Origin of the sequence: Bacillus sp. 17RED48, from assembly GCF_019837545.1 — a bacterium.
GTDB classification, from domain to species: Bacteria; Bacillota; Bacilli; order Bacillales; family Bacillaceae_G; genus Bacillus_A; species Bacillus_A wiedmannii.
In genome coordinates, this window is the sequence record NZ_JADAXG010000002.1 from 1,033,947 (window position 1) to 1,149,289 (window position 115,343).

Sequence of the window (115,343 nt, forward strand, 5' to 3'; positions counted from 1 at the left end):
TCACGCTTAAATTTTTTCAGCGTATCTGCTAGCTTCTTCATATAATCTTCTTTCGCGTCCCAATACCTCACACTAACTGCAATTACTTTCCCTTGAATTGAATGTTTTCGCAGCCAATCCGACTTCATTCCTTCTGGTTGACATGCCAATACTGGATCTGGAACTAGTTCGATATCTTTCTTAATACCCATTTCTTTTAAATACAAAAATGAATCTTCATCACGAACTGATATATATGCCGCTTTTGATACTTGCCATTTCACTAATAAACGATTTTGTCTTTTCGTAATTGGACCAATTCCTTGCGCATAAATATAATACGGCTTCTTCAAAAAGCGAGCAATCCGCATAATACCTGTATAGTACAAAATGCTTTTAATACTCGTTTTATCTTGAAGGAGACTTCCCCCTCCGCTAATTAAACCGTTACTTTTCTTTATTTCCTTATAAATTGCTCTTATATCCCAGCGATTTACTGCCTCTACACCGTACATTTTTCTTGTATAGTCGGGGTCATTCGAAAGTACAACAAGCTCAAGAGTAGGATCCTCTTCATGTAGCGCTTTAATAATTGATTGCAAAATTGCTTCGTCCCCAACATTATAAAAACCATAATATCCTGATAAAACTAACCGCACTCTTAATCTCCTCCAACATTTCGCAATCAACTTTTTGTCATTCAACAAATTGCTATCAACTCTTTAATAAGAAAAGTTGGATAACTTCAAATTGATTTCTTTCACAAACATATACATAGACATACTCATTTATAGACAAATTTACTTACGTAAAAATGGAATTTGCTTTTTGGATATCCAGTTCAACTTTAATGCGCATATGCCATATATGAACAAGGCCACACAAAATGCTAAACCACTATATATTACTGCAATAAGTCTAGAATCTAACACATTTATTACAGTAGATGCGAAATATAATCCTATACCTACTATACTAGATACTCCAATTACAGCAAAAAATCTCCCCATTCGAATCGAATAAGGCAATTCTTTTCGAATGTATATATAATTTACGATACAAATCATGATATATATGATAAGTGTACTATAAGCCGCACCAGTTATGCCAAATTGACTTACGAGTACTATATTTAATATGACTTTTACAAAACTCGCTCCAACAACTATCCACGCCGCTTGCTTAGAACGGTTAATTCCTTGCAAAATTCCTATTGATAATACCATAAGTGATGTGAAATACGAACTACCAATTAAAATAGCTAACATGCCGCTCCCTTTAGCATCTGTAAACAACCCAACATTTAACGGGACTGTAAGTGCCATGAGCCAGATTGTTATCGGCGTTGTTAAAATATGAGCAAGCTCATTTGTTCGTTCAATTGTGTGTTTTGCTAACGCTATATCTTTCTTTGTTAATGCAGCAGTTAACAACGGGATTAACGGAAATACCATCGCGCTTGCAAACACGACAATTAATTGTGTAAACGCAAAACCACGACTATATATACCAAATTGTTCTTGAATCGTTGTAGTGGATTCATGTAGCATATGTGGAATCGTTACAGAATCAACTAAATTTAACAACGGCATCGATAATGCTCCAATCGCAATTGGAATCGAGACCCGAAGTATTTTTTTTGCATTTTCTTTAAAGTCTTGCAGTGAATATGTATTACTTTTATAACGATATATACTTTTTACATACTTCAATTTCAAATAGATAAGTGACGTAATTACCCCAAGGCAAGAACCAATCATTGCACCGCCTGTTATAACATCACTATCTTTATTCCAAGATACGAATAAGAATGCAATTGCTAACATAAAGAAAACACGAATGAACTGCTCAATTACTTGTGACACCCCGGTAGGAATCATATCTCCAAAACCTTGGAAATACCCTCGATATACCGCCATATATGGTGCGATTAATAAAGCAAACGAAGTGACAATTAATGGGAGTCTCGTATCTTGTCCACCAAGCATATTTGCAAACATACTTGATCCAATCATAATAACCGAAAATCCAAGCACCCCAAATATTACTCCAATAATAGATGCTGACGTAAATAGTTTGGCAATCCCATCTTTATCATTCTTCTCATGAAGTTCAGCGATTAACTGTGATATAGCTAGCGGTACTCCCGCTACTGATAAAGTTAAAGCTATCATATATACAGGAAAAACAAGGCGAAAAATCCCCAGCACTTCATCTCCTGCTATATTTTGTAATGGGATTTGAAAAAAACTTCCCAACACTTTCGATAGAAACGTTGTAATCGTTAAAATCGCAGCGCCTTTCACAAACTTATTATTCATCTTCTAGCTCTTTTCTTTCAATATATAATTTCCATACATATTACATCATAAAACGAGATAACTATATTCTTCTCTTTTTAGAAAAATTTCACTTTATCTCATTTAGCTATCATACCAAATTTATTATACATTGAATACTCTCTTTCTTTATGGCTTTTAAATATATAATATGTAATAACACCTTATTTTTATCCAGTTTTTTCTTCAATTTACTACTTCTACTTATTCAGGATAAACATGTGCTATAATGTAGCTATTGTCAGTAAGGGGAGTGTTTACAACATGCTGAATTCGGTAAAAAAACTGTTAGGAGATTCTCAAAAGAGAAAACTAAAAAAATATGAACAACTTGTTCAAGCAATTAATAACCTAGAAGAAAAACTATCTGATTTATCTGATGAAGACTTACGTCATAAAACTATCACATTTAAAAACATGCTACACGATGGAAAAACAGTGGATGATATAAAAGTAGAGGCGTTCGCTGTTGTACGTGAAGCTGCAAAGCGTGTACTTGGATTACGTCACTACGATGTGCAGTTAATTGGTGGCCTTGTACTATTAGAAGGTAATATTGCAGAGATGCCAACTGGCGAAGGAAAAACATTAGTTTCTTCTCTTCCAACATACGTACGTGCTCTTGAAGGAAAAGGCGTTCACGTTATTACTGTAAACGACTATTTAGCAAAGCGAGATAAAGAATTAATCGGCCAAGTGCATGAATTTCTAGGTTTAAAGGTTGGATTGAATATTCCTCAAATTGATCCTACCGAAAAGAAACTTGCTTACGAAGCTGATATTACATATGGTATTGGAACAGAATTTGGCTTTGACTATCTACGTGATAATATGGCCGCTTCAAAAAATGAGCAGGTACAACGTCCCTACCATTTTGCTATTATCGATGAGATTGATAGCGTTTTAATTGATGAAGCGAAGACGCCTCTTATTATCGCTGGTAAGCAATCAAGCAGCTCTGATTTACACTATTTATGTGCAAAAGTTATTAAATCATTCCAGGATACTCTTCATTACACGTACGATGCAGAAACGAAATCTGCTAGTTTTACAGAAGACGGTATTACAAAAATAGAAGATTTATTTGATATCGATAACCTATATGATTTAGAACATCAAACTTTATATCATTATATGATTCAAGCATTACGAGCTCATGTCGCTTTCCAATGTGATGTTGATTATATTGTACATGATGAAAAAATTCTACTTGTAGATATTTTCACGGGCCGCGTTATGGATGGCCGCTCTTTAAGTGACGGTTTACACCAAGCTCTTGAAGCGAAAGAAGGTTTAGAAATCACAGAAGAAAACCAAACACAAGCGTCCATTACAATTCAAAACTTCTTCCGTATGTATCCAGCATTATCTGGTATGACAGGTACAGCAAAAACAGAAGAAAAAGAATTTAACCGTGTATATAACATGGAAGTTATGCCGATTCCGACAAACCGTCCTATCATTCGTGAAGACAAAAATGACGTCGTGTACGTAACAGCCGATGCTAAATATAAAGCTGTACGTGAAGATGTTCTAAAACACAATAAACAAGGACGCCCGATTTTAATTGGGACAATGTCTATTTTACAATCAGAAACCGTTGCTCGTTACTTAGATGAAGCGCATATTACATATCAATTATTAAATGCAAAAAGTGCAGAACAAGAAGCCGATTTAATCGCAACAGCTGGACAAAAAGGACAAATTACAATTGCAACGAATATGGCCGGACGAGGTACTGATATTTTACTAGGTGAGGGTGTCCATGAAATTGGTGGATTACATGTAATTGGAACAGAACGCCATGAATCAAGACGCGTTGACAATCAGCTAAAAGGTCGTGCTGGTCGTCAAGGAGATCCAGGTAGCTCTCAGTTCTTCCTTTCTTTAGAAGATGAAATGCTAAAACGTTTCGCACAAGAAGAAGTCGAGAAATTAAATAAATCACTGAAAACAAATGAAACAGGACTTATTCTAACTTCTAAAGTTCATGACTTCGTGAACCGTACACAATTAATTTGTGAAGGTAGCCATTTCTCAATGCGTGAGTACAATTTAAAGTTAGATGATGTAATAAATGACCAACGTAACGTTATTTATAAATTACGTAATAACTTGTTACAGGAAGATATAAATATGATTGAAATTACTATTCCAATGATTGATCATGCTGTAGAAGCCATTTCTAAGCAATATCTTTTAGAAGGTATGCTTCCGGAAGAATGGGATTTCGCTCGTTTAACAGAAAATATAAACGAAATTTTACCAGTAACAAATATGCCATCACTATCAGCGAATAATGTACATTCACCGGAAGATTTACAATCCGTTTTGAAAGAAACATTATCTCTTTATAAAGAGCGCGTAAATGAACTAAATAGCCATACTGATTTACAGCAGTCGCTACGATATGTTGCCCTTCATTTCCTAGATCAGAACTGGGTAAATCACTTAGATGCGATGACCCACCTAAAAGAAGGCATCGGGCTAAGACAATATCAACAAGAAGACCCTACTCGTCTGTATCAAAAAGAAGGTTTAGATATCTTTTTATACACATATGGTAATTTCGAAAAAGAAATGTGCCGCTATGTTGCAAGACATTTAGGTGTTCCTGAAAACGTACAATAACGAGGTGAAAGATAATGTTATCATTCCTAAAAAGAGCTAAGAAAAGCGGAAAAGATACGACTGTCTCTAGTAATCAATTATTCGGACAAGAAGAAACAAATACTGAAAATAAAACTGTTAAACCAACGCTTTACTTCCACCAAAGCTGGGGTGCAGTAGCACAAGAACAAAAATACATTTATCAATTTTTACATAAAGAACTAACACGTTTACAAGAATATCAAATTTCTTTATCTGGAATTGAGATTGAAAAACGTGATAATGGTTATGACGTAGCTGTATTTATTCGTAGCACTGTTCCGAAACCAATTTCTTTCGAAGAGGTTACATTAATTCTTCTAAATAAAGAGAAGAAACTATGTGCCCGCAAAACATTTAACCTTTCTGCATTAGGAGATATTCCTGCAAATGTAAATATGCCATTCATCTTTACATTTGAGCAAGAAACAATTACAGATGCCGAATTATCGCAAACAGATTGGGAATTAGCGTTTGAACTTGAAAGTAAGCATGCATTAGATTTAGACCCATCTTGGGAAGCTCAGTTACCTGAAGCAAGCAAAGAAGCTTTACGTAATTTCGTAGACAATTTAACACCTCCAAATGATGGTGAAATTAACTTCCTAGGTCTGCAAGCTGCAAGAAAAGAAAACGGTGATTTACATACAACGCTTCTTATTCGTAACGGTTGCAAAGACAACATTCAACTAGAGCAGCTTCCTCTTCATATTGAAGATGCTTCTGGTGTAGTTGTTGTGAAAGGTGCTTTCACATTACCGAATCTTGAAATTAAAGCGAACACTACAAAACCGTGGTCATTTGTCTTCCCTGTTTCATCTATATTAAAAGAAGATATGGATCTATCTTCTTGGAAAGCGTTTGTACCACAAGACTAATAAGAGAGGCTGCTTCCAAAGCAGCCTCTCTTATTCTTTTTCATACAAAAAGCCTGTTCAAAAAGATGGTCATCACACCTCCTTGGACAGGCTTATTCTTTATGTAAAATTTACTTCGTTACTAATAAACGTTCAATATGATATTCAGCTTCTAATTTGCACATTTCATCTGCTTGTTGCATTTCATGCCTCTTTAAATGTTCTACTTGCTCTTCGCTCGGTTTTTCATTAATAAACTCGTTAATTTTTTCATTCACTTTCATCGCTAATGCTTGATGGAAATCTGGATGTCCTTTCAACTCTTCGTCTACTTTATTAATCCAAGTTGATTTTGTGTATAAATATTGTTTCCACTGTTCAACAAATTGCTGCATATCAAATTTTTCTTCATTCCATTCAATTTCTTTCATATACTTCTCAAAAGAAACAACAATTGATCGCGTAATCCCGATCTTCACTCCATGTGGTAACTGTTTGTACATCAAATATTCCCTCCAGCTTAAAGCTCTTCCTTCTGAATATAAAGGAATCTCAAAATTCATATACCTTCTTATAATAGCATATTGCTAATCTAAGATGTTACTATACTGCTAAGATTAATAAATGTCAATAATCGTAAAACATTTCTATATAGAGATATTAAATACAATGAAAAAATACCCTCATACGAGGGCATCTCCTTATATAACCTCAGCTTTTACAAACTGTAATTTATCTTTTTGCTCATCATTCGCCAGCGTCACTATCGTCTTTTCAACATGCGGATGTACATGTTCCAGCGTCACACTCGCGCCCGCTTTATCCGACTGCTCAACAAAGGTTAACAACGCCATAGCTCCTGATACATCCATATAGCGTACATCTTTCATACGTAAAACAACTGGAGACTTTACGTCTTGTAAAGCATAAAAAATACGATCCACTGTTAAAAAAGAAAGTGGGCCTTTAATTTTATACGTCGCTTCCTTTTCTTTTACAATAGAAGCTTTACGTTCTTTACATTTTACCATGTATATAAGGAACGAAAGAATAATTCCGAATGCAACAGCGATCATTAAATCAAACTTCACTGTGACAACCATCGTTACGAGCATAACAATGACATCACCTTTTGGTGCTACATGCATTTTCTTCATGCTTTCCCAATCAAACATGCCAATACCAGTTAAAATTAAAATACCTGATAATACAGCAAGCGGAATGTATTGTACGACCGAGCCTAGTCCCATAATGAAAATAAATAATATAACACTATGCATAGATGCTGAAAGCGCCGTTTTACCACCGCTTCTTATATTAACGATAGACCGTACAGTCGCCCCTGCCCCTGCTAATCCGCCAAACAACCCGCTCATCATATTACCGATACCTTGTCCGACCAGTTCTTTATTACTTTTATGACGTGTACCTGTCACATTATCCATTACGACCGATGTCAACAACGAGTCAATCGATCCTAATAAAGCAATACTAAGCGCTGGTAACATAAGTTCTGCGATCCCTGTTCCACTTAAAGTTGGAATATGAAGCGTCGGCATCGCTTCTGGAATCATTCCAATCTTTTCAATCACCTTATTTAATGACAGATTTCCAATAATCGGTAACTTCACTGAAAGCCCTTCTAACGCAGAAGAAAATAAAGGAAGCAAAGCAGTTACACCGACTAATGCAACTAAACTAGACGGAATGGCCTTAATCCATTTTCCAGAAACAATCATTACAATAATCGTTAATACTACGAGTAGAAAACTATTTTGCACATGCTTCATTTCACCTAAAATAATAATCAATGCAATACCGTTCATAAATCCTGAAACGACAGGATACGGAATGTATCGAACGTAAGAGCCAAGCTTACATACACCGAATAAAACTTGAAACAGTCCCGCCATCATAAAGGCTATAAAACTCGCCTCTAACCCGTGCGTCGCAATAACCCCTGTTGCAATAACCGTAATCGGTCCAGTTGGCCCAGTTACCTGCCCAGGTGTACCACCAAATAACGCCGCAAATAAACCTGCAAAAATCGCACCATACAATCCGACTAGTGCTCCCTCAGACGTTCCCGTTGCAGCAATACCAAATGCAATGGCAAGTGGCAACGCAACAATCGCAACAGTAAAACCAGCTAAACATTCCTTTGCTATTTTTTGAAACATATAAATAACCACCTTCACATTAAGTCCATTTTCCATTGTACACCTAAAAAGATACATTCGTTAGTCCACTTTTTACAGTATCGTGACGTAAACGCATTCAATTGTAAGCTCCCATCACATCTTTGGAAACTATTATAACTATGCTATAATAGATAAATTAAATCTTTTATTATATATTTGGAGGCACTATGCTAACTTTTGAAGAAAAATTATCGATTATTGAATCTTTCCCTGAATTAGAAAGAAAAAACGTATCATTAAAACGCGTGAACTTTCACTTCGAAGAAAGTCGTTTAGATAAAAAGAACGTTGTTTATCACTTACATCCAAATGGAAACGGCTTTGTATATGCAAGTGGTATTAAAGGTTACAAAACGGATGATAAAGGTATGATTAACATCCGCGAATTTTCAGCAGATGAATTACGCTCAGTAATCGAGCAATCAATTGAATTACTTTCACAAGAAGAAGTAGTAATTCCTGCAGAACCTGCAAAAGAAGAAGAATGGCATAACGAAGACGGTCATATCCTTACTCTTATCTCAGAGGATGATATGTGGAACGTGTACGCTGGTGTAAACTTAGACGGTACATTCAACTCTTATCCAGAAGCTGCGGAATACCTTGATGAAGAAGGTTTTTCACGTAAATAAAAATAGAAAGTGGGTATCCCCCACTTTCTATTTTTTTGCTCCTTTTAAAGACTCTCTAAGCACAAACTTCTGTAATTTTCCACTCGCATTACGGGGCAGTTCATCCACAAATAAATAATGACGCGGACGTTTATAATCTGCTAATTCATCACTTTCTTTACAATATATTTCCAAATCATCGTCGGTAATCGCTTCATCTTTCTTTACAATAACAGCCACAACACGTTCTCCCCATAATTCATCTGGCTCTCCAAGCACTGCAACATCTAATACACCAGGATGACTATGAAGGAAATCTTCAATTTCACGTGGATAAATATTAACGCCGCCGCTAATTACCATATCATCCACACGATCTGCGACGAATAAATAGCCATCTTTATCGAAATAACCTAAATCACCCGAGTGATACCATCCTTTATACATCGATTTTGCATTTGCTTCTTCTCGGTTATGATAACCAGCCATCATAGTCGGGCCGCGCAAAATAATCTCCCCAACTTCATAAGGAGGCAATACATCATCCGGTTCTGCTGGTGCATCTTCGCTTGGTTTTACAATGCGAATTTCATGACTAAAGCATGGCGTGCCTGCTGAACCCGCTTTCGTAATTTGATCTTCTTCTACGAGAAACGCAACAACTGGCCCCATTTCTGTCATTCCGTAAATTTGTACAAGATCAATATAAAGACGTTCTTTACATTCCTTCACTAATGCTGGTGCCATCGCCGCTCCGCCATATATACCAATCTTCATCGACGTTAAATCGTACTGTGTTAAATCTTTTTGCAGTAACATATTCCACATCGTCGGTGCTGCAAAAAACGTCGTAATCTTCTCTTCTTGAATCGTATGTAATACTCTATCCGTATCAAAATGATGCAAAATAACATTCTTTCCGCCAACTTGAATGCGCGGAATGATTCCAGCATTTAACTCGCCGCAATGATATAAAGGTGCTACAACAAGTCCGGCACTATCTCTATTATATTTTAAGAAATACGTACAAATCATACTATGCTCAGTCATTTCACGATGACGATGCAATACGCCTTTCGGATGACCTGTCGTACCGCTCGTATATAACATAGAACAATAATCCATTTCATCAATTTCGATATCTATTTTCTCAGAAGATGCCGCATTAACTTTTTCATGGTAAGAACTAGCATAGGAAGGTGTATCTTCTTCTACATACCAAAAAGCCGAATTTGGAAAATCGCGTTCAATGATAGCAACAGTTGATTCAACCGCTTTTTCAAAGACTACTACTTTCGAAGCTGCATCTTGAAGGATATACGATAATTCTTTTGCTTTTAAACGGAAGTTAATCGGGTTAAAGATTGCCCCAATTTTCGCACAGGCTAAGTAAACGTTTACAAATTCACGGCAATTATATAAGTAGACAGATACAGTATCTCCCTTTCTTACCCCTTCTTTCAACAGAGCTTGCGCCGTTTTATTTATTTGCTCATCCCACTGTTTATATGTCCAGCGAATATTTTTTTCCGGCTCTACTAACGCCTCTTTATTTGGATACTTACCAACCGCTAAATCAAATATTCTCCCTATCGTCATGTACATGCCAACAATTTCCCCCTTTTCTCTTTCATAAATCTATCATTTCGTCCATAAGTAGACATTGTCCTCTAATGATTTGACTAATTTTTCTGATTATTATCGACATAGTTTTACAAACAGTGTGGTCTCTTGGTAAATGAAATTATAGCAACTTACTCACAACAATATAAAAAAGAGGCTGTTCCAAATTGGAACAACCTCTTTCTTCTTATACAAATAGCTCTTCTAAAATTTTCAGTTTGTCTTCTGTATATTTTACGAAGCCATCGTTATATGATTTTGGATCTTTCGGATTTGCGAAGTGCGTAATTGCACCTGTCTTCGGATGAACAAATTTACTTGATGCACCACAACCAAGTCCGATAATCGATTGAACTTCTTCCATAATAACAATGTTATAAATACTTTCTTGCGTCGGCATTGCATAACCAACGTTCTCTAAGTTACCTAAAATATTCTTTTGACGATATAGGTAATATGGTACGTAATTATGCTTTTGCGTCCACTCTTCTGCTTCATGCATCATCGCTGTAATTTCTTCGCGACCTGCTACTTTATATTTACGTTTGTTTTGCGTCATTTCAGAAGCACGTTTAAATGATAACGTATGAACTGTTAACGATTCAGGCATTAACTTTTCTGTCTCATCTAACGTGTGCTTGAAAATATCTAGCCCTTCACCTGGAAGACCAATAATTAAGTCCATATTAATATTGTTCATTCCCATTTCACGAGCTAAGTGATACTTCTCAATTGTTTCTTCTACAGTATGATGACGTCCAATTGCTTTTAATGTCTCTTGATGGTATGACTGCGGATTAATACTAATGCGGTCAATATTCCATTTATTTAACACTTCTAGTTTTGCTGGCGTAATTGTATCTGGGCGACCTGCCTCAACTGTTACCTCACGCACATTTTTCACATCTGGGAACGCTTCATACATTTCTTCATACAGCATATCCATCTCTTCCGCTGTAATACTTGTCGGTGTACCGCCGCCGTAATAAATCGTCGTAACTGTTACACCTTTTTCTTTTAAAAACTTACCAATTTCACGAACTTCATAATGTAAACCACCTAAGAATGAATCAACAGAGCCTTGGCGTCCGTTAATTGCATACGCCGGGAATGTACAATATGCACATTTTGTTGGGCAGAATGGAATACCGATATAAATACTTACTTCCTCTTTCAAACGGTATAAATCCGGAACTACCGCTAATTGGCAATCCACAATACGCTGAAGAAGTTCAATTTTCTCTTCATGAATTAAATAGCTTTCACGAAGTTCTTGGTGTGCTTCTTCTTTTGACATACCACTTTGAAGCATTTTATGAAGAAGTTTTGTCGGACGAACTCCTGTTAAAATGCCCCAGCTTTGTTCAAGACCAGTTAACTGCTGAAGAACAGAAAGATATACATAAGAAACAACGTGCTTCACTTGCTTCATACGCTCTTTTTCATCTGTGAAAGCAGATAAATCTTTTGCGAATGTTTCTTCATACACATTTCCAGTAGCAACATCTGTTAAACGAGCAGATGCTTTCACATTCTCTTCAATGTGTATATCAACGATAAGATTTGCTTCCTCTTGTTCAAACCCAATCGTACTATCTTCAAAAAATAAGCCGCCAATATTTTGCAGCGGACGTAAAAAACGATCATCTTGTAACGTTTTAATTGAAATTAACAACATTATCACCTTTTCATTTGCAAACTCTCTTTAGTTTACTTGAAGGGCGTTTGTAGGTCAATACAGAAGGTTTTACCTTATTTCTATATCCTATTTAAAACAAACTGAATATTGGTTTTTCACGAACTTTTCTTAGTTGTATAGACATTGTAATATACTCTTGTTACAATCTAGAACGTATTAGTACTTGCTACTAATTTAAAATACATCTAAAGGAGGACTGTTAACACGACATAGATACTATAACGTGTTAAAAAACAACTATGAAAAAAAGGTTTTACAACATTTTGGCACTAACTTTGGCATTACAAACATTTGTAGCACCTACCCTTTCATTCGCAGAAAATATAGAGAAAACTGCGGAATTGTCTATTGATGAACAAGCTTTAAAAAGCATTGAAGAACATGCAAAGCAGCATAGACATGACGAGGAAAACGACCTTGAAATCTCAGGTGAATATCTTCTCCACTTATCAACAAAACTTCCACTATACGATGCAAACGACTTAAAAACCAAAACAAATATTGAAATTACTGAACGAGTAGTAAAGGCAACGAAGAAAAAAGGTAATACATATTACGTACAAACTACATCCGGTTCTGGTTGGGTTAATAAGGAAAATAATAGTTTAGAAATACAAGAGATTCATAAACTTTCAAATCAAAAACTAATTGTAACTGAAGAAACATCAGTATACTCATTCCCTTTCCAATCGTTTAAAGAAGAAACGATATTACAGCCACAAACAGTAGCTCCTACTGAACAAGCTGGAAATTGGTTTAAAATTCAACTGAACGGAACTGAGAAATGGATTTATGCTCCTTCAGCTACATTCGAAGGTACGAAAGCATCATTATTTGAAAAAACAGGTTCTATCGAAAAAAGAAGCGCAACTTTCTTCAAAACACCATCTAATTTGCCTACAAATAACGTTTATGGTGTTACATTTAAAGAAATGATCGTTCCAAAAGGGAATGAAAACATTCGTCCTGGATACGCAATGGAACCGAAATACATTACAATTCATGAAACTGCTAATACGAGTAAAGGTGCTAACGCGTTAAATCATGCGAAGTACTTAGATAGTCAAGCCCGCGGAAATACTGATCGTTCAGCATCTTGGCATTTTACTGTCGATGATAAAGAAATTTATCAACACCTTCCATTAAATGAAGTTGGTTGGCATGCTGGAAATAAGACCGGAAACTATGAATCTATCGGAATTGAAATTGCTGTGAATAGTGATGGAAATTATACGAAAGCGGTAGAAAATGCCCGGAAATTAGCTGCTTATTTAATGAACGAATTAAACATATCTCTAGATCACGTGCAAAAGCATCAATTTTGGAGCAGAAAAAACTGCCCTGCATTTATGATTCAACGCGGGCAATGGGATGCTTTCTTAAAGGGCACAAACGCTTACTATAATGAACACCGTAAAGATGTTATTCCGCCGCCAGAAGTCCCTCATGAAAAAGACGACATTACAGGTGGATGGTATGAACAAGATATTCGTCAGTTAGCAGCTAGGAAAATTATGTTCGGTGATGGAAATGGTTCTTACTGGCCAAACCGCCTCGTAACACGAGCTGAATTTGCGAATTTAATGTCGCGAGCTTTAAAATTACCTGCCGGAAACGCTAAATTTACAGATTTAAACGAAGCGCATCCATCTTTAGTAGATGGAATTAACCGTGCTGCTAGCGCAGGTATCATTAGTGGTCGCGGAAATAATAAATTTGATCCAACCGCTACAATAACACGTGATGAAGCTGTTATTATGATTGACCGTGCATTAGCATATAACTGGATTTATAGAAAAGAAATGAAATTACCATTCACTGATCAAAATTTAGCATACGATAAGAAGGCATTACAAAATGTTTACGCATACGGAATCGTAAAAGGGAACGAGCGTAATGAATTCGTACCAAAAGGCACAGCAACACGTGCTGAATCAGCCGCTTTTTTAAATCGAATGCTTAAAGTTATTGAAGCTTAAACAAAAAACTAAAAGGCATAAGAGATAACATTTCTCTTATGCCTTTTATAAAACTATTAACTATTTTTAATCATAAATCTAAGTCGTATTCCTAATAAAACAAGGGCAAAACCAACGAATGGAAGATAATTCATATCATGTCCTGTGGCTGGAAGGCGTTGTGCATGAGATGCATCTTGTCCTTTTTCTGGTAAGGTTGGTTGTTCTTTATCTACGTTTACCATTCCTTCACCCGGTTTCTCTGTCTCTTCGCCTGGCTTTTCTGTTTCTCCACCCGGTGTTTCTGTTTCTTCACCTGGCTTTTCTGTTTCTCCACCTGGTTTTTCTGTTTCTTCACCTGGTTTCTCTGTTTCTTCACCTGGTTTTTCTATCTCTTCACCTGGTTTCTCTGTTTCTTCACCCGGTGTTCCTGTTTCTTCACCTGGTTTTTCTATCTCTCCACCTGGTTTTTCTGTTTCTTCACCCGGTGTTCCTGTTTCTTCACCTGGATTCTCTGGACCTTTGCTTGTTTCTTTTTCATTTGTAATTTGAAGTTTTACTACTTCAATTTTTTGATTAGAAATCGTAAATTCAATTTCCTTATCAGATAAACTATATCCTTCTGGTGCCTGAACTTCTTTTAAAATATAATCTCCTGGCTCTAGTTCTTTCGAAGTTGCTTTACCATTTTCATCTGATGTTAATGTGTCTATTTTTGTTCCATCTTTCAAAATTTCAAACACTGCGCCCGCTAATTTTTTATCTTTATCATTAGCATCTACTTTTATAATTTCTATTTGACCTGTAATTTTTTCTTTCACTTTTTCATTTAATACTTCTTGCTTTATTACTGTATTTGCAACAACATTTACTTCTACCGTTACTTCTAACGCTTTATAGCCTTCCGGCGCTTTCGTTTCTTCTAACGTATACTTACCTGGCACTAAGTTTTTGAATTGTACTACACCGTCTTTATTCGTTGTTTTCGCTTCTCCAACTACTTGACCATTTTCGTTCTTTAGTCTAAATTCTGCGCCTTCTAGAACTTTTCCACTCTCTGCATCCTTTTTGATTACTTGTAAGCTTCCTAGTTCTTTTGCGTTTTCTACTTGTACTTGTACTACTTTGTTTGCTTCCACAACGACTTCAATTTCTTCTTTTAATAATGTATATCCTTGTGGCGCTTTCGTTTCTTTTAATGTGTATGTTCCTGGCTCTAATTTCTGAGAGATTACTTTACCTGTTTTATCTGTTCGTAACGTCTCTACTTTTTTACCATCTTTGTACACTTCAAATTCTGCATCTGATAATACTTTCGCTTTATTTTCTGCATCCACTTTTACGATTTCAAATTGACCAAGGCTCTTACTGTTCATTACTTTTACATCAATAACTTTTTCCCCATCAACTGTTACATGAATTACTTGTTTTGTTAACTCATAACCTTCTGGCGCTTTTGTTTCTTCTAACGTATATTCACCAGGCACTAGTCCGTCTACTTTAACAATTCCAGACTTATCTGTTGTAATTCCTTCTTTTACAACATTCCCTTGCGCATCTTTCAATGTAAATTCTGCGCCTGCTAAACGTTTCGCTTGATCTTTATCATCCGTCTTAATAATTTGTAGAGAACCTAAGATTCTTTCGTTTTCCGCCTCTACTTTCACTACTTCTTTCTCGTTTTGTATTGTTACTTTCCATTCTTTATTTGAAAGCTTGTAACCTTCTGGTGCTTTCGTTTCTTTCACTGTATATTCACCTAATGGTAACTTTGGTGACATCACTTTTCCACTCTCATCTGTTTTCAGTTCCGCTACCTTTTTACCATCTTTATATACTGTAAATTCTGCACCTGATAATACTTTCGCTTTATCATTCGCATCTACTTTTACAATTTCAAATTGACCTGTTACTTTTTCATTCATAACTTCTTGTTTTACTACTTCATTTGCTACTACGTTTACTTCGACTGTTACTTCTACTGCTTTATAGCCTTCCGGCGCTTTCGTTTCTTCTAAAGTATACTTACCTGGTACTAAGTTTTTGAATTGTACTACACCGTCTTTATTCGTTGTTTTCGCTTCTCCAACTACTTGACCATTTTCGTTCTTTAGTCTAAATTCTGCGCCTTCTAGAACTTTTCCACTCTCTGCATCCTTTTTGATTACTTGTAAGCTTCCTAGTTCTTTTGCGTTTTCTACTTGTACTTGTACTACTTTGTTTGCTTCCACAACGACTTCAATTTCTTCTTTTAATAATGTATATCCTTGTGGCGCTTTCGTTTCTTTTAATGTGTATGTTCCTGGCTCTAATTTCTGAGAGATTACTTTACCTGTTTTATCTGTTCGTAACGTCTCTACTTTTTTACCATCTTTGTACACTTCAAATTCTGCGTCTGATAATACTTTCGCTTTATCTTCTGCATCCACTTTTACGATTTCAAATTGACCTGTAGCTTTTTCAACAATTTTTTTATTCAACACATCTACAGTCACTGTTTTATTAGCAGCTACATCAACATGAACTAAACTAGATGATAGTTCGTAACCTTTTGGTGCTTCAACTTCTTTTAATGTATATGTTCCAACTGGAAGTTGTTTTGATAAAGCTTCACCTTTACCATCTGTAATAATTGTTTCGACAATGTTCCCATCTTTATCTATAACATCAAATTTTGCACCTGGTAAAAGTTGACCAGATTCACTATCTTTTTTCAATAATTTAAATTGACCATTTTCTACTTTTTTCGTATTCTTCATAACAAATTCAATTATGTTTGTATTATCAATTGTTACTTTTACTGGTGTATCAACTTTTATATATCCTTCTGGTGCACTAATTTCTTTTACAAAATAATCACCAAATGGTAAATCTTTAACTTCCGCAATACCCTTTTCGTTTGTTGTAACAGTAGCCACAACATTATTATCTTTGTCTATAACATCAAATTTTGCGTCTTTTAAAACAATGTTTTCATCGTTTTCATCAACTTTTTTAATTTGTAAATTTCCCTTTTCAGCTGCCGGCTTTTTCCACTTTGGCCAATTAAATTTAAAATTATGAACCTCAAATCCATCTCTTTGATGTAAGCCACCAACATAGACTTGTCCGTTAATTGAACCACCCTTTGTCTCTACAACTGCATTAGGCGCAAATATACTTCCTACTACACCATATCCTTTAGTTGTTATCTTTGTAGCATTAGGGAACACCCAAATGACTTTACTAGCTAACTCAGTAAAAAAGGAATTAGGGTCATATGCTTGAGATGTATTAACTAATGTGAACCCGCCCTTATCTGTTGTATCATACAGGATTGCACCGCCACCAAAATTAACTTCTTCCGCATCTGAATGAATAACCATAAAGTCTTTATTACTTACATTCGGAAGAAAAACGTCTTTTACATCAAATGTTTTCTTTCCATTTTGTCCGGAAGAAACATAAATATTAGGATTATTTACATCTTCACCGATCCCAAAGGTCATACCCGATTTTGGTTTATCCGTATGTAATTGGCCCGCATCCTCAATTACGCTATCAACGTCTTTTCTAAATTCTTTAAATTTAGCATCAATCTCCGCTTGCTCTTTATAAGAGATACGGTCATATGATGATTTCATTGCACCTTCTGGGTCACCGTCTTTTGTCATTGCCACTGTTCCATCTTGAATAATTACTTGTCCTGTTCCCGCTTTCGTAAATTGACCACCTAGTAATAATGATGGATATCCTTCATCTACCCATGTTGCTCCAGCTAAGTTATGCGCTCCCGTTGCAGCCGCTAAGACTGTATAACTTGATGCGTTCATATTTTTTTGAACAGCCATCGCACCCTCAATATCCGCACTCGTTGCACTATGATCTCCAAAAATGATTGCATTGTAATAAGATACATCACCTAAACCTTTTAATTCTGTTGTAGCTGCCTCTGCTTTATATGGTAAATGGATTAAAAAATTCATACATACTAGTAACATAACTATAAAACTACTACTTAATTTTTTTATTTTTTGATTAAATGATTTCCTCAAGAAATTCATTCCCCCTTTTAAACTTCCTAAAACCAAACAAAAAAGCACCTTTCATATGTACCAAGGCTTACTCACAATAACTTAAAATCATCCATTTAAATAAAAACAAGAAACTCTACAACTGATCAATAAAATTACTACAATTCATTTTTGAGATAATACGTGAACGAAACTATCATGCGGAAGTATTTTTGCATATGGAGCTCAATAAAATTAATCTGGAGAATATTTCATGTGGTGTAACTATTTTGTCAACATCAACCACTTTACAACAATTTTCTAAATGATTCAAGTGAATTGTATGAACTTCAGACACAATTTATTCGGTAAAACGTTTTCATTTTTCGAATAAAACTAATAAAAAAACGTAGCCAAAAGCTACGTTTTTCTTTCATCGTTTCGGTGTATTTTTATGATTCTTCAAAAACGGAAGCGGGAATTGCTTACGGAAATGTTCTTTAATCATATACTCTACGCCGTTCTCACTATTCGAACGTGTAATCCAGTCAGCTGCTTGTTTTAACTCTACAGGTGCATTCCCCATTGCTACACCAAGCCCCACATTTTCAATTACTTCTAGATCTTCTAAACTATCTCCAATCGCAACCATTTCGTTTAGCGAAATATTTAAATGCTCTCCAAGCAATTGTAATCCGCGTAATTTTGATACATTTTGCGGCAAAATTTCTATTCGCTTTGAATCACAATCAACATACTCTATATCTTGGAATGCTTTTCTTAATGTATTTATCCCTCGTTCTTTTTCACCTTTACTTTGGAAAATAACATCAATTTTTGGTGCCGCTACTGGATGATCACGAAGTGCATCACCTAACGAGTCTACAAATTGAACCGGATAAAATAACGGATCTGCGCTTGATAATACAGTACGCGCAATTAAGTTTGGTGTATTTCTCTCACGATTTCCAATTGAAAACCGTTCATGAGAAATGCGGACGTTACAATCGAAGTGCTCTAACACTTGCACAATGTTAAACGTCTTCTCTTCCGATAATCTTCTTTGAACGTACGGCTTATCTAAAGTTGCTGAAACGAAAGCACCGCCATGTGTCACTAATATAGAATCTAATTTTAACGCCTTTGCTACTTTATGAGCGGATTGAAAATTACGGCTCGTAAATAATGTAACGTATACATCTTTTCTTTTCACAAATTCAATTGTTTCTCTTAATCCTTTTGCAATTTTTCCGTTGTTGTATAGTAGTGTCCCATCTATATTAAGAGCTAGTAAGCGATAAATCATGTCGCACTCCCCCTCTTCGCTGTTGTACTCTATCCATAATTTATGAAATAAATGTAGCAAATAGAACGAGTTAGAATTACTACTGAAAATTTGGTTTACTATATACATATACACTCAGTAAAGGAGATAGTACAATGCAAGCACCACCTTCCTTTTATGAAGGCGATACGTTAGAAGTAGCAAAGAAATTACTTGGACAAAAACTTGTACATATTGTAGATGGAATAAAACGAAGCGGAATCATTGTAGAAGTAGAGGCATATAAAGGTCCCGATGATAAAGCCGCGCATAGTTACGGCGGCAGACGAACGGAACGTACAGAAGTCATGTTTGGCGCACCGGGGCATGCTTACGTATATTTGATTTACGGTATGTATCATTGTTTTAACGTCATTACAGCGCCAGTTGGCACCCCACAAGGCATTCTCATTCGAGCCCTTGAACCAGTAGACGGGATTGAAGAAATAAAACTAGCACGTTACAACAAAACAGACGTTACGAAGGCACAATATAAAAATTTAACAAACGGTCCTGGCAAACTATGCCGTGCACTCGGAATTACTTTAGAAGAACGCGGCGTATCGTTACAAAGTGACACATTACATATTGAACTCGTCCGAGAAGAAGAACACATGTCATCACAATATCAAATAACAGCAGGTCCTCGTATTAACATCGACTATGCAGAAGAAGCTGTACATTATCCGTGGCGTTTTTATTATGAAGGGCATCCGTTTGTTTCAAAGAAATAAACGATTCAACAAAAAATATTCATAAAAGAAGACTGTTCCAAAATGGAACAGTCTCTCCCTTTTTACTCCGCGCCTTCCGCAGTCGCAATATTATCCTCTAAATTTTCTCTTGATAATTCAGCCGCCATAAAGTCAGCTGTTTCTGGAAGTGCTAAATGCATATGAGCCTTTTGACAAATTTGGATCGTACAGTTTTCTACCACATAATCGAAAACATGTCCGCCTCCGCTTCTTTCATCATCAATATAATGTAAGTGGAAACCAGCTACACCAATACCTTGCGCATAATCTGGTGTCCAAAATCCAGCTAGCGTACCTTCTGTATGTTTAAATGAAAAGATTGGTTGTGATTTCGTCACTTCAACGAGCGGTGTATACGGTTTTTCTTGTCTTGGAACAGTTCTCGTTCTTACTTCACGGAATGTACCGTCCATTCGAATAGCGTAAAATAAGTTTTTACTTGGCATTAATTCATGTAATAATGCCTCAACTTCTTCACGATTCATCGGGCGCTCTACTGTATAACTCATTTCTTTTTCAAAAAACGTTACAGTCGCAAACGGTGTTGTTTCTTCTGGTTCTACTTTTTCTGCTGAACCGTCTGAACGTAAATGATAAAATTCGTTATCAAACGCAATCATTTCACCATCTAATTGATCAAATGTGCCGATGCCGAAATCACCACGTTCTTTCAATTCCTCAAAGCTAATCACACCATCATATATACCATCTAATAGCGCAAGCATTGTAGATGTTTGATATACTTCATTACTCGTTTTCGTTCTTTTTGCATCAATATCAATGAATTGTGCAACAGTCATCTCAATCATGCCTCCATTAGTTTAATTGGTTTGGTAATAATTTTTCGCTTAATTTAATGTTGTCACGGTAGTCAATTGGAACATCAATAATGACAGGGCCGTCTGCTGCTAGTGCTTCTTTTAATACACCTTCTAATTCATCAGGCGTGTTAACGCGAAGACCTTTTGCACCGAAGCTTTCTGCATATTTCACAAGATCGACATCGCCAAACTCTGTAGCTGATGTTCTACCGTATTTCATCATTTGTTGGAACGCAACCATATCATACGTACCGTCTCTCCATACAAGATGTACGATCGGTGCGTTTAAACGTACCGCTGTTTCTAATTCCATCGAAGAGAATAAGAAACCACCATCACCTGACACGGAAACAACTTTCTTGCCCGGTTCAACTAAAGTAGCGGCAATCGCCCAAGGAAGTGCAACACCTAACGTTTGCATACCGTTACTAAATAATAATCTACGTGGTTCATAAGAACGGAAACATCTTGCCATCCAAATAGAATGTGAACCGATGTCACATGTCACAGTTGTATCGTCACTAATTAAAGAACGAAGTGTACGAATAACTTGAAGCGGATGCGTAACACCTTCTGAAGCACGGTCTGGAACTTCTGCTTGTTCTGATAATTTCGCGCGTAATCGTTCTAACACTGCTTCTGATTTCGAACTTAATACAAGTTTCGGTAATTTTTCTGCAATGCTATTTACAGTTAAAGCGATATCGCCAATTAATTCACGCTCTGGTTGGTAATCATGGTCGATATCCGCTTGATGGTCATCAAGATGAATAATCGTTCTGTCTCCAAGTTTATTCCAGAATTTCGGATCATACTCAATTGGGTCATAACCGATCGAAATAACAAGGTCTGCTTCTTCTAGTAAAATATCACCTGGTTGGTTACGGAATAATCCAACGCGGCCGAAGAAATGATCTTCTAACTCACGTGAAATCGCGCCAGCTGCTTGATATGTTTCAACGACAGGAAGTTCTGTATCAGCAATTAATTCACGAACCGCTTTCGTTACTGCATTCGTGCTCGCTCTCATACCGAGTAAAATAACTGGTAATTTCGCTGATTTTATTTTTTCTACTACATATGTAATTTCATGTGTGGGAGCGATTCCAAGCTGTGGCTTAGAAAGCGCACCGATAGACTCTACAGTCGTTTCCGCAGTCATAACGTCTTGCGGAAGACTTACTAAAGTAGCTCCTGGATTTGTGGAAGTCGCACTTCTAAATGCATTACTAAGTGCTTCTGGCACATTATCAGGATGCTCTACTTCTACGCTATATTTTGTGATTGGTTCGAATAGTGCAGCATTATCCATAGATTGATGCGTACGCTTTAATCTATCCGTACGTGGAACTGCACCAGCTAAAGCAACAACGGGATCACTCTCCGCATTCGCAGTAACAAGACCTGTCGCTAAATTCGATGTCCCTGGTCCTGAAGTTACAAGACATACACCCGGTTTCCCTGTTAATCTACCAATAGCAGCTGCCATAAATGCTGCGTTTTGTTCATGACGACAAACAATTAACTCTGGTCCTCTTTCTTGCAGTACATCAAATACAGAGTCAATCTTCGCTCCTGGAATACCGAAAACATGTGTCACACCTTGTTTAATTAAACAATCAACAACAAGATCTGCTCCTTTTGTTTTTGTTTTCACGTCGTTTGCTTTTACACCTGTACTCAAACTAATCATCCCTTTATTTCATAATGTGTGTAATAAAGATTTTTAATTTCACCTAGTTAATTAATGTGGTGAAGTATTATTTATCATTATATTACAAATGCATTATTTTTCCAACAATATGAATTTGGCAGTTTTTTGACAACCATTAAGGAATACGCTTACAACCCTTTGTTTATCCTAGAATAATAATTTTATATCTCATCTAAAAATGCACGAAAAACTTTCATCTAGTCACAGTATTAAAAACATTACAGTACCTTGCAAAGAACACTACTAAATGATATATTTGTAAATATTGGAATACCCAGCAATTGGAATGTGTTTTGTAATTCATCATTTTATAAAGGAAAGTGATTGTTATGAACAAAAGTGAATTTTTGGAACAACTTAGTTCTTCCCTGCGGAATATGCCTAATGTAGAAAAGAAAGATATTATTTCGGAGTATGAAACTCATTTTATCAGTGGTAAACAAGATGGGAAATGTGAAGAAGAAATTGCTAGAAAACTAGGAAACCCTAAAACGATCGCGAAAGAACTTACTGTTTCCTATGCAATAAGCAATGCTGACAATAAACGAAGCTTTAAAAATATGATAACTGCACTATTTTCTGTTATGAGCTTAAGTGTTTTAAACTTTACCTTTATCATTATCGCCTTTTTCGTATTACTCTTTTTATTACCGATCCTTCTAGCACTTATCATTGCTACTCCATTATTAATCATCTCACCTATTTTATTAATAGGGTTAGGATTTTTTAAAGGGTTTCATCAAATTAGTTATTCCGATGTTTATAATGTGTTCATCGCTTTTTGCAGCGGTTTGCTCATATCTGTCATATCTTACCAAAGGGTAAAACATCTATACGCAACTTTAGTAAAGTATTTGAAATGGAATATAGCTATTTTACAAAGATAATAATGAATATAAAAGGAGATTAAAATGAAAAAGTATACTTTATATCTACTCATGTTACTTACAATTTTATTTCTATCAGCTTGTTCAAACAGTGCACAACCTACGGAAGAAAACGATATAGAATCTATTAAAGATGTAACGATTAAAATTCCAGAAACTATATTCACTTCCTCACAAAAGAATGTAACGATTAACGAAGACGAAATGAAACAAAATATAAAAACGTATTTAGATTATAGCGGGGAGTTAGACGAAAATATCGTTCCACTTTCATCAGCCATGTCTGACGAGGAAGTCACGGAATCCGACCGAAAGAAATTAAAACAACTAGTAGATTTAGCAAAACAAAATGATGCGAATTTCCATGATTTTATTAGTAACAATACGATCCCTGATGATTACAAACAGTCTTCGAAGGAAATTCATGATTTTATTTCAGCGTCTACGGCACTTTCAGTAGAACTAGAGCAAGAATTAGACAAAATCGCGCAAGATGGTAACTTATTCAAAACTGATTTTTCTTTTACAAAACGCTTTGAGCAAGTTAATGGTAGGAAGCAAAAAGAAATTGAAAAGTTTTTGAAGGAAAAGAAGATTGAGACTGAGTATTTCCACAAATAACAAACAAAAAAGACGCCCCTATACAGGAGCGTCTTCCACTATTACGCTTGTTGTTGCGCGTTATATAATTCTTCAAGTGGCTGCATGATAATTTTGTTAACGTCAGTGATAACGATGTTTAGGCGTTGTTCAGTTTCCATTAACTTTGTGATTTTAGCATCTTGTTGAATGCGAGCTACAACTTCTTGTGCTTTTTGGTTATCTTCTTCAGTGATTTCTTGACCTTGCATCATTTTTTGTTGTAAGCCAAGTTGCATTGTACGGAACTCATCGAATAAGTTCTTTGAAGCCGCATCACCTTGAACTGCTGCGTAGCTTGCTTTTAATGTTTGGAAATCTTCGTTTTCAGCGATTGCTTTTTGTAATTCATATGCAACATCATGAATGTTTTTTGTCATTTTATTTTTCCTCCTTTAGAAGGCTAGCGCTTTTCGCTCACACTGCCTTTTAAGTGCATTTACATACGCACCTCTTCTTACCATATCAAACTATGCAAGAGATGTGAAGAAATTTCACTTTTATTTCTATGTACTCACCTTATTATCTAAGAAACAACAGTAACAGTCCTTGCAAGAGCCCAATCATCCCGCCTAATAGTGCTCCTAAATACGTAATCATTTTCAGTTCATTTTTCGTAATGGACAGCACTAAATCTTCTAGTCTCTCTGTTGAAAACGTAGACACTTCTTGTTGGACAATTTCCGCAAGGTGGAGATTGTTTAATATACTTTCTACGTTTTCTGTCCCCCACTTTAAGCCTTTCGTTACAGCACTTGGGACTAGCTTTTCCTTGATTGTTTCTCGAACTGGCTCACATACTTGCTGCACAGATTGATTTAAAAACTTACTCACTGTTTCTTCAACTTTAACTGCTGACAATATGGAGCTTACAATCATTTCTTTTTCTACAAACGTTTCTAATTCTTTTACATCTCTACCTTTTAACTTTTCCCACTCTTTTTGCAGTACATCAGTTAAAAGCTGCTTTGTGCCATCTTGCCCTAAAAACTTAATAACTTCTGGCTGTACACGATCCATTAAGCTTACATTCCCTAAAAACATTCCGACTAAGTTAAGCAGCGTTCCCCTAGAAGCAAAGAAATCATCAATCATTTTTGAAAGACGAGCTTTTCCTTCCTCACTTTCAAAAAAACGAATTCCTCGCTCTAAAATAAAAGCCGAGACATTTTGGATCGTATTTTCTATTTTTTCATGTACAGAATGAGGTAAAGCCTGTTCCCATGTATATGTATAGTACTCCGCTAAAAATGCCTCTATTTTTTCTGTAATCACATGTTCAATTTTCCCGGTCGCCTCTTTTTCTACATGTACTAAATTCCATTTTTCTAACATTTGTCGTAACGACTGTTCATTCGTAATTACTTTATCCACTTCTACTTGTGTCCATTGAATTAAACCTTTTTGAAACTCTTTATTTGTTAATTTCTTTCCGATTCCTTCTGGCGTTAACAAATGTTCGACAACCATTTTTCCTAATTGAACAGCAAGTTCATCGCGGCGCTTCGGAATTAATCCTGGTGTAAATGGAACTTGAAACTTTCCAATATAAATAGGGCGATGAGGACGAAATAACATTTTTATCGCTAAATGATTTGTGAATCCTCCAATAATCGCTCCGAGCCCTGTCGTCGTTAACATACTTAACCACATATTCATTACAATCAACCTTTCGCTTCTCCAAAACTATAGCATATCATCATACGGACAAAAGTATAATGGTATAAAAACGTATTTGCAATATATAGCTATGCCTCTTATGCCAACATTTTGTTAATAAAGGAGTGATTTCGTTGGTTCTCGGTATTTTAACTTCTCACCCTCATTATGAGCAAATGTATTACACCGAAATCGCTAAACGCGCTCGGTTTTATCATAATGTCGTTGCCCAGTTTACGCCATTTGGTATTGATCCTAAAACAGATCTTGTCTCTGGTCTGATTTATGATACAGATACAGGAAAATGGAAAGAGCAAATATTCCCTATTCCTTCTTATATTTACGATCGTTCTTCTTTTAACGAGGAAACAGACTTCGACAAAGCAAAATCAATTATTCATTCATTACACAACCGTGCTTCCACTACCTTTTTAAATAACACACTCATTGACTTGAGCGAACTACATGATTTATTTCTCACGAATAAAAAATTATCTCCTTATATACCAAAATTCGAAATAGCAACGATACAAAACATTTTCAAACTGTTATTAAAAACAAAAGATATTATTATACGGCCTACTAACACACATTCCAATGAAAGTCTGTACCGAATCGCTTATAAAAATAAAACGTTTCATATCGATACGATAAATGATGACTATCATACTTCTACTCCAATCAAACGGACAGATGAATTTATATCTTGGTACAAATCTAACATACGATCAGCACGTTACATCACCCATACAATGCTGCAACCACCAAATCAATTAACATACCCGCTTCATATTCGAACCATTTTGCAAAAAAATAAAGAACAGAAGTGGACTGCTATCGGCCAATTTATACAAAAAAGCTCATTTCCGAATCAACTTTTACTTTCGGCAACGGATGATTCCTCGCTGCATTCGTTTTCAAAAATTAAATACGTATTATCTAGTACCGGTGTACAATTATTACAGGACGCTTTACATGACATTATAAATGAAGTGTTTCAAACATTAGATGAATCTTATTCTTCGTTATTCGAGCTAGAGCTTTCCACCATTATGGATCAAAAAGGGGCAATTTGGCTTATGTATGTCAACACGATTCCCCCGTACGAACATTACATTCGTCATAGTGATGCACTAGCCGAAAAAATATATCACGGACCACTAAAGTTTAGTCGCTTCACACCATAATGAAAGGAGGTAACACCATTTTGAAAGAGCACATATATACATTAAATATTTCAGATGAGCATCCAAATAGTATTACTTTACCTTATATTTTTTCCATTACACCACCAATCGCATCTCTTTCCTTCGGCGTACGCCATGTTGCAAGTGAAGAGGTGAAAATTCATTATTCCTTTACTCGCGAAATCATTATCGGAAAACAAATTGCAGAGAAACTTTTACTTCCTCATTCCACTACTATCCATGCATTCACGCAAAATGAAACCATTATTTTCGGACCGTTAATCGGGATTTTCACAACTGGTTTTAACGATGACTCTTCTAATCCTTTAGGAAACCGTTCAACTTCTCTCAGCGAGTTACTAACGCCGCCATTCACCTTGCGACCATTTGTATTTGTTTTTGGTGTGCAACATATAAACTGGGCAGACGAAACAATTGAAGGGTATTTCTTTCAAGAGGAACAGTGGATTAAGAAAAAAGTCCCTTTACCGAATGTCATTTATGATCGATTACCAAATCGGAAAGCCGAAAATTATAAACCGATCGTAAGAGCAAAAAGAAAATTAGAGCATGACTATGCTATTCCATGGTTTAATCCAGGCTTTTTCAATAAATGGGAAGTGCATCAACTTCTTATGAAAGATGAATCCATTATTCCCTTATTACCAAACACGGAAGCTTTTCAACATTTCGAACAAGTAGAACGCTTTCTTGGCACGTATAAATCTGTTTACATGAAACCGATACACGGTAGCTTCGGGAGAAACATTCATCAAATATTTTACTCTCAAACAGAGAATTGCTACTACTGTCGTTATCGCGAAAATGAAGAAAATAAACTAAGAAAGTACCAATCATTAGAAACGCTTCTGAACCATGTATTAAAAGGACATGATTTAAAAAAATTTATCGTACAACAAGGTATTTCCTTACTTCGCTTCGATGGGCAACCTGTTGATTTTCGCATTCACACAAATAAAAATCATTTTGGCCAATGGATGGTCAGTGCAATCGTTGCAAAAATTGCTGGCAAAGGTAGCTTAACAACGCATGTAAATAGCGGTGGCGATACAAAATTACTGCAAGAACTTTTTCCGGATTCGACGAAACAAGTTCAAATTGAAAATAAATTAAAACATACAGCCTTACAAATCAGTTACGCGCTCGATGAACAAGTAACCGGAAATATTGGAGAGATTGGTTTTGATATCGGTTTAGACACGCAAGAAAACCCGTGGCTCTTTGAAGCAAACTCTAAACCTGGGCGAACTGTATTCCAAGATGAAAAGTTAAAAGAACAAAGTGAACTGACGCGCCAATTATTTTACGAATATGCCATCTACTTAACTGAACATTCTTTGCGCGATGCAAAAGAAAAAATGGCTCAAATAAAATCCGGAACTCCATCAAACACCGAACATATCCCATCCCCTATGATTCACTCACAAATACGAAAACAAAAACTTCCACCTCATTCATAAGGTGGAAGTTTTCTATTTACACAAGTTTCACTACAACCTCTGTTTCCACATTACACATCCCGCAATAAAAAACATGATTGCAGTACTCTTGTGAATTACTATGTGTTAAACCATCTACTGCACTTAATAATTCTTGGTCCATATACGCACTATAATCGTCTATGTAATCTACAGTTTTCCCATAATCTTGGAGTATACCTTGGCAATTTTGACAAGAATATGTTTGTGATTCTAATGCGTTGCAAAGCGGGCAAATTCCCATCACGATTCCTCCATACGTTATCATTTACAAGCAGATTGAAGAGAGCATCTAGCCGTGCATAGGAGCGTCCTGTCCCCCTACTTAAAATAGAACTATAAAATTGCTATCGATTTAATTTTAGTAAGTCATAAATAAGAAGTTAATGATTTGCCCCACAATAGCGGGATACAAAAAGAAAACCATATTTCATATCGCTCTTAGTTTAGCCTTCTTTCTAAAAAATACAACGATTACTCTTATTTCATAATTTACGAAATCACTAAGATTTTTTTACAAAATTTACAAATTATTATTTCGTATATCTTTCTAGGTAACATCCATACTATGAGTACAAACTTAATTACCGATGGATTAGCGCCAAACGGGGCGATAATCTGGTTCAAATCCAGCTAGTCCAACCAAAAAAAATTTTTCTAACTCTAAGGAGGATATATTCCTATGGCAAACCAAAGTTCTTACAATCAATTAGTAGTACCAGGAGCAACAGCTGCAATCGATCAAATGAAGTACGAAATCGCTCAAGAATTTGGTGTACAATTAGGGGCAGATTCTACGGCTCGCGCTAACGGTTCTGTTGGTGGAGAAATTACAAAACGTCTAGTTGCAATGGCTGAGCAAAGCCTTGGCGGATTCCAAAAATAAATATATATGGCAAAAAGGTCTCAAGGCATATGCCTTGAGACCTTCCTTCATTTACTGCAACATTTGTAAAAACTTCTTCGTGCGTTCTTCTTTTGGATTTGTAAATACATCTTCTGGTGTACCTTGTTCGACAACGACACCGCCATCCATGAAAATAACGCGGTTCGCAATTTGATGCGCAAAACGCATTTCGTGCGTTACAATCACCATCGTCATGCCTTCTTTAGCAAGTTCTTTCATTACTTTCAGAACTTCTTGAACAAGTTCAGGATCAAGTGCTGACGTCGGTTCATCAAATAGTAATACTTCCGGCTCCATCGCAAGCGCGCGAGCAATTCCAACGCGCTGTTGTTGTCCGCCTGATAATTGGAACGGATATAAGTCTACTTTATCCGCAAGACCAACTTTTTCAAGGAAATAGTTTGCTTTTTTCTTCGCTTCTTCTTTCCCCATCTTTTTCACTGTAATGAGCCCTTCCATTACATTTTGAAGTGCTGTTAAATGAGGGAATAGATTATGGTGCTGGAATACCATACCTGTTTGCGTACGAAGATTGACAATATCTTTCTTCGATACTTTTTGAGAGAAGTCGAGCTCTTTATTACCGATGCGAATATTACCAGCGTTCGGCGTTTCTAACACGTTGAGACAACGCAGGAATGTCGTTTTACCAGATCCCGATGGCCCGATAATAACAACAACTTCCCCCTTCTCAACTGATAAATCTATATGTTTTAGTACGGTATTATCTCCGAAACTTTTTTGTAAATGTTGAATTGAAATCATAAAAACAAAAACTCCTTTTATGAAAGGGTTATTTTAGAGTGTAACGTTCTGAACGTTTTTCTAATATTTGTTGCACAATAGATAATAAGAAGCAAATTGCCCAATAAATTAGACCTGCTTCGAAATAAACAATTAAAAACTCGTAGTTCATTGCCGCAATTTCCTGCGCTTTTCGGAACATTTCTGTTACTAAAATTAACGATGCTAATGAAGTATCCTTCACTAAACTAATAAATGTATTCGAAAGCGGCGGAATAGATACTCGCGTTGCCTGCGGTAAAATAACACGTTTTAATGCTTGCGGGTATGTCATCCCAATTGTGTAAGCTGCTTCCCACTGTCCTTTCGGGATTGAAAGGATAGAAGCACGAATAATTTCAGATGCATACGCACCAACATTTAACGAGAATCCAATAACTGCTGCTGTATATGGCTCAACTTCAATATTAAGAGTTGGAAGACCATAGAAAATAATAAATAACTGTACAAGAAGTGGCGTCCCGCGAATGATAGATACATAGATACGAGCAATCCATTGTAAAATACGACTACCTGAAATACGTGCAAGCGCCGTTAACGTCGCAAGTATAATCCCGATAATAAATGTAATAAGCGTTAATGGAATTGTCGTAAATACAGCTTCCTTCAGCATAGGCATGAAGGAAGACTGCATAATATCTATCCAAGTAGACAATCGATCTGAAACCAGCGCACTACTTAGATACATTTTCACCGAACCATTTTTTCGCTATTTTATCGTACGTACCATCTTTTTTCATATCTTCTAACGCTTTATTTACTTCTTGTACTAGCTTGTCGCTACCTTTACGGAATAAGAATCCACTTTGTGACGCTTCTTTTTCTGTATCTACAATTTTAATTTTTGCATCTTTTTTCGTTTCTAAGTAGTTTAATACTGATAACTTATCATTAATTGTGAAATCAACGCGTCCAGTATTTAATAATTCTGCCGCTTGGCTAAATCCTTCTACATTCGTGATTTCCGCACCATTTTTCTTAGCAATATCTGCATAGTTACTTGTTAAAGATTGTGCTGCTTTTAATCCTTTTACATCAGCAAATGTAGCAGGTTTATCTTTATCCTTCGCAATAACTAATACCGCTGAAGATGAAACATATGGGCTAGAGAAGTCATATTTCTTTTGGCGATCTTCACGAATACCAACTTCGTTTGCAACCATGTCGAAACGTTTTGCATCTAGACCAGCAAGTAAGCTATCCCATTGTGTTTCTTTAAATACAGGTTTTACTCCTAAACGTTTTGAAACTTCTTCTGCTAATTCAACGTCAAATCCAGTTAATTTATTGCTTGAATCGTGGAATGTGAACGGTGGATATGTACCTTCTGTTCCAATTACAAGTTCACCACTTTGTTTTATCTTTTGTAACGCATCTTGACTAGCTGTATCTTTTTTCTCTTCTTTGCCGCAGCCTGCTACAATCCCGATCGCTAAAGTAGTTACTGCAAGAACTGAAAATAATTTTTTCATGATGGTAATCCTCCAAGTATTCTGATAGGAATTTAAAAACTATATTGATTGTATGCAATCTTGAACAATTTTTCAATGAAAATGTTCTTATTTAGTTTATCCTTTTTCTTCATAATCAAACAAAAGGGGAAAATAACGCTACATACAAAAAATAAGTAACATTTTTTAATATAGCATTTATAGATAAAAAGGTAAAACAATACTTCTTATTTAACTGTCATGATTCACTAAAAAAAGAACTTGCAAAAATCGCAAGTTCTCCTCCATACATATTAGGCGCTCTGGTTTCCTTCCATTTGCGTTTTGTACATATCGTAATAACGCCCACGCTTTTTCATTAGTTCATCATGAGAGCCTTTTTCTAAAATTGTTCCTCTATCAAGTACAATAATTTGATCTGCGCTTTTAATTGTGGAAAGACGGTGAGCGATAATAAATGTCGTTCTTCCTTTTTTCACAACTTCTAACGCTTGTTGGATCATCGCCTCTGTTTCTGTATCAATACTAGACGTTGCTTCATCTAAAATTAAAATGGCTGGGTCAAAAGCGAGTGCCCTAGCAAACGAAATAAGCTGACGTTCTCCAGTGGAAAGCGTGCTTCCCTTTTCTGTAATTTCTTCATTTATATTGTTCGCAAACCGTTCCGCACCAACATCACGCAATGCTTTTACGATGCGCTCTTTTGAAATTTTTTCGTTCTCTAAGCTTACATTAGAAGCGACCGTCCCGCTAAATAAAAACGGATCTTGCAGTACGATTCCCATATGTTCACGCGTTGCTTGTTTCGGCATCGCTTTTACATCGTGACCATCAATCGTAAGCTTCCCTTTTTCAAACTCATAAAACTGGAAGAGTACATTCATAATGGAACTTTTTCCTGATCCAGTATGACCGACAAGTGCCACTGTCTCGCCTTGTTTCGCTTCAAAAGAAATATTTTTTAGTACTTCATCTTTTCCATTATAAGAAAACGACACATTATCAAACTTTACATTTCCTTGTAAGCGAGGCATACGTTCCTCTTCTACTGCTTCCCCTTTTTCCTCTAACAATTCAAAAACACGTTCTGATGCAACACGCGATTGTTCCAAGTTAGCAAGCTGATTTACCATATTTGTAATTGGTGAGAACAATCGTGTTAAATAATCAACGAACGCATATAGTATCCCTAGAGAAATGACGCCTGAAGCACTTAATGAAGCGCCACCGAAGTACCAAATCACACCTGTGAAAGCTATATTTCTTAATACAGACACTAAATTATGAGAAGTTGCTGCATTTAAATTCAAAATTTTATTTTGATATTTAAAATAATCGCCATTTAATTCTTCAAACTCTTTTTTCGTTTCACGCTCTTGACGGAACGCTTGAATAATTGGCATACCTTGAATGGATTCATTAACTGTTCCATTAATATCAGATAAACGTGAACGCATTTTATGGTTGTATACAGATGCATACTTTCTATAAAGAATCGCCCACACAATTAAAATCGGGATGATAAGTAAACATAACGTCGCCAATTTTACATCGAGTAAAAATAGCGCAGCGAATATCCCGATAATATAAATGATACTAGAAACGAATGTCGCCAGTACCGTTACGTATAAATCACGAATGGCTTCCGTATCATTCGTAACACGTGATACAATTTTCCCTGCTGGTAAATGATCGAAATAACGAATCGGCAACGTTTGAATATGAGAAAAGACATCTTCCCTCATAATTTGAATAATTTTGTTCGCTGCCTTCTGTAGGAAAAATTGCTTTCCGTATGCAAATAATGAAACGACTACTAATAAAGCGAAGTAGCCACCACCAAGTAATAATAGGGGGGTTATTTCTGGTTTATAAAAAGCAAACACTTCTTCTTTCGTTAATGCTTTCGCTTTATACACTTGCACCGCCTTACCATTTTGAACGGTAATCATATCACCTTTTACAGTACGTGACCCTTCAGCATTCACTTTATTTGGCACAAAGTAATATTGAAAACCGACCTGCATTACGCGTACTTCTTTTCCTTTTTTCTCACCTTCCTGGAAGCGATCACTTCGCTTATAAAAGGCGCCATTATACGAAACAGCCTCTTCACTCTTTTCTGTTTCATACCAAGGTTTCTCTATCCCGACGATATGATCGTCAATCATCGTTTTCGCGACGAAAGGACCAGCAAGTTCTGCGATGACGAAAATAAATAACATTAGCATCGCTGCAAAAATCGTCCCTTTTACTTTCATCGCATATTGAAACAATCGTTTTGATACGCTCATATTTTCACCCCACTATCCGCACTTTCACTTTCCCCTTGTTGTCTTTCAAACTGCTCCGCATACCAGCCTCCGCTTTGAATAAGCTGTTCATGCGTACCTTCTTCCATTACTTCACCTTCATCCATAACGAGAATCCAATCCGCGTGTTGTACGGCAGATAAACGGTGCGTCGTAATAATCGTCGTCTTTCCGCTTCTTTCTGTTCTTATATTCTCGATGATCGCTGCTTCCGTACGAGCATCAACAGCTGATAAAGAATCGTCCAAAATTAAAATTTCCGGATTTTGAATAACAGCTCGCGCAATTGAAATCCTTTGTTTTTGCCCTCCTGATAAAGAAACACCCTTCTCTCCGACGAGCGTTTCTAACCCTTCTGGTAAAAACTCTAAATCCTTTGTAAACGCCGCAATTTCAATCGCTTTCTCGAGTTCTTCTTCCGTCGCTTCTCGGTTTCCAAATAAAATATTTTCCCTCGCTGTTTTGGAGAACAAAATATGTTCCTGAGGTACATACCCAATCCACCCGAGTACATTTTCATTCGTTATTTTATCTAACGTCACATCAGAGACTGCAATATCCCCATCTCCAAGCGGATATTGACGAAGAAGCTGACGTACGAGCGTCGTTTTTCCGCTTCCTGTTTTTCCAACAACCCCAAGCGTTTCCCCTTGTTTTAATGTAAACGAAACCTTTTTCAAATTTTCTCCAGTCGATGAAGGATATGAAAAGGAAACATCCTCAAACTGAATATAGTCCGGCTCTTGTACAAGCTTTGGATTTTTCGGATTCTTGACATCTGGTTCATACGCTAACGTTTCATTCACACGGTCTAATGATGCATTTCCTCTTTGCATAACATTAATTAATTCGCCAATTGCAAACATCGGCCAAATCATCATCCCTAAATACACGTTAAATGAAACGAGTTCGCCAAGTGTTACCTTTGATTGAAATACAAGATACGCGCCGTACACTAAACCAATTAAATAACTAAGACCGACAAGCATTTTCACAGTCGGCTGGAATAATGCATCGATTCTTGCTACCTTCATATTTTTTTCGTAGACGTCATCTCCTAACTGATGAAACCTTCCCTCATCTGCATTCTCTTGTACGTATGCACGAATAACGCGCACGCCAGCGATCGATTCAAGTACTTTATCATTCATATCTCCGAATGCATCTTGCGCAACGGTAAATCTCTCATGCAATTTCTTTCCATATATGTTCATCGCATACGCCATAATCGGAAGCGGTATAAGCGCCGCAAATGTAAGCTCCCAACTGATTGTAAATCCCATCATAAAGACAATCGTAAGCATATATAAACTCGAATCCACGAGCGTTAATATACCGAAACCAGCTGTCATAGCAATTGCTTTTAAATCATTTGTCGCTCTCGCCATTAAATCACCCGTACGATTTTTATGATAAAACGTCGGTGTCATTTTAAGTAAGTGCCCCATAAATTTGGAGCGCATCGTCTTCTCCAGTACGAATGCTCCCCCAAACAGCTGATGTTGCCAAACGAAAGTAAGACCATATCCAATTACCGTAACCCCTATTAAAATAAGAATAAATTGCATAATCGCCGCATTCGTTAACGTTCCTGTTTTTATATTATCAATCGTAACCCCTAACACTTTCGGGGGAATGACTTCAACTATATTTACAATTAAAAGAGCTCCAATGGCGATACTATATCTCTTCCAATGCTCTTTAAAAAACCATTTTAACTTTAGTAATACTGATAACAATGTAACCTCTCCCCTCTCGTTCTCGTTTCACTCCCATTTCTTTATCCACTATCCAGACCCATCACATTTACATTTCGTAACCCATACAATCTCATCACATTTTTCCACCTTCCAAAGTTTTTTATCGGAACCAAACAAGGGAAAATAAACAAAAAAAAGCATACCGCCGCTTGACGATATGCACAAAAATGCATAAAAGCGTACGTTACGATATACGCAACGTACGCTTTTTATAAGACAAAGATGCCCTATATATCCGTACGGGTTGCGTAATGATATGAATGTTTTCTGCCATTTAACAGAGCTAAGCCCATTACATTTACGATTACAATCATTACGCACACCCCCTTCATTTATTTTCCATTTATAATCTTACAACTTTATTGAGTATTCTGTCAATTATTTTTTTTGCAAACCGAATAAAAATATACGCTACATCATTTTGAAATAAGGGAATCTTCTGTAAGAAAGGGCATACAAAACAAAAAAAGAATAAGAAATCGTTTTCACAAACATTTCATTTGAAAAATGTTATCAAACACCCTACAATCACCTTATACTCACTCTTACAAGTTGCTATTTTAGGAGGACTAATCATGACAACTAGCAATACGTACAAATTTTATTTAAACGGAGAATGGAGAGAAAGCTCTTCAGGAGAAACAATCGAAATTCCATCTCCATACTTACACGAAGTAATTGGACAAGTACAAGCAATTACTCGCGGAGAAGTAGATGAAGCAATTGCATCTGCAAAAGAAGCTCAAAAATCATGGGCGGAAGCTTCTCTACAAGATCGCGCAAAATATTTATATAAATGGGCTGATGAGCTCGTAAATATGCAAGATGAAATTGCCGATATCATTATGAAAGAAGTCGGTAAAGGATATAAAGATGCGAAGAAAGAAGTTGTTCGTACAGCTGATTTCATTCGTTACACAATTGAAGAAGCTCTTCATATGCACGGAGAAAGCATGATGGGCGATAGCTTCCCTGGCGGAACGAAATCGAAACTTGCGATCATCCAACGCGCACCACTTGGTGTTGTATTAGCAATCGCACCATTTAACTACCCAGTAAACTTATCTGCTGCAAAACTTGCACCAGCATTAATTATGGGTAACGCTGTTATTTTCAAACCAGCAACTCAAGGTGCAATTAGCGGTATTAAAATGGTTGAAGCACTTCATAAAGCTGGCCTTCCAAAAGGTCTTGTAAACGTAGCTACAGGACGCGGTTCTGTAATTGGTGACTACTTAGTAGAGCACGAAGGTATCAATATGGTATCGTTCACAGGTGGTACAAACACAGGTAAACATTTAGCGAAAAAAGCTGCAATGATTCCACTTGTATTAGAACTTGGTGGTAAAGACCCTGGTATCGTTCGTGAAGATGCTGACTTACAAGATGCTGCAAACCATATCGTAAGCGGTGCATTCTCTTACTCTGGTCAACGTTGTACAGCTATTAAACGTGTACTTGTACACGAAAACGTAGCAGACGAGCTTGTTGGCTTATTAAAAGCGCAAGTAGCTGAGCTATCAGTTGGATCTCCAGAACAAGACAGCACAATCGTTCCATTAATCGACGACAAGTCTGCTGACTTCGTTCAAGGTTTAGTTGATGACGCTGTTGAAAAAGGTGCAACAATTGTTATCGGTAACAAACGTGAGCGTAACTTAATTTATCCAACATTAATCGACCACGTAACAGAAGAAATGAAAGTTGCTTGGGAAGAGCCATTCGGCCCAATCCTTCCAATCATCCGTGTTTCTTCAGATGAGCAAGCAATTGAGATTGCTAACAAATCAGAGTTCGGTCTGCAAGCAAGTGTCTTCACAAAAGACATTAACAAAGCATTTGCAATTGCTAACAAAATCGAAACTGGTTCTGTTCAAATTAACGGACGCACAGAGCGCGGCCCTGACCACTTCCCATTCATCGGTGTAAAAGGTTCAGGTATGGGCGCACAAGGTATTCGTAAGAGCCTTGAGTCTATGACACGTGAAAAAGTAACTGTATTAAACTTAGTTTAATCCTATATGTAGAAGCTGATCTAGTTTTAGATCAGCTTCTTTTTATATCAAATAATTATCCATTCCTAATCACAAACTCTTCTCTATAATCTGATTATTACTATATCCATTGACGTATAAAAATTCATTTGTTACTCTTAAAGACGTTAATTTAATATTTAAATCCTCATTCGTATCTCGGTGAGGTAGAGGTTGCAATCATTAAGAGTATCGTTTCAGGAGATGTAGTGGCATTGATGAAGGAATGAGAAAGGAATGATTGCCGAAGTAAGTCGTGTCCACCATGCACGCTTGCTGGGTCTGCATTTAATAAGTGCAGAACTGTCACAAACGTTTCGTTTGTGGAGAGCTATCGAGAGGTATGTCGTGGGTTTCTTATAAGATAGAAAGCATGTAGCGGCAAATTACGTGCTTTTTTTGTTTTGTTTGGGACTTCTCTTCTCTACTAAGAAGACATACATATCTCCTCGCTTGACTTGGTTATACTAACTTTGGAGGTATTTTCTATGCAACAAAAAAAATGGGGCTTTTGGGTACTAACAGCTTTCGTTGTCGGTAACATGGTTGGCGCTGGTATTTTCATGGTGCCAAGTACGTTAGCACAAACAGCAAGCCCTCTCGGTGTCACTTTAGCTTGGTTAACAACAGGGTTTGGTGTTTTAATGCTAGCTCTTGTTTTCGGTAATTTAGCAATTCGTCGTCCTGATTTAACGACAGGACCACAAAGTCATGCATATGCTTTATTCTCAACACCAAAAAAGAAAAAAATGGCTGGTTTCAGTATGGTATGGGGATATTGGGTTGCAAACTGGGCAAGTAACGTTGCCATCATTACATCTTTCGCGGGATATTTATCACTCTTCTTCCCAATTATGAAAGATACACGACTACTATTTTCAATCGGTTCTTTTAACATAGAAGTTGGAAAACTAATTACATTTACTATTTGTTCCATCTTACTTTGGGGAACTCATATTATATTAACAAACGGTGTAAGCGGAGCTGGAAAGTTAAACTTCTTAGCAACAACAACGAAAGTAACGGGATTCCTTTTATTCATCGTCGTTACGTTATTTGCATTCGAAGCTTCTAAATTTGGACAATGGTACACACCGATGATCGATAAATCAGGTGTATCACACGGCCTTCTTTCACAAGTAAACTTAGCCGCTCTTACAACGCTTTGGGCATTTATCGGAATTGAATCAGCAGTACTTTTATCAAACCGTGCTACCTCTCCTAAAACAGTAAAACGCGCAACAGTTGCGGGGTTACTTATTACAGTTGCGATTTACTTAGGAATTACAATTTTAACAATGGGTGTACTTCACGTTGATAAATTACAAGCTTCTGAACGTCCATTAGCAGACGCATTGAATGCTGCGATGGGTCATGGCGGCGGGAAACTGATGGCATTACTTGCTCTTACTTCCCTATTCGGTTCTATATTAGGCTGGATTTTATTAAGCTCAGAAGTACCGTATCAAGCAGCAAAAGAAGGTTTCTTCCCTTCCTTCTTCACGAAAACAAATAAAAAAGGAAGTCCAATTTACTCATTACGATTAACAAACATTATGTCGCAAGTGTTCTTATTCTCAACATTATCAGGAACCATTGCGGAAGCTTATACATTCGTTATTACCGTATCAACACTGGCCTACCTCATTCCATATCTCGTTTCACCAATCTTCCAGTTAAAACTAGTCGCTACTGGTGAAACATATAAAAATGAAATGCGGGCAAGAATTACAGATGGCATAGTCGCAGTAATCGCACTTTGCTACGCACTATGGGTTATTAAAACCGGCGCATCCGATATAAAAACGTTCCTTCTCGGAATTGGTTTATTCGTAATCGGATTTGCTTTCTATCCATTAATGAATCGTGATGAGAAAAAAAATAACGAAAAGAAAAACGAGCAAGTTGCGTAACGCAATTTGCTCGTTTTTTCTTTTATAAAACATATATAATAGAAAAAAGAGGTGAAAAACATGTCAATCGAATCACTATGGAGCAGCCGCTTCCAACAACATATGCAAAATATCATTACATACTTTGCACGTATGATTAACGGTTTACTATATAGCTTTATCTTCGTTGTCTGTATAGGTGCTTACTATTACGCAAAGTTTCTTAAGACAGCTCCTTCTAAAGGACTATCTTTATTACTTATTACAATCGTCCTAACAGCGATTATAACGAGATGTCCTATCCGTACATTTATTCAAAAACCTGATGCTGTCTATTTGCTTGCATTAGAAGAGAAACTAACATCTTATTTTAAAAAATCTCTTCTATATAATTACATCATTCAGCTTTTCCCATTATTATTTACGTTCCTTATTCTCGTTCCACTTGCACTGCAATCATTACAATTAACGGTACCTTTCTTATGTACAATCTTTATCGTTTTAATGATTACGAAAGCTTGGAATATATATACACATTGGATGTGGCGTGATAGTTATGAAAAAAGTATATGGCTGATCATCCGTGTTGCTTGTAACGCCCTAATCATTTACATGCTGTTTTACTCGGCACATGTTCTCATATTAGGCGGATTGCTCTTACTACTTGCTTTCCTACTTCTATACACGAAAAAACAGCCTACAAAACGAATACCGTGGGATTACATAATCGAACAAGAAGAAAAAATGAACGTCCGTTTTTATCAATTTGCTAGCATTTTTACCGATGTTCCGCAACTGAATAAGCAAGTAAATAAAAGAAAATGGCTTACAAATTGGATTGAACCTTTATTACATAAAAAACGAGCAACTTTCTTCTATTTACATACACTAGCATTTTTACGCGGGAATGATTATTTCGGTATATATATTCGTTTAGGGTTGATCGGTGCCTTCGCCTTATATTTTATACCAAACATATACGTAAAAGGCGCTATCGCTTACATCGTTCTATATATGATTTCTATGCAGCTCCGTTCCCTGTGGAAATATTTTTCGGGAAATATTATCGTAGCATTATATCCGATTGATACTGAAAAACGAATGAACCAATTTCTTCGCTTAATCTTTATATTACTAAGCATTCAACTCATTGTATTTTCAATTGTTATACTCATTGCTACAGGGCAATTTTTACATAGCCTTATCATTATGATTATTGGATTACTCTGGATCAAATTTATTATTGTACCAAAAACGAAGCAACGCGTTTCTGCGTTTTAACGAAAGGAATTATCTTAAAGCCAAGGAGAAGATAAATTATCTCCTTGGCTTTTTTATTTTTCTTCCTCAAACAAGAATTACTGAAACAACCGATATTTTATGATTTTCACATACAAAAATGATCATACATGTTTACGCCCTAACAAAAAGGGTATGTATTAAAGTAACAGGGCAAAGGAACTGGAGGGAATGAAAAAATATGAATTAAAGTTTCACTTTATAAAAGACATTACCCAAAGATGATTCTGGAACCGATAATATAAGGAGCTGATTGCAATGAGTAAAAAAATTGCTATTTTAATAACGGATTATTTCGAGGATACAGAATACACAGAGCCAGTAGCAGCTTTTAATCAAAAGGGATATGAATTAACAACTATTGAAATGGAAAAAGGTAAAACGGTACACGGTAAACAAGGAAAAAGTGAAGTCGTAATTGATAAAAGTATTGATGATGTTACTCCAGAGAACTTTGATGCCCTCTTCATACCAGGCGGATTTTCCCCAGATATACTTCGTGCAGATGAACGTTTTGTTCGCTTTAGCAAAGCATTTATGGATACGAAAAAACCTGTTTTTGCTATTTGTCACGGCCCCCAATTACTCATCACTGCACAAACACTTGAAGGACGCGATGTGACTGGATATAAATCCATTGCGGTCGATTTGAAAAATGCCGGTGGAAATTTTCATGACAAAGAGGTTGTCGTATGCCAAAATCAGCTAGTAACAAGTAGACAACCAAAGGACATCCCAGCGTTTATTGAAGAATCGTTGCGTATATTAGGATAGTTATTATAGGTTAACCAAAATAGCTATTTAGCTACTTTGGTTAACCTTTTTATTTGTATGAAAAATAAAAAAGAATATCATTTTTAATGACATTTGGATTCACCCCTTTTTCGTCCCAAAATTTCTAATCACTTTTCATAGGCAATTCTCATATAGTGAAAATGACTATACAATTCCTATCCATAAGTTAAATCATAATTTTACACATATATAAATACAAAAGATGGGAGCCTTATTTATGAATAACAATCCACCTTCAACGCCCCCAAATCCAACGGAAACGAATAATAATGAAGTGAGTTTACAAACGTTACGCGTCATTGGGCTTATTGTACTGATTAGTGGCTACATATTAGTAGCTCTTTCTGAAGTAGGAACGTTAAAAAATCTTTTACTACAGCCTAGTACCACTCCAAACTTAGCTGAAGTTGATCCGTTTTAAAAAGAAAAAACATACCCTTCTTCTTTAAAAAATGTAACAATTGATTCATTCGGCTCGGCAAATTTTGCGAAGTTATGGATACAGCCATCCCCGCATTAAATACGGGAATGGCTGTAATTATTGAATGAATTCTTCTAAATGGTTCTTCAAATTCTCTAAATACTGCTCAATATTCGGATTCTTCACCACATCATAACAAGCAAAACTCTTTAACGAACTCATCCCAAGAAACTTTTGCACGCGATGTAAATGACTAAGCACTGACTCTAAACTTTCTCCCTCAAAGAACTTCGTCTTATCTCCAAATGCTTTCTCAGGCGCATTCCAAGTTGTAGAAAACATATACTGCTTCTCTTTTAATAAACCACCTGTTCCATATTCATCTGCACCTTTAAAGAACAAACCGTATTCATACACTTCATCCATATATGTTTTAAATAATCCCGGTACACTAAACCAGTAAATAGGTGTTTGATAAATTACAACATCAGCCCATAGAAATTTATCTTGTTCTTCTTTCATACTATATCCATCTTGAATCGTCGTTGTTTTCACATAATGATTCTCACTTAATACAGTTATCATATAATCAACTAACGTTCTATTTAATCGACCTTCTTTCGTACCGTATTTTTCATGTCCATTTATAATAAATATATTTTTCATCACTTTTCTCTCCCTTATTTTATTCCTCAGCTATTAACCCAAGTTGTTGTTTCAGCGTAAGATTATCTTCTAAATGCCAATCTTCCGTTATCTTGCCATCCTTCACATGCAAAATATCAATTGCAAAAAAATTGATTTTCTTATCATTATGAGTTCCTGTAAAAGAAAGACGAGCTGTTACTTTATCACCAACGACTAATAAATCTTCAATCTCGCAATGTATATCAGGAACTACTTTACGAAAGTTTTGCGCCGCAAGCTTTAATCCTTCAGTGCCTTGTGGTCGACCTTTCGGCAGTGTGTTATCGAAAAAATTTTCAGTAACCGTCTGCGGAATAAGCTCCTCTTTACCTGTATCCCAAAATGCATAAAAACGCTGCGCTGCATGCACGATTTCTGTCGCTTCCTTTTTACTTAATGAAGAATCAATTGTCATTGCTTTTGGCTTCGGCATTTCTTTTAATAACTGAATTTCAGTTTTTTGCTCACCACTACATGCTACAAGCACAATACAAATGACAAAAAAACTAAGAAACATAAACAACTTTTTCATACCCATGGAAATCACCTCCTCTTCATACAAACCCTTTGTATTTCGTATTGCTATTGTATATGCACTAACTTCCTTTATGGAAGTAGTAATATTTTTTTCATATAGTTACCAAAAAGATAGTTTTGTGATACGATAAGGCAAATTCATTCAAAAAATTTTTATGGAGGCTATTTCCATGAGCAATATAGATCCAGTTGTATTAACGAAAGGTTTACCTGGTATACCTTGTCCTATCGCTAAAACGCTTGACGTAATTCGTACAAAATGGACGTTTTTAATCATTCGTGACCTTCTTATCGAAGGAACTTTACGCTTTAGTAATTTACAAAAATCAATGGATGGCATTAGTCCGAAAACATTATCGCTTCGACTAAAAGAACTAGAATCTCAAGGCATTATAACGAGAAAAGTGTATCCAGAAGTTCCGCCTCGTGTAGAGTACACATTAACAGATAAAGGAAAGCAATTAGAAGGGATTTTCATTGAATTAAAACGGTTTGGATTAAGTTTATAAAGTGAAAATTTATCGCCCCTAGCTCCAATAGCTTGATAAACAAAAAGCCCCTTACCATAACAATGGTAAGGGGCTTACGTAATTCACTACATTACTTCGCAAAACTCTCAGCTAGCTGTTTCTCTCTCCACATAAATGTAATACCGAGACCCACTATTAAAACAACTCCTGAAAATGCATATGGATAATGAATATTCATATCAAATAATATTCCGCCCATCGCTGGTCCTGCGATATTTCCTAAACTCGTATAAGTCGAGTTCATACCAGCAACGAATCCTTGCTCTTTTCCAGCTGCTTTTGATAAAAACGTCGTTAAAGCTGGACGAAGTAAATCAAATGCTAAGAAAATGAAGCAAGTAACGAGAAGTACAATCCAATAATTAAAGACTACAGTTGAAACGAACGCTAATACTGCACCTACAATTAAACATATTTGAATTAACACTTTTTCACCAAACATGTCGACCAATTTGCCAAACATAAAGACTTGCACAACTACCCCAAAGATTGAACTAATTGTAATGATTGCCGCGATATCTTTCGGTGTGAATCCAAACTTATGATCAGAAAACAGACTAAACACAGTTTCATACGCTGATAATCCGAATGCGAGTACAAATACGATAATAAATGCGATTGCATACATTGGATGTAATGATTTCTTTAAATCCCCAATAAAACTTGATTCTTTCGTATTAGAAGAAATCTCTGCAAGCTCTTCTTTCGTTAATGGTTCTTTTAAAATAAAGATCGAAATCACACATGCTACAAAGGCAATTACTGCTGCAACGAAAAACGGCACACGTATACCGTATTCTGCAATAAACCCGCCAATTCCAGGCCCTATAATAAATCCGGTACTAATCGCCGCAGACAAGTATCCCATCGCCTTTGGACGTTCCTGCATAGATGTAATATCAGCAACATATGCCGTAACACCTGGCATAATAAACGCAGCACTAATTCCGCCTAACACCCTCGCTGCATAGAGCATCCATACATCTGTTCCTAATCCAAAAAGAAGCTCTGAAACACCAAAAATAAATAATCCAATGATTATCATTTTCTTCCTACCATAAAGGTCGACCCAGCGACCCGTAATAGGTGAAGCAATAAGCTGAGCCATTGCAAACACTGCAACGAGATAACCCATCGTCTTCCCTGTTAAACCCATATCATTCATAAAGGACGGCATAACCGGAATGATTAATCCAATCCCTAAAAAAGCAATAAATATATTACTCAAAAGAATGACCAATACCATCTTTTGTTCTTTTATCGGTTTCTTCACTTTTTAACACCTCTTCCCGTAAATTCCTCTCAAAAAATAATGCCCAAGAAGCTTTTTCTTTATCCTGCTCTTTGTGGGCTAATAATGAGTGAAGATGCCCCACTCATTAGAATTTCACTCTATCCTTTCACACATACATACGTATTAGGTGAATGACTATCATTCAGTTTTCCTCAAAAATGAACCTACCTTCTCAGACAGGTTCATCTTACTATTTCTTTATATGTAGTGCATGTGTTAAAAAATCTAGTACTTCTGCCTTTTGTAGCTCGACTTGCTCATCATCTTTATGATCATATAAATAGACTTGTTCCGCTGCTGATTCAACAAGAGCAATAAATAACTTCGCTGTTCGCTCCGCGTGAACCGAATTACGAATTTCACCAGCTTCTTTCGCCTCACTTAAAAATTCGCTTAACCACATATAAAGAGGCTCATACACAGCTTCCCATTCTTTTATATGTTCTGTAGATGCAAGACCCGCATACATTAAAGCTTGTATTTCACGATATTCCGCTATAAAGTGAAACACCGCATCTATTACTTGCGTCACTTTACTTGAGAAAGGCGCATCATTTTGCACTTTTTCCTTTACTGCCAATATCATCTTTTCAACCATCACTTCTGCTATTGCAGGCATAACAGATAACTTAGAAGGAAAATATAAATAGAAAGTTCCTTGTGCAATGCCCGCCAATTTCACGATATCAGAAATCTTCGTTTTTTCAACGCCCTTTTCCTGAAACACTTCAATAGCTGCATAGACAATTTTTTCTTTTTTATTCATCATCTAAACCCTTTCAAACGCGTATTGAATGACTGTCACTCATTTTATAAGATAATCGATTGTACTGTCAATGATAGTGAACTCTAAGAGGAAATCATTTTTTAATAATAAAAATCTCCTAATAAATAATTAGGAGATTAAATGTAGTATATCTTTACGAAAGAGCCTTTAATCCTGTCACTCCGCATACAATAAGAGCTACACTAATGATACGTGCTTTACTTTTCGACTCACCAAACAGGAACATATTTAATAACACGGCACCAGCTGTTCCAATACCAATCCAAACCGCATACGCGACACTCACTTGTAAAAATAAGAAAGATGTATACAAGAATGCAAAGGATGTAGCAAATCCACCTATATAAATCGCTCCATTTGCTAACGTCTTATCTTTACTGTACATTTTAAGACCAATCACACCGACTATTTCACTAATTGCAGCACAAAATACGAAAAACCAACCCATCTTTAAGCAGCTCCTTCCACAGTTTCTTCTTTATTATCAGCTAGCTTTAAACCGATAACGCCAGCTACAACCATCACGATAAAGAATAGTTTTCCTACGCTGAAACTTCCGCCGAAAAGGAATACATCCATTAAGAAAGTACCTACAGTACCAGCTCCAGCAAAGATGGCATATACAGTCCCTGTCGCAAGATGTTCGCACGCTTTAGAAAGAAAATAAAAATCAACAGCGATAACTCCTAAAATAATAATCCAATGCCACCAAGTATCGGCTGTATTAAAACCAAACACCCAAAAAATTTCAAAGATACATGTTAATATGACATATAACCAAGCTCTATTTTTCATACCTCTCACCTCTTATGACTGACTATCAGTCATTTTGTTTTAAAAAAATATTCTCTTTCATCACTACTATATATAAAACAACTATCATCCTCATTTACCATTATATTTGTTCCATTTCCGAGCTAACTATATCCTTCCGCTGAAAAATGACTGAATGTCATTCATAAATATTGTACATGAATATTTTAAAAACTGTCAATACCGAAAGATTATTTAAAATTTCTTTCATCCGATTTGTATATTTCCTAATAATCTGTTAATACTGCTAGTAACATAATATTTTCTCCACTCCCCCTTGGAGAGATCCCTTTAATAGAGCAGTTAGCTTTTGCTAGCTGCTCTTTTTTATTTGCCAGCACACTATGAGATCCAATCCATTTTTATCATATAACTAAGGAACGGATTATGTTTTCTATTTATTTTCCAAAGATGCCTTGTATGCAATAATTTTATTCTCAAGCATCTTTTCTGTAATGACTAAGTTTTCTCTTTGAATCTGAATAGATTTCTTATGATCTTCTAGGAGTTGTAAACGATCTTCGGTTGTATGCTCCCCTTCTAAATATAACCTAGCGTATTCTCTTATTTTCGTTATTGGCATTTGCGTTTGTTTTAATTTCATAACAAACTGCAACCACTTTATATGCGACTCTGCATACATTCGATTCCCATTTGTATCGCGATTTGCAATTAATATATTTTCCTTTTCATAATAACGTAGTGTATGTGTACTCACTCCTATTAATTTAGCCACCTCGCTAATTGTGTACATACTCTAACTCCCTCCACGTGCTTACCCTCATATATTTTATAGCCTTATCAAATTCATAAAAAACATTTGACTTAGAGTATACTCTAACAAATAAAATCTAACCATAATATATTTATTTGAACTTAGGGGGATTTTATATGAAATACACTGTTATTACTGGTGCTAGTTCTGGAATTGGCTATGAATCGGCTTTAGCCTTTGCAGCTCGCGGAAAGAACTTAATACTTGTAGCTCGAAGACAAGAAGAATTAGACGGATTAAAATTAAAAATTAACGAAATGAATCCGGAATTGGATGTTGTTATTCGAAGAACGGATTTATCTATCACGAAAAATGTTTATAAGCTGTATGAAAACCTACAAGCCTTTCAAATTGAAACGTGGATTAACAACGCAGGGTTTGGTAATTTCGCCTCAATTGCTGAACAAAATTTAAATAAAATAGAAACGATGTTACATGTAAATATAGAAGCACTAACAATACTCTCCTCTCTTTTCGTTCGAGATTATTCAATGGTTGATGGCACACAGCTTATTAACGTTTCATCAGGCGGTGGATACACAATCGTTGCTGATGCTGTTACGTATTGCGCTACGAAATTCTATGTAAGTGCATTTACAGAAGGTTTATCTCACGAATTGAAACAACAAGGTGCAAAACTGCAAGCAAAGGTTTTAGCACCTGGTGCAACTGAAACAGAATTTGCAAAACGTTCATTTGATATTGATGAGTTCCAATACGATAATGTTGTACCGAAATTCCACACCGCAAAACAAATGGCACAATTTATGCTCGATCTTTACGATAGCGATAAAGTTGTAGGGCTTGTCGATGGTTCTACTTATAACTATGAGCTTAAAAATCCCATTTTTAATTTTGCGGTAAGAAAAACGAATTCAAGTTCTTAATTTCCCTATAATATAGAATCCCACTATTACGTAAATAATAGTGGGACTTTTTTCTCTCTGAAAATTTCACCCAACATACCGAATCATCGCCACCTCATCACAATAATCAACTTTTGGACAATGCCTACAATCAATCCATACTTTCTCTGGTAACGCACCTCTATTCACAAAATCAAACCCGCACTTTTGAAAAAATTCCGTTTCATATGTTAAAGAAATGACTCTATTCACTTTTATTTTCGCTGCCTCATTTATTACATGGTTCACTAACATGCGACCGATTCCTTTCCCTGCATATGTATGCGAAACGACTAATGACCGGACTTCTGCAAGGTCCTCCCCTAACACATGTAAACCAGCAACTCCAACGATTTCTTCTCCTTCTTTCATAACATATAAGCATTGTAAGTATTGATAGAGAGATAAAAGAGAACGCGGTAAAACAACTCCCTCTTTTGCATAAACTTCAATGAGACTATAAATTTCTTTCACATCACTCGTAACCGCATTAAAGATTTTCATATTATATCCCCTTGCCCCTAATATTAATATTTATAACCCAAAATGAATTTTAATACATAATTTTATATAATAATACATCTCTCTTTTCTCCCCGTCAATCACTTTATACAAACAAAAAACCAAGCATTCTAATCGATGCTCGGTTCCTCATTTCGGATCGGTAATACTGTCGAATATTTAATTTCACGAAGTGCTAAACTCGTCTGTATCCTTGTAATACCAAGCTTATTCAGCTTTCTAATAAAATGCTCCAGCTCTTTACGATCACGATTTGCAACTTTTAATAAATAATCATACTCTCCTGTTAAACAGTGACATTCTAACACTTCCGGCATCGATTCTAATTCTTTTTCCAACACGTCAAGTTTATCCGATTGATGAATATTCGTACTCATAAAAATGAAGCATAACAAATCAAAACCAAGCTTTTCTTGATTTAAAATGGCTACTTGCTTATCAATGAACCCTTCTCCATCTAATCTTTTTATTCTCGCATGCATCGCAGCTGGTGATAAATTAACGCGTCGCGCAAGCTCTGCATTACTTACTTGAGACTCCTTCTGCAATATATCTAAAATTTGTACGTCTAAATCATCTAACACTTTAATAACAGATGACTCCATTACAATTCCCCCTTTTTTCTTACCGATGATTATTCGAAAAAACATACCTTAACTTATTCAGAACTGAACCTTTTATTGCAAACTACATCTAAAACAAAATATTTTATTGACTTTTAACCATTATACAAAAGAATATATTACACAATAAAGAAAAATGCTAAAATTATTTACAATTCATATTGATTACAACAAAGGGGATTTTAGTATGCCTTATTTTTATGTCTTTTTACTATTACTAACGAGCTTATTATGGGGAGGAAATTTCGTCGTTGGAAAATCGCTCGTTAATCACGCGTCTCCGATGACACTTACAAGTTTAAGATGGATGATTGCGATCGTTTGTTTATTACCGATGGTTTGGTTTAAAGAAAAGAAAATCATTCCACCACGTGCTGCAATACTTCCGTTACTACTAATGGGGATTTCAGGGGTCGCTCTTTTTAACATCTTTCAATTTCTAGCACTAGAAAAAACATCCGCAACGAATGTAGGGCTTATTTCTACATTAAATGCGATTTCAATTGCATTATTTTCAGTATTATTTCTAAAAGAAAAAGTAAATACACTTCAAATTCTATCCATGATTCTTTCATTCTTTGGGGTGGTTCTCGTCCTTTTAAAAGGAAATTTTACACTTCTATTTTCACTACATTTTAATAGCGGAGATTTATGGATGATGGCGGCTGTTTGTATTTGGGGAATGTATTCTGTTTGTAGTAAATGGGCAACAAAAACAACTACACCGCTCATGGCAACATTATACTCTGGTATTTTCGGCGTTATTTTATTACTGCCATTTAACATAGGGAGCTTCACTGTTACAAACATAAATACTTCTTTCCTAACATCACTTTTATATACTGGGCTTATTTCCACAGTTCTTTGTATGGTGTTTTGGAATATTGGCGTGCAAAAATTAGGAGCGACTACATCCGGTATTTTTCTAAACTTCAATCCGATTTTTACAGCTATTTTAGCATTCCTTTTCCTCGGCGAAGAACTAACATGGATACAAATTTTAGGGACAATGATTGTTGTGACTGGATGTTATTTATTTTCTCATTTCAAAACAGTTGCTGTTCAGCCAACTAGAGCTTTAATGCGAAAACATTCTTAATCAAAAACATCGCCATCAAAGTGGCGATGTTTTTATTTACCTTTCATTTCTTTCACATACTGCTTTTCTTCTTCTGGCGATAAACGTTCTGTTGCCTTTCCAGTATCACCACCTTGAATTTCCCACAAAAAGTTATGCTCCTCAACCGTTTGTGAAAAATCCCCTTTCTCCCAACGCTCTAAAGTGGCAAGTAGCTTTGACTTATGTTTAAAATTTGTACTGCTTTCTACTGCCTTCTTGGCACTAACAATTTCCTTATTTGTCATTTCAATAAATCCCCATTTTTCAGAGGATTGCACTTTTTGATGTACCATCCTATGCATGGTAGAAATAATTTCATCCTCACTAAATTGTGGCTTCTCTTCCTTTGCTTTCTTCCCTTGTTGCCCCGTTACATTTTGTGCTTTCAGACTCTTCTCCTCTTCTTCTATATAATTAAGAAGTTTCGTAACACCGAATACAGCTCCTATCGCAATTACAATGATTGTAATTGTCCCTATAATCCATTTTTTCATATTATGTATTCCCCATTCCCCTAATAATCACATAAACAAATGGAATCGCCTGCGCACAGCCGATTCCATTTGTTTCCTTATTCCATTTTAAACCTTCATCGCTTCTCGCACAATGTAACTATCCACATATTGCTTGAATTTTATTATTTTTCCATTTTCAATCTGCCATATATGAACAAATTCTGCTTCAAACAATTTTCCCGTTTCTTTATAAACTCCTGAATAAACACCTTCAGCAATGATTACATCTTTTCCGTTTACTTCATGGTACGTATTTACACTCGCTTTATAATCATCCCATTCTGATCCTAATCGGCTAAATACATTTTCCATTATTGCTTCTACACCTATATACGTTCCGCCGTACGGGAAACCTTCTGCTTCTGTCCATTCTACTTTTTCAGAGAGGGCTTCTACTAAATGTTTTGCATTTGAAGAAGCTGACCCTTCATACGTGCTTCGAATAATTTCTAAATTTGATTTAGGCATGTTACTTCCTCCCGTTTTATTTATTTTTTTACACAAGTTGTAACCAGGTATGTTACAACTTGTGTAAAAAAATATTTAAATAATTTTATCCTTAATCCACTAGTTGTAATCATTATAGTTACATTAATGATTCAAGTCAACAATTTATAAATAAGTTTACTTCGCTTTCATTACTTTCTCCTTTAAGAAACGATCTACATACCCTTCTGCTTTTACAACGAATAAATACGCACCCATTGCTAATAATGCAAGATCTAATTCATACCCTGGATTCTTTCCATCTCCTAATAAACCTGCTGCTCCATTTACCTTTACGATAGCTCCAGCTAAAATAAGAGCAAATAACAATCCTACATATCTTACGCCTAAACCGATAATTAATAATATACCACCAACTAATTCAACTGTCGCTATGCCATATGCAAGACCACCTGGTAAACCGATACTTGTAAACCATCCTGCTACGTTATCTATACCTGATTGAAACTTTGCTAAACCGTGTGCAAAGAACGTAACTCCTAACACGATACGAATAATTAAATTCCCAATATATTGATTCATTTTGAACTCTCCTTTTTGTTTTGTTATCGTGAACATTTATTCACAAGACAAAACAATACGGTATTTCTTTTCATTCGTCAAATGCTTTTTTTAAAGAAAACAAAAAACATTATCCGTTTTACGAATAATGTCTTTTATAAAATAGCATAAATTCAAGCTTTTACTCTATCACACAGAAAAAGTTGAAAGTTTTTTCCAGCACCAATATAAGGCAATAACGGCACGTCCTCTTCCACAACCATTCCGACAACATTCACTTTCTCATCTACAGGTAAATCATTTACAACAACTTGCATCTCTCCAGCATATCTACCGTACAATTCATTATCAATTGTAATGCTGCCTTTCTTTCTTGCGATGGCATCCATCGGCTGTAAAATCACTTTATGCTCCTCTCGCGATTCTACAGAACGAATGACATCACGAGCTGGATCTAGTCTATTTGTATGCACTTGTTCTACCATTTTAAATATTTCACTTTTCTTTATCAATTGCTCATACCGCAGCGGAATAATTCCTCTACTCGCACTCGCTATCTCTTGTACACTTTCTAGACTTCCGTTTATATCCCCAATTAGCACCTTATCGACACCACAATCTTGTACAAGTTCTAAGTACGCTTCCAGCGGGCGCATATTGCGGTGCTTTTCTAATGTTGGTAAGCCTTCATATAACGGACCACGTTTTTCACCATCTCCCGGAATAAATGCCATCGTTTTTATTCCGCACTCATGTAAGTATTCGTTTTGTTTTTGTAAGAATGATTTTGCTAGTCCTGTTTCTGGGCGCGGATAAAAATTATGCCACGCTTCTACATTCTCTACTTTTATATTTTCTATGGTTAACTCTTTCCAAAATGAATCTGTAATCGTACTCGCATTTAAAGCTACTTTCATTTTATGAGATACGCGTGTGATTTCTTTCGGCGTGATGCCGTAGTCCATTCGTAAACCAGTAATGCCCCAATCTACTAACTCTTCGACATTTTCGTACGTCATTCCTAAATGGTGTAACGATTTTGGAGAGACATCGACCATTAATTCCATTTCATTTTCGAGAGCCTGTTTCCCTAATATTTGAATTAACTCTTTATACGTATCCGGATCATCTTCCAGAATATGAAGTGATGTAAAAATAGACGAAAACCCGTTTTCCTTCGCCACTTTTAGCCACTCTTCTTGCTTCTTTACTCGCTCTTTTGAAAGATAAATTGAAACTCCTATCATATAAATCTCCCTTTCTATGAATAGAAAAAGAGAAAGGAATCCCTTTCTCTATATGTTTTCTGCCATTTCTTCTTTAAATCCGAAGAAGTACGTAAAGATAAATCCAAAAGTATATGCCACTACTAACCCAAGGAAATATAATAAATATTTATTATCAGCGATTAACGGGATTAAAGATAATCCTGATACGCCAATTCCGAGTGAAGCCGTTTTCATAACTGCCTGGAATGCACCACCGACGGCCGCTCCTAAACAAGCGGTAATAAACGGTTTCCCAAGTGGTAATGTAACCCCGTATAATAATGGTTCGCCAATTCCTAAAAATCCAACTGGTAATCCACCTTTAATTACGTTACGAAGTCGTTTATTTTTTGTTTTTACATAAATCGCAATTGCTGCGCCCACTTGCCCAGCACCAGCCATCGCGAGTACTGGTAATAAAGGTGTTACGTGCGTTTGATTAATAAATTCCATATGAATCGGTGTTAAACCGTGGTGTAATCCGACCATAACGAGTGGTAAAAACGTTCCTGCTAGCACTGCTCCAGCAAATGCCCCACCAACATTTAAAATTGCGTTAATACCGCTCGTAATACCATCAGATAAAAATCCCGCTGCTGGCTGAATCGCTAACATCGTTACTATACTTACAGCTAATACAGTAATAAGCGGTGTTACAATAATATCAACTGCATTCGGCACTGCTTTTCGTACTCTTCTCTCAACTACTACCATAAGCCATGCTGCAAAAATAACTGCAAACAATCCGCCCCGCCCGGGTACCATTGCTTCACCAAATAATTTCACATTTGCCATCGCTGGATTGAAAATTAAAATACCCGCAATCGCTCCAAGAACGGGTGTCCCGCCAAATTCTTTCGCTGTATTCCAACCGACTAAAATCCCTAAAAATGTAAAGATACCGCCGCCAATAAGTAGTAACATTTGTAGCCATGTTGCATTCGGATCAGCACCTGCGTTTTTCGCGAAGTTAGCAACCCCGTTTATAATTCCTGACGCAACAAGACCAGGTATTAACGGAATAAAAATGTTACCTATTTTTCGTAAAAAGTTCTTCACTGGTGTATTATTTTTCTTCTTCATCTCTGATTTAATCTCTTGACCAATATCTTCAAGATGATGATCTGCAACCTCACCAATTCTTACTCCTGTTAAAACTTCCATTTCGGCTGCTACTTTATTTACCGTTCCTGGACCAACAACCACTTGAAGTGTTTCATCTTCAATGACGCCCATAACGCCTTCAACTTTTTTCAAAAGATCCATATTCACTTTACTTTCATCATGAAGCGTTAACCTCAGTCTCGTCATACAATGAGCAATGCCACGAATATTTTTTATTCCCCCAAGTTGCTCCGAAATTTCTTTGGCCATTCTCTCTTCTTTCTTCATAATAGAATCCCCCTCCCTATTCTTATCGTTTCACTTTATAATGCCTTCTTCACAAAGCCTTTCGCTTCTTTTAGTTTTTCTTTTGCTTCCCCATACTCACACTGTAGTAATGCCATAACGATAGCAACTTTCACGTTACGCTTTGCTTTTTCGTAATAATCTGCCGCTACTTCATAACTAGCTCCTGTTGCTTCCACAATAATTCGTTTTGATCGTTCTACTAACTTTTCATTCGTAGATTGAACATCTACCATTAAGTTTTTATATACTTTTCCTACACCAATCATTGACGCTGTTGAAATCATATTAAGCACTAATTTTTGCGCTGTACCAGCCTTCAAACGTGTTGAGCCTGTTAATATTTCTGCGCCTGTCTCCACTTCTACATTGAGTTTTGCATACTTACTTATTTCAGCATTTTTATTACAAGAAATACTCGCTGTACTAGCTCCCACACTATGTGCGTATTTCAATCCGCCAATTACGTAAGGGGTTCTACCACTTGCGGCAATACCAATCACTGTATCTTTCTCGTTTAATCCAATACTTTTCAAATCTTCTTCTGCTAACTCTTCGCGATCTTCGGCACCTTCTACCGCCTTAGTAAACGCTTTCAATCCACCTGCTATAAATCCTTGCACCATTTTATCGTCTGTGCCAAATGTCGGCGGGCATTCCACTGCGTCTAAAATACCTAAACGACCACTCGTACCAGCCCCAATATAAATTAATCGGCCCTCTGCTTCAAAAGATTTAATAACAGTCTGTACGACCTTTTCAATTTGTTCTATCTCTTTTTCAACTGCTAACGCAACAGTTCGATCTTCTTCATTCATACTCTGTAACACTTCTTTTATACTCATCTCATCTAGATTCGTCGTTTTCTCATTACGGTGTTCTGTCGATAAATTTTCTAACATATTGCCACCCTCTTTGAAATTATATTTCACACTTTTATTATAACTTTAAGAAATTAAAAATCAATATTACTTTCTTATTTTATGAAATAAAATTTCATAAAATGACATATTTGTGTCAAAGATAATAAAAAAGATGAGTCCCCTCATCTTTTCTTCTACTTTAACTTCCGTAACCGCACTGCTTCTTCTCGCGTCTCCATAAATTGATCCAACACTTTATTACCAATACGATTAAAAGTAATCACATATAAAGCATCAATCATATTCAGTTGTGTCATTCTAGAAGCAATACTTGCAATACGATGATCTTGCTCTACATCTGGCATACAAAGACGAATATCCGCCTCTTTATATAACGGTGATGATTGGTCAAGCTTTGTAATCGCAATAACTGTTGCACCTTGTCTCTTCGCATATTGCGCCATTTCAAGTACATCTTTCGTACGACCAGATGTTGAAATCGCAACAAATATATCGCCCTCTTTTAAATTCGTTACAAGCGGCAACATCATATGAAAATCAGATAGCATCATCGCTGTAAATCCGAGCCTTGTAAATTTATAAGCCCCGTCCATCGCCGGAGTAGCTGATCCGCCTACTCCATAAAATATAATTTTATCCGCATTTACAATACGATCTGCAGCTTTCTCAAGTTCTTTTTTATCTATCGCCGTAACGCTCGCCTCAATTGCAGCTTTATTCACATACGTAACTTTATTAAACAAGTCATACGGTCCATCTTCCGTATTCATAACTGAAAAATCATTAATATTATAATCAGCAATCGTCAATTCACGAACGAGCGCGATTTTAAATGCTTTAAAGCTCCCAATCCCAATCGACTTACAAAAGCGAACAACACTCGCCTCACTTGCGCCTGCATTCGTTGACACTTCTTTCGTCGTTAAGTTCGGAACAATCTCTGCATTCCCCATTATGTACATGGCAACCTTCTTTTCAGCTGGTGAAAATTGATCCATATTACTTTCAATTTTAAATAGTAATGTTGAAGCTTTCACTATTTAACCTCCACTTCTTGCGGTTGCTTTCACTTATTTTCTCTTGCTTCAAAAAGATAAAAACCATCATCGCCAGGAGGATGGTGAACAATTACAGTTCGATCCCCTTTTTTATATGAAGTTATTTCACCTTCAGATTGCTGTTCTTCCCATCCATGTATCCAAATTGCAAAATCAGGTACAAAAGCAGTGTACTTATAGTCTTTCGGGTTTTCGTCTTCTACATAGGAAGAAAAAATAGAAACTGGAAAGTCTTTCACTTTTGACTCTTTCCATGCAGTAAATGGTATACATAGCGCAATAAGTATGATTACACCGATAACCTTCCCCTTCGTAATCCTCACACATTTCTCTCCTCGACTTATCATATACGTAGATTTTACCATAATTACAACCTATTCACGCTATATGACTATTGCTTTTTCCAATAAAAAAAGAGCTTACCTACATCAGATAAGCTCTTCCTCTCTATACAAAATATTTTTTCAAAAGCGGCGGCGTAATAATCGTCGTTAATATAACAACAATAACAATCGCTGTGAAATTTTCTTTCGCTAATAAATTTGCCGCAAGTCCATTCGCTGCGATAATAAGCGCCACTTCTCCGCGCGAGACCATCCCCGCACCAATACTAATAGAAGATTGAAGGTTGAATCCTGTCAGTCTTGCTCCTAAACCTGATCCGATTAACTTTGTAAAAATTGCAATAAGCGTCATGATGATAATAAACCAAAGCTGGCTTCCGATACCTTGAAATGTAATTTCCATTCCAATACTTACGAAGAACACCGGTACAAATATCGCATAAGCAATCGGTTCAATTTTATGTTCTACTTCGTGCTTATACTCTGTTTGCGAAATGGCAATTCCGGCTGCAAATGCTCCAATAATACCGGCGATTCCCATCATTTCACTGTAATACGAAAAAGAGAAACAAATAATAAGTGCTGCACTAATTAATGCTTCTGTTACACGAAGTGGCACAAGCATTTTCATAATCCATGGAACAACTTTCCAAGAGATAAAAACGATGCTTACAAAAAAGATAATTTTCTTTGCAATGACAAGCGTTACATTTACATCTTGTGTACCTAAAAAACTCATCACAAATGCTAATAAAATAACGACAATTACATCATCAAATACAGCTGCTCCTAAAATCGTCGTACTTTCTCTCGTATTCATTTTCCCTAAATCTCTTAATGTTTGAACAGAAATACTAACCGAAGTAGCACAAAGTAATAACCCTAAAAAAATCGCATGCGACTGTAACATTCCAAACGCAAGTCCCGCTAAATATCCACCAAGGAATGGGAAAATGATTCCCCCCATCGCTACTGCGAATGCAGATTTCAAATTCCGATTTAACTCTTCTAAATCTGTTTCAAGCCCTGCCATAAACATAAGTAGTAAAACGCCAATTTCACTCAGTTCATCAATGAGTTCAGAACTATTAATAATACCAAGCACAGCCGGACCGATAATAATACCAACGATTAATTTACCAAGTACAGAAGGCTGGCCAAGCCTAACGCTAATATCACCAGCTAATTTCGTACAAAGTAAAATGACGACAAGTTCAAAATAAAATAACATAACATCTTCTCCTACTTTATAAAGTGAAACTTTTATGAGTGGTTTTGCCACTCTGTTAACCCTCGTCCATTCCTGCCAGTAGTTTCCCCTATTCATTCGCATTTTATTTGTCACATTTTTATTTGACAAAATATTCTGAATTATAATAAAATTAATCCAGCAATTTTAAAAAACAACCTACCATAACTGTACCTCCATTTACTTACATACTCTTTTCTAGTGGGCTCATACTATATTCGCAGTTATGGAAATGAAAAAACGGGGGGAGAGTCCAAAGTGAAGTCATTATTACGAAAAAAACCGCTTAGTACTGAATCACCACGGCAGCTAGATAGAACATTAACGGCACTCGATTTAACATTTTTAGGGATTGGCGCCGTAATTGGGACAGGGATCTTTGTATTAACAGGTATTGTCGCAGCGAAACATTCTGGTCCTGGTATTATGTTATCATTCCTTATTGCTGCATTTACTTGTGCTTGTGTAGCCTTTTGTTATGCCGAATTTGCTTCTTCTATTCCTGTCTCAGGAAGTGTGTATACTTACGCATACATGACAGTCGGAGAAGTCGTCGCCTTCATCGTCGGCTGGTGTTTAATGCTCGAATATTTACTTGCAGTCGCGGCTGTAGCTGTCGGTTGGTCTGGTTATTTACAATCTTTACTCCAAGGATTTAACATCCATCTGCCCGCCATAATCGCCTCGGCCCCTGGCGTAGGAAAAGGCGGCATTATCGATTTACCGGCTGTTTGTATTTTACTACTCATTACGGGACTTTTAAGTTTCGGTATACGCGAAAGCGCACGCATTAATAATGTTATGGTTCTTATCAAGTTAGCTGTTATTATCGCCTTTATCGTAGCAGGCGCAAAATATGTAAAACCTGAAAATTGGACGCCGTTCATTCCATTCGGATACGACGGTATCATTACTGGAGCTGCCACTGTATTCTTCGCCTTCTTAGGCTTTGATGCAATCGCAACCGCTGCAGAAGAAACGAAAAAACCACAGCGCGATTTACCAATTGGCATTATCGGTTCCCTTCTTATTTGTACTGTTTTATACATGATTGTATCTTTCGTTTTAACAGGTATGGTTCCGTATACACAATTAGATGTTTCTGATCCAGTTGCGTTTGCCTTACATTTCGTTGGCGAAGATACAATTGCAGGACTTCTCGCTGTTGGAGCGATGACTGGAATGACAACCGTTCTCTTAGTCGTGATGTACGGACAAGTTCGCGTTTCTTATGCGATGAGCCGCGACGGACTACTTCCAAAAGCGCTAGCACGTGTAAATAAAAGAGTAAAAGTCCCTTTATTAAACACATGGATCACTGGTGTTGTTGCCGCTTTATTAGCAGGGCTTCTAGACCTACATCTACTTGCTAATTTAGTGAACATCGGTACGCTAACAGCCTTTACATTCGTTTGCTGCGCGGTACTTATTTTACGAAAAACACACCCTAACTTAAAACGCGGATTCCGTACACCTTTCGTACCTGTATTACCAGTTGTCGCAATTCTTTGCTGTTTATATTTGATGATTAATTTGTCTAAAACGACATGGATTAGCTTTATAGCTTGGCTGATAGTTGGCTTATGTTTCTATTTCTTCTACTCTAGAAAACATAGTCATTTAGCTACTGAAAAAACAAATGATGAAGAGAAAAAAGCATAACAAAATAGCTCGCCGATAAAACGGTGAGCTATCTTTCTGTATTATTATATTTTTTCGTTAACGATTGTAAAATGAAAAATATGCCGATGCAAGCTGTAAACGATGCCCAATTTCCTATCGGTGTAGAATATTTTAAAACGCCAATACCTACAAGCACTATGAAAAGAAGCACCTGATATATGAGCTTCCACTTTTGCATATATTCCCTCCTTTACTTCGTTCCCTTCTTTTTCTTCTTCCATGCATTTAGACTATCAAAGAAGAAATTAATAAATAACGTGCCTAAGCCCGCTAATAAAAACGTCATTAAAAATAGAACCCATATACTTTTCTCTTTTAAGAAATAATACCCTACAAGGAGCACAACCGCGATCCATACATATTCAAGAATTCTTTTTAGCTTTTTCTCTTCCAAATTATTCGCTCCCTCATTCTATACTATTTTTAGTATAACAAAAAAGAAGCCTATCATGATAAGCTTCTTTTTCTTCTCTCTTATTTGTTTATGCTTTTTTCAACGAGTGAAATCGCATATTCCACCGTACGATTCATCGTTTCTACTTGTGCATCTTTTACTTTCGCATCTTTTAATACAGCTTCTGCCACTGTAACTTTTTGACTCAATGATTTCACTGAACCATCCGTTACATTTGCAGCTTGTGCTTTTTTCACCACTGCTTTTGCAGTTTCAATATTGATTTGTAATTTTTCTTTCGGTGTTTTCGGTTGTTCTTCTGCTACTTTAGATTGTACAAATGTTACATTAGCTGTTTTTAATTCGTTATATGTTTGAACGATTTTCTCTCCAGTACTTCCTACATTTTCAAATGCTTGCTTTGCAGTGTTATAGCTTTTCTCTAGTGCTTGAAATGCTTCCTTTGAATATTGACCTGGTTTGTCACCAAACTCATACGTACCAGCTAACACTTCTTTCACTTTCCCAAGCTCTTCATATAACGCGTTTACTTGCTCTAATTTTGTACGACTAGAAAACTCATTATACGCTGCTAATACTTCTGAAGAACTTAATGCTTTACTATATAATTTCGCAAGCGCAATTTGTCCATTTAACGGAATACCACCATTCCCGTTGCTATCTGGATCTGCACCAAGTGCAAATGGTACGTTCGGGTGATATACTTTCCCTGTAGCTGGTTGGCTGTTTACTTTTTTACCATCTACGTAAATTGCTACTTCACTTCCGTTATACGTTCCTGTTAAATGATACGTTTTATTAGCCTCTAACTGAACGCCAACACGTTTATAACTTCCACCAATATGAGCCCATAATTCTACATAACCACTTCCTGTAGATTCAAAACCAATTCCGCCGCTCTCTGTATTTTGCAAAATACCTTGTCCGCGAATTTCATTCATTGAAAATACAGTTTCTAACGTAAATGTATTTGCTACTTTCTCTTTTTGCGCTGCTGAAAACGGAAGATATCCAAATGTATTTGCTTTTCCGTTTAGCTTCATAACATTCTTTTTCAACGCTTTATCATATTCAATAGTCACATTACCCTTAACATCACCTTTTGTACCAAATGATGAATTGTCTTTAAATGTACCATCTGCAAAGTTCACATCAAAAACATCCGCCTTTGGTACTTTCACATTCGGGTCAATATTATCTTTTTTCGTAGTAATTTCTGCCGTTAATGGTTGTACACTTTCATTGCCGAATGAATCAATCGCAACGACTTCCAGTGTATATGTTTTCCCGCCATCTAGTCCTGCAAGCGTAAATGTCAGTTCTTTCGGCACTGGATCACGATAAAACTCTGAGAATGCTAACAATTTATTCTTTATTTCTCCCGTTTGCTTATCTCTAGCTTGTACACGGTAAGAATGAACAAGAAGGTTGTCCAACGCTTGCATGAATGTTACTGTTGCTGCATTTTCTGTTACATTTGATACCGCAAGCTTTGCATCCTTAGCAAAGTGTGGCCTTTCTTTATCGCGATCTTCTACATGTGTAAATGTGTCTTTCTTTGATGGTAATTTAATTTTCCAAGGCTCGCCTGTCCAAGAATTTGTATGGAAATCACGGCGATTAATCGTTACTTCTTTATCATCTACTTCTACTAATAAACCTTGGCTTAATGCACGCGATTCTGAAGGAATATTCCCTTGCACTTTGCCACCCTCTACCTCCATATAACTTACTGAAGATGTGCCAACTGATGTAAAGTCTTTTTGATGAATTGATCTTGGATCATCTAATGGATAATGTGAATGACCTGAAAACGTAATGACTTGTGGGTATTGTTTTAATACCTCATTAATTTTTGCACTATCTTTCGTTCCCCATTCTTGACTACCGTATACTGTATCTTTAATATGTTGATGTAAAAATACGAAAATTGGTTTTTCTGGATCATCTTTTTGCGCCTTTGCCATCTCTTCTTTTAGCCAATTAATTTGCTTGTCTGAATAATATCCATGAGTTGTCTCGTTCTCTGGAGACATAACAAGGAAGTGATACCCTTTCACCACTTTATGATAATAAATCGATTCCATACCTGTTTTTTCTAAGAAACGCTTCTGCGCTCCCTCTACAGATAAACCGTTCCAATAATCATGGTTCCCTAGAGAATTCATTCGTACTGCATCTTTATTTGCATTCTCATTATATACTTGCATGAAACGATCATATTGTTGTACCGATCCTGAATCAGTAAAATCTCCCACAATTACGAACGCATCTTGCTTTGGTGCAAGCGTATTGAACTGTTCAATCGCTCTTTTCCAGCGAAACGTATCATCCGTTCCACTATTTTTAATATGTACATCACTTACGACTGGAAAAACTATCTTCTTTTCACTTGGTGCCTTTTCTTGCTTCTTCTCTTCCGCTTTGACTGATGTACTCCACGGAAATGATACAAATGCTAATACAAAAACCATTAATAATCCAATAAGACCTTTTACTTTTCGTAAAGCTGTTCTTTCCACGTGAATCCTCCTCCTAATAATTGATTCATTACAAAGGCTATTTTATCTAAAACATGTTAATGTCGTTTAAATAACAAATGAATTTTATTAGATTTTTGTAAATATACAGTTAATTACAAGTTAAGTCCAACATTCCTCGTACTATTGTATACAACCACCTTTTATCTAAAAGAGTCTGATCATTCTTTTCCTATGACTATTCACATATAATCTTTTCTATAACACTAATGATAAGTTAAACTTTAAGCCTATTAGACAATCTTAATTTTTAAAATTTTCTTCTTTTCTTAACACATCGGCCATGCTTCTACATTTAATAGTAGTAAAAGACAACTTAAAAAGGAGGGGTTTTATTGAGGAACAAAAAAAATATTGGCTGTTTCGCTCCTTTATCTATCATTTGTCCAGATCCTTGTCCACCGCCCCCTCCTCCAAATCCAAGTTGTGAGCGAGTAACAAATGAATTTGCAGGGAATTTCCTCATAACTAACAACACCATTCCCTCTACCAAAGATGCACTACAATCAATGATACTGTGGCAAAGTGATGGGATACTACTTATATCAGGTACTGTATCGATTTACAATAGTACTAGCAGCACCGAAGCAATTACAATTCAAATCGTTGGAGCAGTAACCAATATTTTCACTGTGTTTCCAGGCAATACGATATCTTACACCGGAAAAGACTTACAATCAGTCAGTATTATTAATATACAAAGTAATCCTTCACTATATTTAGAAGGCAAGTACTGTTGCCAATTTACATGTTGCTTATAGAATACCAATTTCATTACTTTCTCAATTTAAAAAAGCATACCATTTACGGTATGCCTTTTTTATGAAATTGGATAACGTACTGTAATACAAAACTCGCCTTGATTAACAGTTGTTCCTGTCGTAGTAATTCGGACAGTAGTAAAGTATCGTACAGTGAAAGTACCGCTACTTTGTGGTTGCACAGTAATTGTATCAACTACTGTAGCACCTACTAAAAAATCAACTGTAATGGGATTCGCGCCTACATCATATTTCACATAACCTGAACCATATACTTCTTGTGTAATATTATTCGTATATACAATTTGAGTACCAGCACCTGTAATAGACCAGTCTGTACATACTTGATCTTGCACAAGTGTTTTATTAGAACAACAAGACAAACCGGAACTTCTCATTCCCATTTCGATCCTCTCCTATTCTACTATGAAAGTGGATAACGTGTTGTAATACAAAATTCTCCCTGATACGTTCCACCAGGTGTTGCAGGTAACACAACTTGTATACTATCAAAGCGGCGATACGTAAAAGCGATACTCGTTCCTGGGTTTAATGTTTGTGTATCAATTGTAGCCCCAGCAGAATCAAGCGCTTCTACAGTAATTGGACCTGGACCAACATCATACTTAACAAAACCAGTACCAACTACATTTTGGTTAATATTATTTGTATAAAGAACATTATCAATTGCTGTTGCAACTACAGTAGCAGACCACGGACTACACACTTTATCTTGTACATAATTTTTATCTGGACAACAAGTTAATGCTGACCCTGAGCACTCACAAGACATAGTTGTTTCCCCTCTCTCTTTTATATTCCCTATATGTGTATGTCCTTCAGAGTCTTTTGCCTGTACTATTCATCTATTTTCGAAAAATAAGACAACTCCTGTACTAATGACTAGATAGATTCCGTTCTGTTTCTTTTTTTCATAAATTTATAGATTAATATACCGCCTACAATAATAACTATGACTAGTAATATCGGTAACATATATTGTCCAACAACATCCGCTGCCTTTTCCCAATGCGGACCTAATTTCATTCCAAAATAGACATATAAAGTCGTTAACGGGAACATTGCTACGAATGTATATATACTAAATTTCCATATGTTCATTTTCGCCATACCACACGGAACAGAAATAAGCGTTCGAACTCCCGGTACAAAGCGTCCAACAAATGCTACAACTGGCCCATATTTCTCAAAGAAATCATCTGCTTTTTGAATTTGTTCTTCTTTAATAAAGAAGTATTTTCCGTATTTTATTAATAGAGGACGACCACCGTAATAACCGAGTGCGTATAATGTTAACGGTCCTGTCGTTCCGCCAAGTGTTCCAGCTAATACAGCTAGCCAAAAATTCATATCTCCCTCGTACACCCAATACCCAACCATGGGTAAAACTACTTCTGCTGGAATAAATTCAAACGTTAATGCTAACACAACTCCAAAATAAGAAAACTGCTTTAAAAACTCGATTATATCTAAAATAATTTGCTCCATATTTTCAACTCCTATCCTACGTTTACGTTATGCTTTTCTTGCAATTGTACTGACGCCATTTTTACAATTCGATTCAAAATGAATAACACAATTCCGATATCATCTAAAATACCGATAAACGGCAGGAAGTCTGGAATTAAATCAAGCGGCATCGCAACATACCCAACTAAAAAAGCAACAGATAAAATTTTCTTCTTTATTGAAACCTCTTTTGAAGTAAAAAAGTCAAATAGAAATGGAACGAAACGACGAACATGAAATACAACTCTTAATCTACTAATAAGTTTTTTCATTTTTATTTCTCCTCTCTTTGTATACAAAAAGGACCCTACCAAATATGGTAAGGGTCCTAAAAAAGACAATAAGGGGCCTTTACCATTGCTGGTAAAGGTCTCACTAACAACGAAACGTTGCCAATAAAGCCGAGGGTTTCTCCCTGTAATGACGACTTTACTGTAATAAGTTACTCCCCTTTATATACACAGTTTTATACAATCACATTAAAATATTTGCCTAAGCTTGTCAATATTTTTTTCATTCGACATCCAGATTATTACATTGTAAAAGGCTCTCTTCCCTGTTCTCTATGAAAAGGAATTGGAGTGTATAACCATCTGGATCATGAAATATTATTCTAACTTCTTCGCCATGGTGCTCTTCTACAAATGATATTTGATAAAACACTAACTTTTTCTTTAACCGCTCGATATTTGTAGTTTTTAACAATAGTTCTTTCACTGATGATATAACGGTCTCTCTATGTTCTCCCAGTCCCCTATTTACAACAAAACAAATTCTCGTTGAACCGATATCATACCACACACCTGTTACACGTATTTGTGGCCTCTCCTTGCTCGGTTTAAACCCTAGAATTCCTTCATAAAAATATAATGTTTCCTTTAAGTTTTTAGATTCTAATACAATACATGTTGTAACACTTTCCATCCGCACTCCCCCTGCCTCTTTTAGTTTTCTATATGAGTCATAATTTGCAATTATGTACGAATACAATACTTAGTGATGAATATTTCATTTATAAAGGAGGCGTGTAACATGGATGAATTTATGAAATCCTACATACCTTTCCATAGCCCAAACGACCCTTGCCCTCCAATTGGAAAAAAATATTACTCAACTCCCCCACACCTATTTATGGGCTTTCAACCACCTAACCTACCCCAATTCCCACCAAAAGAAGCTTTACGAAAAGGAACTCTGTGGCCTGCTTTTTATGATTTTTATGAAAATCCTTACAAAAAAGGACGGTGAATAAAAACATGACACAGACATTGCCTGATGAATATTACAAATGGATTGAAGAACTACAAGAACTAGACTTTGTATTAGTTGAACTTACCCTCTATTTAGATACGCACCCAAACGATACTGCAGCTATAAATCAATTCAACGATTTCTCCTATAAACGAAGAGTATTACAACAAAAAATTGAAGAAAAATACGGGCCACTTCAGCAGTTTGGAAATAGTTATTCTAACGCTCCATGGGAATGGAGCAAAGGACCGTGGCCATGGCAAATATAAAGGAGAGAAACTATGTGGATTTATGAAAAGAAATTACAATATCCAGTTAAAGTGAGTACTTGTAATCCAGCACTCGCCAAATTATTAGTTGAACAGTATGGCGGTGCGGACGGCGAACTGGCTGCTGCTCTTCGCTACTTAAATCAGCGTTATACAATTCCTGACAAAGTTGTCGGCTTACTAACCGACATTGGCACAGAAGAATTCGCACATTTAGAGATGATTGCGACAATGATTTATAAATTAACAAAAGATGCAACACCAGAGCAAATGAAAGCTGCTGGATTAGACGCACAGTACGCTAATCATGATAGTGCTTTGTTTTATCATAATGCTGGTGGCGTTCCTTTTACTGCTACTTATATTCAAGCAAAAGGAGACCCTATTGCAGATTTATATGAAGATATTGCTGCTGAAGAAAAGGCAAGAGCAACTTATCAATGGCTCATTGATTTATCTGACGATCCTGACATAAATGACAGCTTACGCTTCTTACGTGAACGAGAAATTGTCCATTCACAACGTTTCCGAGAAGCAGTTGAAATTTTAAAAGAAGAACGTGATAAAAAAATATTTTTTTAAAACACGTATCCTAGCGATATGTGTTTTTTTATGTTAAAAGTTAAATCCTTCCTATTAAAGATATAAATAGTATATTTATTCGATTTAATGCATTATTTTTTAATATTTTCAAAATTCCCTATTGCTTTCTAGTCATCAGACCTTTAAAATAGTAACAGTTACTCGACAAATTATTTGAATTTTCGACAAAAACACTCATTAGGAGGATTTTCTTTATATGCGTACAACTTTAAAACCAGCGCAAATACTTTCGATTAGTTTATTACTATTCGCAGTTTTCTTCGGTGCTGGTAATATGATTTTCCCGCCCCTTCTCGGTCTTTCTTCTGGAGAAAATATGTGGATTTCCATTACAGGATTTATTATTACAGACGTCGGTTTATCTTTACTAGCTATCGTCGCTGTTGCCCTTGCCGGTGGTAGTTTCAACACTTTAGCAAGCCGTGTTCATCCAAAATTCGCAGCAATATTCGCTATCATTATTTATCTTTCAATCGGCCCACTATTTGTTATTCCACGAACTGGATCTGTATCTTACGAAATTGGGATTGCACCACTTTTCCCGGACCAATGGTACTCTATGTTAATCTTTAGTGCGATTTTCTTTATAGTCGTTTACTTCTTATCATTAAATCCATCAAAATTAGTAGATCATATTGGAAAAATATTAACGCCAATTTTACTTGGAATTATTGCAATTATGGCAACAAAAGCGATTCTTTCACCAGGAACGTTTGCAGAACCTGTTGGTGACTATAAAGAAATTCCATTTTTTAAAGGATTTCTTGAAGGATTTTTAACGTTAGATGCAATTGGAGCACTTGTATTATCAACAATTGTTGTAAATGCAATTCGCCAAAACGGTATACAAGAGAAGAAATCAATTGCGAAATATACAATTATTTGCGGAAGCATTGCAGCTCTATTCTTAACAATTGTTTATTTCTTACTCGGTTATATCGGCGCTTCAAACGGCAACTTAGGACAATTCGAAAACGGTGGTCAACTATTAGCTACTGTTATGTATCAATTCTTTGGGACAAGCGGTAATGTTTTATTAAGTATCGCCATTATCTTCGCTTGTTTAACGACAGCAATTGGCGTTGTAAGTGCATTCGCCAACTATTTCGCAACAGTATTAACAAATGTTTCATATAAGAAACTCGTACTATACGTTTGTATCTTTAGCTTCGTGATTTCAAACTTAGGATTAAGCTTATTAATAAAAATTACATTACCTGTATTAATCATTTTATATCCAATTACAATCATTTTAATTTTCGTATCATTTATTGATAAATATACGAAACGTAAACCTTCTGTCTACATCGGATCAATGCTCGCAGCATTCATTATTAGCTGTATTCATGCACTTGATAATGTGGAATTGATACCAAGTTTTATCGCTAATATCGTACACACCATTCCTTTTTATAACTTAGGAATCGGCTGGATTATTCCTGCAATTATCGGTGGTATAATTGGTTACTATATTCCGCAAACAGAAGCTGAAGGTGAAGTTTCTACAAAATAAAAAGAGGCGAGCATGAACTCCATGCTTGCTTCTTTTCACATCGTATGTTTAAAAGTAAATAACTCTTCTTTTGACTGCACAGCAGATTGTTCTTCTTCTATAGCGTCCTTCTTTATCTCTCCTCCTAACCTTACTTTCATCATCGCCTCTTCTATACTTTTTACAATCATATTTCCTGAAAAAATAGTAAGTCCAAAAAATGTAATGGGAACGAGCGGAATCCACGGATTCACTGTTAATGATCTAAAATAGACTCCAATTAAACCTGACCATTCATGCGTGTAAGATTCTATTTCTTCTATCGGTCCTAAAAACTGAACTGTTCCACCAAAGAATATTTCCAGTAATCCTAAGTGCAGTAAAATAGTAAGAGTCTGCGTAAACTGCTGGAAAAATACAAGTATAAACGTCATATAAAGATGCGGAAAAATATGCTTTATAACAATGTGCCTTCTCGATCCACCTAATATGCACGCAGCTTCAATAAATTCTTCGGTTCTCAGCTTACGGACTTCCTTCGCAACATACAGTGCAATAACTGGCATCACAAGCATTACAAGTAATAAAACTTGAAACGAAGCTCTTTCAAAAAAGGTTGTTGTTTCCTCTCCACTCCCAAATGCATTTGCAGATTGAAGAAAAAAATATGCAATCATAACTGTCGGAATAACTGTAAAACTATCAAAAAAAGCCTCGATTTTTGAAAAACCTCTTTTTACATATGTTCCGAGTACGACACCGAAAAACACACCTATTACCATTCTAAGTGCCGCAATTAAAATAGATATACCAATTGTCCACTTCGCACCTTCAATGACTACATGTAACAGGTCGTATCCTTTCCGATCTGTCCCAAGTAAAAATTGGAATGAAGGTGAAAACGGTGGAACTTCTGGATTTTCATCCGCATCATATTGCAACGTAACTTGTCTAATATGTCCATCATTCCATATCGTATTTCCGATGCTCAAAAGAACTAATATGAGAAGAAACCCAATGCTTATCCAAAATCTTTTATCGCGTTTTATATACGTCCACATATTATAGTCTCTCCTTCATCGCAGCTGGAATGAGATAATGAAACAATTTAAACAAAATAAAAATCGGAATATAAATAAGCAGCACACTAACGATGAAAACCTCAATCCTAATACCCTCATACGATTTCAAAAACATAAAAATACCACCCGTATTAAAAATCCATTCTATAATATATAAATTAGATAACATAAAAAAGATATTCGTTTTTGCAAAGAAAATTGTACTAAGCAACACATTTCGTAAAATATGACGATTTAAAATATGAAAACGATCCAGCCCTTTCGCCTTAGCAAAAAGTACATAATCTTTTTCTAGCTCATTTTCAAAACGAAGCACTAACATTTTTACAAACAGAATCGTAGTCGGTATACTCAAACAAAATATTGGTAATCCTCTAATTGATTCGCCTCCAATTGATGCAATTTGAAAGGGCAAAAAACCTGTTTGTTTAAAAAACCATACAACTAAAATTTGTGATACTAAAATAAGTAGAATGTCTGGAATAGATTCTAAGAAGATGAGAAATGATTTAATGCGATGTTGTATACGCGGTGAACTACTCATAATCACATAAACAATACAAAATGCTACAAATAATGAAATAAAAAAAGCAGCTAAAAAAATAACAATCGTTTCTTTATAATGGACGAACAACTGCGGAAATAAAAATTTACCTCTCACATATTGAAAATTAGAGATATCCATTAAGTTCACAAACACTTCTTTTAAACTCTGTATGTACCTTGATACATGCAGCTCAAATCCATAAAATAATTTTGGCAGTGCCCCTAAACAAATAATACCCAAAATCGAAATAATAAATTGAACCGTCACTTCCATCCCATTCAGAAAAACTTTTTTGACCACGTTTTCCCTTCTCTCTCTATATAATTTACCACTTAATTTTATTCTTAATTTTCCGAATTGTAAATATTCACACAAAAAAATCACTAGGTTATGATCCTAGTGATTCTTTATGCGCATGCCCTTCTCTTTTCGCAAACGGCATATACAAAATAAAACATCCAATAAGCGCAGCTATTTCTAATGAAATAATATAGTAAGGGTGCGGCCCTAACATATCAAGTAATGAAGCAGTTTCTGGCTTACGAGCTAAAAACATATAATTGCCACCTGTTTTGTAGTTCACAAAAGAAACGATTGGAATTACTATGTTTAAAAATATCATCGTACGCTTAATTGATTGCAAGGTCGGTCTATATCCTTCTACCCACGTCATAAAGAGTGGCGCCCAAATGAGCAATACATGTGCAACGAAGAATTCTATAAAGCGAAAATGCGGAAAAGCATATTGCACGTTCGGCGTTAAAATAGCTTGTGATGCACCGATAATTCCTGTAAAAAATACAATCTCATATATGCGGTAACTTTTCGTTACAATCATAATCGACGCTAACAATAAACTAATCGTACATAGCTCAAATGGTAATGAAGTGGCTAGTTCAAAAATCCCTGCTTTCCATTCCCACATATGAAGTCCAATTTCACTTCCAATAAATAAAAATGCAATCGCATATCGAACCGTTATATTCCACTCACTTTGCCGTAATACATCTTGGTATTGATACAGAAAAAATATCCCCACTAACATAATAAATAATATAAGGACGTGTTGCCTTGAGTATGGAATAAATGGTTTTAATGGATGCGCACTAAAATAAGCTTCCATCTTGCCTCCTCCTCTCCTTCATACAATATTATTGTAAGAAAAAAACGACGAGTCAATTCATTTGCTCACACTTGGACAAGCTCTACCTTACATTTACATATTCATACCTTACAAAACTGTAAGGTTATTGTAAGCTAAAACGATTTGTCAGATTCTTCACCTCTTCTATACTTAATGTAGATACTAAAACGAACGAAAAGGTGATAAATAGATGAAGAAGAAAAATAAAGTGTTAATTACTAGTGTAGTAGCAATCGGAATTGCAGCTGGATCATATTTTGCATTTGCTGGTGGCGGTGGTTCAGAAGTAGCAATGGCATATAGCGGATATAAAGTAACAGAAAAACAAATTGAAAACGCGCAAAAATTTGGCGGTGAAGTCATTCCAAACGGCATCGAAACAATTTCATTCGATCCAACAAAAGGTACGTATGAATTAGCTGTAAAAAAAGGTGATGAAGTAAAAAAAGGTCAACTCCTTTTTAAATATAATGACCCTACTGCGAAACAAGGTGTAACAGAAGCAGAAATGCAAAAGAAAATCGCACAAAAAGAAGTAACATTGTTCCAAAAACAAATTGATGCAGCGAAACAAAAATTACAAAAAGATAAAAATGCAGGCCTTCCTGCTGAAGCATTAAAAGCATCAGAAATCGAAGTACAACAATTAGAATCACAAATTGAAATGAAAAAGTTTGAAGTTGAAAAATCTGATGAAATGATTAAAGCAGCAAAAGAGAAAGTAAACACACTTTCTGTAACGAGCCCTACTGATGGCGTAATTGATGACATCGTAAAAATTGCTGATGAAAAAACAGGTATGAGCGGCATTACACTTCGTCACGCTGGTCCATTTAAAGTAAAAGGTCAACTTTCTGAATATGAGCTTGCTAGTATGAAAGTTGGGCAAGAAGTAACTGTTTCATCAAAAACGGTTGCTGGTAAGACTTGGACAGGAAAAGTAACAGAAATCGGTTCTACACCATTAAAGAGCATGGACGAAAATAAAACAGTTTCTAACTATCAATTCACTGTCACATTAGACAATAGTGAAGAATTACAAAACGGCTTCCACGTTTACGTAACAAGTAAATCTGGCGAAGCAACTGGTACAATTGTTCCGAAAGGCAGCATCGTGAAAAAAGGTGACAAAAATGTTGTCTTCGTTGTAAAAGACGGTAAAGCGAAAGAACAAGCAGTTACTGTTGAATTCGAGACTGATAGCGAAGCAAAAGTTTCTGGAGTGAAAAAAGGAGAGCAAATTATCTCTAAACCTGAAAAAGACTTAAAAGATGGTATGGAGGTTGTCGTTGAATGATTAACTTAAAAGGCATCACGAAATCTTTCCAAAATGGCGCAGAATCCGTTCAAATATTACACGGCATTGACGTAACACTGAACCAGGGAGAATTCACTTCTATTATGGGACCATCTGGTTCTGGTAAATCAACATTAATGAACATTATCGGTTGCTTAGATAAACCAACGACAGGTGCGTATGAACTAGCTGGTCAAAATATTTCAAACATGTCTGAGACAGAACTTGCACGCGTTCGTAATAAAGAGATTGGGTTCATATTCCAAAACTTCATGTTATTACCGAGACTTACAGCACTTCAAAATGTAGAATTACCTCTTATTTACGCTGGAGTTGATAAAAAAGAAAGACGTGAGCGCTCATTAGCCGCTTTAACAAAAGTAGGCTTAGCTGATCGTGCTACTCACCTACCGAACGAATTATCAGGTGGACAAAAACAGCGTGTCGCAGTCGCACGTGCAATCGTAAATAATCCAAAGTTCATTTTAGCCGATGAACCGACAGGTGCACTTGATACGAAAACGAGTACACAAATTATGGACCTCTTTTACGAATTAAACAAACAAGGCTCAACAATCATTATGATTACCCATGATCGTGAAATCGGGGAAGCTGCAGCACGTCAAATTGTAATTCGTGACGGAAATATCGTCCAAGATTGGAGAGGTTAATTTTGAACACGAGTGAAAATATACGCATGGCCCTTTCCTCTATCTTTGCCCATAAAATGCGTTCCATATTAACGATGTTAGGTATTATTATCGGTATTAGTGCCATTATTACTATCATCTCAATGGGTGATGGTACAAACGCAAAGTTTAAAAAAGAGTTAGGCCAAGGAAAAGATACTGAAGTAACGATTTACTACAACAACCCTGATTACGGAACTGATAGTGCCAAAATTACAGCTGATATGTTAAAACGTCTTCAAACTGTTCCTGGTGTTAAAGATGTGTATCCAGATGTAAGTATGAAAGTAAAAGCATCTTCTGGTTCAAAAGATGTCTCTCTTGATTTAAAAGGTGGAACAGGCGCCTTCATGACAGATGCGAAAATAAAATTAGTTCACGGTCGTGAATTAAATGATAGTGAATTAAAGCAAGCAATTCCTGCTGTTATTTTAAATGAAGAAGCTTTCAACAAATTGTTTAATGGTTGGGAATCAAATTTATATACTGATATAAAAGGAAAGCCATATAAAGTAGTCGGTGTGTATGAAGCAAAAAATGATTTCGGAATGGCTATGTCAGAAGGTTATACATCACTTGAAAACGCTCCTGTAATCTCAGGAGTAACTGAGTATGACTCTGTAAGATTAATATTAACTTCGCCAGCAGAACGTAAAAGTGTAGAAAAACAAGCTGCTTCTGTTTTAAACGAAATGAAAGCTCCTAAATTTGAGCATAAATTCGAAGCACAAGATTTAGGTGAATTTACGAAGCAATTAGACGAGTCCATCGGTATGATGAAAATGGTATTCGGTGGTATCGCTGCTATTTCTTTACTTGTTGGTGGTATCGGTGTAATGAACATTATGCTTGTATCTGTAACAGAACGTACACGTGAGATCGGTATTCGTAAAGCACTTGGTGCAACGCGCGGTAAAGTATTAACACAATTCTTAATTGAATCTTGTATTTTAACAGGACTCGGTGGTTTCATCGGATTCATGCTCGGTATCTTCTTCGCTTGGATCGTCTCAATCTTTGCCGGATGGCCACTCGTTATCTCAAAAGAACTTGGACTTCTTTCAGTAGGTATCTCAATGCTAATCGGTATTGCATTCGGTTTACTACCAGCGAACAAAGCTGCAAAACTTGATCCAATTGAATGTTTACGATATGAGTAAATAAAAAACGTAGGAGTGTCAACTCCTACGTTTTTTATTTATCTATTAAATCGTGTTTCTTCTATTATATATGTTTCACGTTATCAACACCTTTAATTATTTTAGCGTACTAAAGCTATTACAGAATCCTATTATTGCAAAAATAATATGTGAAAGACTAAAATCAAGGCGTAATTTTTTCCATACCTCGACTTATTTTGTAACAATTATAGCGATATTTCATTGATTTTCACCTCATTTATATTTCTCCACAACTAAAATAGTTATCTTTACATAACTAATCTCCTGTTCCAACAGCAAAAAACGTCGTTTTTGTAACAATTAAGAAATAATTACGTAATACTACAGAAACATTATTAACCTATTAGAAATTGAAATACTCTCATTTTTATGTATCACATGCTCTAACCTCCCCTAACAACTATAAGAAAGCGCTTTTAGGATATTACTGGAATTATTACAGAATATTAATGACCCGTTACGAATGCTTTGTAGTTTTGTGTTTTCCGCAAATAAGAAAATAATGGTTGCTATAATGAGGTCAACGAAAACAAATGCAATGGAGGCTATTATGAAAAAATTTATGGGTATAGCAACAGCAGCGGTTTTTGGTCTTGGGATTTTCACAACATCTGCTAAAGCAGAAACGATTGTAACAACTGACGTACTAAACGTACGAGAAAACCCAACTACTGAATCACAAGTTGTCGGAAAGTTATTAGATGGATATAAAGTTAACGTTTTACATACAGAAAACGGATGGTCAAAAGTGAAATTGAATAGCGGTAAAGAAGCTTTCATTAGCGCTGACTATACAAAAGACACTTACTACGTAACAGCAAACGTATTAAACGTACGTGCTGGTGCAAACACAGACTCAGAAATTATTGGTAAGTTGAAACAGGATGAAGTAATCGAAACAACACACCAAGTGCAAAATGACTGGATTCAATTTGAATATAACGGAAAAACAGCTTATGTTCATGTTCCTTACTTAACAGGTAAAGCTCCAGTTAAAGTTCAACCAGCAGTTAAAGTGGAAAAAACAACTAAAGTTCAAGATACAGCTAAAGCTGTGGAAGCAACTAAAGCTCGTGAAGTAGCTGAAACGCAAGCAAAAGCTAAGGCTCAAGAGGCAACTAAAGCTCGTGAAGCAGCTGAAGCTCAAGCAGAAGCTAAGGCTCAAGAGGCAACTAAAGCTCGTGAAGCAGCTAAAGCTCAAGCAGAAGCTAAAGCTCAGGCAGCAGCTGAAGCTCAAGCAGAAGCTAAGGCCGGGGAAGCAGCTAAAGCTCGTGAAGCGGCTAAAGCCGAGGCAGCAGCTGAAGCTCAAGCAGCGGCTAAAGCTCAAGAGGCAGCTAAAGCTCGTGAAGCAGCTAAAGCTCAAGAAGCAGCTGAAGCTCGTGAAGCGGCTAAAGCTCAAGAAGCAGCTGAAGCTCGTGAAGCGGCTAAAGCTCAAGAGGCAGCTAAAGCTCGTGAAACGGCTAAAGCTCAAAAACCAACTACACAACAACCTGTTGCAAAAGAAACTGAAACAAGTGCACCATCATCTTCTCGTGAACTACGTGTTGTAGCAACAGCTTACACAGCAGACCCACTTGAAAATGGTTATAAAGCAGGCGACCAAGTAAAATCAGCTTTAGGTCATAACTTAACAGCTAATCCAAACATGAAACTTATTGCAGTTGACCCAAGTGTAATTCCATTAGGTTCAAAAGTATGGGTTGAAGGTTACGGAGTAGCAATCGCTGGTGATACTGGTGGAGCTATTAAAGGAAATAAAATCGACGTTTTAATGCCTGATAAAGGTACATCAAGTAACTGGGGACGTAAAACAGTTACAGTTAAAGTATTAAACTAGTTCGTATAAAAAGAGTCAGTCTCATTGAGGCTGACTCTTTTTTTGATTCTCACATTCTAACTTTCTCTTGAAAGTAACTAATATGATCCCGAATCCACTTTCGCTCTGACATAAATAAGTTCCCTCGTTTGTTATATACTTTATCAAACGCCTTTAAAACTTCTTCATGATTAACAAACTTATGTAAAAAACGAAGAGCGATGACAATCTCCTTCTCTCCCGTCCAAATTAAATCTATCTCTTTGCATTCTATATACGATAGATTACTATTTCAACAGAACAAAGAGGATGCCATAGCATCCTCTCCTCCCCTATTCCACACAAGTAAACTGCGTCCAAGCTCCTACATAATCTAGTAAGAATAACTCTTCTTCCGCAATTGTACCGACAATATTTTTCCGTTCATCTATCGGCATTTCTTTTAGAATGATTTGCAGTTCACCTTTATACTTACCAAATGAGTTGTTCCCAATTACAACTTGCCCTCTTTCCTGTCGTACACTTTCGCGCACTGGGAAGTCATAGTCTTTGTACTTTTTACGTACTTCTGTAGAACGTACCATATATTCTGTTATGTCGCCGCGTCTTACGTGTAATTCTTGCAGTGTCGCTTTCTTCTCTACTTCAGTCGCTTCTTCTACAAAGTGTACCTTTAGCTGTAACATGTAACGATTTAAGTTTCCTAGTTTCTCTAACTCTTCTTCACTCGCATAAGCATTTCCGATAATAACATCATCAATAAGCCCTGTTGCCCATAAATGTTTCGCTTGTACTTCAATCGGTAAATTTCGATGTTGTTCTAACGTACATAATCCGTCATTAATATCCCATGGACCGATGTCGGCTGCATGTGACGTAATAAAGGCTGCCGTACGAATACTGTGTTTTTTAAAGCGTTCACTACAGCGAATGAAATAATCATACGGAAGACCAGTAAATTTTTGCGGATAGAAATTATGACAACCAATTAAAGCTGGTTTATTCGCCTGATGCGAAAGAATATTTTCTAAGTATGCAATATCGTTACTTACGTTTAGCTCAATTTTTAAGCCGTACGGATTATTCGTCATTTTTGCTTCTGTTAATCCGTCAAAACCTAAATCTAAACGAATACCATCTGCACCTAACTCTGCAAAGAATGACAGATCGCTATAGCTAATACCAAGTTGATCAAATACTGCCGGAGCTACATCTAAAATAACTTCCATATTGTTATCTTTTGCATGATTAATAATTTCTTTAAATTCAGCTACAATTTCTTCTTTCGGACGATTCACAGATAATAGACATGTGAATATTCTTGAAAAACCGTAGCGTGCTGCTGCCGAAATGTATGCCATATCTTGTTCTTTCGTTGAATGCTCTGGATAAAGTGAAATTCCTAATTTACGCTCCATGCTTTTGCATCTCCTTCACATGTTGTATTAATGCCATGCTCGTAAATCTATATTTTGCAGATAAACATGTTGCACATAAAATCGTTGGTACAATAATTACGTACGGTGATTGTAAGCTTAGCATTACATAGGCACCCATTGAACTACCGATAAATACAATTGATACAAGTAGTAAAACTAATAACGATTTACTTTGTACCCATTTTGAATAATGAGCAATACACTGCCCCGCTACGAATGTAATTAAGATGATAATTGCTCCGAGCATTCTGTTTTCTCCTCTCCTGCTACTTGTTGTTTCTCATACATTTTGAAGAATGGATAGTAAATAACGAATGAGATAACAAAGTTAATAAGTACAAGTACACCAGCCATAATTGTCCAGTCCGTACTAATAATCGCTGCAATTGGTGCTAACATCGTAAATGGCAGTTTCGCCATCATGAGCGGAATCATGCCTGAAACAACTGCGAAATATGATACTGTCGTTGTCACTAACGGTGTTATAACGAATGGAATAATTAAAATTGGATTCATTACAATTGGTGCCCCGAAAATAATCGGTTCGTTAATATTGAATAAACCTGGCACGAATGATAATCTACCTAACTCTTTTAGGAACTTAGATTTAGAGAACATAAACATAATTACTAAAGCTAATGTTGAACCTGAGCCACCGATCCATACGAACCATTGAATAAATTGCTCTGTAAATAAGTTTGGTAATTGATGTGCATTTCCTGTAGCTGTGAATACTTCCATATTTTCAAGAATTGCTGAATCCCACATTGGACGAATGATTGGTCCTAAAATCGCTGGGCCATGTATACCGAATGACCAGAAGAACACGATTAAGAATACTGTTAATAAACCGCCGAATAAATTATTTCCTACTAATACTGATTTTAGTGGTGCGATTAAATATGTGATTGTTGTATTCACATCGAATTTCAAACCGTAACGAATACCCCAGAATAAAAGAATAACAACTAAAGTTGGAATTAATGCTGCAAACGAGTTTGCAACTGCTGGTGGTACACTGTCTGGTAACTTAATCGAGATATTATGCTTAATCATAAAGTGATAAATTTCTACTGCAATTAAAGCTGTAACAATTGCTCCGAATAAAGACGTTGCACTTAATGTTCCTACTGAAATGTATCTTCCTGCATCAATAACACCTGGTACAGCTTTCGTAATTTGAATTGGTTCAACTGATGCTAGTAAAAAGGCGAGTACAGATAACAACCCTGCACTTAACTGATTGAGCTGATAGAAGTTTGCGAGTGAAGCTCCTACCCCAAATGCTGCGTATAACGCCATTAAACCTACTGTAAATCGGAATGGAATATCTAAAATATGGCGAAATGGTGCAATCCACTCCATATACGCATCAATTGGTAAATTTAAAAAGATAACGAAAAATGATCCGACAATCGTTAACGGCAATGTAGAAATAACTCCGTTTCGAATTGCTAATAAATGTCGTTGTCCTGCAATCTTTTGCGTTGTTGGCATAATCTTTTGTTCCATAAAACTCATAAAACTATTCATCAATACCCCTCCTCTTTCTTTTTACTGTGCAAGAACAAAAAGTTATAACATTATAATGTTTATATTTAAAAAAATATAATTATGCTAAAACTAATTGTTCTGCTTGTTTCAGTACTTTTAAACCGTCACACATGCCATAATCTCTTTGTTCTATTATTGCAACCGGTATATCGTATGACTTCGCAAGAAACTGTACCGCTGGAAACAAATACTTCACTTGTGGTCCGATTAAAACAACATCAGCACTTTTTATTTCCAGTTTCACAAGTTCTGAATCAACTGCTTTAATTTTATAATCCTTCCCTTGTTTCTTTGCCTCTTCTTGCATTTTTCTTACAACCATACTCGTTGACATGCCTGCTGCACAACATAATAAAATGTACATCTTATACTGTCACTTTCTCTTCTACTCGTTTATGAAGAGTGATAAATTCTTCAGCAAGTTCTTTCACTGTAATTGCATTCATTAAATGATCTTGTGCATGCACCAACAGTAAACTGATTTCTGCATGATTTCCTCTTGCTTCCTCTTGAATTAAGTCTGTTTGAATACGATGAGCTGCTGAAATTTCTTCACTAGCAAGTGTCATCTTTTCACTCGCATTCTCAAAATCTCCTTGTCTTGCAAAAGCAATTGCTTCAAGCGCCGCGCTTCTCGCATTGCCACCATGTAAAATTAACGCAAATGGAGTTTGCATATCAGTCATTTTAAATTCCCCCAAGCTATCTTTTTTCTATATTGTTATCTTATTATGAAAACGCATACAATTAAACATAAAAAACTTCCGTTGTGTAACGGAAGTTTTTACATACTTTTCTTATATAGATAGTAATACCTCTTGGAAATCTTCAATTCCTTCAACATGCGTTAATTTCTCTATCGCACTTTGACTAGACATAATATCATATAAAAAATCATACAGCCGTTGTAAATCTTCATTATTATTACGTTTTACACTAAATAAAATAATAACTTGTACTTTTTTATCGCCCCAGTCAACGGACTTATCAAGTGTACAAAACATCAAAAATGTTTTCTCACTTAATAACTGCATCGGATGAGGAATCGCAACTAAATTCCCAACCGCTGTCGGAGATGTATTTTCTCTTTCCATAACAGAATCATAAAAGTTTTCTGGTACATAGTTTTTCTCAGCAGCTTTCTCACATAAAAACTGAATAACCTCTTCCTTCGTAGAAGCGCTATGATTTAAAAAGATTAAATCTTCCTTTATATACTGCTGCACGCTAATATTCACATGCATAAACAACTGCTGGCCGATTGACTTAAGCTCTTTATCATCAAATATTGAGTTCACTTTTATAACAGGCACAGGCAAACCACTCGGTATATGAATCGTACTAATAATACAATCTATTTTATCTTTATAAAGGTCTTCCACTTTCAATTGATAATAACCTGTAATCCCTACAATCTCTAATTTATCTCGGAACTGTGATAAAATTTTATATTTCAATAGCTGAGCGCTTCCTTGACCAGTCGCACAAACTAGTAAACATCTTTTCTTTTGATTCTGTTCCTGTAAACGACTCATCGCTCCGCCGAAGTGAATCGCAATATAACCAATTTCACTTTCCGGAATCGATTCTCCCGTATATTCACCAATTATATCTCCTACGAGAACCGCAATTTCAAAAGCATACGGATAATTCTTTTTCACTTCTGCCAATAGAGGATTTCTCGTATTTAACTTATACTTCAAACGGTTTAATAACGTTTTTAAATGAACACCAAAACCAAATAATAATTCTTCATCATAATAAAAAATAAGATTCCGTTCTTCCGCTACTTTAAAAAGAATATGTTGCATAAATGCATATAGATCTTTCCCTAATAGCTCTTCCACATTTTCATAACGATCTCTCGCTGTAACAGCAGTACTTAATAAATGCATCGTCACATATAAAACTTCTTCTTCTGGAAATAAAAGATGCAACTCTTTCTCTAAATCCCCTACAATCTGTTTCGCAATTGTATATTCTTTCTTTATTATAAGTTCTGATTGCTCCGCATTTAGTCCTTTCATATAATGTTGATCTTCACAACGCCTTAATGCAATTGCAATATGAATGACTAAATTATCAATTTCAATATCTGATAAATATATCGTTCCTCCCTCGATATACTTTAATATAACCGAACGGATAAGTGGGATATGAGGTAACGATAAATATGTATCCCTCTGTTCAAATTGCTCATGAAACGGAGTATGATCATAACGCGGTAAACCATATTGTGATAAACAAGAACGAATATGAAACTCCTCTCCCACAATACGTATACCATAATACGGTCTCTTTTCAATTTGTAATTGATAGCGACCACATATATCTGTCACATCTTTCATAATTAAATTCACAGTCGATTTACTCACATAAATCTCTTCTGCTAACTGTGAAAGCTTCACATACCCCTCTGTCGTTACAATACGTTGCAGAATGTACGCTATCCTTTCTTCATAAGAAGTTGGGATCTTTTCCGTCTGTTTTTGAAATAGGCCCACGCAAAACTCTTCAAACTTCTTCGTTTGTATAATTTCTAGTTCGTATCCAGTCCCTCTTTGCGATTCAATTTTCGCCCCGTTTTCTTCCAATATATCATTTAATAATTTTATATCTTTTTGAATCGTCTTCGTTGATACATGTAAACGGCTCGCTAAAAACGCTCGATTTAACATCGACTTCTCTTCTAAAAACTCCTCTAAAATAGAAATTAATCGCTGATGCACTTTTGTCATAGCTCTTCCTCTCACAATTTATATATAAAAAGGAAAAAGCTGCTGAGGTCAGTAGTTTTTTCCTTTTTCATTTTATCTATTTCTTTAATGTAAATCCGAATTTATCCCATGCTTGTAAATAATCTAATAAGAAAATTTCTTCTTCTACAATTCGGCCAACTACATTTGTTTTTCCTGTGTTCACCATATCTTTTAACGCAATTTGTAATTCACCTTTATATTGACCATACTGTTCATTATCAATTAAAAGATCACCGCGTTTAATTTCGCGTGTATTATGCGGTTTGAACTCTTCTTTCTTATATTTCACACGACTTTGTGTCGAACGAATCATATATTCAGATACATCTCCACGATAAAAATGCGGTTCCTCTAATACAATAATTTTTTCTAATTCTGTTGTTGTATCATCTAGTCCTATATCAAATGTTTGTTTCTCTTTATTTAATGCACCTAGTGCTTGTAATTCTTCTTCTGATGCATATGCATTCGCAATAATAACATCATCAATTAATTCTGTCGCAAATAAATGCTTCGCTTGTGTTGTCATCGGTAATTCACGATGCTGCTCTAACGTACATAAGCCTTCTGTTACTGGCCAAGGTCCGTACGTTGCATCAAATGATGAAATAAAAGCAGCCGTTCTCATACCGTAATCTTTAAATTGTTTCGAGCATTTAATGAAATGATCGTATGATAATCCTGAATAACGATGCGGATAAAAATTATGGCAACCAATTAAATTTTCACGATTTGGTCTATGGCTCATAATGTTATCTACATATTTCGTACCGTTACTCATATTAATTTCAATTTTTAAGCCGTATGGATTGTAAGTCATAATTGATTCTTCTAAACCAGAGAATCCGACATCTAAACGAATACCGTACGCTCCTAACTCATGGAAGAACGATAAATCATTATATGAAATACCTAATTGTGTAAAGACAGACGGACTAATATCAACTAATACTTGGAACCCTAATGCGTTTGCATGCGAGATCGTTTCTTTAAACTCTTCTATAATTTTCTCTTTCTCTCCATCTACAGACAATAAGCATGTGAATACACGTGTAAATCCGTATTTACTTGCTAATGTTAAATATTCCTTATCTTTCTCTACCGTTGAATGTTCTGGATAAATAGAAATACCTAATCGTCTCATATGTACACGCCTCTTTCTTCATTGTTTTGTAAACCTTTTCAAATATATGTAGTGAAAAAGTATATATCCCCTTCTCATTCACTACTTTTTGAATCCGCTTTCTTTAAAGAAAAAACAATTTCTATCATTCATAACAACTACAAGTCTATACATCTATACTTTACAACTTTTTTTCATAGTTGTGTAGCTTTTACACAAATTTGTCAGTTTTTCCACCTCGAAAATTGTTATACGTTTTCAAGGCACCTTCCTTGACTGTTACATTGACCAATACATATACTCGAAAGAAAAGAGAAAATTTTATATAGGGGATGAATATATGGGAGAAGCAATACTCGTAAAACGAGAATCATTATGGACGAAAGAGTTTGTCGCTTTAATTTTTGCAAACTTATGTATGTTTTTAGGGTTTCAAATGTTAATTCCTACTTTACCTGTTTATGTGAAAGAAATTGGTGGCACAAGTTCCAATATCGGATTTGTTGTAGGCATGTTTACCGTTGCAGCACTTTTTGTTCGACCGCTAACTGGAAACGCCTTGCAAAAATTCAATAAAAAAATCATTTTAATGATCGGTACTGCTATTTGTTTACTCGCTATGGGCAGTTATCTTTTCGCTTCAACCATCTTCCTATTGCTTGCCGTTCGAATTTTACATGGAGCTGGTTTTGGTATTACAACGACTACATATGGAACTGTCGTTTCAGATTTAATTCCACAAGCTCGCCGCGGAGAAGGCATGGGATATTTCGGTCTTTCTGGCACGATTGCAATGGCGCTCGGTCCACTTATCGGACTTTGGCTCATGCAAACATATAACTTCACGATTCTTTTTTTATGTGCACTTTCATGTACAATTGTTTCATTAATATTAACGAAACTACTTCAAATCAAAAAATCGCCGCAACCACCACAGCAAACATCTGGTACTTTTCTCGATGGATTTATTGAGCGCAAAGCTTTACTTCCTTCATTATTAATATTATGTATTACATTAATGTACGGAGGAATCGGGAGCTTTATTACATTATTTGCTACGGAAGTCGGAATTGCTGATATAAGCCTCTTCTTCTTATTTAATGCACTTGCAATCGCTGTCACTCGTCCGTTTTCTGGAAAGTTATACGATGCGAAAGGTCATGCATTCGTTATTATTCCAGGGGTTATCATTACGTTTACAGGTATTATTTTATTGTCGTATACAACTACCATTCCGAGTTTAATTATTGCAGCAGCATGCTACGGAAGTGGTTTTGGAGCGATTCAACCTGCACTACAAGCATGGATGATCGACCGAGTAGCACCGCACCGACGAGGAGTCGCAACAGCTACATTCTTCTCAGCATTTGATCTCGGCATTGGCGCTGGCGCAATTATATTTGGATTCATTGCACATTTTACAAACTACGCAACTGTATATCGCTATTCCTCTCTATTACTTATTGCATTCCTGTTCATTTACATCACAAGTATAAGAAAGCAAAAGCATGGAGATAAAAACAGAGAAAAAGCTGCTGGATAATTTCAGTAGCTTTTTTTATCGTATTTTTGCTGTTATAAAACTACATGCATTTTCCTACATATTTTTTTACCTTTCATCAAAAAATATACGATGAACTCGCAGACGCTTTCCTTGATATTTAACTGAAAAATACTATTCTAAAAAGTGTGATTTCTTTACAAAATTAAGATTTATATAAGATGAAAACCAATAAAATACAGCTGTTTCTTTAAGTAATTGTAAACTTTTTATCTCTTTGTAAAGTTAGTGTAAATTTTACTAACAAACCGTTTACAGTGCCTCAAGGTTCAGTTAATAATTACATCGTACATGAAATTTAAGGAGTGGAATGCGTGGAATATAATGTTCAAGATATGATCTTCCAGTTCATTGGTGGATTAGGTATTTTCTTATTTGGGATTAAATACATGGGCGATGGACTGCAACAAGCAGCTGGTGATCGTCTTCGCGATATTTTAGATCGCTTTACAACAAACCCACTTATGGGTGTACTAGCAGGTATGTTAGTTACTGTATTAATCCAATCAAGTTCAGGAACAACCGCTTTAACAGTCGGACTTGTAAGTGCCGGATTTATGACATTAAGACAAGCAATCGGTGTTATTATGGGTGCGAACATCGGAACGACAGTTACTGCATTTATTATCGGAATTAAAATCGGAGAATATGCGCTCCCAGTTATGGCAGTTGGAGCGATTTTACTATTCTTCTTTAAAAATAAAAAAGTACATTCTGTAGGTCAAGTTGTATTCGGTTTTGGTATGTTATTCTTCGGTTTAGAATTAATGAGCGCAGGTATGAAACCTCTTCGCTCTTTAGAGTCATTCCAAGAGTTAATGGTTAGCATGAGTGACAATCCAATTTTAGGAATTATTGTCGGTACAGTGTTCACTTTAATTGTACAAAGCTCAAGCGCAACAATCGGTATTTTACAAGAACTATTCGGTCAAGGTGCTATTGATTTACAAGCTTCTCTTCCTGTATTGTTCGGTGATAATATCGGTACAACAATTACAGCAGTATTAGCAGCAATCGGTACTTCAATTGCCGCAAGACGTGCAGCATTAGTTCACGTTATCTTTAATATTATCGGTACCATTATCTTTACAATTTTATTAGTACCATTTACAAGTTTAATCCAATATTTCCAAACGTCATTAAACTTAAATCCAGAAATGACAATTGCATTTGCACACGGAACATTTAACGTAACGAATACAATCATTCAGTTCCCATTCATTGCAGTATTAGCATGGATCGTAACAAAAATCATTCGTGGTGAAGATTCATCTATTAACTTCAAACCGCAACATTTAAATCCAATCTTTATTGAGCAATCTCCAGCTATTGCTTTAACTGAAGCTCAAAAAGAGGTTGTGCGTATGGCTGAATTTTCATTACACGGCTTAAAAGAAGCGAATCAATATTTAAATACACAAGACAAAAAGCACGAAAACATGGCTACTCAATTAGAAGGAGCTATTAACAATTTAGATAAAAAAATTACCGAGTATTTAGTTTTACTATCAGAAAAGCCGCTTTCACCTTCAGACTCTGAAAAACACTCCGTTTTAGCTGGTGTTGTTGGAGATATTGAACGTGTTGGTGATCATGTAGAAAACCTTGTAGAACTTGTAGATTTCCAAATTTCAAACCGTGTTTCACTATCAGACGAAGCACTAGCTGAATTAAATGAAATGCTTGAGTTAACAATTTCAACATTACAAGATGCAATCAATGCTTTAACAAACTTCGATACTGAATTAGCTCAAACAGTTATTGCAAAAGAACGCAAAATCGACCAAATGGAACGTGTTCTTCGTAAACGTCACGTATTACGCCTAAACGAACGTAGCTGTTCAGGTGATGCAAGTATCATCTTCGTTGATATGGTAAGTAACTTAGAGCGTATCGGTGATCACGCTGTAAATATTGCTGATGGTGTTTTAGGTGAACAAGGTAAAATCAATTTAAAACAATCATTATAATGAAAAGAGAGACGCTTAAGTTAGCGTCTCTCTTTTCATTTCATATTTACAACCGTTCTTCCTTTTAACTTTCCTTGCAATATAAGTGTAAACTTTTCATCTAACTCTTCCAATGTACATTCTTCTGTATAAGATAGTAACTCATTATTTTCCCATTCACTTGCTAAGAGCGTCCACACATCTCTTCTCACATCCACTGGGCATTGCACAGAATCTATTCCTAAAAGACTTATGCCTCGCAAAATAAATGGATATACCGTTGTTTGTAATTCCTGCCCTGCCACATTACCGCACGTCGTTACACAACCACCATACTTTACCGTTTTTAAAGCGGTTTCTAGCATATGTCCACCTACAGTATCGATAACCCCGGCGTATATCCCTTTTAACATTGGTCTTCCTGATTCATCATTCAACTCCGTACGATGAATCACTTGTTTCGCTCCTAGACGTAGTAGCATCTCTTCCTCTTCCATTTTCCCTGTTGCTCCTACTACGTTAAATCCTAGCTTACTTAAAATACTAACAGCTACACTCCCTACGCCGCCTGTTGCACCCGTTACTAAAACATCTCCCATACTAGGCGTTATGCCTGCTCCAATAAGCTTATATACTGATAAAGCAGCTGTAAAACCTGCTGTCCCATACATCATACTTTCCTTTAATGACATTCCCTCTGGTAAAGGGATGATCCAAGATGCTGGCACGCGAATATATTCTCCGAAACCACCAGAAGTATTCATACCTAAATCATAACCCGTTACGATGACTTGATCGCCTACCTTAATGGTTGCATCTTCACTACTCACAACTTCTCCCGCAGCATCAATTCCTGGCGTATGAGGATATCTCCTCGTAACCCCTTTATTACCCGTGGCTGAAAGCGCATCTTTATAATTTAATGAAGAATAATGAACCTGTATTAATACGTCTCCCTCAGGTAAACTACTTACTTCTCTCTCTACAACGTTTCTTACAAACTGCTTACTTTCTGTTTCGTTCACAACGATTGCTCGGAATGATGTATGATTCATTATGCTCTCTCCTTTATCCGTAAATTTCTTCTTTATTATATAGAAGAAATAAGTAAACCTACTCATTTCTTCTTGGCTATATTTCAACAAATCTTACTTCTCTATTACTTTCTCACAATACATATTTTCATTTCTACTAAAACAACTTATACTTATTCTACATCTCAAAAATAAAATATAAAAAATCTGACTTTTTATAAATATATTGAATTTTTACGAAATGTAAATGATTTGTAATGTTTTTTTTCGTCAAATTTCATTATAATAAGTGGATATGAGTGTCGTATTTCAATTCAAATGAAGGAGTACAAGAAATGGAGCAAAACCCATCTTTGCAAGAAAATACACGCAGTAAACCGAAAAAAGGTAAGAAAAAAACAAAAATTATTATAAGCGTTATTCTATTCTTTTTAATAATAGGTGGCGGTTATACTTGGTTTTTAGTAAATAAAGCATCTTCTGCTGTTCGAAATGCCGCACACGATTTAGCACGCGGTGATAAATCTGATTTACGTGATAAAGCTGTAAAACCTATCGCAAATAACGTCTCTGTCTTAGTCATGGGTGTTGATGAAAGCGATGTCCGCGGGAAAGAATATGGTGAAGCTATAAGAACGGATGCACTATTACTTGCAACGTTTAATAAAGATAGCAAAACTGTAAAACTATTAAGCATTCCACGAGATACATATACTTATATTCCAGTGGAAAAGAAAAAAGATAAAATTACACACGCTCATGCATACGGTTCTACTAAAAACGGAAAAGATGGTGGACCACAAGCAAGTATTGATGCAGTTGAAAAATTAATGAATGTTCCTGTCGATTACTTTGTAAAGTTTAACTTCAAATCATTTATGAAAATTGTCGATGATTTAGGCGGGATTGAAGTCGATGTACCAGTTGAATTTACTGAACAAGATAGCAATGATAATGCTGATGCAATTCATCTGAAAAAAGGTGTTCAAAAGCTAAATAGTGAAGAAGCTCTTGCTCTTGCTAGAACGCGCCACATCGATAGTGATGCAATGCGTGGACAACGTCAACAACTCGTTATTGAAGCAATTTTAAAGAAACTAACAAGCGTTGGATCTGTAACAAAAGTTGGTAACATCATTGATGATATTAACGGACAATTCGTTACTAACTTAACATTCGATGATATGCTTTCATTCTACAAGTACGGATCGGACTCGGAAATTGAGAAATTACAAATTCAAGGTGAAGACTGCTATATGGAAAAAGGTGACGATACATGTAGCAAATCTGCTGGTGGCGGCCGAACGTATTACTACAATCCAGATAAAAAAGAATTAGCAACTGTTACAAACGAACTTCGTACTCACCTTGGATTACCTGCATATACAAAAACAGACTCTGATTCGAAGAAAACAAGCACAGAGAAAACAAAAGAATCTAAGTCTGAAAATTCAAGTGAACGCCAATCAAGTAACAATGAAGTGAAAAATAAAAATAGCAGTGAAGATACAGAAACATCGTCTAACGGCAATGAATAAAAAAGAAGCAGTTCTCTATGGAGGTAGAGTGCTGCTTCTTTTTATTTCTTTGGAATCAAAAATCAGAACTTTCTAACTATCTTTTTTAATATTTTTAAATTATAATAAATAGTAGCAATCTATTCCAATTATCAGGGGGCTCATACATATGAAAGCTGCAGTAAAACATAACATCTCAGATTTTAAAGACTACTTAAAATCAAACGATATATTCATGGAAGAAAATATAGATGAAAATGATGGTTCTGTTCATTTTTCAGTAGGATTAGAGACAGAAGCTGGCGCAAAAATTCAACTTATCGCTGCTTTCCAAAACGAACATCCTACTGTAGATATATACTGCTTCAATGTTGCTCACGTACCGGATGCAACATCAACAAATGATATTTTGCATGTTATCAATGAATTAAACACATCTTATCGATTTGCAAAATTCACATTAAACAAGCAAAATGCAATTGATATTTCAGCATCGCTTGCATTCTCAGAACCAAACTTTAATCCAGCGCTTGTCTTTGAACATACGAGAATGCTATATAAATTAGCAAATGACGAATATAAAAACTTAATGAAAGTTATTTGGGCATAAATAAAAGGATGGGGCTACAAGCAGCCCATCCTTTTATTTCGATATCATATCAATCCACATCTTAACAGCAGTGCCTACAATCAAAATCGATAACATATATTGCAATGCTTTTTGATTGATCCTCTTCCCGACTCGCACTCCAAGCGGCGCAGCAAAGATACTTGCAACCGCGATAATAAGAGCTGGAATTACAACTACTTGACCAGTTATCACTTTTCCAGTCGTAATCCCTACTGAGGAAATAAACGTAATAGCGATAGATGTTGCTATCGTTGTACGTATCGGCAATTTTAAAATAACTAACATAATCGGTACTAATAAGAAAGAACCGCCAGCACCTATAATGCCTGATGCTCCTCCTACAAGAAACGCTAACAAGCTTGCTAACCATTTATTATATGTCACTTCACCACTATTATTTCGTTTCGGTACGAACATCATAATAGCAGCAATTGTTGCTAACGCTGCATAAACAACATTGACCGTATGTTCCTCTAATACGTTAGCACCAAAGCTCCCTATGAAACTTCCTATTAAAATACTAGCTCCCATATACACAACTAACGTTTTATCCATATCATTACTTTTCCGATAAGCCCATGCACCTGCAAAAGTTGCAAAGAATACTTGCACCGCTGTAATACCACTCACTTCATGTGACGTATAACTAGTAAACCCTAGCAATACCGGAATGTATAGGATCATTGGATAATTAATAATCGCACCGCCAATTCCAACCATTCCTGATATAAACGATCCTATAAACCCAATTATAAAAAGTAATACGACTAAACTCACCTTATATCCCCCGCCTTCTAAAAAGAAGGTGATTTAAATGAATAAATTCACATTCCCATCCGAAGCATCTGCTAAATAAGCTCCTACTCCTGCAAACTCTACCCCTTCCATAATCTCTTCCTCTTTTAACCCTAATAAATCTACCGTCATTTGACAAGCTACAAGTTTAATTCCCTGTTCTTTCGCTAAATCCATTAAATCTGGTAAAGGCATCGCATTATGTTTTTTCATAATACCTTTAATCATCTTTGGCCCCATACCGGCAAAATTCATTTTTGATAATCCCATCTTATCTGCACCACGTGGCATCATTTTTCCAAATACTTTTTCTATGAAAGTTTTCTTTACCTTCACATGTTCATCTTTCCTTAAAGCATTTAATCCCCAAAAAGTATGAAAAATAGTCACCTCTTGATCATACGCCGCTGCACCATTTGCAATAATATAAGCAGCCATCGCTTTATCATAATCTCCGCTAAATAAAACAATTGTTGTTTTCTTCTGTTGTTCCATGTTGTGCTCCCTCCAATTACCTATAAGGGTATTTGTTTGTTTATAAAAAGGCTGAAATCATTTACCTCATTCTCATATGACTTTACCTTTCCACGCTAACATACCACCTACCATATTGATTGCTCGAAAACCGTAGCTCTCTAAAAACTGAACTGCTCTTGCACTTCTTCCGCCAGAGCGACAAACGATAATATATTCTTTATGCTTATCTAACTCATGCATTCGAAACTCTAGTAGTCCTAACCTAATAGGAAGCACTCCTGGAATTTTCCCTTCCGCCACTTCTTCTACTTCACGAACATCGATTACATATAACTCTTCATTTCGTAACAATCTTTCCTCTACTTCTTTCGCTGTTATTTCTTTCATTTTAATATTCCTTCCTTATAAAGCGTTCATACCACCTGAAACATTGATAACGTGCTGGAATCCTAATTTCTTTAGTACTTTTGCCGCTTGCTTACTTCTCATCCCGCTCTGACAAATAACGATTACTTCCTTATTTTTATCTAATTGATTTGCTTTACTAGCTAACTCATTTAATGGGATATTCTGAAACCCTTTCATATGATTTCCTCTATATTCACCTACTGTACGAACATCGATAAATTGTTTTCCCTTTTTTCCTGCTATACTCTTTAATTCTTTCCCACTTATATTTTGAACACCTTTTACCGGTAAAAAACGTGAAATAACAAACACTGCAGCGAGTACAATGAAAAGCGTACTTAATATTGTATTCATATAACCAACCTCTCTACATTTATAAAACTACTACGCCTTCTTAATCCAAAACTTCAGCACATCAGCTTCTTCTACATGCTTTACGATGTCATGACCACCTTTATTTGCCCACGCTGGAATATCCTTAACTGACCCTTTATCTGTTACATGTACTTCTAACACTTCTCCAGTTTGCAAAGTATCCATCGCTTTCTTCGTTCTTACCATCGGCATTGGGCATGCTAAACCTTTCGCATCTAATACTTGTTTTACATTCATCATCTATTCCTCCATTTTTTATTTATTCATGAACTGCGCAACGATTTGGACCAGTCTCCATTTCACGTTCTTCATCCACACTCGGATGAATCTTACCCATATTCGTTTGACGAATTTCTTCGTAAGCATTCGGCTGAGGTGGTAAATTCTCCGTTACCACTTTACGAAACTCTCCCTCACTCTCAATATTTAGTCCTGCATTATACACAAATAAATCTTTTAACTTTGCGCTCACAACACCATTCTCATCCATTTCACTTATTTTTGAATAATGAGCTGGTAACACGATTAATTGTTGAGATAGTACTTTATATCGGTTATATAAAGTTTCTCTTAAATCACTCACCCAATCCTCAGCCTTTCCAGCAAGATCTGGACGCCCGATTGAATCTACAAATAAAATATCGCCTGATAATAAATAGGAATCATCTACAATAAATGATGTACTTCCAATCGTATGCCCAGGTGAGTATAATGCATCAATTTCAATTTTAGTACCCCCCACCGTAATAACAGAACCTTCAACGAGCGGTTTATATGAGAAAACAACTTCCTCCGCATCTTTCGGCGGTAACCAATACGTGCCACCTACTCTTTCAGCTAACTTACGTCCTCCAGAAATGTGGTCTGCATGTAAATGTGTATCCATTACATTCGTAATCGTAACGCCATACTCTTTCGCAAACTCTTCGTATGCTTCAATTGTTCTTACTGCATCAATAACTGCTGCTTCACCGTTTGAAACGACCATATAAGATAAACAGCCTTTTCCAAGGCGGTTAAATTGATATATACTTCCTCCCCCCTGTACATCTCCTACCTTTAACGGCTTCACATATTCACTCCAAGCTTTCATACCGCCAGCTAAATAAAAAACATTATGGAAGCCAGCATCCAACAATTGCTCAGCGACAAACTGTGAAGAACCTTCTTTCGCACATACGACTAAAATTTCTTTCTCCCTCGGCAATTCACTTGCAATATGATCTACACCATCTAACAAATCAAAATACGGTTTATTTATAGAAGAAATTTGTTTCCCTTCAATTTTCCAATCTTCATAATCCGTCTCATTTCGAACATCTAAAATAAACAGCTCTCCGAATAAAACTTTCTCTGCAACATCTTTTGCTTGTAACGGTTTAACAATCATCTAATTACCCCCATAGGTATATTTTTATTTAAAAAATTTTACTTTTCCACATCCCCTTGCCACTCTAACATACCTGGAATGATATTTTTCACATTTAAATACCCTTTCTCTTTCAACATTTGGCAAGCTACATCACTACGGTTACCAGTTCGGCAAATAACATAAATTTGCTTCGTCTGATCTAATTCTGCACTACCCAGTTCGCCTAATGGGAATGAAATAGCCGTTGGAATATGACCAAAAGCGAATTCCGCTGCTTCACGAACATCTAATATAATACACTCTTCACCACTTAATAATATCTCTTGCAATTCCGCATTTGTAATTGTTTGAGGATATTTCACTACTTCATTCACTTCATGCTCATGTGCTTTTCTAACGTAATGCATCAATAGATCTCCTTCGTGTTTCGTCCCGATATATTGATGACCTACTTTACTCGCCCAACTTTGTATATCTACAGTAGACCCTTTATCTGTTGCCTGAACTTCAATCACTTGCCCTGATGCGAGACTTTCCATCGCCTTCTTCGTCTTCACAATCGGCATCGGACAAGCCAATCCCTTACAATCTAAACTCCTATTCACTTTTATACTCATAGTCGATTCCTCCATAACTTATATACATATACCTGTAGGGGTATATTAAAATGTTTTTGAAAATCTGTCAACACTTACGTTTGACAGATTATCGGCTTTTTACAAGTAATTGAACAGCTTCTTTAATTAACTCTTCATTTGAACCATTACCACTTTCAAACTGTTCACGCAAACATTGCTCTAAATTCGTTCCAACAACAAGTCCAATTGTACGATCAAGTGCAGAACGAGATGCCGTTAACTGTGTAATAACCTCTCGGCAATCTTTTCCTTCTTCCATCATACGAAGTACACCACGAACTTGACCTTCAATACGTTTCAATCTATTTTTCATATCTTGATTATATTCCACTGTAGACCACCTCCGTATTTATAACTATATTATACATTACTTTGTAACTTTGTATAATAACATATACCCTGAAGGGTATATTGTAAAGCGTTTTATTTTTTTGAAACTTTCTAACGTATAGTGAAAATGCAAAAGTCACTGATTTTATTGACTTTTGCATTTCTCAACTACACTGCATTATTATCTTACTTCTTATAAACTCCTTGTAAAACTATAATCCATTTCTCCACCTAGTGCTGCAGCTGTATCACCAGTTTCTCTAAAATCATGTGTATATATTTTTTCAAATGAACCGAAATCTACTTGCTTATAAAATTCAAAACAAGGGAATCCATCATGCTCCCCTTGAATCTCAATACTACCATCCTTGTTCACACATACATGTAATACATAATCTACAGGAGGTGCATATATATTTAATGGATTACTTGCACTCGCACTCATTTTAAATTGCACACCATCAGGATTCCATACGATATTCGTGCACACAATATTTTCAGTACTCGCTTTTCCTGTTCTTTTATTCACAGAACCATCTGGATTCGTAACCTTCTCTGTCGTAATACCCGTGTTCGCATATGAAAACACTTCTTCTTTATAAAAATCCACTACTACCTCTTGCTCCACTCTAGAGCGCATAGTATTTACCGCATGTGGTGTAAATTCGCGTGAATCACCTTCGAATTGAATTATTTTCCCTGTTTCCATATCCTTCCTCGGTTCTGTCCAAGACATTGGAATAAATACGCTGGCTCTAACTTTTACGATATTAGTCATAAGAAACACCTCTATAATTCTAATTTTATATACTGCATTATTTAATAAAAAAACTCCATTTCAGCCACATAATTAAAATCTTTCTCTTTTACATTGGCTACTTCTTTCTTAAAAATGACGCTATATTTATAGCTAGATTTTCGTTTTAAAGCTATATTCCATTTCTCCAGCTAGCGCTGCTGGGGTATCATTCGTTTCTCTGAAATCATGTGTATATATTTTTTCAAATGAACGAAAGTCTATTTGTTTATAAAATTCATAGCAAGGGAAACCATCATGTAAACCTTCAATATGCACAATGCCACTTGTATTAACTCTTATAACCAAAAAATAATCTGCTGCGGGTGCCGCTGCGTTTAACGGATTACTTGCACTTGCTCTCATTTCAAATGAAACTTCATCCTCGCCCCATACGATATTAGTACATACAATATTTTCTGTACTTGTTTCTCCTTTTTGATACTCAATTGAACCATCTGAATTTGTAATTTTCACAGTAACGATGCAAGCATCTACATATGTGAAAATTTCTCTTTTATAAAAATCAACAATCACTTCTTGTTCTAATCTTGAACGCTTTGTATTTACAGCGAATGGTGTAAATTCACGTGCATCTCCAGCGTATTCAAAAACTCTTCCTGTTGCAGCATCCTTAATAGGCTTCAGCAACGCATACGGTGCAAATACACTCCCTCTAATTTTTACGATATTAACCATGTGAAACCTCCGTTGATTCTATTTATATAGATCATTATTTGTACTATACAAGATATAGTCAATTTGATTGACCATATCCTGTATAGTACAATAGGTTTTATATATAGTCAACTTAATTGACTACAATTGTGGAGGTTATACATGAATCATCAAACATTTAACGAACTAGACCTTACTTCACTTTTATCATTATCTTTCAGTACATTAATTACTGAACTGCATGACAGATTAAGTGAATTGGGATTTGAAGATATTAGGCCAGCACACGGCTTTATGTTCAAACGTATCCTTCCTAATGGAGCAACCGGTATAGAATTGGCTGAGTATTTAGGAGTTTCTAAACAAGCTGTAAGTAAAATGATCGATTCTCTTGAAAATAGTGGTTATGTCACGCGCAAAAAGCATCCTACTGATAAAAGAGGTAAAATCATTATTTTAACCGAACGAGGTTTAGCTGTAATGAAAACGAAAGAAGAAATAGTAGCTGAAATAGAGCAACGATGGATTGAAAACATAGGTACTGAACGAATGCAAATGCTCAAGGAAGATTTAACAACATTCGTTACTAAAGAAAATACAGAGAAATTATCATCAAATATACGACCTGTTTGGTAAGCAAAAACTCCATATAAAAACGAATCCATTTTGATCAGTCCCTTTCAAAATGGATTCGTTTTCTACAGTTTTATTAATAATTATTGCTTCTTTTAAATTTCATATCAAATATGCAAGAGTCTATATTTTACGCATTATATAATTCCATAGCTCTCTGCACGACTAATTCTGCCGTATTCTCCTCCGGTGGCATCAATAAATTCGTAACAGGCCCATATACAACAGGGTTTAGCTCTACTTCGTACCCACCATATGCAAACTCTTCTTTTGTCGGTAAATAACCAATATATCCATTCGTATATCCACCTAAAAAAGCTATTTCATTTTGAAGACGCTCTTTCACTTCTAAAGCTATTTCTGAAAAAGGTTCCATCGGTATACCAAAGAACATACCATCATTAATTTGAAACAGTTGAACTTCTAAATCAATACGTAACTGCCGAATACCTTGCTTATATTTCTCTAAAATTATAGTAAGCCATTCATCCGTATTCACATCCCACTGCTTCTCAGCTAATTGAGCCATGCTTCGTATTTCATTAATTTCAGGAATATCTTTCAACTTCATTTGCATCGTACTTGAAACTGTTCTTAAACTTACAATTGGGCTATATGTAACTATTGGCAACATCGTTAATACATGTCCACTAACTGTGTAAGCCATTTGCTTTACTGCTTCCCTTGAACCGCGATACTTTGCATTTACATTGCCAGCAGCACCTTGCACAATAATAACAGGACAGTTTACGATTTTCTCAAGAATCTCTCTCGTCATTCCCGGATAATCCGCCGATAGTACATCGCTATCACCTTTTAACACATTCGGATGTGCCGTACAAAATACTATAATCCCAGATAGCTCCTTCGTTTCAGCATTTCTTATGGCTAACATGCCAATTCGTTTATCTACAACACCCTCTATATTTGTTCCCATCTTCGCTCTTCCATCAGATGTTCTCTCTCTTCGGTTTACCCCAATATAACCTGTCGTAACACTCCAGCCAATTTCACATGGCCTCAAGTTGTTATTCGCAGTAACAGCACCGTGCACTACATTATTTACTAAAATCGTTTTATACGACTTTATTAAAGGATGATCACCGACTGTTTCCGGACCAGAGTGTGTATGTGTATAAACAACAGTTATTCGCTCAAATGATATATGAAGCTCTCTCGCTATTTGTTCACGAATCATATTTGTATCTTCTACTAACATTCCAATATTATCAATACTTATAAACACAGTTTTCGTCTCATCTTTTTCAAATACAAAAACTGTCCCATAAATACACTCTTCAATATTATTTATTCCTGTCTCTCTATGGTATCCGACAAAATCAATACCTACAGGCGGCATAATATCCACCTTGCATACCCCTATTTTGCTCATTTGAATCGCTCCATTTCTCTATGTAACTCCCTTTTTCAAGAATAGCATATTTGACCTTGTTCCAAATAAAAAAGAACGGACATAGCATTCTATGTCCGTTCTTTTTTATCACACATACTTCCGATGAACCATCTTCCCATCATAAGAAAACACAACGCCCTTACTTTCCACAATCGACTCCATATGCACCGTTCTTCCCCATAATTGATGAATATATGGCAGTACTTTTTCTAAGTATTTTAAATCGAGCTCGATTCCTTCGTAACTATGTTTAATGTACAATTCTCCGTTCTTTAAGTAATCTCCATCTTCTACTACTAAGTACGGGAAGCCACCGTTTGTACGCATATTTACGAGCTGATCACGTACCTGTTCCCACTCTTTATCTATTACTTTATATTCTTTTCCTTGGCGCTGGAATAAGTACATATCTTCTCTCATTACGAGATCTTTGTTTAAGTAGTTTCTTAAGAATGATACATCCCATTCGATTTCGCGTACTTCAAAGATTTTGTCCCGACCAGATCCTGGCTTTACGCCGCGTCGTTTCATTTCTTCTGTCGGGTTATTGTAGCGTTCTTCAATATCTTCGAACATTTTAATACCGAGGTAGTATGGGTTAATGCTTGTTTTTGATGGTTGAACTACACCTGCATTAAGCTTTGCGAATTCAATCGCTTCAGAAGATGTTAAGTCCATTTCACGGAGTATGCGTTGATGCCAGTAAGAAGCCCAACCTTCGTTCATGATCTTCGTTTCAAGCTGCGGCCAGAAATATAACATTTCCTCGCGCATCATCGTTAATATATCGCGCTGCCAATCTTCTAGCTCACGGCTATATTCTTCAATAAAGAGGAGTAAATCTTTCTCTGGTTGCGGCGGAATTTTCTTCTTTTTATGCATATTAGGTCGTTCTCTCTTTTTGTTTCGATCATCTAAATTCCATAAATCATCGTACTGTGATATCTTTTTCTTTTCTACATCCTCTTCTAAATCTTCAATACTCCACGCCAGTTTTGGACGCATAAGTGACGGATCAATGTGCTCTTGAATGGCAAGTACGGCATCCAAAAATGTTTCGACTTCTGCCTTTCCATACTTATGCTCATATGCTTTCACGCGATCAGCCGTTGCCGCCATACTCTCCACCATATCTCGTTTCGTATTAGAGAAGCGAATATTATTTTTAAAGAAGTCACAGTGCGCTAAAACGTGCGCTACAATTAATTTGTTTTGAATTAACGAGTTCGTATCTAATAAAAAGGCATAACATGGATCAGAGTTAATAACGAGTTCGTATATTTTACTAAGACCTAAATCGTATTGTAATTTCATTCTAAAAAACTGTTTTCCAAAACTCCAATGTGAAAACCGCGTCGGCATCCCATATGCACCAAATGTATAAATAATTTCCGCTGGACATATTTCATAACGCATCGGATAAAAATCAAGCCCAAATCCAGTCGCAATTTCCGTAATTTCCGCAATCGCATATTGCAGTGCTTTATCGTCACTTGCTCTCATTATTTTCCCTCCTTACACTTTCCCTTAAGAAAGTGTATGATGAGGAACAAGCTTTCATGAGGATTGATTGCATAATAAAAAGACATCCTCATAAAAACGAGAATGTCTCATCTATTAACCTTCAATAATCTCCATCTTCTCCATAATCGGTGTACGAGCTTTTCCTTCTGGTGCTTTATCGAAATAGCCAAGGTGAAGAATTCCAACGATGCGTTGACCTCTTGTTAAACCGAGTCCTTCTATAAATAATGGATTGTAGTTTAATCCGCCTGATTTCCAAACACATCCTAATCCACGCTCCCAAGCAAGTAGTTGGAAGTTTTGCATAAATGCACATGTTGCAGCGTAATCTTCGTCGCGTTGAATTTGACGTGGATCTTCATTAATATAAACAACAATTTGTGCAGGCGTGCTTAAGAAACGATCTGATAAGATTTTACCGCGTTTCGCTCTTTCTTCTTCTGTGAAAGAGTTTAATACTGCATCTACTAATTTTTTGCGACCTTCTCCAATGTATAATTTACAATTCCATGGTTCACGGTGTTTATGATTCGGTGCCCACGTTGCGTCGTTTAATAGTTCAATTAATAACTCTTTATCTACAGCTTTATCTGTGAATGTACGTACAGAGCGTCTTTCTTTAATCACATTTGCGATGGAAGTATATGTAGTCATATTTTTCTCTCCCTTATTTTCATCTATATGTATACATTTGTTATTGATATTGATTTTCAATTTCGATTATACCTTAGTTTTTTACTATTAATCAATGTTTTATGTTGGAAAACTTCCAAAAACGTCATTTTATACTGTGAATAAAAAAACTTAACTTGTTCACAAGTATTTCACATTTTATGGAAATGATATGTGTACAGTTTTCCACATTATCCATCTAGGAGGAGTTTATATGTACAAAAAAATCGCAGTAAGTATGACCATGGCAACATTATTATTCGGGGCAACCGTCTTCCCTACTTTCGCTGCCACGCCAAAAGAAGTAACATTGCACCATCATAAGCCTATTTCAGAAGAAGAAATGCAGTCGCTCGAAAAACTCGGCTATAACAAACATGAAATTTGGAAAGCTGCTCATATTGCAAAAATGAGTAAAAAAGAAATAAAAGACGTTTTAGCTTACTATAAACAAAATAAATCTTGGGAGAAAACAGCCCAGCATTTCGGCGTAGATCCAAGTAAGTTGAAAAAACATCATATAAATAAAGAGACGAAAAAAGCACTACTGCAAGAATTAGCAAATATGCAAAAATCTACACCAGATGGACTCAAACAAAAAATGAAAGAATATAATATCGGATTACGTCAACTTACAGTATTAACAATCATCTCTCAAAAAAGTAATACCCCTCTCGATGATGTACTAAAAATGAAAAAAGATGGAATGGACATTAAGCAAATTGCAGAAAAACTAAACGTGAAAAAAGAAGATATACGTGCAGAAATGATTAAATTAGTGAAGTCTATTAAAGAAAAGAACACAAATTAACATGCCAAAAAGGAAGAGATATTTAATACTCTTCCTTTTCTTTATGAACTTTCAATTTTCAAGTATAAATTCCCGTCTTTCCCAAAAACTAACACAAGTAAATGATGTATGTCAGGGGTGAGAAAATGTTTCGTTTATCATCTAAAAAGAAGAAACAATCCGTATGCTCTGTTCCAGAATTCATCCACACTATGAAAGAATCCAGCGATTTTTCCTCTTATAATGTCATAGAGGATGGGTCATTATGTTTGTTTTATTATAAATCTACAGTTGAATCACTTATTATTAATCGATTCATTTTAACACCTATCAAAAAAGAATTAGATCGCATTCAAAATATAAATGACATAGCAAACATCGTCACACTTGAGGAGATTATTACCAATCCTTCTATTGATGATATCCGTGAAAAACTATTAAGTGGATATGTACTCTTGCAGCTAAAAGTTGATTCCCAAACAGCCGAATATGCACTGATTCGTGCTGAAAGTTTAGCTTTAGGTACACGATTATATAACGATACAGAAAATGAATATAGTGTCATCGGTCCCAAAATTGGATTCGTTGAGAATATTGATACGAATATACATTTACTTCGGCGAAGCATTGTAACAGAGCAATTAATTTTCAAAGAACTGTCCGTTGGCTCTATATCAAAAACAAAAATTGTAGTCGCTTATATGGCGGATATTACAAATGAACAGCATGTGAACACTGCAGTGCAACGCCTGCGAGATATTGATTTTGATTACCCTTTTGATGCAACTATGATTGAACAGTTTATTAGTGATAATAGCAACTCACCTTTCCCTGTTTTACTGCCTACAGAGCGTTTAGACCGATCCGTTTATGCATTACTGAATGGAGGAGTCGTCATTTTAACAGACGGTTCACCATATGCATTAGCTGGACCCGCAACACTACTCGATTTCTTCGTCTCTCCAGAAGACTATTATTTACCATGGATAGCAGGGTCATTTCTTAGATTAGTTCGTTTTTTTGGTGCAGCATTCTCTCTATTTTCATCAGCTATTTATACAGCTGTATTAACGTATCACTATCAAATGATTCCAGCAGATTTACTCGGCCCTATTATTTATTCTAGAGCCAACGTACCATTTCCACCTGTTTTGGAGGCACTTTTTTTAGAAATTACAATCGAATTACTGCGCGAAGCTGGGGCGCGTTTACCGACTAAAGTCGGCCAAACCATTGGTATTGTTGGCGGCATTGTAATTGGGCAGGCATCTGTTGAGGCTGCTTTAACGAGCACCATCTTATTAATTGCTGTTGCGTTGTCTGCACTAGCTTCTTTTACAACACCAACAGTAAAAATGTCTTCTACTATCCGGATATTACGCTTCCCTCTCATCATTTTAGCTGGAGCATTTGGAGGTGTAGGGCTTATCGTCGGATTTGTATTCATATTGGCTCATTTAATTCGCTTAAAATCACTTGGATCACCTTATTTATTACCTTTATACCCATTTCGCGGGTTAGGTACAGCTGAAGGACTCCTTCGCCTTCCATTTAGTCAAACTGCAGGACGTGCTTCTTTTCTAAGACCAAAAAAGAAATGGCGCTATGATCCAAACAAAGCGAAAGAAAAACACGACGGTGAGGAAAAATGAAAAATATTTTATTCTGCTTTTTCATTATCATTTTAATTTTTCAATCTGGTTGTACAGAAGCAAATATAGTTGATACACAGCGAATGATTCACGTAGGTGGATTCGATATAATAAAAGATAAAAAATTTCGCGGGACAATTTTATATCCCGATTACACAAAAGGCGTACAATCTAAACCAGAAACTCAATCAACCCATGCAGGTACAATTGAAACTATATCTTCCCTTCTAAACGCCAAATCGCCACATACGATTGCTGTAGGTCAAATGCGTGTTGTCCTATTTGGAAAAGCATTTGGTGAACATGGACTTGGAGATGTTATTAACAACTTACAACGTGATCCTAACATTGGACGAGATGTACAACTAGCGCTTGTAGATGGTTCAGCAGAAGAATTACTTAAACATGTCAGAACAAATGGATCACTTTATCTATCTGATTTACTGGAGCAAAATATAAAAAACGAGACAATCCCGCGGACAGCTTTAAATATTTTTTTATATAACTTCTATTCATCTGGATGCGATCCATTTCTTCCTTACATTCAAGTATCAGAAGACAAATCTGCTTCCATTAAAGGACTAGCTTTTTTAAAAAAGGATAAAGTGGCTATGTATACAAATAAGAAAAGGTCTTTTTTATTTAAATTACTCATTAATCCAACGAAAAATGGGCGTTACGAAGTTCCGACACGTCAAGGTAAACATAAAGGTTTGATTGCTACTCAAAACTTATCTGGAAAAAGTGTATGTTCTCTTTCACCAAACGGTGATATTCCGAAAGTTAACATTCACTTAAAATTAAATGGACTCATAAAAAATGCTCCTAGTTGGCTTGATTTATCAAAGAGTGAAAATGTAACTTACGTAAAAAGACATGTAGAAAAAACACTTGAGAAGGATTTAAACGAATTAATACAAACATTCCAAGAAAAAAAAATCGATCCAATCGGTATACGTGAAGAAATTCGTAGTCATTCAAGAAAATGGAGCATGAAACAAATTCAAGATATGTATCCTAACGTAGACGTTGCTGTCAATGTAAAGATTAATGTCGTACAATCTGGTATCGGAGAATAGTGAGGTGCTATCATGACTGGACAAGATAAAACACATACAGTTTCCCCGTATTTCACATTCCTTCTATTACACTCTCTTCAAATTGGAGTAGGGGTGTTAGGATACCAAAGGATTATTGCGCAATTTGCCGGTTATGACTCTTGGATTTCTCTTATTATCGCTGGTATTGCAACTCATATCGTATTATTTTGTATGCTGAAAATGTTAGAAAAAGATAATGATTTAATGAATATCCATACGACATGTTTCGGAAAGTGGATTGGAACATTTTTTTCCGTATGCTTTGCGGCATATCTTCTATTATTTTGCCTTACTGTTCTTCGTACATATATTGAAGTTATTCAAGTTTGGGTCTTTCCTACAATTAAACCGTGGAAATTAACTTTACTATTTTTACTTGTAGCTTATTACATAATTAGAGGCGGCTTTCGTTCTGTAACAGGAATATGTTTTTGGGGCGTCATAATACCGATTTTCGTCCTGTTCTTCTTAGTTTTCCCAATGAAATATGCGCATGTTCGTAACATCTTTCCAATTCTAACTCATTCACCTTTAGACATTTTAACTGCAGCGAAAGCATCTGCATTAGAATTTCTCGGATTTGAAGCAATCCTTGTTTTTTATCCATTTATTAAAAAAGGAAAATCGTTAAATAAATGGGCACATGGTGGTATTGCTTTTACGACGCTCCTCTACGTAATATTAGCCATCGTTTCCCTTATGTACTATAGCCAAGGGCAACTACATCATACAATTTGGCCAACCTTAACGATGCTAAAAATTATTAAGGTGCCTTTTATTCAAAGGTTTGAGTACATCATTATTTTCATATGGTATCTTATTATTTTACCTAATCTTTGTTTAACCATTTGGTCTTCTTGTTGCATTAGTAAAAAATCTTTTCACATACCTTTTAAAATCACACTGCCATTTTTTATCGCAGCTATCTTTATTTCGTCCTTATTTTTTACAAACCGTGAAAGTATCAACACATTAAATACAGTACTATCTCAAGCTGGCTTATATATTGTATACGCCTATATCCCAATTTTATTTCTATTTCATTCACTACGATGGCACTTCAAAAATCGTTCAAAAAAAGCTTCTCCCTAGGTGTTTTAGTCTGATACAATTTGATTAATACATTTGTAAAGGGGACAAGCGTATGAAGAAATATGTATTTTCTTTACTTGCAGTACTGAGTTTAATTCTTGCTGGTTGCGGAGCTACTAGTACAAATGAAAAGAAATCATCTGAATCAAAAGAAGAGCATGACCACGCATCGCATACTCAGCAAGTTGACATTCAAGAAAAAACAAAAGGGGTCGACACACTTCCTACCTTCTTAGACAAGCTTGATCCACAAATGAAAGATATCTATACTGTAGCTGGACAAAATGCAGAGCTATTAGATTGGATTCCATGTTACTGCGGTTGCGGTGAGAGTGTGGGACATAAAAATAATAAAAACTGCTTTATTCGTGAAATTAAAAAGAACGGTGAAGTTGTCTGGGATTCCCACGCAACGACTTGTGTCAATTGCTTAGAAATCGCAGTTGAATCTGCTTCCATGAAACAAAAAGGAAAATCAACGCTCGAAATTCGTAACTATATCGACAATAAATACAAAGAAGGCTATGGCAAACCAACACCTACGCCAATGCCAAAAGCTTAAAAACGAGGAAATTCCTCGTTTTTTCTTTTCATTCGCTTTTTTTCTTAACAAATTCTTTCAAGTGTATTTCTCCTTGCTTGTCACACACTATATATAACTCCTCAGTAAGGAGGGTACACAGTGCAAACATATAACGACTATGACAAAGCTCTCTATTACACGTATAGCTGTAATTGGGATAAATTACTCGTTCTTATGGTTCAAACGAACGATCAATTATTTTCTAAGCGTATTGAACATTTTTTACACGCTTATCAATACAGTAAAGAAATGCCAGAAGTTGATAAACAATTGCAGCTCCTATTTCAATATATTGACCATGCATCTCAAAAGTCACATATAGAAGAAGTAGAGCAAATTCAAATGTAAAATATAGCGCTATTCTCTTCAGGAGAATGGCGCTTTTTTAAATATTGATATCAATAAAAGTTTCCTCTTATAAAACTTTTATTGATAAACATATTTTTTCTTTCTTTTCTGTGCCACTTCATACTATAATTTAGTATGTAACTATTATAAGAGAGGTATAAAATATGAGACGAGAAAAAAAGCAAGAATATGCTTTACTTACCGCGTGGGGAGCTTCTTTTATCGCTACACTAGGAAGTCTTTATTTTTCCGAAATCATGAAATTTGAACCTTGTGTACTTTGTTGGTATCAACGTATTATTATGTATCCATTCGTTTTATGGCTTGGTATAGCTGTAGCAAAGAAAGATTATCGCATCGCAAGTTATTCTTTACCAATTGCAAGTATTGGTGCTTGTATTTCTTTATATCACTATGCAATTCAAAAAGTCGCAGCATTTTCAGCTGCTGGAGCAGCTTGCGGACGTGTACCCTGCACCGGAGAATTCATAAACTGGTTTGGTTTTATTACAATCCCGTTTTTAGCACTTATCGGCTTTATTACAATCGCTGTTTGTAGTTTTATTGTAATAAAAAACAAATAAGGAGATGAAAAAATGAAAAAAATGCTTATATTTGGTATTATTATCGCCTTGTTTGCAGCAATTTTTGCTGTTACACAAATGGAAGAAAAAAACGCTACTAGCCAGAAAATTGATAATGCTACTGATAGTAAGACAAATGGCCCTGACTACTACACAAACAAAATCTCTCTTTCAGATCTTCAAAAGAATTTAAAAGAGAAAAAAGAAGAAACAGTATACTTTTATCAAACATCTTGTGTTCATTGTCAAAAGCTATCTCCTGTCGTAGTACCAATGGCTAAAGACTTGAACGTTGATATGAAAGTTATGGATATTGAAAAACTAGATGTTCCTTGGGATGAATATAAAATTAAAGGAACTCCAACAATCATTCACTTTAAAGATGGCAAAGAAGTAAGCCGTATTAGTGGTGAACAACCGGAAGACAAATTAAAAGAATGGCTTGAGCAAACGAAAAAATAACGAGAAAAGGAAACTCCTTCTACACATGAAATGGGCGTAAAATCCCAAACTAATGTATAAGGAGGGGGTTTTATGCCAGAAGTAAAATGCTCTGTTTCCAATTGCTCATTTTGGGGACAAGGTAACTTTTGTCAAGCAAATGCAATCGTTGTTCAACCAGATGCACAAGAATCTGGATCAAATGCAAATGGTTCATATACAGGCGCGGTTTTAACAAACGAGACGCTAGAAAGTTCTGTAACAACAAGTGTAGAAACTTGTTGTCATACATTTAAGCCAAAATATTAAACAAAAAAGCATACGATTACTCGTATGCTTTTTTACATTCCTCTCCAAAAATCATGCATGATAAAAAAGTACAAAATAACGAGAACAACTGTCCCACATAAGGTAATGCGCCGATATATACTCTTCTCTCCTTCTCTTGCTTTCACAAATGCCCAAATAAATCCGAAGAACAATATTAAATCAACATATGGAACATAAAAAGAAAAAACGAGAAACGCATACAAATACACGATAAATAAACAGGTCGTTACTAAGAAGATTTTAAAAGCAAATTCACTTTTCATAATGTAACCGCCCCCTATCTGTACTGTATTATATTCAGCAAAATACAATAGTTGCAGTTAAACTCGAAGTAGAAATAAGCTACCGTCTATAATACGGTAGCCATTACGGAATATTATATTTCCGTTTATATATATTACTTAAGGTCGAAGTAGGAATTTGCTCATAACGAATTTTTTCTCCAGTTTCATCCACTATATACAAATTGTTTCCTATATAATATATTCCTTCTTTTCGTTTTGAATACACTGCATATCTTTCGTTTGGCAATACCGTTTTCACTTTTGTTAACTGCCCATTTGGTTCTTGCCAATATATTTCGGCACGGTCTACTAACGTAAGCATGCCAATTTGCTCTTCTTCTACTTTACGACCGTTCCAGCTCACAACGCGGTAACCAAGCTTATTCGCTTCATATTCAGGGCTCGTATGAAAACGAGAAATGATTACTTTCGTCTGTAATTGCACCCGATCATATAACCATTTTATATCCCGGTCATGCATGCGAATACAACCATTCGACTCTCTGCTTCCAATCGTCCATTCTCGATTTGTCCCGTGAATCGCATATTCATTCTTGTCTAGCCCAAGCCACCTCGTACCAAGAGGGTTATTCGGCGCACCCCCAGCTATTTTTTTTCGATGGTATTCTTTATTTTTATATTTAGTTATAATACAAAAATTACCTTCAGGCGTTGGGGTACTATCCCTTCCCGTCGTTATTGGAAATGTTTTCGTATAATTTCCCTCTTCAAAAAAAGATAGCTGATTCGTCGTAAGGTTCACTAAAATTAAATGATCTGTATTAGCAAAAGCGCTAGCTGGTAGGCAGAAAAATAGGATTACGATAAACAATACTTTCTTCATCTAAATCCTCCCTAGCACTAGTATCATAATAAATGCGATTAGCTTTACTTTGCTCTTATAAATGAAAACTATCCATTGACGATAACGCCTCCGTTTACATGTATCATTTGCCCTGTCACATATGTGGAATCACCAGACGCTAAATATACGTATGCTGGTGCTAATTCATATGGTTGACCAGGTCTTTGCATCGGGACATTACTCCCAAACTGAGAGACTTTCTTCTCATCAAAGCTCGATGGAATAAGTGGCGTCCAAATTGGTCCCGGCGCAACACCATTTACACGAATTCCTTTTTGCACTAACGATTGAGACAGTGATCTTGTAAAAGCTACGATTGCTCCTTTCGTTGCCGAATAATCAATTAAAGTTTCATTTCCTTCATACGCAACGATAGACGCCGTATTTATAATGACATCTCCTTGTTTTAAATGAGAAAGTGCTGCTTTCGTAACGTGAAAATAAGAAAAAATATTAATACGAAAAGTCTTTTCTAGCTGTTCTGCTGTAATATACTCTAATCCTTGCTGCGGATATTGCTGCGCGACATTATTTACTAAAACATGTAAACTACCTAGCTGCCGAACGGTCTCTTCTACAATATCTTTACAATGTTGTTCATTACTTAAATCACCCGGCAACAATACACACTTTACCCCTTCTTGTTCTACACGTTGCTTCGTCTCATTTGCATCTCCATCTTCATCTAAATAAGCAATCGCGATATTTGCTCCCTCTTTTGCAAAAGCGATGGAAACAGCTCTTCCAATCCCACTGTCTCCTCCTGTAATTAATATATTTTTTCCTTTTAACTTTTCACTTCCTTTATAATTTGGATCTTCAAACTGCGGAAGTGGATTCATTAATGATTCAATACCAGGCTGTTTATTTTGATGTTGCGCAGGCATTGTTACAAAGTTTTTTTGCTGTGGCATAGCTTCTTTCAACTCCTTTTCCTTATAATGCGCACAATAAAAACTGAAATTCGCAAATCGGTTTACGATTAATATTCGAATTTAGGACATAAAATATGAATTGTTATAAACTTTTTATGCAAAACTATTGCAAAATAGTTAAAAAACGAATATTATATATAACTGTTGTGAAAATTATTCGTAAACAGAAAGGATGTTTATATGTTTAACCTTTCAAAACATAAAACTTCTATTAAAACTGAAATTATGGCAGGTATTATTACCTTCTTAACAATGGCATATATCATTGTCGTAAACCCTGTCATCCTTGGGGATGCAGGAGTTCCATTTGAACAAGCATTTACAGCAACAATTATCGCTGCTGTTGTCGGAACATTATTTATGGCGATCTTTACAAACTTACCAATCGCAATTGCACCAGGTATGGGATTAAATGCTTACTTCTCTTATTCTGTTGTAAAAGCTCATGAAGGCATGACTTTCGCAATTGCATTCTCTGCTGTATTCGTAGCAGGTATGATCTTAATTTTGTTATCATTCACTTCTTTCCGTACAAAATTAATGGAAGCAATTCCTGAAAACTTAAAACATGCAATTACTGCGGGTATCGGCCTTTTCATTGCCTTTATCGGTTTACGTTTAACAGGTATAGTTACAAAAAATGAAGCAAACTTAGTTGGACTTGGTGATCTTCACTCTGCTCCAGTACTACTAGCATTAGCTGGACTTGGAATTACAATTGTCCTTATGTCTTTAAATGTAAATGGTGCACTATTTATTGGAATGCTATTAACTGGTATTATTGCTTACTTCACAGGACAATTAACATTCTCAAACGGCGTTACATCAATGCCTGGATTACCAGAAGGAATCATCGTTTCCAATCCAATTACTGCAGTATCTGATGTAATTAACTACGGATTATACGGCGTTGTATTTTCATTCTTCCTTGTTACATTATTCGATACAACAGGTACATTACTTGGCGTTGCTCAACAAGGTGGATTTATGAAAGATGGAAAGCTTCCAAAAGCTGGACGAGCTCTTCTATCTGACTCATTCTCAGCAACAATCGGTTCTATGTTCGGAACAACACCATCAACAGCGTACATTGAATCATCTGCTGGTGTTGCAGCTGGTGGTCGTACTGGTTTAACAACTGTTACAGTAGCTGTTTTATTCGCACTAGCAGCATTCTTCGGACCATTAGTAAGTGCCGTTTCTGGTGTATCAGCTATTACTGCACCATCATTAATTATCGTTGGTAGTCTTATGATGGGATCAGTTCGCCACATCGATTGGGACGCATTTGATGAAGCATTCCCAGCATTCTTAGTAATCTTAAGCATGCCACTTACATCAAGTATCGCAACAGGTATCGCACTTGGATTTATTTCATACCCACTTATGAAAGTGGCAAAAGGTAAATTCCGTTCTGTTCACCCACTTGTATACGTATTTGGAATTTTGTTTGCTTATCAATTGGTATTCTTACCACATTAAAATCCCTCATAAAGAGGGATTTTTTTTATACATAAAAAAGTAGCGCATCGAAATTCGATGCGCTACTTTCCTTTTGCAACAATCAAACGAGCTACTTTCAATGCAAGAAGTAAAAGACCGTTCACTATCGCTGTAATTCCTAAAGAGACCGCTATCATCAGCGCTCCCATTCCGTTATTCAATACAAACATAACAGAAGAAATGAAAGCAAAAATAAACAATATTAACGTTGGTATATATTTAATAATAGGCTTCTTATATGATTTTTTTGAAAGAAGAAACGTCATTACTAATGTCATAATGATCACAAAATATACTATAAATAAGAAAATCATACGAAAGCCTCCACTATTCCTAAACTATGAAAAAGATAAAAGGAGTTAAAAATTATGAATATTTTTCATTCACCTGTAATTCTTTACTATATTTTTGAATGAAAACAGATGAAATAACCATTATCACCTCTCCACATACTTTTATCCACATTACACCATATATCCATCAAGCAAACGTATCGTCCTCTGGCAGTATGCAGCTACCTTTTGATCATGTGTAACAACTAGCACCGTTTTCCCTTGTTTATGAATCTCTTTTAAGATGCTCATAATTTTCTTCCCGTTTTCTTGATCAAGAGCACCAGTTGGTTCATCAGCGAGTATAATTTTTGTGTCTTGTGCTAAAGCCCTTGCTATTGCTGTTCTTTGCTGTTCTCCACCTGATAACTCGTAAGGATATTTGTTAATATGCCTCTCAATCCCTACCATTTCCAGCATTTCTTTTGATATTTGTATACGTTTCTTATGAGAAATTTTTCTATATATAAGCGGGAGCATTACATTTTCAATAACTGTATAATCATCTAGTAGCGAAAAGTTCTGAAACACAAATCCAACTTCCTTATTTCTATACTTATGATAGTTTGACTTTAATGTACTCGTATCCATGCCATCTAAAAAATACTTTCCAGTAGAGGGGCTATCAATTAAACCAATAATGTTAAGCAAGGTGGATTTCCCTGAACCAGATGGTCCCATAATTGCTATCATTTCGCCTTTTTCTATTGTAAGATTAATATCTTTTAAAGCACTAAAATTACTCTTTCCGTATCCCTTAGCCACATTTGCGAGCTGAATCATCTATAGCACCTCTTTCATATATGTATTTTTTATTTTTAGTACATTGAAATAAATGATTGCATATATAATGAGGATCATTACAATTGATAGAGCACCTATAACAATCAATGATTCTATAGAGACTTTTAACGTTCCAAAGAAAGATACTATACTATTTTCTAGCCCTTTCTGAATTTCAATTACTCCGCTATTCTCCCATTGGAAATACATAATTCCTATACATACAGATAAAGTGAATAACAACATATACTCAATAACAAACGGAAGACATAGTTGAAAAGTACTTGCTCCTAATGCTGATTTAATAGAAATATTTTTACGTTCCATATAAAGCGTGGCCATTGATGTTAATAAAATAGATATAAATGAAAAAGATAAGACTGTACCGCTTAATAATAAGGGATATGACATATTATCAATGCCTTGCTTTTCATTTTCTAATAATTTATCCGGATTTGTAACATAATACGAATACCCCTTACCTTCTGTTACCTTTAATACTTTCTTTTGAAATTCATTCATATTTATCTTCTCATTTGTTTCTATAATTAACCCATTATATAAAAGGTCTACACTATAGAACTCTATTTCTTCTGTTCCAATTGGTAAAATCACCATGTCATCTAATAATGTAATACGATTATCCGATATTTCACCGCTTCGAGGATATGTAAATGCTGAATTTCTTTCTAAAAAGCCAATTACTTTTAGTTTCATTTTTCCAGATGGTATGATATCACCAATAGATACCTTTCCTTTATAATTAGCCCCTAATATAACAGGTCTACTATCAAATACTGATTTATGAAATTCCGATTCCTCAAAATATCTTCCTTGTGAAATTCGTATATGAAAGTATTTATTAATATCTTTATCAACAATAAGAGTCTTTATCGTTCCATTTTCATTTTTTAAACTAAGTGAATAGTTACGGAACAGATAATTAGTTTTATTTGTTATTGGTATCGTATTAGATAACCCTTGAATGAAATGTTGATAATCACTTTTCGCTTTTTCTTCGCTAAACAATGTTATATCTTGCGTCGCATAAAGTTCATAGAAATTTTTATGAGTCGATAAATTATTTGCTACCGTCATCATTTTTCGATATCCCGAAAGATTACTAACAAACTCTATTGCTGAAGAAAATGCAATAATTAAAGAAATTACTATAATCAAACTTGGTAACAACCGTTTTTTCACAGACCGTATAGAATCAAATATAAAAAACATGACGACCTCCTACGTTCTTAAATGTTTTCCGGGATATATATTTATAACGTGCTTGATTGGAATTACAGTAACAAAAAATGTAAGAAAAATTATAAAAACAACATTACATATCATTACATATAGTGTTAACGGTTTTACTAAGTATGTCTGAAAATACGTATGAATTGTTCCCGAAAATATTTCTAGCGTAATAAAAACTAAGAACATCGCTGCTAGAGAAATAAACAAAATTTGAATATATAGTTCGCAGTAAATAGATATATTAGAAGCACCTACTGCCTTTTTTAATGAAATCTCTCGTTCTTTTTTATAAATCCAAAATAAAACCGCAGAAATGCCAGAAACAATTGCAACAAGAATGAATTTATAATAATACTTATTTGCTGGATCTATATGTGTCACATGTAGTTCCTGAAGATCTCGTTCATTCAGTATTTGAACATCTCCCGAAAGCACTTCTTTACTCCTATCCATAAACTTTTTTATTTCGTTATGAATAGATGATGTAGGATTAACAACTGTTAATTGTAATTGTTTACTCGCGATAATACCTTTTTTAGATATAGTAGGTAAGTTTTGAAGTGGAACGTATATGCCTGCTACACCGACGTCACTGTCTTTTCTCGATATAGTTCCTATTTTTTTATATGTATCATCAAATTCATATAATTCCTCTACATTCGTTTGATCACCAACAACCATATGATTTACATTTTCACGATGAAAATATTGTCCTTCAGAAATATATGGCTTCCAATAATAATCATCTTTTAAATTCACAGCTATGATCTTTGTTGCCCCTGAACTATTTAATGCTTTTAAATACTCTACGTAAATATCACTTTTCACAAAAGTATCTTGTATGAAAGGAATTATTTCTTCCAATTCAGTTGCATTCGCTATCGGAACAGTTAAAATTTGATTGTTTTCTGGGAAACCGATTTGAAAAGCAGATATAAAATTCCGTTTAGATTCTGTTAAAAGCGCAGCTACTGATATAGAAAGAAAAGAAATAAAAAATGCCATAAGAAGAATTACGGAAAATAGTTTGTTGTTTTTTATATTTTTAAAAGCTAGGTACATGTCTGTGCTCCTTTTAAATAAGAAGGAGATGATGAACATCCCCTTCTCCTTATGCAAATATTTATTAAGACAACTGTTCAATGCTTTTTACCACTGTAATCGTAAGTTACCATTACTATCAAAAGTACCTTTGTGTGTATCTTCTTGATAGTCATTATTCTCATTAGCATAATGCTCAGAGTATAGTCCTTTTGCACCAAAGGCGTTATATGCACCATTACTCACAGTTGCGTTTAATGCTCTTCCAGATTCATGGGATCCTAATTTGTCCGAAGCGCTTTCAATATATGAATTATTTCCATTTGATTTAATAAAAGAAATTGCTACTGAACAACGAGATGCATTTTGATTCGTAGTAGTTTGAGCTCTGTAAGATAGTAGGTTACCGCTTTTGTGACCGCTTAGAGTTGGATAGAATGCACTTGTTGAGATTGATGTTGCTAATATTACTAAAGTCGTAATTGAAAAAACTTTTCCTTTCATTAACAATCACCTCATAAATTTAATAGTTTAGTAGCGTTACATCATCATAATATCCTTCAAATAAATTCTCCTCAATAAGAAACCCGATGTTTTACAAACTCTTTAAACACTTAAACATTAATACATCTTTTTAAAAGCAATATAAAAAGGCTGCGGAGAAACTCTTCTCCACAGCCTAATACTTATTTTTGTAAAAACGACTGTAAATTTGCAAACTGTCTCTTTGCATCTTCATAGCCTTGCTCATATAGGTTTTGTAGTTTTGCCGTATCTTTTTCCATACGATCTACTTGAAGCTGTACTTCTGGACGAATAACAAATAAGTTCCCAGCTTGCTCTTCTTTTTCAATGTAGTGAAGTGTTTCATTATATACTTCATAACGATTCAACATCGTATTAACAAGTTTCGGATATTTTTTATAAGCTTTCGCTGCCACCCATCCAAACTTTGACTTTTTCTTAGCATAACCTTGATTTCTCGTTAAAATAACGACTGATTTTTTAAATCCATCTTCTTGCGCTTTACGAACTGGAATCGGATCCGAAA

At 35.8% G+C, this 115,343-nt stretch carries 120 protein-coding genes, 1 pseudogene and 1 riboswitch (2 of these 122 cut by a window edge); of the genes and pseudogenes, 43 read left to right on the forward strand and 78 right to left on the reverse strand.

Annotated features, from left to right (window positions below; genetic code table 11):
- Positions 1-638 carry the 5' portion of a polysaccharide pyruvyl transferase CsaB gene (gene csaB, locus ILT06_RS12145; RefSeq protein ID WP_064473724.1) on the reverse strand. Its footprint begins 460 nt before the window's first position, so the window shows 638 of its 1,098 coding nt (coding positions 1-638); the start codon lies at positions 636-638; the stop codon falls past the left edge of the window.
- 141 nt (positions 639-779) lie between these two features.
- Entirely contained in the window at positions 780-2,300 is a 1,521-nt protein-coding gene (locus ILT06_RS12150; RefSeq protein ID WP_098102530.1) for a putative polysaccharide biosynthesis protein, read from the reverse strand.
- Positions 2,301-2,582: 282 nt separating this feature from the next.
- On the opposite strand from ILT06_RS12150, the gene secA2 reads away from it, so the two are divergent.
- Both secA2 and ILT06_RS12160 read left to right on the forward strand, forming a co-directional pair.
- A complete protein-coding gene (gene secA2, locus ILT06_RS12155; protein WP_064473722.1) occupies positions 2,583-4,949 on the forward strand; it encodes an accessory Sec system translocase SecA2 in 2,367 nt (788 codons plus the stop codon).
- Positions 4,950-4,963: 14 nt separating this feature from the next.
- Positions 4,964-5,845: an accessory Sec system S-layer assembly protein gene (locus ILT06_RS12160; protein WP_098102529.1), complete on the forward strand. Its 882-nt coding sequence runs from the start codon at positions 4,964-4,966 to the stop codon at positions 5,843-5,845.
- A 110-nt stretch (positions 5,846-5,955) separates the two neighbouring features.
- On the opposite strand, the gene ILT06_RS12165 is transcribed toward ILT06_RS12160, so the two are convergent.
- Together ILT06_RS12165 and ILT06_RS12170 are read right to left on the reverse strand one after the other, a co-directional pair.
- Positions 5,956-6,327, reverse strand: a complete 372-nt coding sequence (locus ILT06_RS12165) for a hypothetical protein (protein WP_098102528.1) — start codon at positions 6,325-6,327, stop codon at positions 5,956-5,958.
- A 198-nt stretch (positions 6,328-6,525) separates the two neighbouring features.
- On the reverse strand, positions 6,526-8,004 hold the full coding sequence (locus tag ILT06_RS12170; protein ID WP_261784495.1) for a SulP family inorganic anion transporter: 1,479 nt from the start codon (positions 8,002-8,004) through the stop codon (positions 6,526-6,528).
- Positions 8,005-8,192: 188 nt separating this feature from the next.
- On the opposite strand from ILT06_RS12170, the gene ILT06_RS12175 reads away from it, so the two are divergent.
- Positions 8,193-8,657 (forward strand): hypothetical protein, encoded by a 465-nt coding sequence (locus ILT06_RS12175; protein WP_064473718.1) that lies wholly within the window; start codon positions 8,193-8,195, stop codon positions 8,655-8,657.
- A 27-nt stretch (positions 8,658-8,684) separates the two neighbouring features.
- On the opposite strand, the gene ILT06_RS12180 is transcribed toward ILT06_RS12175, so the two are convergent.
- Both ILT06_RS12180 and ILT06_RS12185 read right to left on the reverse strand, forming a co-directional pair.
- The gene (locus tag ILT06_RS12180) at positions 8,685-10,241 is read right to left on the reverse strand and encodes a fatty acid--CoA ligase (protein ID WP_064473717.1); all 1,557 of its coding nucleotides are present in this window, start codon (positions 10,239-10,241) and stop codon (positions 8,685-8,687) included.
- 205 nt (positions 10,242-10,446) lie between these two features.
- On the reverse strand, positions 10,447-11,937 hold the full coding sequence (locus ILT06_RS12185) for a coproporphyrinogen III oxidase (RefSeq protein ID WP_002007015.1): 1,491 nt from the start codon (positions 11,935-11,937) through the stop codon (positions 10,447-10,449).
- A gap of 260 nt (positions 11,938-12,197) precedes the next feature.
- On the opposite strand from ILT06_RS12185, the gene ILT06_RS12190 reads away from it, so the two are divergent.
- Positions 12,198-13,937, forward strand: a complete 1,740-nt coding sequence (locus tag ILT06_RS12190; protein ID WP_222655131.1) for an S-layer homology domain-containing protein — start codon at positions 12,198-12,200, stop codon at positions 13,935-13,937.
- A 56-nt stretch (positions 13,938-13,993) separates the two neighbouring features.
- Here the strand turns inward: ILT06_RS12190 and ILT06_RS12195 are convergent, their stop codons facing one another.
- Together ILT06_RS12195 and ILT06_RS12200 are read right to left on the reverse strand one after the other, a co-directional pair.
- On the reverse strand, positions 13,994-17,950 hold the full coding sequence (locus ILT06_RS12195; RefSeq protein ID WP_222655132.1) for a SpaA isopeptide-forming pilin-related protein: 3,957 nt from the start codon (positions 17,948-17,950) through the stop codon (positions 13,994-13,996).
- A gap of 391 nt (positions 17,951-18,341) precedes the next feature.
- A complete protein-coding gene (locus ILT06_RS12200; protein WP_088047943.1) occupies positions 18,342-19,214 on the reverse strand; it encodes a Cof-type HAD-IIB family hydrolase in 873 nt (290 codons plus the stop codon).
- A 134-nt stretch (positions 19,215-19,348) separates the two neighbouring features.
- On the opposite strand from ILT06_RS12200, the gene ILT06_RS12205 reads away from it, so the two are divergent.
- Positions 19,349-19,966 carry a DNA-3-methyladenine glycosylase gene (locus tag ILT06_RS12205; protein WP_098102524.1) on the forward strand — a complete coding sequence of 206 codons (618 nt, stop codon included), beginning with the start codon at positions 19,349-19,351 and terminating at the stop codon, positions 19,964-19,966.
- A gap of 62 nt (positions 19,967-20,028) precedes the next feature.
- Here the strand turns inward: ILT06_RS12205 and alsD are convergent, their stop codons facing one another.
- The gene (gene alsD, locus ILT06_RS12210) at positions 20,029-20,787 is read right to left on the reverse strand and encodes an alpha-acetolactate decarboxylase (protein WP_088047945.1); all 759 of its coding nucleotides are present in this window, start codon (positions 20,785-20,787) and stop codon (positions 20,029-20,031) included.
- 16 nt (positions 20,788-20,803) lie between these two features.
- The gene (gene alsS / locus ILT06_RS12215; RefSeq protein ID WP_088047946.1) at positions 20,804-22,492 is read right to left on the reverse strand and encodes an acetolactate synthase AlsS; all 1,689 of its coding nucleotides are present in this window, start codon (positions 22,490-22,492) and stop codon (positions 20,804-20,806) included.
- Between the two features lie 359 nt (positions 22,493-22,851).
- Between alsS and ILT06_RS12220 the strand changes: the two genes are divergently transcribed.
- Together ILT06_RS12220 and ILT06_RS12225 are read left to right on the forward strand one after the other, a co-directional pair.
- Positions 22,852-23,409 (forward strand): HAAS signaling domain-containing protein, encoded by a 558-nt coding sequence (locus tag ILT06_RS12220; RefSeq protein ID WP_222655133.1) that lies wholly within the window; start codon positions 22,852-22,854, stop codon positions 23,407-23,409.
- A 24-nt stretch (positions 23,410-23,433) separates the two neighbouring features.
- Positions 23,434-24,030: an NDxxF motif lipoprotein gene (locus tag ILT06_RS12225; protein ID WP_222655134.1), complete on the forward strand. Its 597-nt coding sequence runs from the start codon at positions 23,434-23,436 to the stop codon at positions 24,028-24,030.
- Positions 24,031-24,071: 41 nt separating this feature from the next.
- Here ILT06_RS12225 and ILT06_RS12230 read toward each other — a convergent pair whose 3' ends face one another.
- Both ILT06_RS12230 and ILT06_RS12235 read right to left on the reverse strand, forming a co-directional pair.
- Complete coding sequence (locus ILT06_RS12230; protein ID WP_064473844.1) at positions 24,072-24,428, reverse strand: YlbF/YmcA family competence regulator; 357 nt, start codon at positions 24,426-24,428, stop codon at positions 24,072-24,074.
- A gap of 142 nt (positions 24,429-24,570) precedes the next feature.
- Entirely contained in the window at positions 24,571-25,716 is a 1,146-nt protein-coding gene (locus ILT06_RS12235) for a DUF445 domain-containing protein (RefSeq protein WP_222655135.1), read from the reverse strand.
- 125 nt (positions 25,717-25,841) lie between these two features.
- Here ILT06_RS12235 and ILT06_RS12240 point away from each other — a divergent pair, with 125 nt between their 5' ends.
- Both ILT06_RS12240 and ILT06_RS12245 read left to right on the forward strand, forming a co-directional pair.
- Positions 25,842-26,894, forward strand: a complete 1,053-nt coding sequence (locus ILT06_RS12240; RefSeq protein WP_000242701.1) for a YheC/YheD family protein — start codon at positions 25,842-25,844, stop codon at positions 26,892-26,894.
- A gap of 20 nt (positions 26,895-26,914) precedes the next feature.
- On the forward strand, positions 26,915-28,375 hold the full coding sequence (locus tag ILT06_RS12245; RefSeq protein WP_064473845.1) for a YheC/YheD family endospore coat-associated protein: 1,461 nt from the start codon (positions 26,915-26,917) through the stop codon (positions 28,373-28,375).
- 16 nt (positions 28,376-28,391) lie between these two features.
- On the opposite strand, the gene ILT06_RS12250 is transcribed toward ILT06_RS12245, so the two are convergent.
- Positions 28,392-28,637 (reverse strand): hypothetical protein, encoded by a 246-nt coding sequence (locus tag ILT06_RS12250; protein ID WP_000510463.1) that lies wholly within the window; start codon positions 28,635-28,637, stop codon positions 28,392-28,394.
- A gap of 438 nt (positions 28,638-29,075) precedes the next feature.
- Between ILT06_RS12250 and sasP the strand changes: the two genes are divergently transcribed.
- Complete coding sequence (sasP, locus tag ILT06_RS12255) at positions 29,076-29,279, forward strand: small acid-soluble spore protein, SasP family (protein ID WP_000013349.1); 204 nt, start codon at positions 29,076-29,078, stop codon at positions 29,277-29,279.
- 51 nt (positions 29,280-29,330) lie between these two features.
- Here the strand turns inward: sasP and ILT06_RS12260 are convergent, their stop codons facing one another.
- The 5 genes from ILT06_RS12260 to ILT06_RS12280 form a co-directional block, all read right to left on the reverse strand.
- The gene (locus ILT06_RS12260) at positions 29,331-30,065 is read right to left on the reverse strand and encodes an amino acid ABC transporter ATP-binding protein (RefSeq protein WP_064473846.1); all 735 of its coding nucleotides are present in this window, start codon (positions 30,063-30,065) and stop codon (positions 29,331-29,333) included.
- A 28-nt stretch (positions 30,066-30,093) separates the two neighbouring features.
- On the reverse strand, positions 30,094-30,792 hold the full coding sequence (locus tag ILT06_RS12265; RefSeq protein ID WP_033657688.1) for an amino acid ABC transporter permease: 699 nt from the start codon (positions 30,790-30,792) through the stop codon (positions 30,094-30,096).
- Entirely contained in the window at positions 30,779-31,576 is a 798-nt protein-coding gene (locus ILT06_RS12270) for an amino acid ABC transporter substrate-binding protein (RefSeq protein WP_000732853.1), read from the reverse strand. The genes ILT06_RS12265 and ILT06_RS12270 overlap by 14 nt, the downstream gene beginning before the upstream one ends.
- A gap of 272 nt (positions 31,577-31,848) precedes the next feature.
- Complete coding sequence (locus ILT06_RS12275) at positions 31,849-33,849, reverse strand: ABC transporter ATP-binding protein (protein WP_222655136.1); 2,001 nt, start codon at positions 33,847-33,849, stop codon at positions 31,849-31,851.
- Positions 33,846-35,606: an ABC transporter ATP-binding protein gene (locus ILT06_RS12280; RefSeq protein WP_064473848.1), complete on the reverse strand. Its 1,761-nt coding sequence runs from the start codon at positions 35,604-35,606 to the stop codon at positions 33,846-33,848. Before ILT06_RS12280 ends, ILT06_RS12275 begins: the two co-directional genes overlap by 4 nt.
- A 596-nt stretch (positions 35,607-36,202) precedes the next feature.
- Here ILT06_RS12280 and gapN point away from each other — a divergent pair.
- The 5 genes from gapN (at position 36,203) to ILT06_RS12310 (ending at position 42,067) form a co-directional block, all read left to right on the forward strand.
- Positions 36,203-37,642 carry an NADP-dependent glyceraldehyde-3-phosphate dehydrogenase gene (gene gapN / locus ILT06_RS12285; RefSeq protein ID WP_000213622.1) on the forward strand — a complete coding sequence of 480 codons (1,440 nt, stop codon included), beginning with the start codon at positions 36,203-36,205 and terminating at the stop codon, positions 37,640-37,642.
- A gap of 178 nt (positions 37,643-37,820) precedes the next feature.
- Positions 37,821-38,002, forward strand: a riboswitch (Lysine riboswitch).
- A 146-nt stretch (positions 38,003-38,148) separates the two neighbouring features.
- The gene (locus ILT06_RS12295) at positions 38,149-39,573 is read left to right on the forward strand and encodes an amino acid permease (protein ID WP_064473849.1); all 1,425 of its coding nucleotides are present in this window, start codon (positions 38,149-38,151) and stop codon (positions 39,571-39,573) included.
- A 60-nt stretch (positions 39,574-39,633) separates the two neighbouring features.
- A complete protein-coding gene (locus ILT06_RS12300; protein ID WP_064473850.1) occupies positions 39,634-40,833 on the forward strand; it encodes an ABC transporter permease in 1,200 nt (399 codons plus the stop codon).
- A gap of 276 nt (positions 40,834-41,109) precedes the next feature.
- Positions 41,110-41,625, forward strand: a complete 516-nt coding sequence (locus ILT06_RS12305; protein ID WP_064473851.1) for a type 1 glutamine amidotransferase domain-containing protein — start codon at positions 41,110-41,112, stop codon at positions 41,623-41,625.
- A gap of 238 nt (positions 41,626-41,863) precedes the next feature.
- Positions 41,864-42,067 (forward strand): hypothetical protein, encoded by a 204-nt coding sequence (locus tag ILT06_RS12310; RefSeq protein ID WP_001063864.1) that lies wholly within the window; start codon positions 41,864-41,866, stop codon positions 42,065-42,067.
- Between the two features lie 117 nt (positions 42,068-42,184).
- Here ILT06_RS12310 and ILT06_RS12315 read toward each other — a convergent pair whose 3' ends face one another.
- Together ILT06_RS12315 and ILT06_RS12320 are read right to left on the reverse strand one after the other, a co-directional pair.
- Positions 42,185-42,733, reverse strand: coding sequence for an NAD(P)H-dependent oxidoreductase (locus tag ILT06_RS12315; RefSeq protein WP_098102522.1), 549 nt, complete (start codon positions 42,731-42,733; stop codon positions 42,185-42,187).
- 19 nt (positions 42,734-42,752) lie between these two features.
- A complete protein-coding gene (locus tag ILT06_RS12320; protein WP_002125482.1) occupies positions 42,753-43,292 on the reverse strand; it encodes an ester cyclase in 540 nt (179 codons plus the stop codon).
- 169 nt (positions 43,293-43,461) lie between these two features.
- Here ILT06_RS12320 and ILT06_RS12325 point away from each other — a divergent pair, with 169 nt between their 5' ends.
- Positions 43,462-43,800, forward strand: a complete 339-nt coding sequence (locus ILT06_RS12325; protein ID WP_222655137.1) for a winged helix-turn-helix transcriptional regulator — start codon at positions 43,462-43,464, stop codon at positions 43,798-43,800.
- A 91-nt stretch (positions 43,801-43,891) separates the two neighbouring features.
- Here the strand turns inward: ILT06_RS12325 and ILT06_RS12330 are convergent, their stop codons facing one another.
- From ILT06_RS12330 to ILT06_RS12350, 5 genes are all read right to left on the reverse strand, one after another.
- On the reverse strand, positions 43,892-45,094 hold the full coding sequence (locus ILT06_RS12330; RefSeq protein WP_064473855.1) for an MFS transporter: 1,203 nt from the start codon (positions 45,092-45,094) through the stop codon (positions 43,892-43,894).
- Positions 45,095-45,305: 211 nt separating this feature from the next.
- Positions 45,306-45,884 carry a TetR/AcrR family transcriptional regulator gene (locus ILT06_RS12335; protein WP_064473856.1) on the reverse strand — a complete coding sequence of 193 codons (579 nt, stop codon included), beginning with the start codon at positions 45,882-45,884 and terminating at the stop codon, positions 45,306-45,308.
- Between the two features lie 151 nt (positions 45,885-46,035).
- Positions 46,036-46,350 carry a DMT family transporter gene (locus ILT06_RS12340; protein WP_000539670.1) on the reverse strand — a complete coding sequence of 105 codons (315 nt, stop codon included), beginning with the start codon at positions 46,348-46,350 and terminating at the stop codon, positions 46,036-46,038.
- Positions 46,351-46,352: 2 nt separating this feature from the next.
- Positions 46,353-46,697 (reverse strand): DMT family transporter, encoded by a 345-nt coding sequence (locus ILT06_RS12345; protein WP_064473857.1) that lies wholly within the window; start codon positions 46,695-46,697, stop codon positions 46,353-46,355.
- 412 nt (positions 46,698-47,109) lie between these two features.
- Positions 47,110-47,469, reverse strand: a complete 360-nt coding sequence (locus ILT06_RS12350) for a MerR family transcriptional regulator (RefSeq protein WP_222655138.1) — start codon at positions 47,467-47,469, stop codon at positions 47,110-47,112.
- Positions 47,470-47,606: 137 nt separating this feature from the next.
- Here ILT06_RS12350 and ILT06_RS12355 point away from each other — a divergent pair, with 137 nt between their 5' ends.
- A complete protein-coding gene (locus ILT06_RS12355) occupies positions 47,607-48,377 on the forward strand; it encodes an SDR family NAD(P)-dependent oxidoreductase (RefSeq protein ID WP_000878087.1) in 771 nt (256 codons plus the stop codon).
- 66 nt (positions 48,378-48,443) lie between these two features.
- Here ILT06_RS12355 and ILT06_RS12360 read toward each other — a convergent pair whose 3' ends face one another.
- Both ILT06_RS12360 and ILT06_RS12365 read right to left on the reverse strand, forming a co-directional pair.
- Positions 48,444-48,899 carry an N-acetyltransferase gene (locus tag ILT06_RS12360; RefSeq protein ID WP_000689153.1) on the reverse strand — a complete coding sequence of 152 codons (456 nt, stop codon included), beginning with the start codon at positions 48,897-48,899 and terminating at the stop codon, positions 48,444-48,446.
- A 128-nt stretch (positions 48,900-49,027) separates the two neighbouring features.
- The gene (locus ILT06_RS12365; protein WP_000446101.1) at positions 49,028-49,522 is read right to left on the reverse strand and encodes an Lrp/AsnC family transcriptional regulator; all 495 of its coding nucleotides are present in this window, start codon (positions 49,520-49,522) and stop codon (positions 49,028-49,030) included.
- Between the two features lie 205 nt (positions 49,523-49,727).
- On the opposite strand from ILT06_RS12365, the gene ILT06_RS12370 reads away from it, so the two are divergent.
- Positions 49,728-50,639 carry a DMT family transporter gene (locus ILT06_RS12370; protein ID WP_149173383.1) on the forward strand — a complete coding sequence of 304 codons (912 nt, stop codon included), beginning with the start codon at positions 49,728-49,730 and terminating at the stop codon, positions 50,637-50,639.
- Positions 50,640-50,671: 32 nt separating this feature from the next.
- On the opposite strand, the gene ILT06_RS12375 is transcribed toward ILT06_RS12370, so the two are convergent.
- From ILT06_RS12375 to ILT06_RS12415, 9 genes are all read right to left on the reverse strand, one after another.
- Entirely contained in the window at positions 50,672-51,154 is a 483-nt protein-coding gene (locus ILT06_RS12375) for a DUF6241 domain-containing protein (RefSeq protein WP_222655139.1), read from the reverse strand.
- An 87-nt stretch (positions 51,155-51,241) separates the two neighbouring features.
- Positions 51,242-51,643 (reverse strand): nuclear transport factor 2 family protein, encoded by a 402-nt coding sequence (locus ILT06_RS12380; protein WP_064473863.1) that lies wholly within the window; start codon positions 51,641-51,643, stop codon positions 51,242-51,244.
- A gap of 156 nt (positions 51,644-51,799) precedes the next feature.
- On the reverse strand, positions 51,800-52,204 hold the full coding sequence (locus ILT06_RS12385) for a DoxX family protein (RefSeq protein WP_064473864.1): 405 nt from the start codon (positions 52,202-52,204) through the stop codon (positions 51,800-51,802).
- Between the two features lie 152 nt (positions 52,205-52,356).
- Positions 52,357-53,430 carry a DUF871 domain-containing protein gene (locus ILT06_RS12390; protein ID WP_222655140.1) on the reverse strand — a complete coding sequence of 358 codons (1,074 nt, stop codon included), beginning with the start codon at positions 53,428-53,430 and terminating at the stop codon, positions 52,357-52,359.
- A gap of 48 nt (positions 53,431-53,478) precedes the next feature.
- Positions 53,479-54,843: a PTS transporter subunit EIIC gene (locus tag ILT06_RS12395; RefSeq protein ID WP_064473866.1), complete on the reverse strand. Its 1,365-nt coding sequence runs from the start codon at positions 54,841-54,843 to the stop codon at positions 53,479-53,481.
- 35 nt (positions 54,844-54,878) lie between these two features.
- The gene (gene murQ / locus ILT06_RS12400; RefSeq protein WP_064473867.1) at positions 54,879-55,763 is read right to left on the reverse strand and encodes an N-acetylmuramic acid 6-phosphate etherase; all 885 of its coding nucleotides are present in this window, start codon (positions 55,761-55,763) and stop codon (positions 54,879-54,881) included.
- Between the two features lie 155 nt (positions 55,764-55,918).
- Positions 55,919-56,782, reverse strand: a complete 864-nt coding sequence (locus tag ILT06_RS12405) for a MurR/RpiR family transcriptional regulator (protein ID WP_048562466.1) — start codon at positions 56,780-56,782, stop codon at positions 55,919-55,921.
- Between the two features lie 29 nt (positions 56,783-56,811).
- On the reverse strand, positions 56,812-57,126 hold the full coding sequence (locus tag ILT06_RS12410) for an outer surface protein (protein ID WP_098102983.1): 315 nt from the start codon (positions 57,124-57,126) through the stop codon (positions 56,812-56,814).
- A 124-nt stretch (positions 57,127-57,250) separates the two neighbouring features.
- Positions 57,251-58,474: a cation:proton antiporter gene (locus ILT06_RS12415; RefSeq protein ID WP_064473929.1), complete on the reverse strand. Its 1,224-nt coding sequence runs from the start codon at positions 58,472-58,474 to the stop codon at positions 57,251-57,253.
- Positions 58,475-58,654: 180 nt separating this feature from the next.
- On the opposite strand from ILT06_RS12415, the gene bcaP reads away from it, so the two are divergent.
- Positions 58,655-60,058, forward strand: a complete 1,404-nt coding sequence (gene bcaP, locus ILT06_RS12420; protein ID WP_064473869.1) for a branched-chain amino acid transporter BcaP — start codon at positions 58,655-58,657, stop codon at positions 60,056-60,058.
- 28 nt (positions 60,059-60,086) lie between these two features.
- On the opposite strand, the gene ILT06_RS12425 is transcribed toward bcaP, so the two are convergent.
- The 3 genes from ILT06_RS12425 to ILT06_RS12435 all read right to left on the reverse strand — a co-directional run bounded on the left by ILT06_RS12425 (position 60,087) and on the right by ILT06_RS12435 (position 63,016).
- Positions 60,087-60,257, reverse strand: a complete 171-nt coding sequence (locus ILT06_RS12425) for a hypothetical protein (protein ID WP_222655141.1) — start codon at positions 60,255-60,257, stop codon at positions 60,087-60,089.
- A 12-nt stretch (positions 60,258-60,269) separates the two neighbouring features.
- Positions 60,270-60,473 carry a hypothetical protein gene (locus ILT06_RS12430; protein ID WP_000391504.1) on the reverse strand — a complete coding sequence of 68 codons (204 nt, stop codon included), beginning with the start codon at positions 60,471-60,473 and terminating at the stop codon, positions 60,270-60,272.
- 80 nt (positions 60,474-60,553) lie between these two features.
- Positions 60,554-63,016 carry a LamG-like jellyroll fold domain-containing protein gene (locus ILT06_RS12435; RefSeq protein ID WP_222655142.1) on the reverse strand — a complete coding sequence of 821 codons (2,463 nt, stop codon included), beginning with the start codon at positions 63,014-63,016 and terminating at the stop codon, positions 60,554-60,556.
- A 353-nt stretch (positions 63,017-63,369) separates the two neighbouring features.
- On the opposite strand from ILT06_RS12435, the gene ILT06_RS12440 reads away from it, so the two are divergent.
- The gene (locus ILT06_RS12440; RefSeq protein ID WP_222655143.1) at positions 63,370-63,795 is read left to right on the forward strand and encodes an S-Ena type endospore appendage; all 426 of its coding nucleotides are present in this window, start codon (positions 63,370-63,372) and stop codon (positions 63,793-63,795) included.
- A gap of 59 nt (positions 63,796-63,854) precedes the next feature.
- Here the strand turns inward: ILT06_RS12440 and ILT06_RS12445 are convergent, their stop codons facing one another.
- The 5 genes from ILT06_RS12445 to ILT06_RS12465 form a co-directional block, all read right to left on the reverse strand.
- Positions 63,855-64,199, reverse strand: a complete 345-nt coding sequence (locus tag ILT06_RS12445; protein ID WP_000525803.1) for a DUF3992 domain-containing protein — start codon at positions 64,197-64,199, stop codon at positions 63,855-63,857.
- A gap of 20 nt (positions 64,200-64,219) precedes the next feature.
- Complete coding sequence (locus ILT06_RS12450) at positions 64,220-64,588, reverse strand: DUF3992 domain-containing protein (protein WP_064473872.1); 369 nt, start codon at positions 64,586-64,588, stop codon at positions 64,220-64,222.
- 110 nt (positions 64,589-64,698) lie between these two features.
- Entirely contained in the window at positions 64,699-65,304 is a 606-nt protein-coding gene (locus tag ILT06_RS12455; RefSeq protein ID WP_064473873.1) for a DedA family protein, read from the reverse strand.
- 11 nt (positions 65,305-65,315) lie between these two features.
- A complete protein-coding gene (locus tag ILT06_RS12460) occupies positions 65,316-65,597 on the reverse strand; it encodes a YkvA family protein (RefSeq protein ID WP_222655144.1) in 282 nt (93 codons plus the stop codon).
- 241 nt (positions 65,598-65,838) lie between these two features.
- Positions 65,839-66,249, reverse strand: coding sequence for a VOC family protein (locus tag ILT06_RS12465; RefSeq protein ID WP_064473874.1), 411 nt, complete (start codon positions 66,247-66,249; stop codon positions 65,839-65,841).
- Positions 66,250-66,357: 108 nt separating this feature from the next.
- Between ILT06_RS12465 and ILT06_RS12470 the strand changes: the two genes are divergently transcribed.
- The 4 genes from ILT06_RS12470 to brnQ2 all read left to right on the forward strand — a co-directional run bounded on the left by ILT06_RS12470 (position 66,358) and on the right by brnQ2 (position 68,961).
- Positions 66,358-66,573 (forward strand): spore coat associated protein CotJA, encoded by a 216-nt coding sequence (locus tag ILT06_RS12470; RefSeq protein WP_064473875.1) that lies wholly within the window; start codon positions 66,358-66,360, stop codon positions 66,571-66,573.
- 8 nt (positions 66,574-66,581) lie between these two features.
- On the forward strand, positions 66,582-66,845 hold the full coding sequence (locus tag ILT06_RS12475) for a spore coat protein CotJB (protein WP_000194954.1): 264 nt from the start codon (positions 66,582-66,584) through the stop codon (positions 66,843-66,845).
- Positions 66,846-66,857: 12 nt separating this feature from the next.
- The gene (gene cotJC, locus ILT06_RS12480; protein WP_000265283.1) at positions 66,858-67,427 is read left to right on the forward strand and encodes a spore coat protein CotJC; all 570 of its coding nucleotides are present in this window, start codon (positions 66,858-66,860) and stop codon (positions 67,425-67,427) included.
- 217 nt (positions 67,428-67,644) lie between these two features.
- Positions 67,645-68,961 (forward strand): branched-chain amino acid transport system II carrier protein BrnQ2, encoded by a 1,317-nt coding sequence (gene brnQ2, locus ILT06_RS12485; protein WP_222655145.1) that lies wholly within the window; start codon positions 67,645-67,647, stop codon positions 68,959-68,961.
- A 35-nt stretch (positions 68,962-68,996) separates the two neighbouring features.
- Here brnQ2 and ILT06_RS12490 read toward each other — a convergent pair whose 3' ends face one another.
- The 3 genes from ILT06_RS12490 to ILT06_RS12500 all read right to left on the reverse strand — a co-directional run bounded on the left by ILT06_RS12490 (position 68,997) and on the right by ILT06_RS12500 (position 71,692).
- The gene (locus ILT06_RS12490; RefSeq protein WP_064473877.1) at positions 68,997-70,001 is read right to left on the reverse strand and encodes an ABC transporter permease; all 1,005 of its coding nucleotides are present in this window, start codon (positions 69,999-70,001) and stop codon (positions 68,997-68,999) included.
- A gap of 1 nt (position 70,002) precedes the next feature.
- The gene (locus ILT06_RS12495; RefSeq protein ID WP_064473878.1) at positions 70,003-70,869 is read right to left on the reverse strand and encodes an ABC transporter permease subunit; all 867 of its coding nucleotides are present in this window, start codon (positions 70,867-70,869) and stop codon (positions 70,003-70,005) included.
- Between the two features lie 88 nt (positions 70,870-70,957).
- Positions 70,958-71,692: a YwaF family protein gene (locus ILT06_RS12500; protein WP_064473879.1), complete on the reverse strand. Its 735-nt coding sequence runs from the start codon at positions 71,690-71,692 to the stop codon at positions 70,958-70,960.
- A 211-nt stretch (positions 71,693-71,903) separates the two neighbouring features.
- On the opposite strand from ILT06_RS12500, the gene ILT06_RS12505 reads away from it, so the two are divergent.
- The 4 genes from ILT06_RS12505 to entC all read left to right on the forward strand — a co-directional run bounded on the left by ILT06_RS12505 (position 71,904) and on the right by entC (position 76,717).
- Entirely contained in the window at positions 71,904-73,010 is a 1,107-nt protein-coding gene (locus ILT06_RS12505) for an efflux RND transporter periplasmic adaptor subunit (protein WP_064473880.1), read from the forward strand.
- Complete coding sequence (locus ILT06_RS12510) at positions 73,007-73,681, forward strand: ABC transporter ATP-binding protein (RefSeq protein WP_064473881.1); 675 nt, start codon at positions 73,007-73,009, stop codon at positions 73,679-73,681. The genes ILT06_RS12505 and ILT06_RS12510 overlap by 4 nt, the downstream gene beginning before the upstream one ends.
- 26 nt (positions 73,682-73,707) lie before the next feature.
- Positions 73,708-74,859 carry an ABC transporter permease gene (locus ILT06_RS12515; protein WP_406655986.1) on the forward strand — a complete coding sequence of 384 codons (1,152 nt, stop codon included), beginning with the start codon at positions 73,708-73,710 and terminating at the stop codon, positions 74,857-74,859.
- A gap of 448 nt (positions 74,860-75,307) precedes the next feature.
- Positions 75,308-76,717: a cell wall-binding protein EntC gene (gene entC, locus ILT06_RS12520; protein WP_222655173.1), complete on the forward strand. Its 1,410-nt coding sequence runs from the start codon at positions 75,308-75,310 to the stop codon at positions 76,715-76,717.
- A gap of 49 nt (positions 76,718-76,766) precedes the next feature.
- Here the strand turns inward: entC and ILT06_RS12525 are convergent.
- From ILT06_RS12525 to ILT06_RS12560, 8 genes and pseudogenes are all read right to left on the reverse strand, one after another.
- Positions 76,767-76,940 (reverse strand): annotated as a pseudogene (locus tag ILT06_RS12525) (HEAT repeat domain-containing protein); the annotation flags it as partial.
- A gap of 88 nt (positions 76,941-77,028) precedes the next feature.
- Positions 77,029-78,114, reverse strand: coding sequence for a DUF871 domain-containing protein (locus ILT06_RS12530; RefSeq protein WP_222655146.1), 1,086 nt, complete (start codon positions 78,112-78,114; stop codon positions 77,029-77,031).
- A complete protein-coding gene (locus ILT06_RS12535) occupies positions 78,104-78,382 on the reverse strand; it encodes a hypothetical protein (RefSeq protein WP_088047963.1) in 279 nt (92 codons plus the stop codon). The genes ILT06_RS12530 and ILT06_RS12535 overlap by 11 nt, the downstream gene beginning before the upstream one ends.
- Positions 78,358-79,668 carry a PTS sugar transporter subunit IIC gene (locus ILT06_RS12540; RefSeq protein ID WP_222655147.1) on the reverse strand — a complete coding sequence of 437 codons (1,311 nt, stop codon included), beginning with the start codon at positions 79,666-79,668 and terminating at the stop codon, positions 78,358-78,360. The genes ILT06_RS12535 and ILT06_RS12540 overlap by 25 nt, the downstream gene beginning before the upstream one ends.
- Before the next feature lie 79 nt (positions 79,669-79,747).
- On the reverse strand, positions 79,748-80,053 hold the full coding sequence (locus tag ILT06_RS12545; RefSeq protein WP_064473885.1) for a PTS sugar transporter subunit IIB: 306 nt from the start codon (positions 80,051-80,053) through the stop codon (positions 79,748-79,750).
- 1 nt (position 80,054) lies between these two features.
- On the reverse strand, positions 80,055-80,375 hold the full coding sequence (locus ILT06_RS12550) for a PTS lactose/cellobiose transporter subunit IIA (protein WP_000131328.1): 321 nt from the start codon (positions 80,373-80,375) through the stop codon (positions 80,055-80,057).
- 111 nt (positions 80,376-80,486) lie between these two features.
- Complete coding sequence (locus ILT06_RS12555) at positions 80,487-82,427, reverse strand: BglG family transcription antiterminator (RefSeq protein WP_222655148.1); 1,941 nt, start codon at positions 82,425-82,427, stop codon at positions 80,487-80,489.
- 76 nt (positions 82,428-82,503) lie between these two features.
- Positions 82,504-83,592: a DUF871 domain-containing protein gene (locus ILT06_RS12560; protein WP_064473887.1), complete on the reverse strand. Its 1,089-nt coding sequence runs from the start codon at positions 83,590-83,592 to the stop codon at positions 82,504-82,506.
- Positions 83,593-83,911: 319 nt separating this feature from the next.
- On the opposite strand from ILT06_RS12560, the gene ILT06_RS12565 reads away from it, so the two are divergent.
- Both ILT06_RS12565 and ILT06_RS12570 read left to right on the forward strand, forming a co-directional pair.
- On the forward strand, positions 83,912-85,114 hold the full coding sequence (locus ILT06_RS12565; RefSeq protein ID WP_000503276.1) for an MFS transporter: 1,203 nt from the start codon (positions 83,912-83,914) through the stop codon (positions 85,112-85,114).
- 332 nt (positions 85,115-85,446) lie between these two features.
- Positions 85,447-87,102: a Na/Pi cotransporter family protein gene (locus ILT06_RS12570; protein WP_088047967.1), complete on the forward strand. Its 1,656-nt coding sequence runs from the start codon at positions 85,447-85,449 to the stop codon at positions 87,100-87,102.
- 35 nt (positions 87,103-87,137) lie between these two features.
- Here ILT06_RS12570 and ILT06_RS12575 read toward each other — a convergent pair whose 3' ends face one another.
- Positions 87,138-88,136: a YhdH/YhfP family quinone oxidoreductase gene (locus tag ILT06_RS12575; RefSeq protein ID WP_088047968.1), complete on the reverse strand. Its 999-nt coding sequence runs from the start codon at positions 88,134-88,136 to the stop codon at positions 87,138-87,140.
- Between the two features lie 314 nt (positions 88,137-88,450).
- Here ILT06_RS12575 and ILT06_RS12580 point away from each other — a divergent pair, with 314 nt between their 5' ends.
- The gene (locus tag ILT06_RS12580) at positions 88,451-89,653 is read left to right on the forward strand and encodes an LCP family protein (RefSeq protein ID WP_064473891.1); all 1,203 of its coding nucleotides are present in this window, start codon (positions 88,451-88,453) and stop codon (positions 89,651-89,653) included.
- Between the two features lie 148 nt (positions 89,654-89,801).
- Positions 89,802-90,242: a hypothetical protein gene (locus ILT06_RS12585; protein WP_000642356.1), complete on the forward strand. Its 441-nt coding sequence runs from the start codon at positions 89,802-89,804 to the stop codon at positions 90,240-90,242.
- A 33-nt stretch (positions 90,243-90,275) separates the two neighbouring features.
- Here ILT06_RS12585 and ILT06_RS12590 read toward each other — a convergent pair whose 3' ends face one another.
- The 10 genes from ILT06_RS12590 to ILT06_RS12635 form a co-directional block, all read right to left on the reverse strand.
- Positions 90,276-91,040, reverse strand: coding sequence for a sulfite exporter TauE/SafE family protein (locus ILT06_RS12590; protein ID WP_064473892.1), 765 nt, complete (start codon positions 91,038-91,040; stop codon positions 90,276-90,278).
- 33 nt (positions 91,041-91,073) lie between these two features.
- Positions 91,074-91,553, reverse strand: a complete 480-nt coding sequence (locus ILT06_RS12595) for a DsrE/DsrF/DrsH-like family protein (protein ID WP_000437730.1) — start codon at positions 91,551-91,553, stop codon at positions 91,074-91,076.
- A gap of 72 nt (positions 91,554-91,625) precedes the next feature.
- On the reverse strand, positions 91,626-91,922 hold the full coding sequence (locus ILT06_RS12600; RefSeq protein ID WP_064473893.1) for a rhodanese-like domain-containing protein: 297 nt from the start codon (positions 91,920-91,922) through the stop codon (positions 91,626-91,628).
- A gap of 15 nt (positions 91,923-91,937) precedes the next feature.
- A complete protein-coding gene (locus tag ILT06_RS12605; protein WP_048562489.1) occupies positions 91,938-92,297 on the reverse strand; it encodes a rhodanese-like domain-containing protein in 360 nt (119 codons plus the stop codon).
- A gap of 30 nt (positions 92,298-92,327) precedes the next feature.
- Positions 92,328-92,558, reverse strand: coding sequence for a sulfurtransferase TusA family protein (locus tag ILT06_RS12610; RefSeq protein WP_064473894.1), 231 nt, complete (start codon positions 92,556-92,558; stop codon positions 92,328-92,330).
- Positions 92,559-92,577: 19 nt separating this feature from the next.
- A complete protein-coding gene (locus ILT06_RS12615; protein ID WP_088047969.1) occupies positions 92,578-93,708 on the reverse strand; it encodes an MBL fold metallo-hydrolase in 1,131 nt (376 codons plus the stop codon).
- 38 nt (positions 93,709-93,746) lie between these two features.
- A complete protein-coding gene (locus tag ILT06_RS12620) occupies positions 93,747-94,322 on the reverse strand; it encodes a sulfurtransferase TusA family protein (protein WP_103655907.1) in 576 nt (191 codons plus the stop codon).
- A 73-nt stretch (positions 94,323-94,395) separates the two neighbouring features.
- Positions 94,396-94,659: a metal-sensitive transcriptional regulator gene (locus ILT06_RS12625; RefSeq protein WP_000456206.1), complete on the reverse strand. Its 264-nt coding sequence runs from the start codon at positions 94,657-94,659 to the stop codon at positions 94,396-94,398.
- A 192-nt stretch (positions 94,660-94,851) separates the two neighbouring features.
- Positions 94,852-95,436, reverse strand: coding sequence for a DUF3238 domain-containing protein (locus tag ILT06_RS12630; RefSeq protein ID WP_000182107.1), 585 nt, complete (start codon positions 95,434-95,436; stop codon positions 94,852-94,854).
- A 132-nt stretch (positions 95,437-95,568) separates the two neighbouring features.
- Positions 95,569-96,153, reverse strand: a complete 585-nt coding sequence (locus tag ILT06_RS12635; protein WP_000247255.1) for a DUF3238 domain-containing protein — start codon at positions 96,151-96,153, stop codon at positions 95,569-95,571.
- Between the two features lie 141 nt (positions 96,154-96,294).
- On the opposite strand from ILT06_RS12635, the gene ILT06_RS12640 reads away from it, so the two are divergent.
- Positions 96,295-96,768, forward strand: coding sequence for a MarR family winged helix-turn-helix transcriptional regulator (locus ILT06_RS12640; RefSeq protein WP_064473897.1), 474 nt, complete (start codon positions 96,295-96,297; stop codon positions 96,766-96,768).
- Positions 96,769-96,895: 127 nt separating this feature from the next.
- Here ILT06_RS12640 and ILT06_RS12645 read toward each other — a convergent pair whose 3' ends face one another.
- From ILT06_RS12645 to ILT06_RS12655, 3 genes are all read right to left on the reverse strand, one after another.
- On the reverse strand, positions 96,896-98,158 hold the full coding sequence (locus ILT06_RS12645) for a neutral/alkaline non-lysosomal ceramidase N-terminal domain-containing protein (protein ID WP_222655149.1): 1,263 nt from the start codon (positions 98,156-98,158) through the stop codon (positions 96,896-96,898).
- A gap of 108 nt (positions 98,159-98,266) precedes the next feature.
- Positions 98,267-99,682 carry a stage V sporulation protein SpoVR gene (spoVR, locus tag ILT06_RS12650; protein WP_001202704.1) on the reverse strand — a complete coding sequence of 472 codons (1,416 nt, stop codon included), beginning with the start codon at positions 99,680-99,682 and terminating at the stop codon, positions 98,267-98,269.
- A gap of 114 nt (positions 99,683-99,796) precedes the next feature.
- Entirely contained in the window at positions 99,797-100,357 is a 561-nt protein-coding gene (locus ILT06_RS12655) for a nitroreductase family protein (RefSeq protein WP_064473899.1), read from the reverse strand.
- Positions 100,358-100,589: 232 nt separating this feature from the next.
- On the opposite strand from ILT06_RS12655, the gene ILT06_RS12660 reads away from it, so the two are divergent.
- From ILT06_RS12660 to ILT06_RS12700, 9 genes are all read left to right on the forward strand, one after another.
- Positions 100,590-101,186: a hypothetical protein gene (locus ILT06_RS12660; protein WP_064473900.1), complete on the forward strand. Its 597-nt coding sequence runs from the start codon at positions 100,590-100,592 to the stop codon at positions 101,184-101,186.
- A 125-nt stretch (positions 101,187-101,311) separates the two neighbouring features.
- Positions 101,312-102,817, forward strand: a complete 1,506-nt coding sequence (locus ILT06_RS12665; RefSeq protein WP_064473901.1) for a spore germination protein — start codon at positions 101,312-101,314, stop codon at positions 102,815-102,817.
- Positions 102,814-103,896 carry a spore germination protein GerYC gene (gene gerYC, locus ILT06_RS12670; protein WP_222655150.1) on the forward strand — a complete coding sequence of 361 codons (1,083 nt, stop codon included), beginning with the start codon at positions 102,814-102,816 and terminating at the stop codon, positions 103,894-103,896. The genes ILT06_RS12665 and gerYC overlap by 4 nt, the downstream gene beginning before the upstream one ends.
- 12 nt (positions 103,897-103,908) lie before the next feature.
- The gene (locus ILT06_RS12675; RefSeq protein WP_000147538.1) at positions 103,909-105,009 is read left to right on the forward strand and encodes a GerAB/ArcD/ProY family transporter; all 1,101 of its coding nucleotides are present in this window, start codon (positions 103,909-103,911) and stop codon (positions 105,007-105,009) included.
- Positions 105,010-105,061: 52 nt separating this feature from the next.
- Positions 105,062-105,571, forward strand: a complete 510-nt coding sequence (locus ILT06_RS12680; RefSeq protein WP_064473903.1) for a PCYCGC domain-containing protein — start codon at positions 105,062-105,064, stop codon at positions 105,569-105,571.
- A gap of 120 nt (positions 105,572-105,691) precedes the next feature.
- On the forward strand, positions 105,692-105,940 hold the full coding sequence (locus ILT06_RS12685) for a YhdB family protein (RefSeq protein ID WP_001195461.1): 249 nt from the start codon (positions 105,692-105,694) through the stop codon (positions 105,938-105,940).
- 164 nt (positions 105,941-106,104) lie between these two features.
- Positions 106,105-106,524 (forward strand): disulfide formation protein C, encoded by a 420-nt coding sequence (locus ILT06_RS12690; RefSeq protein WP_064473904.1) that lies wholly within the window; start codon positions 106,105-106,107, stop codon positions 106,522-106,524.
- A 12-nt stretch (positions 106,525-106,536) separates the two neighbouring features.
- Positions 106,537-106,986, forward strand: coding sequence for a thioredoxin family protein (locus tag ILT06_RS12695; protein WP_222655151.1), 450 nt, complete (start codon positions 106,537-106,539; stop codon positions 106,984-106,986).
- A 72-nt stretch (positions 106,987-107,058) separates the two neighbouring features.
- Positions 107,059-107,274, forward strand: a complete 216-nt coding sequence (locus tag ILT06_RS12700) for a DUF1540 domain-containing protein (RefSeq protein WP_064473906.1) — start codon at positions 107,059-107,061, stop codon at positions 107,272-107,274.
- Between the two features lie 32 nt (positions 107,275-107,306).
- Here the strand turns inward: ILT06_RS12700 and ILT06_RS12705 are convergent, their stop codons facing one another.
- The 3 genes from ILT06_RS12705 to ILT06_RS12715 form a co-directional block, all read right to left on the reverse strand.
- Entirely contained in the window at positions 107,307-107,558 is a 252-nt protein-coding gene (locus ILT06_RS12705) for a hypothetical protein (protein WP_000834190.1), read from the reverse strand.
- A gap of 103 nt (positions 107,559-107,661) precedes the next feature.
- The gene (locus tag ILT06_RS12710) at positions 107,662-108,423 is read right to left on the reverse strand and encodes a L,D-transpeptidase (protein WP_064473907.1); all 762 of its coding nucleotides are present in this window, start codon (positions 108,421-108,423) and stop codon (positions 107,662-107,664) included.
- A gap of 68 nt (positions 108,424-108,491) precedes the next feature.
- The gene (locus ILT06_RS12715; RefSeq protein ID WP_064473908.1) at positions 108,492-109,358 is read right to left on the reverse strand and encodes an SDR family oxidoreductase; all 867 of its coding nucleotides are present in this window, start codon (positions 109,356-109,358) and stop codon (positions 108,492-108,494) included.
- A 201-nt stretch (positions 109,359-109,559) separates the two neighbouring features.
- On the opposite strand from ILT06_RS12715, the gene ILT06_RS12720 reads away from it, so the two are divergent.
- A complete protein-coding gene (locus tag ILT06_RS12720) occupies positions 109,560-110,861 on the forward strand; it encodes an NCS2 family permease (RefSeq protein WP_000482733.1) in 1,302 nt (433 codons plus the stop codon).
- Between the two features lie 62 nt (positions 110,862-110,923).
- Here ILT06_RS12720 and ILT06_RS12725 read toward each other — a convergent pair whose 3' ends face one another.
- The 6 genes from ILT06_RS12725 to ILT06_RS12750 form a co-directional block, all read right to left on the reverse strand.
- On the reverse strand, positions 110,924-111,196 hold the full coding sequence (locus ILT06_RS12725) for a hypothetical protein (protein WP_064473909.1): 273 nt from the start codon (positions 111,194-111,196) through the stop codon (positions 110,924-110,926).
- Positions 111,197-111,346: 150 nt separating this feature from the next.
- Complete coding sequence (locus ILT06_RS12730) at positions 111,347-111,997, reverse strand: ABC transporter ATP-binding protein (protein ID WP_088047973.1); 651 nt, start codon at positions 111,995-111,997, stop codon at positions 111,347-111,349.
- Entirely contained in the window at positions 111,998-113,230 is a 1,233-nt protein-coding gene (locus ILT06_RS12735) for an ABC transporter permease (RefSeq protein WP_064473911.1), read from the reverse strand. It lies immediately after the preceding gene.
- Between the two features lie 9 nt (positions 113,231-113,239).
- The gene (locus ILT06_RS12740) at positions 113,240-114,313 is read right to left on the reverse strand and encodes an ABC transporter permease (RefSeq protein ID WP_064473912.1); all 1,074 of its coding nucleotides are present in this window, start codon (positions 114,311-114,313) and stop codon (positions 113,240-113,242) included.
- Between the two features lie 87 nt (positions 114,314-114,400).
- Entirely contained in the window at positions 114,401-114,796 is a 396-nt protein-coding gene (locus tag ILT06_RS12745) for a hypothetical protein (RefSeq protein WP_064473913.1), read from the reverse strand.
- 182 nt (positions 114,797-114,978) lie between these two features.
- On the reverse strand, positions 114,979-115,343 hold the end of the coding sequence (locus ILT06_RS12750) for a patatin-like phospholipase family protein (RefSeq protein ID WP_000892705.1). It continues 490 nt past the right edge of the window; the window shows 365 of its 855 coding nt (coding positions 491-855); its start codon lies off the right edge, out of view; the stop codon is at positions 114,979-114,981.

Coding starts and splice junctions, on each gene's coding strand:
- ILT06_RS12150 (WP_098102530.1), bottom strand. CDS start 2,300: ATGAATAATAAGTTTGTGAAAGGCGCTGCGATTTTAACGATTACAACG.
- secA2 (WP_064473722.1), top strand. CDS start 2,583: ATGCTGAATTCGGTAAAAAAACTGTTAGGAGATTCTCAAAAGAGAAAA.
- ILT06_RS12160 (WP_098102529.1), top strand. CDS start 4,964: ATGTTATCATTCCTAAAAAGAGCTAAGAAAAGCGGAAAAGATACGACT.
- ILT06_RS12165 (WP_098102528.1), bottom strand. CDS start 6,327: ATGTACAAACAGTTACCACATGGAGTGAAGATCGGGATTACGCGATCA.
- ILT06_RS12170 (WP_261784495.1), bottom strand. CDS start 8,004: ATGTTTCAAAAAATAGCAAAGGAATGTTTAGCTGGTTTTACTGTTGCG.
- ILT06_RS12175 (WP_064473718.1), top strand. CDS start 8,193: ATGCTAACTTTTGAAGAAAAATTATCGATTATTGAATCTTTCCCTGAA.
- ILT06_RS12180 (WP_064473717.1), bottom strand. CDS start 10,241: ATGTACATGACGATAGGGAGAATATTTGATTTAGCGGTTGGTAAGTAT.
- ILT06_RS12185 (WP_002007015.1), bottom strand. CDS start 11,937: ATGTTGTTAATTTCAATTAAAACGTTACAAGATGATCGTTTTTTACGT.
- ILT06_RS12190 (WP_222655131.1), top strand. CDS start 12,198: ATGAAAAAAAGGTTTTACAACATTTTGGCACTAACTTTGGCATTACAA.
- ILT06_RS12200 (WP_088047943.1), bottom strand. CDS start 19,214: ATGATTTATCGCTTACTAGCTCTTAATATAGATGGGACACTACTATAC.
- ILT06_RS12205 (WP_098102524.1), top strand. CDS start 19,349: ATGCAAGCACCACCTTCCTTTTATGAAGGCGATACGTTAGAAGTAGCA.
- alsD (WP_088047945.1), bottom strand. CDS start 20,787: ATGACTGTTGCACAATTCATTGATATTGATGCAAAAAGAACGAAAACG.
- ILT06_RS12220 (WP_222655133.1), top strand. CDS start 22,852: ATGAACAAAAGTGAATTTTTGGAACAACTTAGTTCTTCCCTGCGGAAT.
- ILT06_RS12225 (WP_222655134.1), top strand. CDS start 23,434: ATGAAAAAGTATACTTTATATCTACTCATGTTACTTACAATTTTATTT.
- ILT06_RS12230 (WP_064473844.1), bottom strand. CDS start 24,428: ATGACAAAAAACATTCATGATGTTGCATATGAATTACAAAAAGCAATC.
- ILT06_RS12250 (WP_000510463.1), bottom strand. CDS start 28,637: ATGGGAATTTGCCCGCTTTGCAACGCATTAGAATCACAAACATATTCT.
- sasP (WP_000013349.1), top strand. CDS start 29,076: ATGGCAAACCAAAGTTCTTACAATCAATTAGTAGTACCAGGAGCAACA.
- ILT06_RS12260 (WP_064473846.1), bottom strand. CDS start 30,065: ATGATTTCAATTCAACATTTACAAAAAAGTTTCGGAGATAATACCGTA.
- ILT06_RS12265 (WP_033657688.1), bottom strand. CDS start 30,792: ATGTATCTAAGTAGTGCGCTGGTTTCAGATCGATTGTCTACTTGGATA.
- ILT06_RS12270 (WP_000732853.1), bottom strand. CDS start 31,576: ATGAAAAAATTATTTTCAGTTCTTGCAGTAACTACTTTAGCGATCGGG.
- ILT06_RS12275 (WP_222655136.1), bottom strand. CDS start 33,849: ATGAGCGTATCAAAACGATTGTTTCAATATGCGATGAAAGTAAAAGGG.
- gapN (WP_000213622.1), top strand. CDS start 36,203: ATGACAACTAGCAATACGTACAAATTTTATTTAAACGGAGAATGGAGA.
- ILT06_RS12295 (WP_064473849.1), top strand. CDS start 38,149: ATGCAACAAAAAAAATGGGGCTTTTGGGTACTAACAGCTTTCGTTGTC.
- ILT06_RS12300 (WP_064473850.1), top strand. CDS start 39,634: ATGTCAATCGAATCACTATGGAGCAGCCGCTTCCAACAACATATGCAA.
- ILT06_RS12305 (WP_064473851.1), top strand. CDS start 41,110: ATGAGTAAAAAAATTGCTATTTTAATAACGGATTATTTCGAGGATACA.
- ILT06_RS12310 (WP_001063864.1), top strand. CDS start 41,864: ATGAATAACAATCCACCTTCAACGCCCCCAAATCCAACGGAAACGAAT.
- ILT06_RS12315 (WP_098102522.1), bottom strand. CDS start 42,733: ATGAAAAATATATTTATTATAAATGGACATGAAAAATACGGTACGAAA.
- ILT06_RS12320 (WP_002125482.1), bottom strand. CDS start 43,292: ATGGGTATGAAAAAGTTGTTTATGTTTCTTAGTTTTTTTGTCATTTGT.
- ILT06_RS12325 (WP_222655137.1), top strand. CDS start 43,462: ATGAGCAATATAGATCCAGTTGTATTAACGAAAGGTTTACCTGGTATA.
- ILT06_RS12335 (WP_064473856.1), bottom strand. CDS start 45,884: ATGATGAATAAAAAAGAAAAAATTGTCTATGCAGCTATTGAAGTGTTT.
- ILT06_RS12340 (WP_000539670.1), bottom strand. CDS start 46,350: ATGGGTTGGTTTTTCGTATTTTGTGCTGCAATTAGTGAAATAGTCGGT.
- ILT06_RS12345 (WP_064473857.1), bottom strand. CDS start 46,697: ATGAAAAATAGAGCTTGGTTATATGTCATATTAACATGTATCTTTGAA.
- ILT06_RS12350 (WP_222655138.1), bottom strand. CDS start 47,469: ATGTACACAATTAGCGAGGTGGCTAAATTAATAGGAGTGAGTACACAT.
- ILT06_RS12355 (WP_000878087.1), top strand. CDS start 47,607: ATGAAATACACTGTTATTACTGGTGCTAGTTCTGGAATTGGCTATGAA.
- ILT06_RS12360 (WP_000689153.1), bottom strand. CDS start 48,899: ATGAAAATCTTTAATGCGGTTACGAGTGATGTGAAAGAAATTTATAGT.
- ILT06_RS12365 (WP_000446101.1), bottom strand. CDS start 49,522: ATGGAGTCATCTGTTATTAAAGTGTTAGATGATTTAGACGTACAAATT.
- ILT06_RS12370 (WP_149173383.1), top strand. CDS start 49,728: ATGCCTTATTTTTATGTCTTTTTACTATTACTAACGAGCTTATTATGG.
- ILT06_RS12375 (WP_222655139.1), bottom strand. CDS start 51,154: ATGAAAAAATGGATTATAGGGACAATTACAATCATTGTAATTGCGATA.
- ILT06_RS12380 (WP_064473863.1), bottom strand. CDS start 51,643: ATGCCTAAATCAAATTTAGAAATTATTCGAAGCACGTATGAAGGGTCA.
- ILT06_RS12385 (WP_064473864.1), bottom strand. CDS start 52,204: ATGAATCAATATATTGGGAATTTAATTATTCGTATCGTGTTAGGAGTT.
- ILT06_RS12390 (WP_222655140.1), bottom strand. CDS start 53,430: ATGATAGGAGTTTCAATTTATCTTTCAAAAGAGCGAGTAAAGAAGCAA.
- ILT06_RS12395 (WP_064473866.1), bottom strand. CDS start 54,843: ATGAAGAAAGAAGAGAGAATGGCCAAAGAAATTTCGGAGCAACTTGGG.
- murQ (WP_064473867.1), bottom strand. CDS start 55,763: ATGTTAGAAAATTTATCGACAGAACACCGTAATGAGAAAACGACGAAT.
- ILT06_RS12415 (WP_064473929.1), bottom strand. CDS start 58,474: ATGAATAGGGGAAACTACTGGCAGGAATGGACGAGGGTTAACAGAGTG.
- ILT06_RS12425 (WP_222655141.1), bottom strand. CDS start 60,257: ATGCAAAAGTGGAAGCTCATATATCAGGTGCTTCTTTTCATAGTGCTT.
- ILT06_RS12445 (WP_000525803.1), bottom strand. CDS start 64,199: ATGGGAATGAGAAGTTCCGGTTTGTCTTGTTGTTCTAATAAAACACTT.
- ILT06_RS12450 (WP_064473872.1), bottom strand. CDS start 64,588: ATGTCTTGTGAGTGCTCAGGGTCAGCATTAACTTGTTGTCCAGATAAA.
- ILT06_RS12455 (WP_064473873.1), bottom strand. CDS start 65,304: ATGGAGCAAATTATTTTAGATATAATCGAGTTTTTAAAGCAGTTTTCT.
- ILT06_RS12460 (WP_222655144.1), bottom strand. CDS start 65,597: ATGAAAAAACTTATTAGTAGATTAAGAGTTGTATTTCATGTTCGTCGT.
- ILT06_RS12465 (WP_064473874.1), bottom strand. CDS start 66,249: ATGGAAAGTGTTACAACATGTATTGTATTAGAATCTAAAAACTTAAAG.
- ILT06_RS12470 (WP_064473875.1), top strand. CDS start 66,358: ATGGATGAATTTATGAAATCCTACATACCTTTCCATAGCCCAAACGAC.
- ILT06_RS12475 (WP_000194954.1), top strand. CDS start 66,582: ATGACACAGACATTGCCTGATGAATATTACAAATGGATTGAAGAACTA.
- cotJC (WP_000265283.1), top strand. CDS start 66,858: ATGTGGATTTATGAAAAGAAATTACAATATCCAGTTAAAGTGAGTACT.
- brnQ2 (WP_222655145.1), top strand. CDS start 67,645: ATGCGTACAACTTTAAAACCAGCGCAAATACTTTCGATTAGTTTATTA.
- ILT06_RS12490 (WP_064473877.1), bottom strand. CDS start 70,001: ATGTGGACGTATATAAAACGCGATAAAAGATTTTGGATAAGCATTGGG.
- ILT06_RS12500 (WP_064473879.1), bottom strand. CDS start 71,692: ATGGAAGCTTATTTTAGTGCGCATCCATTAAAACCATTTATTCCATAC.
- ILT06_RS12505 (WP_064473880.1), top strand. CDS start 71,904: ATGAAGAAGAAAAATAAAGTGTTAATTACTAGTGTAGTAGCAATCGGA.
- ILT06_RS12510 (WP_064473881.1), top strand. CDS start 73,007: ATGATTAACTTAAAAGGCATCACGAAATCTTTCCAAAATGGCGCAGAA.
- ILT06_RS12515 (WP_406655986.1), top strand. CDS start 73,708: ATGGCCCTTTCCTCTATCTTTGCCCATAAAATGCGTTCCATATTAACG.
- ILT06_RS12530 (WP_222655146.1), bottom strand. CDS start 78,114: ATGGAGCGTAAATTAGGAATTTCACTTTATCCAGAGCATTCAACGAAA.
- ILT06_RS12535 (WP_088047963.1), bottom strand. CDS start 78,382: ATGCTCGGAGCAATTATCATCTTAATTACATTCGTAGCGGGGCAGTGT.
- ILT06_RS12540 (WP_222655147.1), bottom strand. CDS start 79,668: ATGAATAGTTTTATGAGTTTTATGGAACAAAAGATTATGCCAACAACG.
- ILT06_RS12545 (WP_064473885.1), bottom strand. CDS start 80,053: ATGTACATTTTATTATGTTGTGCAGCAGGCATGTCAACGAGTATGGTT.
- ILT06_RS12550 (WP_000131328.1), bottom strand. CDS start 80,375: ATGACTGATATGCAAACTCCATTTGCGTTAATTTTACATGGTGGCAAT.
- ILT06_RS12555 (WP_222655148.1), bottom strand. CDS start 82,427: ATGACAAAAGTGCATCAGCGATTAATTTCTATTTTAGAGGAGTTTTTA.
- ILT06_RS12560 (WP_064473887.1), bottom strand. CDS start 83,592: ATGAGACGATTAGGTATTTCTATTTATCCAGAACATTCAACGGTAGAG.
- ILT06_RS12565 (WP_000503276.1), top strand. CDS start 83,912: ATGGGAGAAGCAATACTCGTAAAACGAGAATCATTATGGACGAAAGAG.
- ILT06_RS12575 (WP_088047968.1), bottom strand. CDS start 88,136: ATGAATCATACATCATTCCGAGCAATCGTTGTGAACGAAACAGAAAGT.
- ILT06_RS12580 (WP_064473891.1), top strand. CDS start 88,451: ATGGAGCAAAACCCATCTTTGCAAGAAAATACACGCAGTAAACCGAAA.
- ILT06_RS12585 (WP_000642356.1), top strand. CDS start 89,802: ATGAAAGCTGCAGTAAAACATAACATCTCAGATTTTAAAGACTACTTA.
- ILT06_RS12595 (WP_000437730.1), bottom strand. CDS start 91,553: ATGGAACAACAGAAGAAAACAACAATTGTTTTATTTAGCGGAGATTAT.
- ILT06_RS12600 (WP_064473893.1), bottom strand. CDS start 91,922: ATGAAAGAAATAACAGCGAAAGAAGTAGAGGAAAGATTGTTACGAAAT.
- ILT06_RS12605 (WP_048562489.1), bottom strand. CDS start 92,297: ATGAATACAATATTAAGTACGCTTTTCATTGTACTCGCTGCAGTGTTT.
- ILT06_RS12610 (WP_064473894.1), bottom strand. CDS start 92,558: ATGATGAATGTAAAACAAGTATTAGATGCGAAAGGTTTAGCATGCCCA.
- ILT06_RS12615 (WP_088047969.1), bottom strand. CDS start 93,708: ATGATTGTTAAACCGTTACAAGCAAAAGATGTTGCAGAGAAAGTTTTA.
- ILT06_RS12620 (WP_103655907.1), bottom strand. CDS start 94,322: ATGGAGGAATCGACTATGAGTATAAAAGTGAATAGGAGTTTAGATTGT.
- ILT06_RS12630 (WP_000182107.1), bottom strand. CDS start 95,436: ATGACTAATATCGTAAAAGTTAGAGCCAGCGTATTTATTCCAATGTCT.
- ILT06_RS12635 (WP_000247255.1), bottom strand. CDS start 96,153: ATGGTTAATATCGTAAAAATTAGAGGGAGTGTATTTGCACCGTATGCG.
- ILT06_RS12640 (WP_064473897.1), top strand. CDS start 96,295: ATGAATCATCAAACATTTAACGAACTAGACCTTACTTCACTTTTATCA.
- ILT06_RS12645 (WP_222655149.1), bottom strand. CDS start 98,158: ATGAGCAAAATAGGGGTATGCAAGGTGGATATTATGCCGCCTGTAGGT.
- spoVR (WP_001202704.1), bottom strand. CDS start 99,682: ATGAGAGCAAGTGACGATAAAGCACTGCAATATGCGATTGCGGAAATT.
- ILT06_RS12655 (WP_064473899.1), bottom strand. CDS start 100,357: ATGACTACATATACTTCCATCGCAAATGTGATTAAAGAAAGACGCTCT.
- ILT06_RS12660 (WP_064473900.1), top strand. CDS start 100,590: ATGTACAAAAAAATCGCAGTAAGTATGACCATGGCAACATTATTATTC.
- ILT06_RS12665 (WP_064473901.1), top strand. CDS start 101,312: ATGTTTCGTTTATCATCTAAAAAGAAGAAACAATCCGTATGCTCTGTT.
- gerYC (WP_222655150.1), top strand. CDS start 102,814: ATGAAAAATATTTTATTCTGCTTTTTCATTATCATTTTAATTTTTCAA.
- ILT06_RS12675 (WP_000147538.1), top strand. CDS start 103,909: ATGACTGGACAAGATAAAACACATACAGTTTCCCCGTATTTCACATTC.
- ILT06_RS12680 (WP_064473903.1), top strand. CDS start 105,062: ATGAAGAAATATGTATTTTCTTTACTTGCAGTACTGAGTTTAATTCTT.
- ILT06_RS12690 (WP_064473904.1), top strand. CDS start 106,105: ATGAGACGAGAAAAAAAGCAAGAATATGCTTTACTTACCGCGTGGGGA.
- ILT06_RS12695 (WP_222655151.1), top strand. CDS start 106,537: ATGAAAAAAATGCTTATATTTGGTATTATTATCGCCTTGTTTGCAGCA.
- ILT06_RS12700 (WP_064473906.1), top strand. CDS start 107,059: ATGCCAGAAGTAAAATGCTCTGTTTCCAATTGCTCATTTTGGGGACAA.
- ILT06_RS12705 (WP_000834190.1), bottom strand. CDS start 107,558: ATGAAAAGTGAATTTGCTTTTAAAATCTTCTTAGTAACGACCTGTTTA.
- ILT06_RS12710 (WP_064473907.1), bottom strand. CDS start 108,423: ATGAAGAAAGTATTGTTTATCGTAATCCTATTTTTCTGCCTACCAGCT.
- ILT06_RS12715 (WP_064473908.1), bottom strand. CDS start 109,358: ATGCCACAGCAAAAAAACTTTGTAACAATGCCTGCGCAACATCAAAAT.
- ILT06_RS12720 (WP_000482733.1), top strand. CDS start 109,560: ATGTTTAACCTTTCAAAACATAAAACTTCTATTAAAACTGAAATTATG.
- ILT06_RS12725 (WP_064473909.1), bottom strand. CDS start 111,196: ATGATTTTCTTATTTATAGTATATTTTGTGATCATTATGACATTAGTA.
- ILT06_RS12730 (WP_088047973.1), bottom strand. CDS start 111,997: ATGATTCAGCTCGCAAATGTGGCTAAGGGATACGGAAAGAGTAATTTT.
- ILT06_RS12735 (WP_064473911.1), bottom strand. CDS start 113,230: ATGTTTTTTATATTTGATTCTATACGGTCTGTGAAAAAACGGTTGTTA.
- ILT06_RS12740 (WP_064473912.1), bottom strand. CDS start 114,313: ATGTACCTAGCTTTTAAAAATATAAAAAACAACAAACTATTTTCCGTA.
- ILT06_RS12745 (WP_064473913.1), bottom strand. CDS start 114,796: ATGAAAGGAAAAGTTTTTTCAATTACGACTTTAGTAATATTAGCAACA.